General features: G+C 64.3%; 76 protein-coding genes and 4 pseudogenes. 49 read left to right on the forward strand and 31 right to left on the reverse strand.

The features are described 5' to 3' along the window. From ACP16H_RS20345 to ACP16H_RS20355, 3 genes and pseudogenes are all read left to right on the forward strand, one after another. Positions 1–73, forward strand: a 73-nt coding sequence (locus tag ACP16H_RS20345) for a transposase (RefSeq protein WP_425074141.1), incomplete at its 5' end; no start/stop codon positions are given. 73 nt (positions 74–146) lie between these two features. After that, a pseudogene (locus ACP16H_RS20350) lies at positions 147–263 on the forward strand (IS5/IS1182 family transposase); the annotation flags it as partial. Between the two features lie 569 nt (positions 264–832). After that, positions 833–1,036 (forward strand): annotated as a pseudogene (locus tag ACP16H_RS20355) (IS5/IS1182 family transposase); the annotation flags it as partial. Positions 1,037–1,105: 69 nt separating this feature from the next. Here the strand turns inward: ACP16H_RS20355 and ACP16H_RS20360 are convergent. After that, positions 1,106–2,083: a replication initiator protein A gene (locus ACP16H_RS20360; protein WP_425074076.1), complete on the reverse strand. Its 978-nt coding sequence runs from the start codon at positions 2,081–2,083 to the stop codon at positions 1,106–1,108. Between the two features lie 464 nt (positions 2,084–2,547). On the opposite strand from ACP16H_RS20360, the gene ACP16H_RS20365 reads away from it, so the two are divergent. The 4 genes from ACP16H_RS20365 (at position 2,548) to ACP16H_RS20380 (ending at position 8,533) form a co-directional block, all read left to right on the forward strand. Next, positions 2,548–3,930 carry an AAA family ATPase gene (locus ACP16H_RS20365; RefSeq protein WP_425074077.1) on the forward strand — a complete coding sequence of 461 codons (1,383 nt, stop codon included), beginning with the start codon at positions 2,548–2,550 and terminating at the stop codon, positions 3,928–3,930. A gap of 108 nt (positions 3,931–4,038) precedes the next feature. After that, positions 4,039–5,076, forward strand: a complete 1,038-nt coding sequence (locus ACP16H_RS20370; protein WP_425074078.1) for a nuclease — start codon at positions 4,039–4,041, stop codon at positions 5,074–5,076. Positions 5,077–5,162: 86 nt separating this feature from the next. Continuing rightward, complete coding sequence (locus ACP16H_RS20375) at positions 5,163–7,346, forward strand: glycosyltransferase (protein ID WP_425074079.1); 2,184 nt, start codon at positions 5,163–5,165, stop codon at positions 7,344–7,346. Then, complete coding sequence (locus ACP16H_RS20380) at positions 7,343–8,533, forward strand: hypothetical protein (protein WP_425074080.1); 1,191 nt, start codon at positions 7,343–7,345, stop codon at positions 8,531–8,533. The genes ACP16H_RS20375 and ACP16H_RS20380 overlap by 4 nt, the downstream gene beginning before the upstream one ends. A gap of 95 nt (positions 8,534–8,628) precedes the next feature. Here the strand turns inward: ACP16H_RS20380 and ACP16H_RS20385 are convergent, their stop codons facing one another. Beyond that, a complete protein-coding gene (locus tag ACP16H_RS20385) occupies positions 8,629–9,447 on the reverse strand; it encodes an ABC transporter permease (protein ID WP_425074081.1) in 819 nt (272 codons plus the stop codon). An 84-nt stretch (positions 9,448–9,531) separates the two neighbouring features. Here ACP16H_RS20385 and ACP16H_RS20390 point away from each other — a divergent pair, with 84 nt between their 5' ends. After that, a complete protein-coding gene (locus ACP16H_RS20390) occupies positions 9,532–10,911 on the forward strand; it encodes a hypothetical protein (RefSeq protein ID WP_425074082.1) in 1,380 nt (459 codons plus the stop codon). After that, on the forward strand, positions 10,908–11,576 hold the full coding sequence (locus ACP16H_RS20395) for an ABC transporter ATP-binding protein (RefSeq protein ID WP_425074083.1): 669 nt from the start codon (positions 10,908–10,910) through the stop codon (positions 11,574–11,576). Before ACP16H_RS20390 ends, ACP16H_RS20395 begins: the two co-directional genes overlap by 4 nt. Before the next feature lie 365 nt (positions 11,577–11,941). On the opposite strand, the gene ACP16H_RS20400 is transcribed toward ACP16H_RS20395, so the two are convergent. Next, on the reverse strand, positions 11,942–12,871 hold the full coding sequence (locus ACP16H_RS20400; RefSeq protein ID WP_425074084.1) for a glycosyltransferase: 930 nt from the start codon (positions 12,869–12,871) through the stop codon (positions 11,942–11,944). 302 nt (positions 12,872–13,173) lie between these two features. Between ACP16H_RS20400 and ACP16H_RS20405 the strand changes: the two genes are divergently transcribed. The 3 genes from ACP16H_RS20405 to ACP16H_RS20415 all read left to right on the forward strand — a co-directional run bounded on the left by ACP16H_RS20405 (position 13,174) and on the right by ACP16H_RS20415 (position 18,684). Then, entirely contained in the window at positions 13,174–13,584 is a 411-nt protein-coding gene (locus ACP16H_RS20405; protein WP_425074085.1) for a hypothetical protein, read from the forward strand. Positions 13,585–13,653: 69 nt separating this feature from the next. Continuing rightward, positions 13,654–16,518 carry a DUF4214 domain-containing protein gene (locus tag ACP16H_RS20410; protein ID WP_425074086.1) on the forward strand — a complete coding sequence of 955 codons (2,865 nt, stop codon included), beginning with the start codon at positions 13,654–13,656 and terminating at the stop codon, positions 16,516–16,518. 156 nt (positions 16,519–16,674) lie between these two features. Beyond that, positions 16,675–18,684, forward strand: coding sequence for a DUF4214 domain-containing protein (locus ACP16H_RS20415; protein ID WP_425074087.1), 2,010 nt, complete (start codon positions 16,675–16,677; stop codon positions 18,682–18,684). 87 nt (positions 18,685–18,771) lie between these two features. On the opposite strand, the gene ACP16H_RS20420 is transcribed toward ACP16H_RS20415, so the two are convergent. The 3 genes from ACP16H_RS20420 to ACP16H_RS20430 all read right to left on the reverse strand — a co-directional run bounded on the left by ACP16H_RS20420 (position 18,772) and on the right by ACP16H_RS20430 (position 21,937). Then, on the reverse strand, positions 18,772–19,455 hold the full coding sequence (locus ACP16H_RS20420) for a LysE family translocator (RefSeq protein ID WP_425074088.1): 684 nt from the start codon (positions 19,453–19,455) through the stop codon (positions 18,772–18,774). Next, the gene (locus ACP16H_RS20425; RefSeq protein WP_425074089.1) at positions 19,452–20,516 is read right to left on the reverse strand and encodes an isopenicillin N synthase family dioxygenase; all 1,065 of its coding nucleotides are present in this window, start codon (positions 20,514–20,516) and stop codon (positions 19,452–19,454) included. Before ACP16H_RS20425 ends, ACP16H_RS20420 begins: the two co-directional genes overlap by 4 nt. A 74-nt stretch (positions 20,517–20,590) precedes the next feature. After that, on the reverse strand, positions 20,591–21,937 hold the full coding sequence (locus ACP16H_RS20430) for an ATP-binding protein (protein ID WP_425074090.1): 1,347 nt from the start codon (positions 21,935–21,937) through the stop codon (positions 20,591–20,593). Between the two features lie 222 nt (positions 21,938–22,159). Between ACP16H_RS20430 and rfbC the strand changes: the two genes are divergently transcribed. Both rfbC and rfbB read left to right on the forward strand, forming a co-directional pair. After that, positions 22,160–22,723 carry a dTDP-4-dehydrorhamnose 3,5-epimerase gene (rfbC, locus tag ACP16H_RS20435; protein ID WP_425074091.1) on the forward strand — a complete coding sequence of 188 codons (564 nt, stop codon included), beginning with the start codon at positions 22,160–22,162 and terminating at the stop codon, positions 22,721–22,723. After that, a complete protein-coding gene (gene rfbB / locus ACP16H_RS20440) occupies positions 22,720–23,766 on the forward strand; it encodes a dTDP-glucose 4,6-dehydratase (RefSeq protein ID WP_425074092.1) in 1,047 nt (348 codons plus the stop codon). Before rfbC ends, rfbB begins: the two co-directional genes overlap by 4 nt. A 173-nt stretch (positions 23,767–23,939) precedes the next feature. On the opposite strand, the gene ACP16H_RS20445 is transcribed toward rfbB, so the two are convergent. Further along, positions 23,940–24,449 (reverse strand): hypothetical protein, encoded by a 510-nt coding sequence (locus tag ACP16H_RS20445; RefSeq protein WP_425074093.1) that lies wholly within the window; start codon positions 24,447–24,449, stop codon positions 23,940–23,942. 366 nt (positions 24,450–24,815) lie between these two features. Between ACP16H_RS20445 and rfbD the strand changes: the two genes are divergently transcribed. The 8 genes from rfbD (at position 24,816) to ACP16H_RS20485 (ending at position 34,187) form a co-directional block, all read left to right on the forward strand. Further along, positions 24,816–25,670, forward strand: a complete 855-nt coding sequence (gene rfbD / locus ACP16H_RS20450; RefSeq protein WP_425074094.1) for a dTDP-4-dehydrorhamnose reductase — start codon at positions 24,816–24,818, stop codon at positions 25,668–25,670. 191 nt (positions 25,671–25,861) lie between these two features. Then, the gene (gene rfbA, locus ACP16H_RS20455) at positions 25,862–26,734 is read left to right on the forward strand and encodes a glucose-1-phosphate thymidylyltransferase RfbA (RefSeq protein WP_425074142.1); all 873 of its coding nucleotides are present in this window, start codon (positions 25,862–25,864) and stop codon (positions 26,732–26,734) included. 136 nt (positions 26,735–26,870) lie between these two features. Further along, positions 26,871–29,048 (forward strand): GumC family protein, encoded by a 2,178-nt coding sequence (locus ACP16H_RS20460; RefSeq protein WP_425074095.1) that lies wholly within the window; start codon positions 26,871–26,873, stop codon positions 29,046–29,048. 115 nt (positions 29,049–29,163) lie between these two features. Beyond that, positions 29,164–29,844: a class I SAM-dependent methyltransferase gene (locus ACP16H_RS20465; RefSeq protein ID WP_425074096.1), complete on the forward strand. Its 681-nt coding sequence runs from the start codon at positions 29,164–29,166 to the stop codon at positions 29,842–29,844. A 66-nt stretch (positions 29,845–29,910) separates the two neighbouring features. Next, on the forward strand, positions 29,911–30,654 hold the full coding sequence (locus tag ACP16H_RS20470) for a sulfotransferase family 2 domain-containing protein (protein ID WP_425074097.1): 744 nt from the start codon (positions 29,911–29,913) through the stop codon (positions 30,652–30,654). A 1-nt stretch (position 30,655) separates the two neighbouring features. After that, complete coding sequence (locus ACP16H_RS20475) at positions 30,656–31,933, forward strand: glycosyltransferase family 4 protein (RefSeq protein WP_425074098.1); 1,278 nt, start codon at positions 30,656–30,658, stop codon at positions 31,931–31,933. Next, the gene (locus ACP16H_RS20480; RefSeq protein WP_425074099.1) at positions 31,891–32,889 is read left to right on the forward strand and encodes a glycosyltransferase family 2 protein; all 999 of its coding nucleotides are present in this window, start codon (positions 31,891–31,893) and stop codon (positions 32,887–32,889) included. The genes ACP16H_RS20475 and ACP16H_RS20480 overlap by 43 nt, the downstream gene beginning before the upstream one ends. Beyond that, positions 32,886–34,187, forward strand: a complete 1,302-nt coding sequence (locus ACP16H_RS20485; protein WP_425074100.1) for a hypothetical protein — start codon at positions 32,886–32,888, stop codon at positions 34,185–34,187. Before ACP16H_RS20480 ends, ACP16H_RS20485 begins: the two co-directional genes overlap by 4 nt. Positions 34,188–34,209: 22 nt before the next feature. Here the strand turns inward: ACP16H_RS20485 and ACP16H_RS20490 are convergent, their stop codons facing one another. From ACP16H_RS20490 to ACP16H_RS20500, 3 genes are read right to left on the reverse strand one after another with little or no spacing between them, the layout of a single operon-like run. Then, a complete protein-coding gene (locus ACP16H_RS20490; protein WP_425074101.1) occupies positions 34,210–35,328 on the reverse strand; it encodes a glycosyltransferase family 4 protein in 1,119 nt (372 codons plus the stop codon). Then, positions 35,325–36,380, reverse strand: coding sequence for an EpsG family protein (locus ACP16H_RS20495; protein WP_425074102.1), 1,056 nt, complete (start codon positions 36,378–36,380; stop codon positions 35,325–35,327). The genes ACP16H_RS20490 and ACP16H_RS20495 overlap by 4 nt, the downstream gene beginning before the upstream one ends. After that, the gene (locus ACP16H_RS20500; protein ID WP_425074103.1) at positions 36,377–37,192 is read right to left on the reverse strand and encodes a glycosyltransferase family 2 protein; all 816 of its coding nucleotides are present in this window, start codon (positions 37,190–37,192) and stop codon (positions 36,377–36,379) included. Before ACP16H_RS20500 ends, ACP16H_RS20495 begins: the two co-directional genes overlap by 4 nt. Positions 37,193–37,433: 241 nt before the next feature. Here ACP16H_RS20500 and rdgB point away from each other — a divergent pair, with 241 nt between their 5' ends. Further along, entirely contained in the window at positions 37,434–37,982 is a 549-nt protein-coding gene (gene rdgB / locus ACP16H_RS20505) for an RdgB/HAM1 family non-canonical purine NTP pyrophosphatase (protein ID WP_425074104.1), read from the forward strand. 5 nt (positions 37,983–37,987) lie between these two features. Here rdgB and ACP16H_RS20510 read toward each other — a convergent pair whose 3' ends face one another. The 4 genes from ACP16H_RS20510 to ACP16H_RS20525 are packed head-to-tail and all read right to left on the reverse strand — an operon-like array spanning position 37,988 to position 41,658. After that, the gene (locus ACP16H_RS20510) at positions 37,988–38,584 is read right to left on the reverse strand and encodes a GNAT family N-acetyltransferase (protein WP_425074105.1); all 597 of its coding nucleotides are present in this window, start codon (positions 38,582–38,584) and stop codon (positions 37,988–37,990) included. After that, positions 38,574–39,272 carry a sugar transferase gene (locus tag ACP16H_RS20515; RefSeq protein WP_425074106.1) on the reverse strand — a complete coding sequence of 233 codons (699 nt, stop codon included), beginning with the start codon at positions 39,270–39,272 and terminating at the stop codon, positions 38,574–38,576. The genes ACP16H_RS20510 and ACP16H_RS20515 overlap by 11 nt, the downstream gene beginning before the upstream one ends. A gap of 4 nt (positions 39,273–39,276) precedes the next feature. Continuing rightward, positions 39,277–40,464, reverse strand: a complete 1,188-nt coding sequence (locus ACP16H_RS20520; RefSeq protein WP_425074107.1) for a UDP-N-acetylglucosamine 4,6-dehydratase — start codon at positions 40,462–40,464, stop codon at positions 39,277–39,279. A gap of 15 nt (positions 40,465–40,479) precedes the next feature. Then, the gene (locus tag ACP16H_RS20525) at positions 40,480–41,658 is read right to left on the reverse strand and encodes a LegC family aminotransferase (protein ID WP_425074108.1); all 1,179 of its coding nucleotides are present in this window, start codon (positions 41,656–41,658) and stop codon (positions 40,480–40,482) included. 228 nt (positions 41,659–41,886) lie between these two features. Here ACP16H_RS20525 and ACP16H_RS20530 point away from each other — a divergent pair, with 228 nt between their 5' ends. Further along, complete coding sequence (locus ACP16H_RS20530; protein WP_425074109.1) at positions 41,887–42,873, forward strand: sulfotransferase family protein; 987 nt, start codon at positions 41,887–41,889, stop codon at positions 42,871–42,873. A gap of 55 nt (positions 42,874–42,928) precedes the next feature. Here the strand turns inward: ACP16H_RS20530 and ACP16H_RS20535 are convergent, their stop codons facing one another. Then, positions 42,929–45,274, reverse strand: coding sequence for a hypothetical protein (locus tag ACP16H_RS20535; protein ID WP_425074110.1), 2,346 nt, complete (start codon positions 45,272–45,274; stop codon positions 42,929–42,931). Positions 45,275–45,514: 240 nt separating this feature from the next. Here ACP16H_RS20535 and ACP16H_RS20540 point away from each other — a divergent pair, with 240 nt between their 5' ends. Genes ACP16H_RS20540 through ACP16H_RS20555 form a run of 4 tightly spaced genes read left to right on the forward strand, consistent with a single transcriptional unit; the run spans position 45,515 to position 49,842 of the window. Further along, positions 45,515–46,222 carry a paraquat-inducible protein A gene (locus tag ACP16H_RS20540; RefSeq protein ID WP_425074111.1) on the forward strand — a complete coding sequence of 236 codons (708 nt, stop codon included), beginning with the start codon at positions 45,515–45,517 and terminating at the stop codon, positions 46,220–46,222. Between the two features lie 14 nt (positions 46,223–46,236). Then, positions 46,237–46,839 (forward strand): paraquat-inducible protein A, encoded by a 603-nt coding sequence (locus ACP16H_RS20545; protein ID WP_425074143.1) that lies wholly within the window; start codon positions 46,237–46,239, stop codon positions 46,837–46,839. Further along, positions 46,836–49,283, forward strand: a complete 2,448-nt coding sequence (locus ACP16H_RS20550) for an MlaD family protein (RefSeq protein WP_425074112.1) — start codon at positions 46,836–46,838, stop codon at positions 49,281–49,283. Before ACP16H_RS20545 ends, ACP16H_RS20550 begins: the two co-directional genes overlap by 4 nt. Before the next feature lie 4 nt (positions 49,284–49,287). Then, entirely contained in the window at positions 49,288–49,842 is a 555-nt protein-coding gene (locus ACP16H_RS20555) for a PqiC family protein (RefSeq protein ID WP_425074113.1), read from the forward strand. Between the two features lie 60 nt (positions 49,843–49,902). Here ACP16H_RS20555 and ACP16H_RS20560 read toward each other — a convergent pair whose 3' ends face one another. Beyond that, positions 49,903–51,279 (reverse strand): phosphomannomutase, encoded by a 1,377-nt coding sequence (locus ACP16H_RS20560; RefSeq protein WP_425074114.1) that lies wholly within the window; start codon positions 51,277–51,279, stop codon positions 49,903–49,905. A gap of 160 nt (positions 51,280–51,439) precedes the next feature. Here ACP16H_RS20560 and ACP16H_RS20565 point away from each other — a divergent pair, with 160 nt between their 5' ends. The 4 genes from ACP16H_RS20565 to ACP16H_RS20580 all read left to right on the forward strand — a co-directional run bounded on the left by ACP16H_RS20565 (position 51,440) and on the right by ACP16H_RS20580 (position 54,571). Next, positions 51,440–52,390 carry a KpsF/GutQ family sugar-phosphate isomerase gene (locus tag ACP16H_RS20565; protein ID WP_425074115.1) on the forward strand — a complete coding sequence of 317 codons (951 nt, stop codon included), beginning with the start codon at positions 51,440–51,442 and terminating at the stop codon, positions 52,388–52,390. Between the two features lie 24 nt (positions 52,391–52,414). Continuing rightward, entirely contained in the window at positions 52,415–53,203 is a 789-nt protein-coding gene (locus ACP16H_RS20570; protein WP_425074116.1) for a 3-deoxy-manno-octulosonate cytidylyltransferase, read from the forward strand. After that, entirely contained in the window at positions 53,200–54,102 is a 903-nt protein-coding gene (gene kdsA / locus ACP16H_RS20575) for a 3-deoxy-8-phosphooctulonate synthase (RefSeq protein ID WP_425074117.1), read from the forward strand. The genes ACP16H_RS20570 and kdsA overlap by 4 nt, the downstream gene beginning before the upstream one ends. 214 nt (positions 54,103–54,316) lie before the next feature. Then, the gene (locus tag ACP16H_RS20580) at positions 54,317–54,571 is read left to right on the forward strand and encodes a hypothetical protein (RefSeq protein ID WP_425074118.1); all 255 of its coding nucleotides are present in this window, start codon (positions 54,317–54,319) and stop codon (positions 54,569–54,571) included. Positions 54,572–54,654: 83 nt separating this feature from the next. Here the strand turns inward: ACP16H_RS20580 and ACP16H_RS20585 are convergent, their stop codons facing one another. The 3 genes from ACP16H_RS20585 to ACP16H_RS20595 all read right to left on the reverse strand — a co-directional run bounded on the left by ACP16H_RS20585 (position 54,655) and on the right by ACP16H_RS20595 (position 57,351). Next, positions 54,655–55,455 (reverse strand): hypothetical protein, encoded by an 801-nt coding sequence (locus tag ACP16H_RS20585; RefSeq protein ID WP_425074119.1) that lies wholly within the window; start codon positions 55,453–55,455, stop codon positions 54,655–54,657. Positions 55,456–56,405: 950 nt separating this feature from the next. Continuing rightward, positions 56,406–56,618, reverse strand: coding sequence for a hypothetical protein (locus ACP16H_RS20590; protein WP_425074120.1), 213 nt, complete (start codon positions 56,616–56,618; stop codon positions 56,406–56,408). 97 nt (positions 56,619–56,715) lie between these two features. Further along, the gene (locus ACP16H_RS20595) at positions 56,716–57,351 is read right to left on the reverse strand and encodes an acyl-homoserine-lactone synthase (protein ID WP_425074121.1); all 636 of its coding nucleotides are present in this window, start codon (positions 57,349–57,351) and stop codon (positions 56,716–56,718) included. 464 nt (positions 57,352–57,815) lie between these two features. Between ACP16H_RS20595 and ACP16H_RS20600 the strand changes: the two genes are divergently transcribed. Beyond that, entirely contained in the window at positions 57,816–58,721 is a 906-nt protein-coding gene (locus tag ACP16H_RS20600; protein ID WP_425074122.1) for a LysR family transcriptional regulator, read from the forward strand. 17 nt (positions 58,722–58,738) lie between these two features. On the opposite strand, the gene ACP16H_RS20605 is transcribed toward ACP16H_RS20600, so the two are convergent. Then, a complete protein-coding gene (locus ACP16H_RS20605) occupies positions 58,739–59,332 on the reverse strand; it encodes a recombinase family protein (RefSeq protein ID WP_425074123.1) in 594 nt (197 codons plus the stop codon). Between the two features lie 390 nt (positions 59,333–59,722). On the opposite strand from ACP16H_RS20605, the gene ACP16H_RS20610 reads away from it, so the two are divergent. Then, the gene (locus tag ACP16H_RS20610; RefSeq protein WP_425074124.1) at positions 59,723–59,899 is read left to right on the forward strand and encodes a type II toxin-antitoxin system CcdA family antitoxin; all 177 of its coding nucleotides are present in this window, start codon (positions 59,723–59,725) and stop codon (positions 59,897–59,899) included. 194 nt (positions 59,900–60,093) lie between these two features. Continuing rightward, positions 60,094–60,756, forward strand: a complete 663-nt coding sequence (locus ACP16H_RS20615) for a sugar transferase (RefSeq protein ID WP_425074125.1) — start codon at positions 60,094–60,096, stop codon at positions 60,754–60,756. A 108-nt stretch (positions 60,757–60,864) separates the two neighbouring features. Here ACP16H_RS20615 and ACP16H_RS20620 read toward each other — a convergent pair whose 3' ends face one another. From ACP16H_RS20620 to ACP16H_RS20635, 4 genes and pseudogenes are all read right to left on the reverse strand, one after another. Further along, positions 60,865–61,878: an SDR family NAD(P)-dependent oxidoreductase gene (locus tag ACP16H_RS20620; RefSeq protein WP_425074126.1), complete on the reverse strand. Its 1,014-nt coding sequence runs from the start codon at positions 61,876–61,878 to the stop codon at positions 60,865–60,867. Between the two features lie 576 nt (positions 61,879–62,454). Further along, the gene (locus tag ACP16H_RS20625) at positions 62,455–64,020 is read right to left on the reverse strand and encodes a hypothetical protein (RefSeq protein WP_425074127.1); all 1,566 of its coding nucleotides are present in this window, start codon (positions 64,018–64,020) and stop codon (positions 62,455–62,457) included. A 458-nt stretch (positions 64,021–64,478) separates the two neighbouring features. Next, positions 64,479–64,661 (reverse strand): plasmid mobilization relaxosome protein MobC, encoded by a 183-nt coding sequence (gene mobC, locus ACP16H_RS20630; protein ID WP_425074128.1) that lies wholly within the window; start codon positions 64,659–64,661, stop codon positions 64,479–64,481. Positions 64,662–64,830: 169 nt separating this feature from the next. Then, positions 64,831–64,902 (reverse strand): annotated as a pseudogene (locus ACP16H_RS20635) (hypothetical protein); the annotation flags it as partial. A gap of 468 nt (positions 64,903–65,370) precedes the next feature. Here ACP16H_RS20635 and ACP16H_RS20640 point away from each other — a divergent pair. The 6 genes from ACP16H_RS20640 to ACP16H_RS20665 all read left to right on the forward strand — a co-directional run bounded on the left by ACP16H_RS20640 (position 65,371) and on the right by ACP16H_RS20665 (position 72,451). Continuing rightward, positions 65,371–65,520: a hypothetical protein gene (locus tag ACP16H_RS20640; RefSeq protein ID WP_425074129.1), complete on the forward strand. Its 150-nt coding sequence runs from the start codon at positions 65,371–65,373 to the stop codon at positions 65,518–65,520. Positions 65,521–65,653: 133 nt separating this feature from the next. Beyond that, a complete protein-coding gene (gene gmd / locus ACP16H_RS20645; RefSeq protein WP_425074130.1) occupies positions 65,654–66,670 on the forward strand; it encodes a GDP-mannose 4,6-dehydratase in 1,017 nt (338 codons plus the stop codon). Next, positions 66,654–69,269, forward strand: coding sequence for a glycosyltransferase (locus tag ACP16H_RS20650; protein WP_425074131.1), 2,616 nt, complete (start codon positions 66,654–66,656; stop codon positions 69,267–69,269). The genes gmd and ACP16H_RS20650 overlap by 17 nt, the downstream gene beginning before the upstream one ends. Beyond that, positions 69,266–70,201 carry a hypothetical protein gene (locus ACP16H_RS20655; protein ID WP_425074132.1) on the forward strand — a complete coding sequence of 312 codons (936 nt, stop codon included), beginning with the start codon at positions 69,266–69,268 and terminating at the stop codon, positions 70,199–70,201. Before ACP16H_RS20650 ends, ACP16H_RS20655 begins: the two co-directional genes overlap by 4 nt. An 11-nt stretch (positions 70,202–70,212) precedes the next feature. Next, positions 70,213–71,010, forward strand: a complete 798-nt coding sequence (locus tag ACP16H_RS20660; protein WP_425074133.1) for a class I SAM-dependent methyltransferase — start codon at positions 70,213–70,215, stop codon at positions 71,008–71,010. A 31-nt stretch (positions 71,011–71,041) separates the two neighbouring features. Beyond that, positions 71,042–72,451 (forward strand): mannose-1-phosphate guanylyltransferase/mannose-6-phosphate isomerase, encoded by a 1,410-nt coding sequence (locus tag ACP16H_RS20665; protein ID WP_425074134.1) that lies wholly within the window; start codon positions 71,042–71,044, stop codon positions 72,449–72,451. Positions 72,452–73,108: 657 nt separating this feature from the next. Here the strand turns inward: ACP16H_RS20665 and ACP16H_RS20670 are convergent. From ACP16H_RS20670 to ACP16H_RS20690, 5 genes are all read right to left on the reverse strand, one after another. Then, positions 73,109–73,720 carry a hypothetical protein gene (locus ACP16H_RS20670; RefSeq protein WP_425074135.1) on the reverse strand — a complete coding sequence of 204 codons (612 nt, stop codon included), beginning with the start codon at positions 73,718–73,720 and terminating at the stop codon, positions 73,109–73,111. 23 nt (positions 73,721–73,743) lie between these two features. After that, positions 73,744–76,083, reverse strand: coding sequence for a glycosyltransferase (locus ACP16H_RS20675; RefSeq protein ID WP_425074136.1), 2,340 nt, complete (start codon positions 76,081–76,083; stop codon positions 73,744–73,746). Next, positions 76,080–77,270: a glycosyltransferase gene (locus ACP16H_RS20680; protein WP_425074137.1), complete on the reverse strand. Its 1,191-nt coding sequence runs from the start codon at positions 77,268–77,270 to the stop codon at positions 76,080–76,082. The genes ACP16H_RS20675 and ACP16H_RS20680 overlap by 4 nt, the downstream gene beginning before the upstream one ends. 68 nt (positions 77,271–77,338) lie before the next feature. Continuing rightward, a complete protein-coding gene (locus ACP16H_RS20685; RefSeq protein ID WP_425074138.1) occupies positions 77,339–78,094 on the reverse strand; it encodes a sulfotransferase family 2 domain-containing protein in 756 nt (251 codons plus the stop codon). A 122-nt stretch (positions 78,095–78,216) separates the two neighbouring features. Further along, positions 78,217–78,480 (reverse strand): hypothetical protein, encoded by a 264-nt coding sequence (locus ACP16H_RS20690; RefSeq protein ID WP_425074139.1) that lies wholly within the window; start codon positions 78,478–78,480, stop codon positions 78,217–78,219. A gap of 376 nt (positions 78,481–78,856) precedes the next feature. Here ACP16H_RS20690 and ACP16H_RS20695 point away from each other — a divergent pair, with 376 nt between their 5' ends. Both ACP16H_RS20695 and ACP16H_RS20700 read left to right on the forward strand, forming a co-directional pair. Beyond that, positions 78,857–79,180 carry a transposase gene (locus ACP16H_RS20695; protein WP_425074140.1) on the forward strand — a complete coding sequence of 108 codons (324 nt, stop codon included), beginning with the start codon at positions 78,857–78,859 and terminating at the stop codon, positions 79,178–79,180. Positions 79,181–79,939: 759 nt separating this feature from the next. Then, a pseudogene (locus ACP16H_RS20700) lies at positions 79,940–80,143 on the forward strand (IS5/IS1182 family transposase); the annotation flags it as partial. 69 nt (positions 80,144–80,212) lie between these two features. On the opposite strand, the gene ACP16H_RS20705 reads toward ACP16H_RS20700, so the two are convergent. Beyond that, a complete protein-coding gene (locus ACP16H_RS20705; protein ID WP_425074076.1) occupies positions 80,213–81,190 on the reverse strand; it encodes a replication initiator protein A in 978 nt (325 codons plus the stop codon). Between the two features lie 464 nt (positions 81,191–81,654). Here ACP16H_RS20705 and ACP16H_RS20710 point away from each other — a divergent pair, with 464 nt between their 5' ends. From ACP16H_RS20710 to ACP16H_RS20725, 4 genes are all read left to right on the forward strand, one after another. Next, positions 81,655–83,037, forward strand: coding sequence for an AAA family ATPase (locus tag ACP16H_RS20710; protein ID WP_425074077.1), 1,383 nt, complete (start codon positions 81,655–81,657; stop codon positions 83,035–83,037). A 108-nt stretch (positions 83,038–83,145) separates the two neighbouring features. Beyond that, a complete protein-coding gene (locus tag ACP16H_RS20715; RefSeq protein WP_425074078.1) occupies positions 83,146–84,183 on the forward strand; it encodes a nuclease in 1,038 nt (345 codons plus the stop codon). Between the two features lie 86 nt (positions 84,184–84,269). Next, positions 84,270–86,453 (forward strand): glycosyltransferase, encoded by a 2,184-nt coding sequence (locus tag ACP16H_RS20720; protein WP_425074079.1) that lies wholly within the window; start codon positions 84,270–84,272, stop codon positions 86,451–86,453. Next, entirely contained in the window at positions 86,450–87,640 is a 1,191-nt protein-coding gene (locus ACP16H_RS20725) for a hypothetical protein (protein ID WP_425074080.1), read from the forward strand. The genes ACP16H_RS20720 and ACP16H_RS20725 overlap by 4 nt, the downstream gene beginning before the upstream one ends. Positions 87,641–87,735: 95 nt before the next feature. Here ACP16H_RS20725 and ACP16H_RS20730 read toward each other — a convergent pair whose 3' ends face one another. Next, positions 87,736–88,554, reverse strand: coding sequence for an ABC transporter permease (locus ACP16H_RS20730; protein ID WP_425074081.1), 819 nt, complete (start codon positions 88,552–88,554; stop codon positions 87,736–87,738). 84 nt (positions 88,555–88,638) lie between these two features. On the opposite strand from ACP16H_RS20730, the gene ACP16H_RS20735 reads away from it, so the two are divergent. After that, positions 88,639–90,018 carry a hypothetical protein gene (locus ACP16H_RS20735; RefSeq protein WP_425074082.1) on the forward strand — a complete coding sequence of 460 codons (1,380 nt, stop codon included), beginning with the start codon at positions 88,639–88,641 and terminating at the stop codon, positions 90,016–90,018. Further along, positions 90,015–90,683, forward strand: a complete 669-nt coding sequence (locus ACP16H_RS20740; RefSeq protein ID WP_425074083.1) for an ABC transporter ATP-binding protein — start codon at positions 90,015–90,017, stop codon at positions 90,681–90,683. Before ACP16H_RS20735 ends, ACP16H_RS20740 begins: the two co-directional genes overlap by 4 nt. Positions 90,684–90,864: the final 181 nt, after the last annotated feature.

The raw sequence follows: 90,864 nt of genomic DNA on the forward strand, positions 1-90,864 counted from the left end.
GGACCGGCTCAGCTGGATGCGCTTCTGCGGGCTTGGCATCGCCGACACGGTTCCGGATGCGCACACGCTGTAGGATATCTGCGAAGCACTGATAAAGTGCTGATGCGCTCGATGCGCTGTTCCAAAAACTCGCCTACGCGATCAACCAAGCGGGTTTTATCCCGCGCGCCGGGCAGATCATCGACGCCAGCCTCATCGCAGTCCCGCGCCAGCACAACTCCGACGGCGAGAAGGCCTTGATCAAGGCGGGCGCCGGACCAGCCCGCCAAGGCGGCGCAGAAGGACACGGACGCGCGCTGAACCGTCAAGTATTCCAAGGCGAAGACCCGCGCGGACGGAAGCAAGCCAGTCGATCTCGCGATCCCGACCTTCGGTTACAAGAGCCATATTTTCATCGATTGACAGAACGGCATCAGCCGCCGTCAGATCATCACCGACGCCGCCCAGCACGATGGTGCCCGTCTGCGCAAAGGTCTGATCCAGACGGCCAACACAGGGCGCCGGGTCTGGACGGATGCAGCCTATCAGTCGGCCGAGAACTAGGTCTGGCTTGCAGCCCATGACATGGTGAGCGCGTTCCACCGCAAGAAGCCACGCGGTCGTGTATCGACCCAGTGAAAACCTGCTCATGCTACAAGGGAGAACGCAGCCATGAGTAAGACGATGGAAGACAGCATCAAACGGTGGACGGCGAAGCGGAAGTGCGCACGCCTGACACCAAACCGGGCAGAAAACCCACCCAGCAACCGAAAACTACCGCGATAGCGGGCGCAAAATGCTATTCGCCAAGACGACCGTGGGCAGCAGGGCAGGTTAGCGGAGGTGTCCAACTCTTCGGGCCACCCGGTTCTATGGCAGTGCCTTCTGGAAGAGGTAGACAGGATACCACGCCCGTAGCCGGTTCGAAGCGAAGATGCGCTGCCTAAAGGCCTTCGGCGAACGCATCGCTACCCCGACCGCCGAAATCCACATCCGCATCGCACTCATAAACCGCTTCAACGCACTCGGCACTACCGAGATCGTTCGCGTGGCATGACGTCAGTGGGGTAAGGGATAGCCACGCTTCAGGCGTGAGTTCTGCAACAACGCCGTCTAGAACACGCGATCAGGACACGCGTTTACTGACCCATCCCAAGAAAGCCTTGCCCGGCGACTTCAGCGGTGCGCGGCCCGACGTGGCCCACCAGGCGCGCCATTCGGCCTCGAGCGCATAGACATCGGCGCCGGGGGCGCGGCGGCGGGCCTCCACCAGTACCTCGGTCGACAGGGGCGGCAGGTCCGGGCCCTCCTCGATCACGCCGCGGCGGGCAAAGCGGATCATGTCGTCGGCCTCTTCGGTCATCTCGTAATCGGGCAGGTTGCCCTCTTGAATCATCTTGCGCATGGCGGCGCGGAACACGCGTACCGGCGCGGCGCTGCCCGCCTTCTTGTGCAGCAGGCCGACGCCAATCTTCCACTCGCGCTGCCGGCCGCAATGCTTGCGCACCAGTTCGTAGATTCGCCGCTCTAAAGGTTTCCTGAGCCGGAAATACTCGCGCGAGAGCGTCAGCACCGACCGCGCCTCGACCGCGCGGAACAGCCAGTCCGAGAGGGTCACGCTGACCGACAGCATCCGCCCGCCGCGCGACTTGCGCACGATCTCCCAGGCCTCGATCAGGCCAAAGCCGCGGGTGGTCTCGATCCCGCCGGTCTCGATGTTCGTGGTGATGCGCGTGCCCGCCAGCCGCTCGAAGGCCTCCTTCAGCCGCATGTAGGCATCGCCGCTGGTGTCGCGGTTCGTCGCGACGAGCAGGTCATGCGCCGTCAGCGTCAGCTGCCGCGAGATCGCCCGCCCCGCGTTCACCGCCGCCATCAGCTGGCTCACGCAGTAGATCAGGATGTCCTTGTCGTGGATCGTCGCCCGCCCCCTGACCGAAGGGGTCACGGTGATCTCTGCCCCGTTGTGCTCGTAGCTCAGCACCCGGGTGTCGGGCTTGGTCGAAAGCGAGAAGATCGGGTGCTCCATCGACGCAAGATCCCCCTTGGGGGATGCGTCGAAGATATCGCAGACGAAGAGGTCGCCCGCCGCGGATGCGCTGCTCATGAAACTGCCTGTACACTGCCTGCCCCCTTGTTTTCGTTCCGGTTTGTCCGGAATCGGTTCGGGGGTTCAGTGACACCCTAGAGTTATCCACAGCCCCGGTCTACCACCTGTCGGACAGGGTGCCGGATTTTCGGGGGAGCAGAGTCACCACAACGGGGGATCGGAATCGGGCAAACGTGGGATCAGAGTCACCCCTGTCCGAAATCTTTCCCGAAGCCTTTGGATTCAGGGACTCTTTGCAGGACAGCAATACCCCTTAACGAGTCTTATAACCTTGATTTAACAGGTCAGCCGTGATCCCATCGCAACAACCCCCCAATCACCCCCCTTGAAAACATGGAAAAATCCGCAATGTGTGCGCATTCCACTTTCATGTGCGCTGTTTTCAGGTATCATCCGAAAAACAGCGCACATCAGCGCGAACAGCGGTCAACGATACCGTTTGCGGACAGCGAGCATATACAATGAAAAACAGTGGGAAACCGCCCTATGTCGGACTCGATCCCGACATCGCCGCCACCCAGCTGGAGGCGCCTGCCTCCACCGCCGACTTCGCCCGCATCGCGCGCGCCTGCGCCTCGGGGCGGCATGACCTCGAAAGCCGCGGGCTGGAGGAAAACGGCGCGCGTTCCCTGCGGCTCTTCTCGACCTGGGAGATCACCCGCTACCTGATCCCCGTCGCCACCGGCCATTTCCGCCGCGTGCTGAAGGAGAACCCCGACCTGCCCCAGGGCCTGTCGGAGACCAGCGGCGGGGCCAAGTGGTTCACCCTCGACGAGGTGTTGAAACTGCGCGCCCATTTCGGTGCCAAGGGGTCGAAGGCCAAGGACTACCGCCCCTACCGCCCCGAAGGGCTGCCGGCCAAGATGCTGGCCGTGGCGAACTTCAAGGGCGGCGTGGGCAAGACCTCGAGCGCCGCGCACCTCGCCATGTCCGCCGCGCTCGACGGCTACAAGGTCCTCGTCATCGACCTCGACAGCCAGGGCTCCATGACCTCGATCTTCGGCGGCAAGGTGCAGGACGAATGGCAGACCGTCTTCCCGCTGCTGGCCCGCCACTACGCTCGGACGCTGCAGACCGACAACCAGGCGCGCGTCAGCCGCGGGGATGCCCCGCATCCGCTCGACGATACGCTCTCCGCTGCGCTCGACGTCAATGCCACCGACCTCGTGCAGAAAACCCACTGGCCCAACATCGACCTGATCGGCGCGCAGCTGAACCTCTACTGGGCGGAATTCCAGATCCCCGTCTGGCGCATGAACGCGCGCGGCTGGCGGCTCTGGGACGCGCTGACCGAGAGCCTCGAGGCCGATGGCATCCTCGACCAATACGACCTGATCTTCCTCGATACGCCCCCTGCGCTGGGATACCTCACGATCAACGGGCTGGCGGCGGCCGACATCCTGCTGGTCCCCCTCGGCGCCTCCTTCCTGGAATTCGACTCCACCGGCCGCTTCTTCGACATGCTGCACGCCACTTTCGGCAGCATCGAAGAGGCCGAGAACATCGCTGCCCGGGCGCTCGGACGCGATGGCCTTGCCTTCGAATGGGACGCGGTGCGCGCCCTCATCACCCGCTACGACAGCAACCAGCAGGCGGAACTGGCGGCGCTGATGCAAAGCTACCTCGGCCCCACGCTGTCCCCTCACCGCCAGGGATTCACCGCACTGATCGGCCAGGCGGGCGAGCAGGTGCAGGGCATCTACGAGGCCGACTACCGCGACTTCAACCGCGAGACCTATGCCCGCGGCCGCGAGACCTTTGACGCCACATGGGCCGCGGTGAAAAGCCTCGTCATGGGCGCCTGGCGGCGCGATGAGCTGGCGATGCAACGGGCCGCAGAATGAGTTTCGCGTGCGAAACCCTTCGCGGCGGCGATGCCTGCACCGTGCGCCCGGTTCAGACAATCTTGACCACGTTTCCCACACTGGTCCCCACCCAAAGGAGACCCTGACATGGCCAAACGCAAGCGCCTGACCCCGGCCAATCCGGCCTTCATAGCCCCCGCACCAGAGGTCAAATCCGCCTTCCCGGCGGCCCCTGCCTCGATGCGGGCGCCCATTGCCGACGTGGCGCGCGAGGCCTCCAGCACGGCGGCGGTCGAGGAAATGGCCGAGACCCTGCGCCGCGCGCGCGAAGGCGGGCGCATGGTGATCTCGGTGCCTCTGACCGAGATCCAGACCGACTACCTCGTGCGCGACCGCGTTTCCGTTCCCGGCGAGGAACAGGCGGCGCTGATCGAAAGCATTTGCCGCCGTGGCCAGCAGACCCCGATCGAACTGGTGGACCTAGGCGAAGATGCCTCGCCCCGCTACGGTCTCATCTCCGGCTGGCGGCGGGTCTGTGCGCTGCGAGAACTGCAGCGCGGTCTGGGCGACCGTTATGCCGAGGCGCTGGCCCTGCTCCGCCGTCCGAAGGAATCCGGTGACGCCTACCTCGCGATGATCGAGGAAAACGAGATCCGCGTCGGCCTCAGCTACTATGAACGTGCCCGCATTGCGCTGAAGGCGGTGCAGCAGGAGGCGTTTGCCGACGAGTCAGAGGCGCTGGCGGTGCTGTACGAAAACGCATCGAAGGCGAAGCGCTCGAAGATACGCAGCTTCATGGGGGTGGTGCGCCAGATGGATGGAATCCTGCGGTTCCCGGCGGCCATCGGCGAGCGCCTGGGCCTGCAGATGGCGCAGGCGCTGGAGGCGGATCAGGACCTGTCCACCCGGCTGCGCGATCTGATCCTGCGCAACGATCCGGCGGATTTCGAGGCGGAACAGAGCCTGATCCGCGCGGAACTGGCCCCGAAAAAACCGACCAAACCCAAGGTGCAGGATACGGCCCCAAATCCCGCCCAACTGGCCGACACGCCCGCCCCGGGCCGGACCACCGCCCCCATCCATCTGCGCAGCCACGGCCCGCATCAGATCGTGCTGGAAGGGCGCGGCGTCGACGAGGCCTTTCGCCGCGATCTCGAAGCCTGGCTGGAGGCGCGAAAAGGCTGACCGCCGAAGGGCTTCTGGAAACCCTTTGTTGGTAAAGTGCGGGTTAAGACTGGGGGGATCCCACAGGTCGTCCCAGGAAGCCCGCCTTGTACCGCCGCGCCCGCCGACTGTTTTCCATCTATGCCGCCTGGCACCTGCCAGAGGCACCGCGCCATCCGCGTCTGTCCCGGCTGCGCCTCGTTCCGGGCTTCTTGTTCAAGGGCGCGCGGGTGCTGCCGCATGCGCTGCGCTGGCTCAGGCAGCGTGACCCGGTGGCCCGCGCGCAGGTGAAACGCGCGCTGGGGCTGCATGGCCGCGACACGCGGTTCTTTGATACGCGCCTTTTCGATCCCGCCCCCCGGCCTGCCCCACCGCGCGGCGCAGCGGTCACGCTGGTCATGCCGGTCTACGGCAACCTGCCCCTCGTGCGGCAGGCACTGGAGCGGGTGGCGCAGTACACCGACCTGCCCTGGCGCATCGTGCTGGTGGACGACGCTTCTCCGGACGAGGAGACGCGGGATTTCCTGCGCGACTGGGCCGGGCGGCATCCCACGCATCTGATCGAGAACGGTCAGAACCTCGGCTTTGTCGGCAGCGTGAACCGGGCGCTGGACCTCGCGCGCACATGGGATGACCCGGTGGTGCTGCTGAATTCCGACGCGCTCCTGCCGCCTGCCTGGGCCGCGCGCCTGTTGCGCCCCTTGTGGGAGGACGCCACCGTCGGCTCCGTCACGCCGCTGTCGAACGATGCCGAGCTGGGGTCGGTTCCCTTGGCGGGCAAGGCCAGCAGGGTCACGCCCGAGGCCGCTTTGGCGATCGACAGGGTGGCACGGGGACTGAACGGTCGGGCGCAGGTGCGCGCCGCCGCCGGGGTTGGGTTCTGCATGGCGCTGTCCCGCGCCGCGCTGGAGGTGGAGCCGCGCCTCGATCCGGTCTTCTCCCCCGGTTATGGCGAAGAGGTCGACTGGTGCCAGAAGACCTTTGGTGCCGGGTTCTCCCATGTCTATGTCCCCGACCTCTACGTCGCCCATGTGGGCGGGCAAAGCTTTGGTCAGGCCGCGAAACAGGCTCTGATCCAGCGCAACTCCGCCGTTCTGACCCAGCGCTACCCGATGTTCGACACCGAGGTGCACGGGTTCCTGCGCCGTGATCCGCTGGCCTCGGCACGGCTGGCGCTGGGGCTCGCGCGGGCCGAGGCGGTCCGCCGCGCCCCCCTGCCCGTCTACCTCGGGCACAGCATGGGCGGCGGGGCCGAGACCGACCTGAGGCGCCGCATCGCAGGCGACCTGCAAAAGGTTGGCGCCGCCATGGTGATCCGTGTCGGCGGCGCCTGCCGCTTCACGCTGGAACTTTGGGACAGGCTGGCAGGGGATACTCCTGCCGTCAGCCTGCAAACCGCCGATCCCGGTGTCATCACCCGGCTGCTCGCTCCGGTGACGCAGCGCACCATCGTCTATTCCTGCGGTGTGGGCGACAGTGATCCGCTGACCCTGCCCGACCTTCTGCTGCCGCTGCGCCGCCCCGGCGACGGGCTCGAGGTGCTGGTGCATGACTTCTTCCCGCTCTCGCCGAACCATGTTCTGCTGGAAGACGGCGAGCAATGGCGCGGCCTGCCGGACCCGGCACAGGCCTCGTCCCGGCACGAGACCCGCCGCCCGAATGGCGCCCCCGTGCCGCTGTCGGTCTGGCGGGTGCACTGGGGGCGGCTGGTCCATGCCGCCGACCGGGTGACCTGCTTCAGCGCTTCGTCTCAACGGCTGGTGCAGGAGGCCTATCCCGGTGCCGCCACGGTGGTCCGTCCGCATGTCCTTCCTGTGCCGGTGCCGCGCCTGCCGCATCCCGGCGGACGGCCGGTGCTGGGGATCCTCGGCAACCTCGCACCACACAAGGGCGCGCGGGTGGCCTCGGGTCTCAGCCGGGTTTCGGGGCGGAACAGGGACTGTGGACTGGTGCTGCTGGGCGATCTGGATCCGGCCTATCGGTTCCATGCTCCGGCGCAGCTGCACGGGGCCTATCGGGTCGAGGACCTGCCCGCATTGGCCGCCCGCTACGGCATCACCTGCTGGCTGATTCCCTCCCTCTGGCCCGAGACGTTTTCCTTCACCACGCACGAGGCGCTGGCCACCGGCCTGCCCGTGATGACCTTCGAGCTTGGCGGACAGGGAGAGGCGCTGAAGGCCGCTCTGGCCCATGGTGCCGAAGGTGCGCTGCTGCCGCTCGACTGGGCCGAGGACCCCCAAGCGATCCTCGCGCTGGCAGGGCATCTGTCACAGCGCCGGGCTGTGGCATGATCTGGCCGCTCAGGGCAAAGGTCCTCCTGCCGTCGCGCATCGTCCTGCACGTGGGCGCGCCGAAATGCGGCAGCTCTGCGCTGCAGGCGGCGCTGTCGGCGCGGCCTATCCTTGCGCTGCCCGACGGTGGACAGATGTGCTACACCGCCCGGGGCAGTGGCTTGCGTAACGAGGTTTTGACTGGTCCCCGCCTGCAACAGGCCGCCGAGGCGGCGGTGCATGGCTACCTGAACTGGCCGGGGCGCACACGCGAAGTGTCCCCGCCGCGCTACCACGCCGCGCTTGACCGGGCCGTTCGTGGGACCGAAGGCGCGCCCCCCATGCTGTCCAACGAAGGCTGGATCGGCCGCGCGACCGAATTCGCCACCCACCTGCCCCAGTGGTTCGATGGCCGGACCCGCGTCGATGTCTTCGCCGCCGCCCGCCCGCCGCTGGAATGGCTCAACGCCGCCTACTGGCAATGGGGCGTCTGGACCGGTCAAGGCATCGACGACTGGCTGGAACGGCAGGTGATGCCCTACCGCCTTGGGTCCGATCTGGAGGCCTGGGCTGCCCTGCCCGGCGTGCGGCTGCATCTCGCGCTGACCCCCGACGTAGTGGCAGATTTCGCCGAGCGTTTCGGTGTCGCCCTGCCCGCCGATCCGACCCGGCGCAACGCTGCCCTGCCTGCGGCCATGGTGGGCTTCCTCATCCGCAACCGCCGCTTCCGCCGCAACGCGCATGACAGCGCGGTGGACTTCGTGCTGCAACGCTGGTGCAGGCCGGAGGTGGCGCCGGAGCTTTGGGCGCAGAAGCTCTGGGCCCTGGGGCCGCAGCACGTGCAGGCTTTGCGCGGTCCGCTCCGGGCCGAGGTCGACCGCCTCATGGCGCTGGTCCCCGAAGAGGAGGTCGAGGAGGCACTCTACCTCCGCCCGGGCTGGCGGCGTGAGGCGCCCTACCACTCCCTGTTGCGGGCCCCCCAGGCCCGACTGCACGACCCCGAGGAGCTGGTGCGCCTGCACCACCTGCTGTGTGATTCCGCCGCTCTGGCAGCCCAAGCCGCAGGCCGACGCCTGCCCCCCTTGCCCCCGCCCCCGGGCGTGACCGGCCCGCATGGCCCCCGCGACGCCCCCGTCGCCCGCGTGCTCGACGTGTTGCTGGAGATGGATGTCGCATGGCGCAAACACCGGCTGGCGCAGAGCGCATGACGTTTTCCACGGGCGGGCAAAGGTGGGGCATTTCCCGGACCAAACGCGGTCGGTTTCGCGCGCGAAACCGATGGGGGGGCTCTGCCCCCGCCTCGTCACAACTCCAGCAGCATCTTGTGATCGCGGCGCAGCAACAGAAGCCCCGTCACCAGTGTGCCCAGGCCCACCGTCAGCAGGTAGACTTCGGACACGTAGGGCGCATCATAGCTGGCGTAGAACCCGCGTCGCATCAGCCCCACGAGGTGGATCAGCGGGTTATACCACAGCCAGTCCCGGAACGGCTGCGGGATGCCGTCGAACAGGAAGAACACGCAAGACAGCAGGAACAGCGGGCGCATGGCGATGGACCAGATCCGCTGCCAGATCGGAAGGCGCACGGTCAGGTAGCTGTTCAGCGTCCCCACCCCCAGCGCCAGCAGCGCCGCCAGCCCGTAGGCCCTAGCGATGGTCAGCCCGTCCGGTTGCACCCGTGTCTCGAACACCAGCATGATGCCGCCCAGCACGATGTAGCCCACCATGAGCTGCGTCATCAGGTTCAGCACGAAACGCGCCAGGATCGCGTCGACAAAGGTCACCCGCGGATAGGCCAGCAGCTGCTTCGAGTAGTTCAGTGCCTGCGCCAGCTTTCCGGTGATGTCGGTGAACAGGATGAAGGGCAGCATCCCCGTGGCATAGAACATGGCAAAGCTCGCCCCCAGCGCCGGGGCATGAAAGCTCATGGAGAACACCACCGTCAGCAGCGCGATGCCCGCCACCGGCTCCAGCACCGCCCAGGCATAGCCGCCCGGAGAGCGCCCGTAGGTCGTCGCCATCTCGCGCAGGATCAGCGCGGCGATGGCGCGCAGCGTGGCAAGCCGTGGCAGCCTGCGGCGGCGCGCGGGACGGGGGGGAAGCGGGGCGGGAATGTCGGTCATGGCGGCGCGTGGGATTGGAAAGGCTCCCCAAGTCATGCCGCGTAAAGGTTTCTTAGTGGTTTATAAGCCATGTTTGCGGGAACGATGACCACGACGGACGATCCCGTGAGCCAGGTGAAGAAGATCCCGCAAGACCCCGGGGCCCGCCCCGCGCCCCCCGGTTCGGTTCCAGATATCGCCGGGGAGGACAGGCTGCTGGCCCAGGCCGAGAAAGCGCTGCGCTCGTTGCACCCCGCGCCGCAGCCCGGCACCCGCATCACCGGGGAGGGCCAAGGGCAGGGGCAGGCGAAGCCCGATCCGAAACCCGCGCAGACGGCTGCCAGGTCCGGGCCCAAGCCCATGGCGGGCGCCGCCCGGCTGAAGCGGCGGCATCGCTCGGTGCTGCTCAGTTTCCTTCTGGGCGTGTTGTTGCCGGTGGGCTGCGTCGCCTGGTACCTCTGGGCGCGGGCGGCGGATCAATACGCCTCGACCGTGGCGTTTTCCGTGCGGACCGAACAGCCGAACTCGCCGCTGGAACTGCTGGGTGGTCTGACCTCGCTGTCGGGATCGTCGTCCTCGGACACGGATATCCTGTACGAGTACCTGCAAAGCCAGAAGCTGGTGGCGGACATGGACGCGCAGATCGACCTGCGCGAGCTCTGGTCGAAACCGGGGGCGCGCGACCCGTGGTTCGCCTTCGACACCTCCGGCACGGTAGAGGACCTGGTCACCCAGTGGGACCGCATGGTGCGCATCTCCTACGACGATGGCGCCGGGCTGATCGAGGTGCGGGTGCTGGCGTTCGACCCGGGTGACGCGCAGCTGATTGCGCGGGCGCTCTACAACCACTCCACCCAGATGATCAACGAGCTGTCCGCCATCGCCCGCGAGGACGCCATCCGCTATGCCCGGCAGGACCTGCAGGAGGCGCTGGAGCGGCTCAAGATCGCGCGCGCCGCCGTCACGCGTTTCCGCAACGAGAACCAGATGGTGGACCCTTCGGCGGATCTTGCGACGCAGACGGGGTTGCTCAGTTCCCTGCAGCAGCAGTTGGCGGACCTGTTGATCGAATATGACCTGCTGTCGCTGCGCACCCGGCCCGACGACCCGCGCATCGCCCAGGCTGAAAGCCGCATCGAGGTCATCCGCAACCGCATCGCCGCCGAGCGCCGCAAGCTGGGGCTGGCGGGCGGTGGCGCGGCGGGCGAGGAGGTCTATGCCAACCTCTTTGGCGAATACGAGCGGCTGGTGGTCGACCGCGAATTTGCCGAGCGCAGCTATACCACCGCGCTGGCCAGCTACGACGCGGCCCAGGCCGAGGCCCGCCGCCAGAGTCGCTACCTCGCGGCCTACGTGAAACCCACCCTGGCCGAGAGCGCGCGCTTTCCGGAGCGTGGCGTTCTGCTGGCGCTGGCGGGGCTTCTGATCCTGCTGGTCTGGGGCACGCTGGTGCTGGTGCTTTATGCGCTGAAGGACCGGCGGTGATCCGGTTCGAAAACGTCACCAAGCGCTACGCCACCGCCGGCCAGGTGAAGACCGTGGTCGAGGGGCTGACCCTCGAGGTGCCGAGCGGCCGCGCCGTGGGTCTGCTGGGGCGCAACGGCGCGGGCAAGTCGACGCTTTTGAAGATGGTCTCGGGCGCGGTGCTGCCGACCTCGGGGCGCATCGTGACGACGGGGCTGGTGTCCTGGCCGGTGGGCTTTGCCGGGTCGTTTCACCCGGACCTGACGGGCCTGCAGAACTGCCGCTTCGTCGCGCGCATCTATGGCGTCGATACCCACGAGCTGGCGGATTTCGTCGAGAAATTCGCCGGGCTGGGAATGCACTTCCGCCTGCCGCTGAGGACCTATTCCTCGGGGATGAAATCGCGGTTGGCCTTTGGCGTGTCCATGGGCATCCACTTCGACACCTACCTGGTGGACGAGATCACCGCCGTTGGCGATGCGGCCTTTCGCGAGCGATCCGACCGGCTGTTCAAGGCGCGGCTGCGGAATGCCGGCGCTGTGGTGTGCAGTCACTCCATGCCGCAACTGCGGATGCTGTGTGACTGCGGCATCGTGCTGGACGAGGGGCGGGCGCTGTTCTTTGACACGATCGATGCTGCCATCGCGCAGCACCAGGAGAACATGGCCCGGCTGGCAGCAGCCTGATCCGCGACCAAGCAAGCGCTTTCTGGAATGACCGCAGATGGGGTGCGCCTGGAACGGTGAGGGGGGGGGCGTCACGTCGCGTTTCGCGACATGAGCTTGCCCACTGGCCGCGTTTGCGGGGACAAACGCGACCGGTTTCGCGCGCGAAACCGACGGCGGCGTGACCCCAGCCCCCCGAGGGTATTAGTGAAACTAACGAAGGACAGGGATGGCGCCTGGATTTCTTCTTGGTCCAAATATTCCGGGCAGACGCCGAAGGCGGCGGGGGCAGAGCCCCATACCATCTGCCAAGGATGCCAGGCGGTTGTGGGAACAAAGGCTTGCGGTTTCGCGCGCGAAACCGGCTCTGTTTCGGCGCGAAATGCCTAGACGCGGCCCAGGGTGGCAGCGAGGTGCAGGACGGTATCCGCAGCGACGTTGAATCTCTTGACGCCAAGTCGCGTCAGCCGCAGGGCGCGCAAGGGGCCGCAGCGGGGGGCCATGTCGAGGGCAGCAAGCAGGGCGCGGGTTTCGGGTGTCAGAAAGGGCAGGGCGCGCAGAAGCGCCGCGCGGTTGGCGCGTTGCATCGCGGGGCCTTCGGGGCCAAAGACCCGGGAGAGGCGGGCCAGCCGGGACAGCGCCCCGCGCGGTGCGCCCAGCACATTGCCACCGTGCTGGCGGTAGTCCAGCATTACGCGTGCATCGTGGATCACCTCTCCGCCCGCGCCGGTCAGGAGCAGGTAGAGCCACCAGTCGTGGAACGGCACCTCGACCGGGCCCACCGACCGCACCAGCCGCAGGGCGGCGGCGGTCAGCACGGCGGAATGGCCGGAGACGCGGTTTTCCACCAATGCATTGCCGAACGAGGCTGCACCGTGGAAGGACCGGGAGGGACCGAGGGGCCTTCCGTCTTCGGTCACGTGGCGGCTGCGGGCGCTGTAGATGGCGGGACCTTGGGCGTTTTCGAGGTGTAACAGAGCCTGCTTCAGTTTCTCGGGATACCAGAGGTCATCCTGGTCGGAGAGGGCCACCGGGCCGTCCGGCACATCGGGATCGCAGAGCAGGTCGAGGAAATGCATGGACGCCCCCCAGCGCCCGCCCCGCCGCGGACCTTGTCGCAGGCGCACCCGGTCGGGGTGGCTGGCGCGAAACGCCTGCAGGATCGCCGCCGTGCCATCGGTCGAGCCATCGTCCGAGGCCACCAGCCGCCAGTCGACGCCGCGTTGCGCGGCGATGGTGTCCAGCTGTTCCTGCAGATGGGCCGCCCCTTGATGGCAGGCCATGAGGATCGTCACGGGCGGAAGGGCAGGGGGCATGATCGGGCCGGTCGTGGAGGGCGTTCTGCCCAGCCTGCGCGGTAAAGGTAAAATTTTGGACAATCTCCCTTTTGCCGCCGCAGGTTTTACCGACCGCTGCCGCAGGGAGCCGGGACTCTGCAGCGACGCAGGCAAGCGCGAACAGGGCAGGGTCGCGATGGGGACCCCGCAAAGAGCAATGACTACAGCCCCCGGACGGGGCAGGGGTAACCACGGGCATGGTGCAGCTGACGTATTCGGGATCCTAGTCCTCGGGGGCGCTGTCGCCTCTTGCGGGGATCACCGACCTGTTGACTTTGGAGGTGAACCAGAGACTGTTCCTGGTCTCCAGCAGCAGGGTCTATGGCGAACTCGCCAGCTGGGAATGGACCGGCGCGGGACTGGTGCTGCGCGACACGAAGCCCCTGTCGGGGACCTCGGCGCTGGCGGCACCGGGCGGGCTGGCGGTGTTCTTTGCGGCGGGGCTGGGGGCGTTTTACAGCTTTGGCGGCGCGGGCCGCGGGCTGGAGGGCTATCGCGTCACCACCACCGGGCAGATCGCGTCCCTTGGCGATCAGGGCGCGGGGGCCGTCACGCTGACTGACATCTCCTCGCTCGAGGCGGTGGTGGCGCAGGACGGGCGCGACGTGATGCTGGACTTGGGCGGGGGTCTGCTGGTCTTCGACGATACCGACCTCGGCGATCTCTCGGCGGGGATGTTCCTGCTGGAATAACGCCATGGAAACCCTTGCCCGGCTAAAAGCGGTCCGGGTGTGGGCGTGGGGCCCCCCGGGATGGGCCATATGACGATTGACGATCCGCGGTATGGCGCGCAGTGGCATCTGGCGCTTTTGGACGGAATAGAGACTGTCTGGAGCGATTACAGCGGCGCTGGCGTGCAGGTCGGCGTCTATGACGACGGCATGGACCAGACGCACGAGGACCTGGCCGCAAACTACAACGCCAGCCTGCAGTTCAGCGGCACGTCCTTCACCGACGACGGGCGGCATGACAGCACATGGGACGGCCATGGCACCGCCGTGGGCGGGCTGATCGCGGCGGCGCTGAACGGGGTGGGGGGCGTCGGTGTGGCTTGGGGCGCGCGGCTGACCTCGGTCGACTACCTCGGCAGCCTGCAGGGGCAAAGCTTTGCCACGCAGCTGGAGGCGCTGCGCCATGCCGCCAGTTTCGACGTGGTGAACCAAAGCTACGGCGTGCAGGCCAGTTACGACCTAGGCGGCGACATCGGCGACGTGAACAGCTGGGCCTGGCAGGAGGCGCAGGCCCTTGCCATCGCGGTCACCCAGGGGCGCGGCGGCCTCGGCACCGTGCTGGTCAAGGCAGCGGGGAACGAGGCGCATGACGCCACGCTGACGGCACAGGGGCTGCTCGGCAATGCAGCGGGCGAGGGGCACAATTCCCTGCACACGGTCATGACCGTGGGGGCCTTCGACGCGCAGGGCCGGGTAGCGGATTATTCCAGCTGGGGTGCGAACCTGTGGATCTCGGCCCCGGCGGCCTCGCACACCACGGATGTGACCGGGGTGGGGGGCTATGCCTCAGGGCGCTACACCAACAGTTTTGGCGGCACCTCGGCGGCGACGCCGGTGGTCGCGGGCGTGGTTGCCCTGATGCTCGAGGCCGCCCCGGGGCTGGGTTATCGCGACGTGCAGCAGATCCTGGCCCTGTCGGCGGCGCAGACCGGGTCGGCCTATGGCGGCGCGGGCACGGGCTTCGAGCGCGGCGACTGGCGGGCGTTCGGGGGCGAGACCTGGAACGGCGGCGCCCTGACTTGGCACGCCAGCTACGGCTACGGCGCGGTGGACACGCTGGCGGCGGTGCGCATGGCCGAGGCCTGGGGCCTGTGGCAGGGCGCGGCGCAGGTGGAACAGAGCCTGATACGGCAAGGCTATGCCGCCGCGCCCTTTGCCACCATCCGCAATGACCGCGCCCTCGCCGAGGTGGTGATCACCGTGGACGAGGGCGTGGTGATCGAACATCTCTACGTCACCGTCGACATGGATCACGCCCGCGTCGGGGACCTGTTGGTGGAACTGGTGACGCCCGGCGGGCAGGCGCTGGTTCTGTCCGACCACGAGCAGGGCAGCACCGCGATCTCGGACGACTGGACATTCGGCGTGGCGGCGCTGGCGGGCATGGCGGCGGGCGGGCAATGGCGGGTGCGGGTGACCGATACGGTCTCGGGCAACGCGGGCACGCTGAACCGTGCCACGCTGGACGTGCTGGGCCATGCGGCCAGCGTGAACGATGTCTGGACCGTGACGCAGGACTTTCGCACGCTGGCGGCGGTGGACCCGGGGCGTGCGGTGTTCGATGATATGAACGGCGGCACGGACTGGCTGAACGCCGTGGCACTGGGGGCAAATGTGACCCTGACATTGGGGAAAACTGGTCTCGATGGCGCGTTGAGCGTGGGGGGTACCCGCTGGTCGAGCCTGACGGATGGTATGATCGAGAATGCCGCCACGGGCGATGGCAACGACGTTCTGACCGGCAATGCCATGGCGAATATGCTCCAGGCTGGGCGCGGACATAACGTGCTGCGCGGCGGTGGCGGGGCGGACGACCTGTCGGGCAGCGGCGCGACCAACGTGCTGGTGGGCGAGGTGCGGGGCCTCTACGGCGCGGCAGAGTCCGACCGGGTGTTCCGCCTGTTCGACGCGGTGTTCGACCGCGCGCCGGGGCTCGACGGGCATCAGGGTTTTACCGCGCAGCTGGCGGCGGGGATGCTGAGCCTTGGCCAGCTGGCGGGCAACCTGACCGCCTCGGCGGAGTTCGGGCTGCGCTACGGCGCGACCTCGAACACCGAGTTCATCACGCGCCTGTTCCAGAACGTCTTTGCCCGCGCGCCCGCGCCCGAGGGGCTGGCCAACTGGGTGGCGCAGCTCGATGGCGGGCGCACCCGCGGCGAGGTGGTGGCGCTGTTTTCCGAGTCCGTGGAACACGTGACCCTGACCGCCACGGCGCTGGCGCGGTTCGACCTGCATGACCCGACCGAGTGGACCGGGGTGGTCTATCGCCTTTTCGGCACGGTGCTGGGGCGCGAACCGGCGCCGCAGGGGATGCTGGACTGGATCACCACGCTGTCGGACGGCGCGGCGCTGCGCGACGTGGTGACGGGCTTCGTCGCCGGGGCGGAATTCCAGGCGCGCTACGGGGCCACGGATGACGAGGGGCTCATCACGCTCTTGTTCCGCAATGTGCTGGAGCGCGATCCGGCGCCCGAGGGGCTGGACAACTGGACCACCGCGCTGGCCAATGGCATGACCCGCGCCGAGGTGGTCGAGAGCTTCATGAACAGTCTCGAATACACCGCAAAAGCGGCGCTGGGGCTCGAGGCCTTCATGCGCGGCTACGGTACGGATGACCTGTTGCAGGCGGGATCGGCGCGGGCGGTGCTGTCGGGCGGACTGTTCGCCGACAGCTTCGTGTTCGAGCGGCAGGCGGGTGCGGTGCAGCAGGTGACCGACCTGGAACCTTGGGACGCGATCGTGCTGCGGGGCTTCGGCTATGCCGACGAGGACGCGGCGCTGGGGCATTTCACACAGGCGGGGGCGGACGTGGTATTCTTCGATCAGGGGATGGAGCTGCGCTTCCTCGACACGCCGCTGGCGATGATCGACGCCGGGATGATCGCTTTGGCCTGATCGCTCTGGCCTGACGGGTCAATCAACACAGGTTGAGAAGAGATTTACGGATGGGTCGCGCGCCTTGCGCAATCGGGACCCAATCCGGCCACGTTTCCTGCCGATTCTCGGCGCGTCAGAGGGGCTCAACCGGGGGGCCAGAGGAGACGTGACGGGATGGATGTCGCGACGGCGCTGGAACGTTACATGCTGGGGCTCGTCAATGCCGAGCGCGCGGCGCATGGGCTGTCCGCCCTGAAGCTGGAACAAAACCTCAACACCTCGGCCGATCACCACAGCCAGTGGATGACGGACACCGATACCTTCAGCCACACGGGGGCGGGGGGATCGACCCACACCGACCGCATCCTGGATGCGGACTTCAACCTGCTGGGCAGCTGGCGCACGGCTGAAAACATCGCCGCTGTCAGCGTTTCGGGGCTGAGCAGTCTCTATGACGAGGTCGACCGCCTGCACACAAACCTGATGAACAGCCCGACGCACCGCGCCAATATCCTCGACCCGAACGTGACCTATATCGGGCTGGGCATCGTCGTGGGGCCGATGACCTATTCCAGCGGCAACACCCTGCAAAGCGTGCTGGTGACGCAGAACTTTGCCGCCACCAGCCGCGGCATCGTCGACCTGGATCTGGCGGGCGGGAATGGCGCCGACACCCTGACCGGCGGGGCCGGGGACGACCATCTGCAGGGCGGCGGCGGCGCCGACCGGCTGGTCACCGGCAACGGCGCCGACACGGTGCTGGCGGGCGCGGGCGACGACCGGATCGAGATCGGGCGCGGCGTGGGCCTGAAGGTGATCGACGGCGGCACCGGCACCGACCGGGTGGTGCTGTCCATGACGCAGGGCGCGGCGGCCTTCTCGCTCCAGGATGGCGGGCTGAAGGTGGATACGGCCTATGGCTCCCTCGCGCTCGACGGGGTGGAATGGCTGGAGTTCGACGACGGCGCGGTCTCGGTCGACAGCATCGTGACTGCCTTGACCGTCCCGGCGCGCACGACCCGCGTGGGCGGGGCAGGCGACGACCGGCTCGAAGGCACGGCAGGCGACGACCTGGTAAAGGGGCAGGGCGGGGCCGACACGCTGACCGGAGGCGCGGGCCGCGACGTGCTGGTGGCCGAGGCGCGCGGGCTCTACGGCACCGGGGAGTCCGCTCAGGTCTATCGCCTTTTCGACACGGTGCTGGGGCGTGCGCCCGGCGTGGACGGGCACCAGAACTTCACCCAGCAGATGGCCTCGGGCGCGCTCAGCATCGGCGATCTGGCGGCGGGGCTGGTGAACTCGGCGGAATTCGCGCTGCGCTACGGCGACACCGACAACGCCGAGTTCGTGACGCTGCTCTATCAGAACGTCTTTGGCCGCGCCCCGGCGCAATCCGGGCTGGAGGCCTGGACCGCCGTGCTGGACAGCGGTCGCAGCCGGGCCGAGGTGGTGCGCGACTTCTCCGAAAGTGCGGAACACGTGCTGCGCACCAAGGCGGGGCTGGAGGCGTTTGAAACCGCGAAGGATCAGGCGCAATGGTCCGACGATGTCTACCGCCTGTTCGGCGCGGTCTTCGACCGGGCGCCGGGCGCGGCGGGCTTTGCCGACTGGACGAAGGCGCTGGCCAATGGTGGCGATCTCGACGCTGTGGTGCGCGGCTTCACGGCGTCTGCGGAATTCCAGATCCGCTATGGCAACACCACCAATGCGGAGTTCGTCACGCTCTTATTCCAGAACGTGCTGGACCGCCCGCCTGCCGAGGCGGGTCTGAATGCCTGGGTGGGCCTGATCGAAGGCGGCATGACCCGCGAGCAGGTGGTACGCGCCTTCATGGACACCCCGGAATATGTACTGAAGACCGGGCCTGAGCTGGTGGCCTACATGCGCGGGCTGGGGCAGGACGATGTGCTGGAGGCCGGGGCCGGCGACAGCGTGCTGTCGGGGGGCATGTATGCCGATGCCTTCGTCTTTGGCGCGGCGGATGACGGTACGCATCAGATCACGGATCTGGAGGAATGGGACGTGATCGCCCTGAACGGCTTTGGTTATGCCGATGCCTCCGAGGCGCTGGAGTATTTCACGCAGGTGGGCGAGGACGTGGTCTTCGAGGATCAGGGCGTGCGCATCGTCCTGAACGACTGGACGCTGTCGGAGATCACACCAGAAATGATCGACATCGCCTGAGTTGCGATGAAGCAGAGCCTGCCAGACAGGCTCTGCTCTGCTTCGTCAGAGTGGCCGGATCCAAGGGCCCGGATCAAGGAACTCAGATCAAAGCGCTGTTAGGGCGGTGCCAAACTGTTCCCACAGGAGGCCCGCCGCGATGGCCAGCAGCATCAGTCCCCCGGCCCAGGCCAGCGCCAGCCGTGCGCCTTGGCTGCGGTTCAGCCGCTCTGCCATGCTGCCGCCCATCATTGCCACGGCAAGGTCCGAGGGCACCGCCGTCAGTGGCACCAGTGCTCCGAGGATCAACAGCTGCACCGTGACGTTGGCGTCCCCGGTTCCCGGTCCCGAGGCGACGAAGGGCGGCAGGAAGAGGGCGAAGAAGAGTACTGTTTTCGGGTTCAGCAGTTCCACCAGTACGCCCCGTCGCACGATGGAGATCAGCGGCGCGCGCGGCAGCCCGCTGTCGTCTACATGCAGGTCGGCCTGGGCGTTGCTACGGGCCTCGCGGATCATGCCGAGGCCCAGCCACACAAGATAGGCTGCACCCGCCGTGCGCAGCACCGGAATCACCCAGTCCACCTTGGCAAAGACCGCCGCGAGGCCAAGCGCCGTGGCCACCGCCAGCACCACGCCCCCGAGGCAAAGCCCCAGCGCCGAGGCGAGCCCCGCCGCGCGGCTTTGCCCGATGCTGTGCGACAGTACGTACAGCATCGATGGCCCCGGCGTGGCGCTGAGCGCCAGACCGGCGAGGGTGACGGCGAGAATGGACTGCAAACTGGGAAACATCATGCCACGGGTGTCCTGTCGATACGGTGTTCAAAGGGGTTGTCTATGCTGCTCTCGGCCTGGACCAGGGCTTGCTGGCTGCGCTGCCGCTGGCGCAGGTAGGGGAAATCACGCAGCAACATGCGTTCCAGATGCGCCCCGGCACGGAAGGGCGCGTAATGCGCCATGCCGCGGCGTGCGACCAGTTCCGGAAACGGCCGGATCTCGGTGTCATGGTTGGCGGCCACGAAATAGGGCATGGAGAATCGCTCTGGCGCGAGGTTTAGAACCCGGTGCGGGGTCGAGCGCAAGATCCCGTTTGACCAGGCCTCGAGCATGTCGCCGATGTTGCAGACATAGACTTTACGATCCACCGGCACGTCGATCCACTTGTCGTCCTGGGTCATGACCTGCAGCCCCTCGTTGCGGGTATGCAGCAGGGTCAGGCACTCGTAATCCGTATGCGCCCCCATGTTCACCGAGGTATGGGTCACCGTCTGCGCCGCGCGCACGTAATGCAGCAGGCGCAGTTGCGAGATGGGTTTCGTCATGTGCCGGGTCAGGCTGGTGGGCGGCAGGTCGAGGTGCATTTCCAGCGCGCAGCAGAGCAACCGCCCCAACCGCGAGATCTGGTCGTAATAGCGTGCCACGGTGCTGCGGAAGCCTGCCAGCTCGGGCCAGCTGTTCGGACCCACCAGAAGCCGCCCCGCCATGTAGTCGGGATCATGCGCAGGCCCGTCCGGGCCCAGGTCGAAGGCTTCGTAGTTGCGGTTGACCTCGTCGGCGTAATCGCCCTTTTCGGTGAAGGGAACATACCCGCGGTGGTTGCGGCTGTGGCCGATGTAGCTTTGCAGCTTTTCACGCTCGGGCAGGGCAAAGAAGCGGCGCGCGGCACTATAGGTGTCTTCGATCAGATCAGGGTCGATACCATGACCGGCGATGCGGAAAAAGCCGAATTCGCGGGCGGCGGCGCCAATGCGGTCGGCGATCAGGCGGACCTGGCGCGGATCGTGGCCGCGCAGCCCGGCAACATTGATCAGTGGCAAGCCTGCAGTGGACTGGTGAACGCGGTGATGGAACGACATGATAACCCCCTTCGGTGATGTGAAGGCACTGTTTACGGAACGTAGTTAATAAAGTGTTCTGGGGATAATTGTTCTCAATCTGTGGATAATTGTGGGGCGGCGGGCAGAAGCACTTGGACGGTGGTGCCCCGGCCTTCTTCGGACAGCACGCGGACCTCGCCACCGGATTGCTGCACAAAGCCGCGTACGATCGACAGGCCCAGACCTGTGCCCGCACCCACGGGTTTGGTGGTGTAGAATGGGTCGAAGATCTGCGACAGGTGGCGTGGCGAGATGCCCGTTCCGGTGTCGGTGACCGATAGAAGGACATAGCGGCCATAGGGCAGCTCGCTGTCCGCCAATGCTTCCTTCGCATCCGGGCCGTGGCGGAGGTTCTCGGTCGAAATCTGCGTTGGCCTGTCCGGTGGCATGGCGTCGCGGGCGTTTTCCACGAGGTTCAGCAGCACGGCCTTCATCGCCTCGCGGTCGATGCGCACGGGCCAGCAATCTGCGGCCAGGGACAGCTCCAGCGGATCGGGCGAGACCAACGCTTCGGCACCTTGAAACTGGGTGACGAAGCGGTTGAGGTCGAGGTCCACGGGATCGAGCCGGGTGCGTTGCGCAAAGACCAGCATGTCGCGGATCAGCCGGGCGCCGCGTTGCGCGGCACTGCGGGCAGCGTCGAGGAACTCGGGCGAGCCAGGGCTTTCGGGGTTGACCTCCAGCAACTCGAGATTGCCCAGGATCACCGTCAGAAGGTTGTTGAACTCATGCGCGAAACGGCCCGACAGGCGGCCGATGGCCTCCAGCTTGCGAGCCTCGAAAAGCCGTGTTTCCAAGGCCTTGCGCGCCGTGATCTCCAGCGTCAGCTGAGCGTGCGAGGCGACAAGCTCCTGGTAGCGCTGCGCCGAACGTTCTGCCTCGGCCAGCAGTTCCAGCTTGGCTGCGGTCATCGAGGCGACTGTGCCGAGAATTTCCAGCTCGGCCTCGCCAAAGGCGTTCGGATCGGGATGCTCGCTGTCGATGACGCCGGCAAGGCGGCCCTTGATCACCAGCGGCACGCAGATCTCGGATCGGGCCATCTGCGTGTCGGGGATGTAGTTGAGGTTCTTCAGCAGGTCGCCTTCGATGATCGGCTTGCGGGTCTCGGCCACCCTGCCGGTGATTCCACGGCCAAAGGGGATCACCAGCGGGTTGACGATTTTGCGGCCGAAGGGGTTCTTGCCGCCCCAGGCCGCGGCTTGGGTCAGCTCCGTGCCCGCCTCGTTTGCCTGGTAAATCACGCAATCGACGAAGCCCAGCCGCCCCACCACGTTCTGCGCCACGTACCACAGCAGGTCCTCGACGCTGGGAATGGCGATGAGGTCCACGGCAAAGCGGTTGAGCGTCCGCAACATCGAGGCTTCGTCGACATGGGGGCGCGCCGGGGGAAGTGTGGTCATCTGGCTCTGCACGTCTGGCGTCCTTCGCAATCCGCAAGGGTGGCGACATCGTAAAGTTATACATCCAATACGAATTTCACCAATAGGGAGAATGCAGTTTTACGTGATCCACCGGTCGGCCCGCTACTTTTCCGCATCTCACCCGAGCAGTGCGGGTCTGCTGTCTGGCGACCTGCGTGATGCTCTGTTAGGGCAGGAGCGGACAGTGGTGAGGTGAGACCTGTGCAGATCGATAAGACGGCGCTTGACGGCGTGATGATCCTGACCCCGCGACGCTTCGGTGATGCGCGTGGGTTCTTTTGCGAAAGCTGGAACAAGGCGCGCATGGCCGAGGCCGGGATGGATTACGATTTCGTCCAGGACAACCATTCCATGTCGCTGACCGTCGGCACCCTGCGTGGCCTGCATTACCAGCGCCCCCCCCATGCCCAGGCAAAACTGGTGCGTTGCGGACGCGGGCGGCTGTGGGACGTGGCGGTGGACATCCGGGTGGGTTCTCCCACCTACGGGCAATGGGTCGGGGTCGAGCTGTCCTTCGAGAATGGTCGCCAGCTGATGATCCCGGCGGGCTTCCTACATGGCTTCGTGACGCTCGAGCCCGAGACCGAGATCGTCTACAAGTGCACTGATTATTACGCGCCCGACTGTGACGGGGCGGTGGCCTGGAACGATCCGGAACTGGGGATCGACTGGCCGACATCTGGCGATCCGGTGCTGTCCGACAAGGACGCCGTGGCGCCCCTGCTGTCGCAGATCGACAATCCGTTCGTATGGGGTGACGCATGAAAATTCTCGTCACCGGCGGTGCCGGCTTCATCGGTTCGGCCGTGGTGCGGCAGGCGATTGCGCAGGGCCACCAGGTGGTGAACCTCGACGCGCTGACCTATGCGGCCTGCCTGGATAACGTCAAATCAGTCTCTAATGCGCCCGGATATGCCTTTGAGCAGGTCGACATCCGCGACCGCGCGGCGCTGGACCGGGTCTTCACAGAGCACGCGCCCGACGCGGTGATGCACCTCGCCGCCGAAAGCCACGTGGACCGCTCGATCGACGGCCCGGGCGATTTCATCGAGACCAACATCACCGGCACCTACAACATGCTCGAAGCGGCCCGGGCCTACTGGGTGGCGCAGGGCAAGCCGGAGAGCTTCCGCTTTCACCACATCTCCACCGACGAGGTCTTCGGCTCGCTGCCCGACGACCCGGCGGTAAAGTTCACCGAGGAGACGCCCTACGATCCGCGCTCGCCCTATTCGGCGTCGAAGGCCTCGTCGGACCACCTCGTGCGCGCCTGGCACGAGACCTACGGCCTGCCGGTGGTTCTGACCAATTGTTCGAACAATTACGGGCCGTTCCACTTCCCGGAGAAGCTGATCCCGGTGGTGATCCTGAATGCGCTCGCGGGCAAGCCGCTGCCGATCTATGGCACCGGCGCCAACATCCGCGACTGGCTGTATGTCGAGGACCACGCCGACGCGCTGCTTCTGGTGGTGGAAAAGGGCGAACTGGGCCGCTCGTACAACATTGGGGGCGAGAACGAGCGCACCAACCTGGACCTGGTCAGAACGCTTTGCGGGATCCTTGACCGCCTGCAGCCGAAAGAGGCTGGCAGCTATGCTGACCAGATCACCTTTGTCAGCGACCGTCCGGGGCATGATGCGCGCTATGCCATCGACCCGTCGCGCATCCGCGAGGAACTGGGCTGGAGGCCTTCGGTGACTGTGGAGGAGGGGTTGGAGAGGACCGTGCGCTGGTACCTAGACAACCGCGACTGGTGGCAGGCGCTGCTAGATCGCGAGGGGGTGGGGCAGCGGCTGGGAAAGGGGTAGGTTTCGCGGCACCGATCACGAACGGCAGCGATGCGCAGAAGCGGACGGAACTCCGCTGTGTGTATTTCTCGAAAGCGGCCATTTAAGCAAAGCGCAGTGATCGGCCCCTCCGAGCCCGGAGTCAAAGATGCCGCGGCTCAGGTCGCCTCATTCCAGCCAGTTGACTGGAAGCACTACTGATCGGTCGCCAATGACCGACCGCGGATCCTGCAAGTTCCTTCATGGCTGAATGCTTTCATTCCGCCGGAAATGATGCTGTGGCTCGTCATCGCTACGCTTCCATCGGAAGGGATAGAGATAATCGTTGGGCCAAGACCTTCTATCCATCCGCCATAACGCCCGTTCTTTGTGCTTTCACCGGTGAATTTGGCTGTTGCTGGCGACATCAAGAAGTGGACCGAGTGCTTCGCAGTGCCAGCGAAGCCGCTCATCACTGTCAGCCCCTTGTCATTTCCTGATGGCGTTACAGTGCGCGCGAGATTCGCGTCTCTATTCCACACTATGTCTAAAGCTGACGTCTCATTCTCGGGGAGATGGCCCTCTCGTTTCAAATTTGTCAGCACGCATTGAAACGTCCAAATTTGATGGTCGTTGAACGGCGCGGTGTTCGCAGGCGATACCCCCGCAAGCAAGAACGATACCGCAAGCGCCATTCTCAGGGGAATGTTCAATACTTCGACCATTGCTCAGCCCCTATCACCCTGACTTGTGGCCCGCAAAGATTGAGGCGCACCGTTAAATGATGATGCTACCAAAAGCCTATCCTGGTGCAAGCGAGGCTAACGTCAGCTCTCCCGTTCCTTGGTCGTCCAATGATCTCAGCGTAAGGGACCGCTTCTCCGGACCGGGCGGCTCAAAGCGCCACCGAGGGCCGCTGTCGGTTTCCATTCAGCTGGCATGTCGTGAATGGCGGGACAGGAACATGAGGTTCCCGAATGCGCCCATTGCGTTTTCATTTATCATAACACAAATTACCGGCCACCCCTTGACCCTTTCCCCCGGGGGCGTCCTCCGATAGGTCTGCGGCAAGGGCTGAGTGGGAGGGGCGCGTGATCCTTGTCTTTGGGAAGAGTGGCCAGGTGGCGACGGAGTTGGCGCGGCAGGGCGATGTGGTCTGCCTGGGGCGTGCTGAGGCGGACTTGATGCAGCCCGGCTTGGCGGAGGCGGAGATCGCGGCGCATGCTCCTACGGTCGTCATCAATGCCAGCGCCTGGACCGCCGTCGACAAGGCGGAGACGGAGGAAGCGGCGGCGTTGCGGTTGAACGCGGAGGCTCCGGCAGAGATGGCGCGGGCCTGTGCGGCGGCGAACGAAGGGCGGGGCATTCCGTTCCTGCATGTGTCGACCGACTATGTCTTTGCGGGCACGGGCGATGCGCCTTGGGCCGAAACAGACCCTGTTGCACCACAAAACGCCTATGGCCGCAGCAAGCTGGCGGGCGAGGATGCGGTGCGGGACGCGGGCGGCAACAGCCTGATCCTGCGGACGTCCTGGGTGTTCTCGGCGCATGGGGCGAACTTCGTGAAGACCATGCTGCGGCTGGCGGAAACGCGCGACACTCTGACGGTGGTGGCGGACCAGGTGGGCGGGCCGACCCCGGCGGATGACATTGCGCGAACGCTTCTGGCCTGCGCGGAGGCGATGGCGGGGGGCCAGAGGGGCGGCACCTATCACTATGCAGGCGCTCCCGAGACCAGCTGGGCGGGGTTCGCGCGCGAGATCTTTGTCCGGGCGGGACGACCGGTAACGGTGGAAGACATCCCCTCCAGTGCCTTTCCGACCCCGGCGGCGCGGCCGCTTAATTCGCGGCTCGACTGTGCGCGGCTGGCGGCGGATTTCGGCATTACGCAACCGGACTGGCGTCGCGGGCTGGCGCGGGTGCTGGAGGAGCTGGGGGCCGCCTGACGGGGGCTGACGAGGCCCGGAAAGGTCCGCGACGGTGCGACGGGCATTGAGACGGGCATCGATCGGAAACCCGCAGTCCCAGGCTTTTGGTGCGAAGCGTCTTTTCCCGGGCAGCGTCATCCGCTACCCCTGCACCAGCAGCGCATGGCGTGCGCGGGTGAGACGGGTGCTGAAGGAGTGGGCGCATGAGCATGAAACGCAAGGGGATCATCCTGGCGGGGGGATCCGGCACGCGGCTCTATCCCATCACCATGGGCGTGTCCAAGCAGTTGCTGCCGATCTATGACAAGCCGATGATCTACTACCCGCTCTCGGTGCTGATGCTGACCGGCATCCGCGAGATCGCCATCATCACCACGCCGCAGGACCAAGAGCAGTTCAAGCGTCTGCTGGGCGATGGCAGCCAGTGGGGGCTGCGCTTCACTTGGATCGAGCAGCCCTCGCCCGACGGGCTGGCGCAGGCCTACCTGCTGGCCGAGGATTTCCTGGGCGGGGCCCCCAGTGCCATGGTGCTGGGCGACAACATCTTCTTTGGGCATGGCATGCCGGAGCTGCTGGCCTGTGCCGATGCGCGCACCAGCGGCGGCACCGTCTTTGGCTACCACGTGGCCGATCCGGAACGCTACGGCGTGGTCGGGTTCGAGGCGGACGGGACGGTCAGCCAGATCATCGAAAAGCCGCAGGTCCCGCCGTCGAACTATGCGGTGACGGGGCTGTATTTCCTCGATGGCACCGCGCCGGAACGGGCGGCCAGGGTGCAGCCTTCGGCGCGTGGCGAGCTGGAGATCACCTCGCTGCTGGAGATGTACCTGCACGAGGGCAAACTGGATGTGCAGCGCATGGGGCGCGGTTTCGCCTGGCTGGACACCGGCACACATGGATCGCTGCTGGACGCGGGCAACTTCGTGCGTACGCTGGTGGCGCGGCAGGGCCTGCAGGTGGGCAACCCCGACGAGATCGCCTATGCCCGCGGCTGGCTGAGCGATGCAGAGCTGGCAGAGCGCGCAGAACTGTTCAGCAAGACGGATTACGGGCGGTATCTGCGGGCCCTGCTGCGGGAATGAGATGAGGGGTCGAGACGCCGCACGGTGTCCCGTCTGCCTGCTGCGTCCTGCCTGCAGCCTTGGGTGCGGTGTCGTGGCAGGCAGGGTAAACGCGGCTTGGACTGGCTGCGCGGGGTGGTAAGAAGGGGACGGACCGTTGAGTGAGCAGACCCATTCCACACAACAGGTGCACATGCCATCTGCCGGATCGGCTCCCTCTGCCGATGGCTTCGTCCGGGACGGTCAGGCGAATGCTGCGGAGATCGACATCCTAGCCGTGTTCCAGTCGATCTTGCAACACTGGCTGCTGATCCTAGGCATCGTCGTGATGACCTCCCTGGCGGGGTACTACTACGTCACCAAGATGGTCACGCCGAAATATCTTTCGGCCGCCGTGCTGGCACTGCAATCTACCGAAAGCCAGTTTTCGGACATCAACAGCCTGTTTTCCGGATCGTCGACGGACAAGGCGGCGATAAACACGGAAATTTCTGTGATCCGGTCGCGCAAACTGATCCAGCGGCTGATTGAGGACCTCGATTTAGATCAGATTGCGGAATTCAATCCGGCCCTGCGCCAGCCCCCGCCCCTCTCGCTCGGTGGTTTACGCGCGCTGTTGGCCGGTACGCAAACCGCCGATCCCGACGCCCCGCGGAGCGAGGCGCTGGACCTCGTGATCGAAAGCCTCGTGCGTGATGCAGTCACAGTGGTGGCTCCGCGGGATACCTATCTGCTGAGCATCCAGGTCCGGACCACCGACCCCACGCGCTCTGCGCGTATGGCCAACCATCTTGCCGAGATCTATCTCGACGATCAGATCAGCAAGAAATTCACCGCCACGGAATACGCGGTCAACTGGCTCACCGACCGGGTCAGCACGCTGGAGACCGAGCTGGAAGAACGCGAAGCCCGCATCAAGGAGCTGCGCACCGAGGGCGACCTGATCAGCGTCGAGGCGCTGGAGGCGCTCAGTCTGCGGGCCAAGACCTTGCGGGAACGGATGGGGGGAGCGGAAGCCGATATCGCCGCCGCGCAGGATCGCAAAGCTCTTCTTGACGGGGTCGAGGGGATGCCGCGCGCCGAGGTTCTTGCAATGGTGGGCGCGTTGAAAGATCCCATTCTAGACCGCCTGCTGCGCAACGATCCCGCAGTCGAAGATACGATCTATGTTGCCATCCAGTCCCGCCTTGGCCAGTTGCAGGCTGATGTGAACACCACCTTCGAGCGTGCCCGCTTGCAGCAGGCTGCCCTTCAGTCCGCTCTGGACGACATCGATGCGCAACTGGCCAAGCAGAACGACGAACTGGCGGCCATCACCCAGTACGAACGTGACCTGAACGCGACCCGCGCCCTGCATGAGACGTTTCTAGCCCGCCTGAAGGAGACCTCGTTGCAGGTCGGGGGGCAGCAGGCGGACAGCCGTATCCTGTCCGACGCCGCACTTGGGTACCGGATCTCTCCGCGCAAAACCCGTTTCGTGGCGCTTTGCATCGTGCTGGGGGCCTTGCTGGGCATCGCCGTCGCGGTTCTGCGGCATTTCCGCGCTGATGGCATCCGCACGCCGGACGAGCTCGAGGCTGCAACTGGCAAGCAGGTCTTCGGCCAGCTGCTGCTGTTCCGGATCGGGGTGCGCGATGATCTCATGACCTATCTCGCGGACAACCAGTCCGCCCCCGAGATAGAGGCGGTGCGCAACCTGCGCACTTCGCTGTTGCTGTCGCGCATGGACAATCCGCCGCGCGTTATGATGATCACCTCCTCGGTGCCCGGTGAGGGCAAGACCACGGTCAGCATCTCGCTGGCACAAAATCTGGGCGGCATCGACACGCGTGTCCTGCTGATCGAGGGCGATATCCGCCGCCGTACCTTCCGCGAGTACTTCCGTGACGCGCCCGAGGCGGGGCTGGCTTCGGTGGTCTCGGGCGAGGTGCCCTTCGGGGCTGCCGCCTACCGCGCGCTGAACACCAATTTCGACGTGCTGCTGGGCGACCGCAGCCGGATAAACGCCGCCGACATGTTCTCGTCCCAACGCTTTCGCCAATTTATGGAGACTGTGCGTGAGGATTACGACTATGTCATCATCGATACGCCGCCGGTGCTGGTGGTACCCGATGCCCGCCTGATTGCGCCCTTGGTGGATCTGACCGTGTATGCCGTGTGCTGGGACAGCACCAACCGGATGCAGGTGATGGCCGGACTCAAGCAGTTTTCCTCGATCGGGGCTCCGGTGGATGGCCTGGTGCTGACGCAGGTCAATCCGAAGGCGATGCGGCGCTATGGCTATGACAAACAATACGTCTACAGTCAGTACGGCAAGTCCTACGACGTGGATTGACCGGCCAGAGTGCCGGAAGAAGAGCCGGGCGGAGAGCGTGGAAATTGGAACGGGCTGGCCGATGAGGGGAGTTCCTGCTAAGGCCTTGGGCCTACTGAGGTGGATTTGAGAAGACATGATTGAAAAGATTTTGCGGCGCGTGGCGTGGCGTCGGGACTTGGACCTGCAGCATGTCGACCGCATCCGGAAATGGGGACATCGTCATTACGTCGGCGGGGACACCTCCGAAGCCTGGTACGGCATCGGCAAGCGGCAGTATCATTTCCTTGCATCGCAGGGCCTGCGTGCCGAGCACGTGTTCGTCGACATCGCCTGTGGCAGCCTGCGCCTTGGGCAGTACCTGATCCCGATGCTCGAAGAGGGCAATTATTTCGGCCTCGAGGGTGAACCCGACTTGGTGAAGGCCGGTCTGGAGCATGAGCTGCTGTTCGACCTGGCCGATAAGAAAGCCCCGCGGTTCGCCTACAACTACGGCTTTGCCTTCGAGGGGCTGGAGCAGTTCGACTATGCCATCGCGCAGTCGCTGTTCACCCATCTTACCCTCGATGACATCGAGACCTGCTTTCGCAACCTGCGCGGTCATGCCCATGCCGGCAGCAAGTTCTTCTCGACCTTCTTCGAAGGCGATCCGCAGGTGAACCCCGATGCGGAATCGCATGCCAACAAGGACTGGTATTACCCGTTCGAGGCCTTCCGCGAGATCGGCGAGCGCACGGGCTGGGCCGTGGAGTACATCGGCGACTGGGGCCACGAGCGCGACCAGAAGATGATCTGCGCCACGCCGTCCGGTCACTGAGCCAGACAGCAGGAAACCGCCCGGCGACGGGACCGACGACAAGAACGAGACGCACGAGGGACTGTCATGCCGACTTTTCTGGCCAATGGCGGGCTGCATTGCTTTGCCCATGTCCCGAAATGCGCGGGCACCACGGTGGAGCACCACCTCGCGCAGCGGTTCGGTCCGCTGGGGATGATGGGGAACCATCCGCTGGTGCCGGTTTCCCTGCAGCACCTGACCTGGGCCGATCTTGAGGCCTTTTGCGTACCGGGGCAGATCCTGTCGTCCTTTGCGCTGGTGCGCCATCCGCTGACCCGTTTCGTGAGCACCTACAACATGCGCGTGGCGCAGGTATCACCGCCCTTCCCGCGCGACGTGACGCTGGAGGATTTCGCGGACTGGGTCGCGGCGCGGCTGCCGGTCAGTGCCATGCTGCTGGACAATCACCTACGCCCGCAGGTGGATTTCCTCGGCCCCGACACGCGGCTGTTCCGGCTCGAGGACGGGCTGGACCCGGTGATCGCCTGGCTGGATGCGCAGTTCGGTCCCTGCGAGGCTGCGGCCCCGCTGGGTCACGAACGCCATCGTCCCGACGAGACCGCTGCGCTGTTCGACACGGTGTCTGAGGTGCCGCCCCGGGTGCTGGAGACCGTCGGGCGGCTCTATGCCGCGGATTTCGAACGCCTGGGATATGACATGGCCACGGCCCCGGTGCAGAAGGTTCTGCGCCTGAAGCCGGGGCAGGCCCGTCCCGTGGAGCGCACGCTCTGGCGGTTGCGCGCGGCGCTGGTCTCGGCGATACGGTCACGGCGACATGGGAGGGCCTGAGATGACGGCATCGGACACCATGGCGGCCACCGGCGAACAGAAGGGACGTCGCATCTGCTTCGTCTCGCATGACCCCGGAACGCAAGGCGCCGAGCGCGCCATGCTGGACATGGCGCTGCTGTTTCACGAGGCCGGCTGGTCCGTCACCCTCCTGGTGCCCGAAGGCGCGGGCGGGCTGGTCGAACTGGTGCGTGACGCGGGCCTCAGGGTGCAGACCATGGCCTATCGCTACTGGATGGGGCCGGGGCGGCTGAAGGGGCGGCTGCTGCGGATCGCGTCGCATCTGCGGGCCGTGCCACGGCTGGCGGCATGGTTCCGCGCCGAGGCCTTTGACGTGGTCTACACCCATTCCACTGCCACGGGGGCGCCCGCGCTGGCGGCGCAGCGGGCGGGCATTCCCCATGTCTGGCACATGCATGAGTTCGGCCCCTACGCCAAGGGCGGCAACGCGCCGGTCTATGACCTGGGCGAGGCGCGTACCCTGCGCCTGATGCGCGACAGCGGCAGTGTCTTCGTCGCCGTGGCGCATGTGATCCGCGACGCCTTTGCGCCGCGTCTGCCCGGGGCCGAGATCCGCGTGATCTACCAGCCGGTGCCCTTCGACCCCGAGCCCGCCGCCGGGGACGCCGCCGCCGTGGCGCAGATCGCCGCCATCACCGGCCCGAAGATCATCTACGTGGGCGCGGTCACCCCGACCAAGCGGCAGGAGGACGCCGTGCGCGCCCTGCCCGCCCTGCTGGCGCGTTTCCCCGAGGCGCGGCTGATCCTCGGCGGGCGCACCAACACGCCCTATTTCGACGAGGTCATGGCCTTGGCCCGGGAACTGGGCGTGGACCACGCGATCGTCCCCCTGGGATATCTGAAGAACGCCCCCGCGATCATCGGCCTGTGCGACATCTCCATCAACTGCCGCCTGGCAGAGGCATCGCCGCGGGTGCTGGTGGAAAGCATGTTCGCCGGGACCTGCGTCATCGCCGCGGGCGAAGGCGGCAACGTCGAAAGCCTGCCCCCCGGCACCGGGCTGCTGTATGCCCCGATGGATGGCCCCGATCTCGCCGCGAAGATCCTGCATGTGCTCGACCACCCCGAAGAGCGCGCGGCGATGATCGCCACCGCTCATGACAAGGCCGTGCAGGAACGCTCGGTCGACATCTATTCGAAGACCTACGTCGCGTTGATCGAGGATGCTATCGACGCCGCCCGCGCCCTGCGGGCCTCTACGAGGAGCTGCCCCCCATGTCCGATGCCCCGTCCGAGACCCTGCCCGAAATCTCGGTGATCCTGCTGAACTGGAAGGGCGCCGATGACACCATCGACTGTATCCGTTCGCTCTGTGCCCCCGGTGCGGTGCGTCCGCGCCACATCATGGTGGTGGAGAACCTGTCGGGCGACGGATCGGCCGAGCGCATCGCGCAGGCCTGTGCGGAGAGCGGCATTCCCCTGACCCGCCTGCCCTACACCCCGGCCAGCCACAGCTATGGCCCGCTGGAGGCGACCCCCGAGGCGGGATCGGTGGTGATGATCGAGGCCGACGGCAACCTCGGATTCTGCGTCGGGAACAACGTGGGGGCGGAATGGGCGCTGGCGCATGGCGCCGATGCGGCGCTGATCCTCAACAACGACACCACCGTGGACCCCGACATGATCCCGCAGCTGGCTGCGGCCGCCGCAACGCTGGGACCGCGCGTGCTGATCAGCCCGCAGATCCTGTACGAGGCGAACTCGGACACCGTGTGGTGGTGCGGCGGCGCGTTTTCCTCGGTGCTTTCGCCAACCTACAGCCACCAGGGCGAGAAGCGCCAGACCAGCATCACGGGCTTTCCCGAAAGCCAGTGGGTCTCGGGCTGTGCCACGCTGATCTCGAAGACCCTCTTCGAGGAGATCGGTCTGTTTGATCCGACCTTCTTCATCTGGTGCGAGGAATGGGACCTGTCGCTGCGCGCCACCTCGAAGGGCATCGCGCTGCGGGTCGCCCCCGATGCGATCGTCTACCACAAGGTGGGCAAGTCCCTGGGCATCGTCAGCCCGCTGACCTTCTTCTATTCCATGCGCAACATGATCCTGCTGCGCCGCCGCTACATGGGCCTGCCAAAGCGCGCGGCCTTCAACTGCATCTACCTGCCGAAAAAGGCGATGCAGGCGGTGCAGTTCGCGGTGAAATACCGCTCGCGCCGCTACCTCGAGGCCTTCGTGGATGCGCTCGGCAGCCCGGGCGGCATCTGGGGGCGCCAGTGACACTGAAGCGCTTTGCCTCGCGCGGGGCGGCGGTTGCGGCCTTTTCGATCCTTGCCCGGGTGACGATCCTCGCCATCGGCTTCGTCAACGTGCTGCTGGCCGCGCGGCTTTATGGGTCGGTGGCCACGGGGCAGATCGGCCTGACCTCGGCCATGGTGAACCTCGGTGCGTTGCTGGCGCTCGGCGGGACCGAGATGATGGCGCTGAATCGGCTGTCGGGCCAAGACGACGCGCGCCCGGCGATCTTCACCGCCAGCCTCATCCGCATCGGTCTGGGCGGAGTCATGGTCAGCCTGCTCTGGGCCGCGGCAGTGGTCAGCGGGCTGGCGGAGCCCTATCACGCCGGGCTGGGCGAGGTCCTCTACGCGGGATTGCCGCTGCTGATCGCGCTCGGCGCGCTGCGAGTCTTCTGCCTCGAGGTGATCCGGGCCTCGCAATCGATCCACCTCTACAACGTGGTGGCCGTCACCGCCGCGATGATGCCGCTGGTCTTCCTGCTGGCCTGGCCGTTGCTGCCCGGCGATCTCAGCTTCGCCTGGGTGGTGGCGCTGTCCGAGGCGGTGAACGTCACGCTGATCGCCTCGGTGGTTTGGTGGCACGGGTTCGGGTTGCGGATCGTGCGGCTGAGCCGCGCCGACCTGCGCGCCACCCTGTCCGAGCTGCGCCCCTTCTATGTCTCGTCAGTCTCGGTGGCGGTCTACCAGCTGGACATCCTGCTGATGGGGTTCTTCGCCGATCCGGCGGTGCTGGGGGTCTACGTGCTGGCCTCGCGGCTGGCCAATGTCATCAGCCTGCCCAAGAATGCCGCGGGCATCAGCTTTGCCCCGCGCGTGGCGCAGCTGTTCCGCAACCAAGGGCAGGAGCCGGCCTTTGCCTATACCAAGCGGATATCGCTGTTCTACATGCCGCTGTCGCTGGTCGTCTTCGTCCTGCTCTGGGCCGGTGGCGGGCTGGTCTTGGGGTTCATCAACCCGGCCTTCGTCGCGGGCAAGCCGGTGCTGGTGCTCCTGTGCCTGGCGCATCTGGTGCTGGTGCTGACCGGGTATAGCGGGCAATTCCTGCTGCTGACCGGGCAGGAGAAGCTGCAGCAGGGGGTCTTTGTCGCCGCCTCCGCCGTGATGATCCTCGGCATCGTGGTGCTGGTGCCGGTCATGGGCACCGAAGGCGGGGCGCTGGCGGTGCTGGCCGGGGCGCTGGTGCGGGGGGGCGTGTCCACCTACGTGGTGCGCCGCACCTTTGGCGATGGCGTGTCCGTCTGGGCGGTGGCGTCGATGCTGCTGGCGCGGCGGCAGGCCTGACCGCGCGCGCCCCGATGCAAGGTCACAGGTCGCGGTAGAAGGCGCGCATCGCCTCGGTGATGCGTGGGCGGCTGAATTTCTCCACCGCGCGGGTGCGCCCCGCCTGTCCCAGCCGGGCGCGCAACTCCGGCTCCTGTGCCAGTCGCTCCAGGCAGGCGGCCAAGGCGGCCACGTCGCCCGGCGGATGGGTCAGCGCGGTCTCGCCCTCGGCCACGGCGTCCACCAGTCCGGGGATCTTCGACGCAACCACCGGCAGCCCGCAGGCCGCGGCCTCCAGCGCGGTCATGCCGAACCCCTCGCGGTAGCTGGGCAGGCTGAAGATGTCGCTGGCCGCAAGGTAGTCGGCGTGTTCCATGGTCGGGCCGAGGATCCCGATCCGGGCGCCGGTCTCGCGTGCGCGGGCCTCGATGCCGGGAACCAGTCCCTCCTCGTCGCGGCCCATCAGCCACAGCACCGCATCCGGTCCCAGGTTTGCGCGGATGAAGGCTTCGACGAGGTCCGGCACGCCCTTGTCGCGGTTCATCCGGCCGAGGTAGCTGACCACGATCGCCGCCTCGGGGATGCCATGGCGCGCCCGCATCCGGTGCCGGGCCTCGGGCGAGGGATGGAAGAACTCTGAATCCACCCCGGCGATGGAGCCTTCCTCCAGCACCTGCGGCTGGCTGCGGAACCCTTCGGAGCGCAGGAAGTCCACCTGCGAGCGGCTGTCGGCCAGAACCCGGTGGGCCAGGGCCATGGTCGTCTTGTCGAGGGTCTTCAGCAGCGTCCGTGCCGCACCGGTCCGCGTCGCCCAGACCTGACCGGTGGCGTGATGCACCCGCCGCGCGCCGCCCCCCAGCGTGGCGGCCAGCATCCCCAGCAGCCCGGCCTTCGGGATGACCGTGTGCACGATGTCGAACCTCTCGCGGCGCATGATCCGCCAGAGCTGCCAGAGCGCCCGCAGGTCCGCGCCCGGCGCGATGTCGCGCGCGATGGGCACGTGCAGGGCACGGGCGGCCTCCAGTTGCGGGGCGGCGGCCTCGGCGCCGAAGTTGGCAATCACGGTGATGTCGTAATCGTCCGCCAGATCCTGCGCATGCACCTTCAGGAAGGCGTTGTAGGTCAGCGGGATCGCGACGACGTAGGCCAGTTTCTTCTTCAAAACGCTTTGTCCCATATGAAGTGGTAGGGAATGAACGGGCTTTCCCCGAGGCCCTGGCTGGCAAAGAAATTCCGCAAGGTGAACAAGGCCCCGATGTAGCCTGCCAGCCCCAGCCCGAAGAGGAAGGTCGATCCCATCTGCTGGCCGAGCTTCAGCCGCGCCACATAGGTCAGCGGGATCACCCACAGGAAGATGTCCATGAACCGCAGCCCGGCATAGCTGAACCGGGCCAGCATGAACGACAGCCCAATCGCCAGAAAGGCCGCCGCGGCCATTTGAACCAGGTGACTGCGACGCAGCGGCAGCCAGAAGGTGAAGGGCAGGAACAGCGCGAACTTGATGACCCCCGACAGGCCCGCCGCGCCACCGGAGGCACCCAGGGTGTCGGCGCTGGAATAGCGGTCGATCTGTTCCAGTAAATAGCCTTGGATGCCGAACAGCGCCCCGATCAGCGCGAGGAAAGCTCCCGCGCGAAACAACAACGCCCGGCGCCGCATGTTGCCAGAGGGAAACAGCCACAGTACCGCGAAGGCCACTAGGATGGAGAAGTGGAACAAAAAGGCCACGGCCCCCAGAAGTCCTGCCCAGATCCATTGCCGTCGCTGGAAACACTGGAAGAACAGCAGGAAGAAGACTGTCGCCAGGCCGATCCGCAGACCGTTCATGCTGTAGCCGATGAAATAGAGCGGTGCGAAATAGGCGAAAAGATAGACCAGTTCGTTGTAGGTGGCCCGCCGGATGAAGACCAGCACCGCACCAAAGAACACGACGGCGAAGAGGTTCACCAGGACGTCCGGGTCCGTGGTGAGGTAGGACAGGAGGTTCGCGGAAAACAGGAACCCAGGCTCCAGCGCCAGCGTGTAGCCGCGAAGGAAGAAATCGATCATCACGCGATAGGTGTAGGTATCCGTCCCCACCGACCCGCGCAGCGCCGCCATGGCGGTGAACAGCAGGCAGACCACGGCCCCTGTCCATTTCGTCGCCGTGCTGCGCGTGCCCGCCAGAAGCAAGCTCTGTGTACCCAGCAAGAGAAGGGAGAAGGCGTAGATCATTGCGCGCGACGGCTCAGGACTAGGCGGCGCAGGTGCTTGGCCAGCGACCAGCCCGACAGCACCAGCCATTCGCCGCCGCCCATCAGGCCCGCGCGGCGCAGCTTTGACAGCGTGGTCAGCTCGCCCTTTTCCATGCGCCAGAGGTTGCCGCTCAGCCCCCCTGCCCCGTAGCGGGCCTTGAACAGGCGCGCCAGGGGCCAGTCGATGCGCACTCCCTTGCCGCCCGACAGAAGGATCTGCGCCCAGAGCAGGGAATCCTCCGCGGTGCGCTGATCCTCGGCAAAGCGCTGCGTCGCGCTCCGGCGCAGCATCACCGTGGGGGTGGACCACGGGTTGGACCGCTTGACCCAGGCGGCGGTCACCGGGCGGCAGGCCGCTTTCAGCGCGGCATCGGAGGTGTCGATGGGGGCATGGGGCGTGTCTTCGGTGTCGGCCACGTCACACAGGTGGCCGGCGATGACCAGCTCGGGGTCGGCGGCAAAGAGCCGGACCTGGAGCGCGACCTTTTCCGGATGCCAGGCGTCATCGGCGTCCAGAAAGGCGATCAGGTCCCCGGTGGCCCGGGCCCAGCCGTGGTTGCGCGCACGGGACGGCCCGCCGTTGCGGTCCAGCATCAGCGGCAGGATGCGGGCTTCCTCGGCGGCGAGCGCGGTCATCACCGCGCGCGTGTCGTCCCGGCTGCAATCGTCCACGAGGAGGATCTCGTGCACCGGATGGCTCTGGGCCAGGACCGAGGCCACGGCCCGTCGCAGGGTGGCTGCGCAGTCGTAGCACGGCACGATGACCGAGATCCTCGGGGCAAAAGAGGCCATGGTGGCTCCTGAACAGAACGGGGCGCTGCCCCACGCGAGACGACGGTTACGGCGCGTTCTTAAGCAAGTTTTCGGGTCACGACCAGTGTTCGGCCTATCCGCCATCGGCTGCCCTTTGCATCAATGCGACCGAACAGGGCCGTCCGCCGATTGTACGTGGACGCCTGTCCCAGCCTAGGTTAGGGGAGCGGCAGGGCTGCGGCCCTTGCTTGCGATTACGAACAGAACGGCTGTTTCTAACATGAGCACCAAGACGATCAAGGTCATCACCGGCAACAAGGGCAAGGCGGCGGAACTGTCGGCCATGCTGGGCTGCGAGTTGGAATGCCACAAGCTGGACTTGCCGGAGATCCAGTCGCTCGACGTGGCCGAGGTCGCCCGCGAGAAGGCGGCTGCGGCCTACGCGCTTGTGGGCGCGCCGGTGATCGTCGACGACACGGGCATGAGCCTCGATGCGATGGGTGGTTTCCCCGGCGCACTGGTGGCCTGGATGCTGGACGCGACCGGCAACGATGGTGTGCTGAAGCTGCTGGCGGGCGAGGACAACCGCGCCGCCACGGTGACCACGGCGCTGGGATATGCCGACGAGAACGGCGTGCAGGTCTTTGTCGGCGCGGTCGAGGGCACCATTCCCACCGAGGAACGCGGCACGGACGGTTTCGGCTATGACCCGATCTTCATCCCCGCGGGCCACGAGGCGACCTTTGCCGAGATGGACGCGGACACCAAGAACAGCCTGTCCATGCGCAAGCGCGCCGCCGACAAGCTGCGCGCCTTCTTGGAGGGCTGAGGCGCTCAGAGCCGCTGCACGTAGACCGTCGATGGCGCACCGCCATGGACGGAGGTGGTGGCGGCAGCTGTGGCGCCCATGCGGGTGTAGAAACGGTGCGCGGGAGCCAGGCTCTCGCCCACCACGATGCGGAAGGCCTCTGCCCCGTCCCTGCGCAGCGCCTCGGACAGCCGCGCATACAGCCGCTCCGACACGCCGGTGCCGCGTGCCTCGGGGGCGATGACGATGGACAGAAGCTCGTACCGGGGCAGCCCGTCGGCGCCGTCCTCCTGCCTGCGGTACCGCAGAAGGTCGATGACGCCCTTCACGGCACGTGGTGTCAGGACATTGGGCAACAGCGCCAGCATCAGGCGCGGCGCCTGTTTCAACAGGGCGCGATAGACCGGTCCCATGCCGGGGCCGCCGGTGACGAACCCCAGCACGCGATCGCCGTCGCATTCCACGATCAGGTGGGTCGCGGGGTCGGCATCGATGGTGGCATAGAGCAGCCGCAGAACGCGCTGCCCGAGGCTGGCCAGGAAACCGCGGTCCAGCCCCTGCGCATGCAGCGCTGCCACCTGCGCATACAGATCCGCGGGACCGGTGCCGCCATCAGGCCGCATCGCGGGAGGCTCCTCCCGGGTAGTTCAGCCCCGCGCGCAACTCCGGCGGGGGCGGGGGCAGGTCGGGGAAGGCGCGCCAGACCGCGTCGCTGTCGGGCTTCAGCAAAGCCACCACGGTCAGCCAGATCAGTTGCAGGTAGGTCCCCACGCCACGGTTGGCGACGTACCATTCCTCCAGCAGACCCTTGTAGGGCATGATCAGGTGATCATAGACGTGATCGGGGTCGGAGGCCGCGTGCATCATCTCTTCTTCGTCGCGGAAGACCACCGAGCCCAGCCCCGACAGCCCCGGCGCGACCTTGACGATCTCGGCCTGCGAGCGGTCCGGGAAGGCGTCGAAGCAGCGCTGCGTCTGCGGGCGCGGGCCGATCACGCTCATCTCGCCGAAGAAGATGTTCAGCAGCTGCGGCAGCTCGTTGATCTTGGTCTTGCGCAGGAATTTGCCAAAGGGCAGCACGCGCGGGTCGTCCTTCAGCGTCACCGTGCCGGTGCCCATGGCTGGGCTGTCCTTGAGCATGGTGGCGAATTTCTTGACGCCGAACATGCCGCCGCCCTTCCCCACCCGCTTTTGCGTAAAGAACACCTCTCCCTCGCCGGTCAGGCACAGGATGATGACCACCGGGATCAGCAGCGGCGACAGCAGCAGCAGCGCCAGCCCGGACAGGACGATATCGAGAAAACGTTGCATGGGCTTACATCCGGCTGTCGAGGTAACGGCCGGTCTCCTTGTGGTCGAACTCGGGGATCATGTCCTTGAACAGGGCGACGATCTCGGGCTTGTCCCAAGTCCCTGCGTCGCGCATGGCGGCGATCGCGGACAGGAAGCGGTCAAGCTTGTCGGTGTCGAAGACGGGGTCGTTCTTGATGATGCCCACACCGTTCAGGCGATCGAGGTCCAGCGTCTCGCGGTCGGTGAAGAATTCCTCGAAATCCTTCTCGCCGGTGGTGTCGGAGGCAAAGAAGTAGACCGGCCAGCGGCGTTCGGCGATCAGCTCGGCGGCGCGGTCACGGGCCTCGTCCTCGCTGTCGCATTCGTAGGGGGTGTAGCCGCGCGCCTCGAGGTAGCGCACCGCGTTGTCCGAGAATTTCGTCAGGCGCAGCGCCTCGGACATCTTGGGGAAGAACACGTCGCGGTTCTCGCCCAGCAGGCAGGACATCAGGCACAGCTCGCCCGATTCCTGCGGCGTGATGAAGTAGCGGTGCACGTCGTTGGGTGCCGAGATCGGCTGCCCCTTGGCCAGGCGCTGGTTGAACCCGTGCAGCAGCGAGCCGTCGGAGAAGGCCACGTTGGCAAAGCGCGCGGTGGACACCGGCTGGGTCAGGCTCTCGCGCATCAAGAACATCTCCATGATGCGCTTGGACGCGCCCATCATGTTGACGGGATTGGTCGCCTTGTCGGTGGAGGCGCAGAAGTAGTTCCTTGCCCCCGCCGCCCGGGCCGCCTGCATGGTCGAGATGGTGTTGAGCACGTTCACCTCGATCATCCGCATCAGGGTGAAGGGGTCCTTCTCGGAGCGGACGTGTTTCAGCGCCGACAGGTTCAGGACGTAGTCGTATTCGCCCTCGGCCGCCATCAGCGCATCAAAGGCGCGGTCGCCGCAGTCCAGTGCGAAGGTGCGGAAATCACCGTCGCCGTAACCGATGGTCGAGCGCAGCGAGCGCACCAGTTCGACCATGTTGTTTTCCGAGATGTCGACCACGTGCAGCGCGCGCGGGTTGCGGCGGAATATCTCGGTGGCGGTGGCCTGCCCGATGGAGCCGGCCCCGCCGATCACCATGAAGCGCCCGTCGCGCACGGTTTCCGAAAGATATGCCTCGTTGTCGGCGATATCACGGGTGAAAAGTGCCGCGTCGCGGCCGAGAAGATCGAGAATGTTCATATGGGGCCTTCTGGATCAGATGGTCGGGATCAATCTGTGAAACTGGTTTTCGGGAACGCTTGAAGGAATGTTGACGACGCGGTCAGCCAGCCATTCGGTGACCTCCAGCCCGTCGGTCTGGCAATCGGCGAAATGCGCCAACTGATGCATCGGCGTCCAGACCGGACGGGTCATGACGCCCTGGGCATTGGTGTATTCCAGCATGGCATCGCGGGCGGCCCGGTCGCGGACCAGCACGGCGTTCAGCCAGTTGTTGGGATGGGTGCCTGTGGGGGCCTCGATCCAGGTCAGGCCCAGGGCGGGACAGGCCGCGCGCCAGCGACGGGCCAGCTCGGCCTTGATCTCGAGCATGGCGGGCAAGCGTTCCATCTGTGCCAGCCCCAGCGCGGCGTTCAGGTTCGGCATCCGGTAGTTGTAGCCCACCATGTCGTGCACGAAATTATAGTCATGCGGCAGCTTGGCCGTGGTCGAGAGATGCCGGGCCTTCCGGGCGATCTCGTCGTCATCGGTGGTGAGCATGCCGCCGCCACCGGTCGTGATGATCTTGTTGCCGTTGAAGCTGAAGGCAGAGATGGCACCGAAGGTGCCGGTCTGGCGGTCCCCCACCCGGCTGCCCAGCGATTCCGCCGCGTCCTCGATCAGCGGGATGTGGAATTCGGCGCAAAGCGCGCTCAGTTCCGCGATGTGGACCGGCAGGCCGAAGGTGTGCATCGGCACGCAGGCGGCGATGCGCGCGCCGGTGGTGCGACTGTAGCTGTGGCCGTTTTCGACGCGCGCATGGGTTTCCAGCCAGCGGCGCAGGGCGGTCGGGCTGAAGCCCAACGTGTCGCGGTCCACGTCGATGAAGACAGGGCGCGCGCCGATGTAGCTGATGGCGTTGCAGGTGGCGGCGAAGGTCAGCGACTGGCTAAGCACCTCGTCGCCCCGGGTCACCCCGGCCACCATCAGTGCCACGTGCAGCGCGGCGGTGCCGTTCACCGTGGCGATGCCATGTTTCGCGCCGACAAACTCCGCCACTGCCTGCTCGAAGGCGCCCACCTTAGCCCCAGCGGAGGAGACGAAGTTGGATTCGATGCATCCAGTCAGGTAGCGCGTTTCATTGCCCCCGAAGACCGGACGGTGCAGGGGAATGAACTCCTCGCCAAAGATCTCACGGGCGAGGGTGACGAAATCGTCCAATCGCTCGGATAGCAATGGATCCCCCCATGGACGTGCATGTGCACTGACACAAGGACAGCAACTGTTGTGGGCCGTCTCCGGGAGGGGCTATAGACAGGTTGCGGATCAAGGTCAAAGTGGTCCCGGACAGGTCGGGGAAGCCATGATAAGTGCGGCGGCGAGCATGGAAGGTATCATTCTCCGCCCTCCATGTCTATAAGCCTATAAGCAGCCTCGAGTTCCCGTTGAAGCGAGTCCCGCCTCATGCCCGCACCCCGCAGTCCGAACCCGGTGGCCCCCGATTTCCTTGTCATCGGCACCGCCAAGGCCGGCACGACCTCGCTGCATCACATCCTGTCAACGCATCCCGACGTCTGTCTCAGCACCCCCAAGGAGACGTGGTTCTTCGACGGGCCCGCGTATGCGCAGGGGGTCGATCACTATCTTGCGCGGCACTTTGCCGAGGCCCGTCCCGGCCAGCTGCGCGGCGAGGTGGCGACGAGCTACCTCTATGCCCCTTTCGTGGCTGAACGGCTGGCGCAGGCCGCGCCCGGGGCCCGGCTGATCGCCATCCTGCGCGACCCGGTGGAACGAGCGTTTTCCGACTGGTGGATGATGCACAGCCGCGGCTGGGAACCGCTGTTCTTCGAGGAGGCCATCGCCGACAACCTGCGGCGGCTCGAAGAGGGGCCGGATTTCTCGGACCCTGCGGACTGGGTGGCCCATCTCGATGCCATCCGCCGCGACGGCCGCATCCGGCACCGGACCTACGTGGATTACGGGTTCTACGGGGAACAGCTGGCACGCTACGCGGCACAGGGGTTCGGCCCGGACCGGCTGCTGGTATTGCAGTTCGAACAGCTGCGCAGGCAGGGACCGGGCTATTTCGATCAGGTCCACGCGTTTCTCGGGCTGGACAAGCCGGCCCCCGAAGCGCTGGAGCAGACCGCAACGCCGCAGAACGAGGCCCTGCCCTCGCGGCGGATCGGCCAGGCCGTCCACCTGCTGCACCGCACCGGTGTCTCGCGCCTGGTGCCGACCGGGGTGAAGGATGCGGCCAAGCGCGTGCTGGGACGGATGAAGCGCAGCCAGACCATGGCTCCCGGTACGCGGGCCATGTTGTCGGAGCTGTATCGCGAGCGCCTGTTGCAGGGAACGGGAACAGCCCGCCTCGACGGCGGGCTGGAAGGGTTCGACATGGGCCTCTGGAAATCCATGGCCCCTGCTCCGCGTGTGCGCGAAGAGTCCTGAATCGTCAGACACGGCAGACGCAGAGCGTCAGGTCAGGTCCGGCTGATGCAAGGCGTCAGGACACGCGCACGAGGCTCACGTCGCTGATCGCGCCGTTGAACCCGGTGCCCGCGTCGAAGCGCAGCTCCATCGTGCCCGTGCCGCAGGTCAGCGTCTCGTTGTAGAAACCGGTGGCCGTGGCGGCGGTGCCGACGGTGCCGGCCAGGGTCGGCGTCACGGTGCCCGTGGTGTGGTTGCCGGTGGCATAGGACAGCTTGTACTTGCCCCCGACCACCAGTCCGCTCAGCGCGATCACCTTGTTGCCGCCAGCGACCAGCCCCGTGGCAAACGCCGGGTTCGAGACGAATTCCGTGATCGCAGGGGCCTTGGTCACGCGCCAGTACCAGCACCCCGGTCCCAGTGTCTTGGCCACGCCGTGTTCGTTCTTGAGCACGGCGTATATCTGGTTCTGCAGGCTCGTGGTCTTGCCCGCCCCCCGCGCCGTCAACACGTAGACATGGGTAAAGGACGCCCCCGTGATCGAGGTGTTCACCACCTCGACGAAATCGTCGCTGGTCACCCCCGGCACGTTCAGCGTCTGCAAGAGCGTGGCGCCCGCCGCGATGGAACACCCGGCGAAAGGCGCCTGCCCCACCAGTTCCCGCTCCGGAAAGACATCCGCGGTGGTGGCGGAACCCACGTAGGTGATGTTGCTTTCGCTCGGGCTGATCCGTACCCCGGTGGCATAGTCGAAGACACCGTACCCATTCGCCGGCACCGCGGCGATCATCCGACCGCCCCGCAGGATGAACCCGGACACAGACCGGGCCGTCACGGTGCCGAGGATGTCGCAGTTGATGACCTGCACGTTGCGATAGACCGGCAGCTTGTCCTTGCGGGTGATGTTGCTAGTGAAGGTCAGGGCAAAATTGCCGTTGGTGTTGTTCTGCCCGGCATCCAGCAGGCAGTCGATGAAGAAGATGCTTTCGCGCGACTGGAAATCAGCCTGGGCCTGGTCCACCGGATCGAAGAACAGCGCGCTGTCGCGCACGTTCTTGCGCATCCGGCATCCCTTGAAGGTGATGTTGACCACCCGCCCGCCGGTAGACCCCGAGGCCCCCGCCTCCATGTCCCAGCCGTTGCCATAGGTATCGCCCGCCGACAGGATGCCGTTCTTGCCGTCCGTGGCCTCGCTGCCGGCGCTGCGCGGCGTCCATGTGCCATCCACGTTCAGGCCGTTGTACTCGAACGAACAATCCTCGAAGCGCACGTTCTGCATCGAGTTGCCGGACCCGCCATGGCGGCGGTTCCAGTCGAAACGGCAGTTGGTGACGCGGATGTTGCTGGCCCTGATCTGCGCATCGGTCTCGCCGGTCGCCAGCACATTGGTCCCGACGCCACGATGGATTTCGATGCCATCGGTGGCGCAGTAATTGGCGGAGCAGTCGCGCAAGGTCAGGTTGTCCACATAGCCCCGGATGCGGAAGCCGTAGCGCCCGCCGTCAGCGGTGGACAGGTTGGTCTGCAAGGCGCGTCCACCATGGATATGGACGTTCTCGATGAGGATGTTGCGACGGGTGTTCGCGATGTTCGCCACCGGCGAGGAGGTCCGGCCAAAGGTATTGTCACGTCCGATGTACAGCGGCGAATACTGCACATCGGCGCTGTTGCCCCGCTCGTACAGGTAGAGATCATGCACCGCCGTGTCCGAGGACACCTCGACTTCGGTCACCATGTAATGGCCGCCACCGCCCACGATCACATCCGCCGCATCGAAACAGGCCTGAAGCGCCGCCGTGGAATCGGGTGCGGGCTGGGTCAGCGCCGCATCCAGGCACCAGCGCCGGTTGACGACATCCTCGTAAAGCTTCGACGCGGCCGCAGCACCGAACTGTTCGGGACTGAAGGCGCCGGTGTCGTTGCCCACGAGCGACAGCGCCTTCAGGCGGACGCCCCCCGCGGTCTGGATGTCATGATTGGTGGCAGTCCCTACCAACACGCGATAGGTGAACTGACCACGCGTGACATGCACATGGTTGCCGGCCACCACCGGGAAACGCCCTTCGCCGGGCGTGTAGGACAGGGCAAGATCGGCGACCAGCTCTGTCACGGAGGCAAACTGGTGCGGAGCCTCCGCCACGAAGGGCGAGATCACCGCCACGTCATCGAGGCGCGTGATCAGCCGTCCGTGAGTATCGCGCACCTCGAGGCAGTAGACGCCGTTTTCCACGTAGCAAAAGGGAAAGGTTCCCGATTGCGAGGCGGTGACTGGGTTGGCGGTCAGATGCGTGAGCTGTTCGTCGCGGTACAGCGGGACCATGATCTCCGACCCTGCGTCGAAGACGTGCAGGCTGGCCGACGCGGCAGCGCTTCCGGCGGCTTCCATGGCAGGGCGCAGGACGGATACGTTCAGGATTCCCATTCTCATGCTCCATCTGTGTGTCGGGTCTGGACGGAACGGCAGGCGCCCCGGCGCATGTGCTGCACGCGGCACGACCGCCGCGAACGAGACATCCCGGGAAAATCCGAACAAATTTCTAACGATCGGTTGTCGCAGCGTACGCAGCCCCCCGCTCCGCGACACTTCCCACGTTGCCCCCACCTGGTCTGCGGGCTATCTTGCAAAGCCAGAAAGCCACATTCCGTGTCAGCGTTACGGGGAATGACCGGTGCGGTGGGGAACGTGGAAGCACAGGCGATATCGAACCAGATCGGGGGAAATCCCCCTCTTGTCGACGCCGCGAGGGATACCTCCGGGCTGATCGGCTGTCCCATGTGCGACGAGGTCTATGCCGCACGCCTGCCCGAGGGCGGCGATCGCGCCGTCTGCGACCGCTGCGGCACGGTGCTGATTTCCACCCGCGAAGGCGCAGGTCTGCAGATCCTCGCCCTGTCCATTGCCGTGCTGGTGCTGGTCGTCGCGGCCAGCTTTCACCCCTTTCTGTCGATCAACGCCGCGGGGCTGGGCAACAATGTCTCGCTTCTGGACGTGGCGACCAGTTTCCGGTCGGGCCTGCTGGTCCTCGTCTCGGTGGCCACGGTGCTGCTGATCGTGGGCATTCCGGCGCTGCGCGTGGCGCTGCTGATCTACGTCATCGGCCCGCTGGAATTCGGTCGCCCCCCTGCCCCACACGCCCGCGGGGCATTCCGCATCGCGCAGGAGCTGAAGCCCTGGGCCATGACCGAGGTCTTCTCCATCGGCTGCGCCGTGGCGCTGGTGAAGGTCTCGGACCTTGCCCGGCTGGACTTTGGCCCGGCCTTCTGGATGTTCGCCGTGCTGTCGGTGATCGTGGTGATCTCGGACCGGTTCCTGTGCAGCTGGTCGATCTGGCACGCCATCGAGACCGGATCGCTGGAGGGCAACCGTTGAGTACCGCCCGCGAGATGGGGCTGGTGACCTGCACCAGCTGTGCCCGCGTCTGGCCCATGGGCACGCCGACCTGCGCGCGCTGCGGCCACCGCCTGCAGTCGCGCCATGCCAATGCGCTGCAATGGGTCTGGGCCTTCTGGGCCACCGGCCTCATGGCCTACATCCCCGCCAATCTCTACCCGATGCTGGTGACGCAGACCCTGACCGGCACCCAGTCGGGCACCATCGTCGGCGGCGCGATCCAGATTGCGCATCACGGCGAATGGGGCATCGCCGCCATCGTACTGATTGCCTCGGTGGTGATCCCCGTGGCTAAGTTCGTGGCCATCGCCTACCTCGCCCTGTCGGTGCAGCGGGGGTCCGCCCGCCACCTGCACCAGAAGCAGCACCTTTATGAAATCGTCGAATTCATCGGCCGCTGGTCGATGATCGACGTCTTCGTCGTGGCGATCCTCAGTGCATTGGTGCAACTGTCCGTCATCGCCTCCATCCACCCCGGACCTGCGGCCCTGACATTCGCCCTGTCCGTGATATTCACCATGCTGTCCGCCCGGTCCTTCGATACGCGATTGATCTGGGACGGGCACGCTGCCCCTGCTGCCCCGGAAGTTTCATGAACGACACCCCCTCCCAGCCCGGATCGCCCCGGGCTGTTCCCATCGAACCGGCCACGCGCGGCGGGTTTTCCAGCCTCTCGCTGGTCTGGCTGATCCCGCTCTTGGCGGTGCTGGCTGCGCTTGGCGTCGCCTGGCAGAACTGGTCCTCGCGCGGGCCGCTGATCGAGGTGGCCTTTGCCCAGGCCGATGGCGTGCGCCCGCAGGAAACCGAACTGCGCTACCGCGACATTCCCGTGGGGTTGGTGGAATACGTGAACTTCTCCTCTGATCTGGAAAAGGTGCTGGTGGGCATCCGGCTGGACAAGGATGTGGCGCCTTACGTGGATGCCGATGCGACCTTCTGGATCGTGCGCCCGCAGGTGACCGCGCAGGGGGTTTCCGGCCTCGATACGGTTCTCTCCGGCGTCTACCTGTCCGGTGCCTGGGACGGCACCCCCACAGAGACCGAGACGCATTTCGAAGGCGCGCCCGACGCGCCGCTCATGGCGTTGGGGGAAAAGGGCGTGACCTTCATGCTGCGCTCGATGGAAGGGCTGCCGTCCGAGGGCACGCCGATTCTGTACCGCGGCGTGCAGGTGGGCCGCATGGGCCCGACCGAGGTCTCCTCCGACGGGCTCGAGGTCTTTGCCCAGGCGGTTGTCCTCGAACCCTACACCCAGCTCGTCACCTCGGCCACGCGCTTCTGGGACATCTCCGGCTTCAGCTTCTCGCTAGGGGCGGGGGGCGCCAGCCTTGACTTCTCGTCGCTGGCCTCGCTGATCTCGGGTGGCGTGACCTTCGAAACCATGTCCTCGGGCGGCACGCCCCTGGCCAGCGGCGCGGAATTCACCCTGCACCCGGACGAGGAAACCGCGCGCGAGGACTTCTTCCTCGAAGGCGACGGCGGCTCCGTGCAGCTGATGATGATCTTCGACGAGAACCTCGCCGGGCTCACCCCCGGGGCCGATGTCAGCCTCGGCGGCCTGAAACTGGGCGAGGTCGAGACGATTTCAGGCGTGGTCGATCCGCTGCGCTTTGGTGACAACGAGATCCGCCTGATCGCCACCGTGCGCATCAACCCCAGCCGCATCGGCATCGACGCCAGCGCAGGCGAGACCGCCTTCATGGGCTATCTCTCGGCCCGCGTGAACGAGGGGCTGCGCGCCCGGCTGACCAATGCCTCGATCCTGACCGGCGGGCTGAAGATCGACCTGGTGATGGTCGAGGATGCCGCCCCCGCCCGCCTCGATCGCAACGCCGATCCCTATCCGGAACTGCCTACCGCGCCGTCGGAGGTCACCAACGTGGCCGCCAGCGCCCAAGGGTTGATCCAGCGCGTCGATGCCCTGCCCGTCGAGGAAGTCATGCAAGGCGTCATCGACACGCTGGCCGACATCCGCGGCGTCATCGGCTCGGAGGAAGTGCAAGCCGCCCCCGAGGCGCTGCTGGCCACGCTGGAGTCGATCCGCGCCGTTGCGGAAAGCGAGGAGGTCGCCGCCCTGCCCGCACAGGTGGGTGCGCTGGCCGACAACCTGACGACCGCGTCCGAGACGCTGAACACGCTGCTGGGCGAGGTGAAGGACGAGGCCGTCATCGCCGCCGTCTCCGACCTGATCGACTCGCTGGATGCGACGGCGCAAAGCCTGCCGGAACTGGCCGACCGCGCTGGGGCCGTGCTGCAAAAGGCCGAAGACCTACCGCTGGAGGACATCACCACGCGGGTCTCGACCCTGCTGGACGACGCCGATGCCATCCTCACCGACCCCGAACTGAAGGCGCTGCCCGCCGATGTGCGCGCCACGCTGGACGGGCTGCGGCAGGTCGTCTCCAGTCCGGAATTCACGGCCCTTCCGGGACAGGTGGGCGACCTCGCCACCAATCTGACCGAGGCCTCGGACACGCTGAACAGCCTTCTGGAGGAGGCGCAGCAGAAGGCGATCATGACCCAGGTGTACGACTTGGTGACGAGCCTTGGCACCACCGCCGACCGTCTGCCGGGTCTGGCCGATCAGGCCAGCGCGGTGCTGTCGGACGCGGAACAGCTGTCGCTCGACGAGCTGGCGGATCAGGCTCGAACCTTGCTCGATTCCGTCGAAAAGCTGGTCGATCAGGACAGCACGCGGCAATTGCCCGCCGAGGTTAACGCGGCCCTGTCGGAACTGCGCCTGACGCTGGAGGAACTGCGCCGGGGCGGCATCGTCGCCAATGCCAATGCCACGCTCGCCTCGGCCCGCGAGGCCGCCGAGGCCGTGGCCGAAGCCAGCCGCTCGCTGCCCGCCCTGTCGGACAAGCTGCGCATCGTGGCCGATCAGGCTGGCGTGACCATCTCCGGCTACAACGCGCAATCCGACTTCGGGCGTGACCTGTCGGGCGCGATCCGCCAGCTGGACGAGGCGGCGAAGTCCATCGATCGCCTCGCCCGCCAGATCGCGCGCAATCCCAATTCCCTGATTACGGGACGTTAAAGACATGAAGTACGCATACCTCCTGCTGCCCCTCGCCCTGCTCGCCTGTGGCAAGACCGAACCCCGCTTCGATGCGCCCCCTGTGGCGGCCTTCGAAAAGGTCTCGACCCGCTATGCCCGGATCGAGGTGGCTGCCGTCACCCTGCCGGTCTACGCGCAGGGCGAGGAAATCCACACACGCAACGCCAGCGGCGCAATCCTGCCCCTCGGCCCGCTCTGGGCGGATGAACCCAGCCGCGCCGTGACCTTGCAGGTAGCGCGCGACCTCGACGCCATCACGGGCCGACTGGTGGCACCCGAGCCCTGGCCCTTCCGCGACTACCCGGATGTGAAGGTCGACGTGCGCGTGCAGGATTTCTACGCCACGGAACGCGGCACATTCCGCATCGCCGGGCAGGTCTTTGTCGCGCCCGAAGAAGGCGGCCCCGACCGCGCCAAGACCTTCGAGATCGAGACCGCGATCCCCGGCGAAAAGCCCGGCCCGGCCCAGATTGCCGCAGCGCGATCGGCCGCCGTGTCGGAGCTGTCGGTATTCATCGCGAAGAACGGGCTGCGCTGAACGGGACGCCGGAAACTTCAAAAGTTTCCCGACCGAAGTCTTTGCAAGACTTCGCCTGCCCTAGCCCAGCCGGGCTTGTACCTTCTCCAGCGTGGCGCGCATCAGCGCCATGGCCGCCTCGCGGCTGTCGGATTCCGCGTAGCAGCGGAACTCCGGCGCATTGCCCGAGGGTCGCAGGTGTATCACATAACCATCCGCGAAGGTCGCGCGCAGCCCGTCCGCCTGGTCCAGAACAGTCTCTGTTTCACCGAAAAATGCTGCTCGTGCATCGGCGAAGGCAGATAGTTCCGCGAGGAAGGCCTTCGATTTCTCCGTCTCGATCCCCTGCAGGCGGTCGGCGGCGGTGAAACGCGGCGGCAGCGCGTCCACCAAGGCCGACAGGGTGACGCCCTCCGCCCGCGCCGCAGCCAGCGGGGCGATCATCGGCAGCAGGCAGTCGCGGGTCATCAGGGGGAGCAGCAGCCCCTGCGGGCCTTGGGCCTCGAACCCCAGCAGGAAGCCACCATTGGCCTCGTAGCCCACGACGTGGGCCTGCGGATCTGCGGCCAGCGCCTCTTCCATCGCCGCGATCACGTAAGGCGAGCCGATCTTCGTCAGGGTGACCCGGTCGAACCCCATCTGCGATACCATCGTGTTGGACGACACCGGGGTGCAGATCACCCGCGCCCCCAGCCCCCGCGCCGTCAATGCGCCCAGCACATCCCCCGGCACCACACGGGCCTTGTCATCGACCACCATGGGACGGTCGGCGTCGCCGTCAGTGGACATCAGCACATCCAGCCCGTGTTCCGCGAACCATCCTGCGAACAGCGCCTGAGTCTCGGGGTCCAGCGCCTCGGTATCCACGGGAATGAAGGTCTCGGAGCGGGCAATCGACACGACCCGCGCCCCCAGCCCTTCGAAGACCTGCACCATCGCGTCGCGCGCCACGGAACTGTGCTGGTAGACGCCCACCACCACCCCCTCAAGCGCCCGACCATAGGCACGGATATAGCGCGCCAAGTAGTCGTCCAGCGCTTGTTTCGTCTCTATTCCGCCCGAAAGTCCCTGCGGCCCCCGCCCCAGCGCGGCCCCGATGGCGGTCTCGTCCGCCTTCGAAATCTCGCCCGAGGGCACGTAGAACTTCAGCCCGTTGCGGTCTGCGGGGATATGGCTGCCGGTCACCATGACAGCCGCGCAGCTCGCATTCAGCGAGGACAGCGCCAGCGCCGGGGTCGGCAGGGCACCACAATTGACAGCTGTCAATCCTGCATCCCGCACCGCCGCGATCACCCAGTCCGCGATCTGCGGCGAAGAGGGCCGCAGGTCACGCCCCACATGCACTGCCCCGCCATGCGAGCAGGCGGCGAGAAAGGCCCGGGTGTAATCGGTGACCAGCGCTTCGGTCAGGTCCACCACCAGGCCACGCAGCCCGCTCGTCCCGAATTTCGGTGCCATCTCGGTCTCCTTCTGCGATCCCCGACGGGTTGTTAACCAAGTTCTAGGGCAAGACAAGTGAAGGAAGAGTAACCGTCCGGCTCCCCGTCGCTTCACCCCCGTTGGACAAGTCCGCCCGCCCCGGCTATGCACGGGCGACAGAGTAGAATATAGGCGCTCCATGTCCTCCATTCCCATCCAGATCGCCCGCGAGGTGCTGAGCACCGAGGCTGCCGCACTGACCCGGCTGGCCAGCGAGTTGCCCGTCGATTTCGAACCGGCCCTGACCATGCTGCTGGGAGTGAAGGGGCGCATCATCGTGTCGGGCATGGGCAAGTCGGGCCATGTCGCAGCCAAGATGGCGGCCACCTTCGCCTCGACCGGGTCGCCCGCGCAATGCGTCCACCCCGGCGAAGCGTCTCATGGCGACCTGGGCATGATCACGCCGCATGACGCGGTGATCCTGATCTCGAACTCGGGCGAGACGCGCGAACTGGCCGACATGATCGCCCATTGCGCGCGGTTCTCGGTTCCGCTGGTGGCCATAACACGGCGCCGCGACAGCATACTGGCGCAGGCCGCAGACTACCTGCTGCTGATGCCCGATGCGCCCGAGGCCTGCGCCATCGGCATGGCCCCCACGACCTCGACCACCATGACCATGGCCTTGGGCGATGCGCTGGCGGTGGCGATGATGCAGCACCGCGGTTTTGACCGGGCGCACTTTGCCGCCTTCCACCCCGGCGGTACGCTGGGCGCGCAGCTCCTGCGCGTCGCGGCCGTCATGCACAAGGGCGAGGAACTGCCCGTCGTGGCCCCGGAAACGCAGATGTCCGAGGTCCTGCTGACCATGTCCGCCAAGGGCTTTGGCGTGGCGATCGTGGTGGAACAGGGTCGATTGAGCGGCATCATCACCGACGGCGACTTGCGGCGCAACATGTCCGGCCTGATGGACCGCACCGCCGGTGAAGTCGCCACCCCCAACCCGCTCACCACCACGCCCGACACCCTGCTGGTCGAGGCGCTGGGAATAATGAACGAGAAGAAACGCACTGTTCTGCTGGTCGCCGAGGGCGACCGGCTCACCGGCCTCATCCACATCCACGACGCGCTGCGCGCGGGCGTGGCCTGATTTCCTGCCTGAAGGATTCCTCCCATGCAGACCGTGATCTTCATCCCCGCCCGCTACGCATCGACCCGCTACCCCGGCAAGCCGCTGGTGGGGCTCAAGGGCTCGACGGGCCACGAGAAATCTCTCATCCAGCGCAGCTGGGAAGCAGCGAAATCCGTCGCCGGGGCCGACGCTGTCTATGTCCTGACCGATGACGACCGCATTCGCGATGCCGCGCGGGCCTTTGGTGCCGAGGTGCTGATGACCTCGGAACGCGCGCGCAACGGCACGGAACGCTGTGCCGAAGGGGTGGCGCAACTTCCCAGCGAACCGCAGGTGGTGGTCAACCTCCAAGGCGACGCGCCCCTGACGCCGCCCTGGTTCGTCGAAGCCCTGATCGCCGCCATGGATGATCCCGCCGTGCAGATGGCCACCCCAGTGCTGAAATGCGACCATGACACGCTGTCGAACTTCGTCAGTGACCGCCACGCGGGCCGCGTCGGTGGCACCACGGCGGTGATGCGGCGCGACGGCACGGCGATCTACTTCTCCAAGGAAGTGCTGCCGTATGTCGGCAACCTCGAAACGCCGCCCGAGGTCTGGCATCATGTCGGCGTCTACGCCTACCGTCCCGCCGCGCTTGAGGCCTACATGGGCTGGGAGGAAGGCCCCATCGAGCGCGCCGAGGGGCTGGAACAGCTGCGCTTCCTTGAAAACGGCGCGCCAGTGACCTGCGTCCCGGTCGAGGGCCGCGACCGTGTGTTCTGGGAACTCAACAACCCTGTCGACGTCGCCCGCATCGAGGGCGTGCTGAAGAAGGAGGGCATCGCATGAGCCCGGAGATGAAAACAGTCACCATTCCGGCCCAAAATGGCGATATCGCCATATCGAACGCGCAGCCCTTCGTGCTGATCGCGGGTCCGTGCCAGCTTGAATCGCTCGATCATGGCCGGATGCTGGCGGAGAAGATCGCCGAGGCCGCCGAGGGTGTGGGCATCCGCTGGATCTTCAAGGCGAGCTACGACAAGGCCAACCGCTCCAGCCTCGAGGGCAAGCGCGGTCTTGGCATGGACGAGGGGCTTCGCATCCTCTCGACCATCAAGGCCGAATTCGGCGTCCCCGTGCTGACCGACGTGCATTCGGAAACCCAATGCGCCCCCGTGGCCGAGGTGGTGGACGTGCTGCAGATCCCCGCCTTCCTGTGTCGCCAGACCGACCTGCTGCTGGCGGCGGGTGAAACCGGCGCTGCCATCAACGTCAAGAAGGGGCAGTTCCTGGCCCCGCACGACATGGGTAATGTCGCGGATAAGATCGCCAGCACGGGCAACACGCGGATCATGCTGTGCGAGCGCGGCACGTCCTTTGGCTACAACATGCTGGTGAGCGACTTCCGAGCCTTGCCGATCATGGCCCAGACCGGCTACCCGGTGGTCATGGACGCAACCCATTCGGTGCAGATGCCTGGCGGGATGGGCAAGTCTTCTGGCGGCAAGCGTGAGTATGTCGAGCCTTTGGCTCGCGCGGCGCTAGCTGTTGGCTGTGCCGCGGTGTTCATGGAAACTCACGAGGCGCCCGACAGCGCGCCGAGCGACGGCCCGAACATGGTTCCAGTGGACAACTTAGGCCACATCCTGAAGGGGTTGAAGGCGATCGATGCGCTTACGAAAGGACGAGAAAGCATTGTCGCCTCAAGCACAAAACTTTCTTTGCGGTCAGAAGGCGCTCCGAAATAGCACCCCCAGCACACATGTAGACGCAGTTTTCCAGAAAGCTCAATTCAACTTTTCTTTTGATTTCTGCTCTGATCGTTGTCCTTCCATCTGATTTTAGGTTGGATTTAGGGGTTGGTGTTTATGGGTTTGAGTGCAGCCCGCTCTGGCTGCCGGTGGTTGAGTGAAGCCGGTTTGGAGCGGTCTTTCGAGCAGCACCAACCGAAGGAACGACCCCATGCGAATGAAGACTTTGACGACGATCCTGTCTGCAGTTTTGATTGCGGGCGCGGCCCATGCAGGCGGGCCCACGACGCTGAACGCGCCGCCGATGTATGCGGGCAAGGAAAACGTGCCGAGCACGCTTCCTGCCAATTCCCGCGCGACGATTGCGACGCAGAACGCGGCGAACAACTCGCGCTCGCAGTTCACGCGGCCGCAGGGTCCGAGCAGCAGCTACGCACGCCGTGTCTACATGATGTACAAGCGCTGACGATCAGGCTGAGGTGACAAAAAACGCCTGCTGCGGGAGTGTCCTGCGGCAGGCGTTGATGTTTCGTGAGTAGCGGTGGTCGTTCAGAAGCTGCGCGAGATGCTGATGGCGTACTGGCGGCGGTTGACCGATTGGCCCACGTCGAAGATGCCGATGGAGCCGCCCCATTCCGGGAGGGCTTTGACGCCGAAGCTGGTGCCGACGTTGACCTGGTTCTTGGTGCCAGAGAGGCTGACGGCGACGGTTTCGGTGACGCCGAGACCCAGACCGTAGAAGAGGCCTTCACCGACGGTTGCCCCGTTGCTGGAGAAGGTGGTCTGGTCGCCATAGCCGACGGTGACCTGTACGGGGATTTCACCGCCGGAGGTCTGGAAGCTGGTCAGGTGAGAGACGTAGGCCGAGTAGGTTTCCGGACGGGTCTTTGCCGAGCCCCAGGCACCGACGTTGCCTGCGGTGATGCCACCGAAGGTCAGCGAACGCTCACCCACGTGCAGGGCGCGGGCAAAATCGAAATAGAAGGAGCCTGCCTTGCCAAACGGTTGAATGTCACTGATGACGAGCGTGCCAGTGACGCTGATGTTGTCGATCGGGTTGCCGACGGTGTAGCCGATACCGAGGTCACCATCCGCGTTGTCACGATTGGGTTTCGCCTTGCCGCCCCCGCGGGGAGCCGCAACGGTGAATCCGACGAAACCGGAGTTCTGCGGCGCAGGAAACGCGCTCGGAATGCCGACGATGCTCGGGAAGGCCTTCGGGGCCTGTCCAGTGCTGTATTCCGGCTGGCTTGCGGCGTCAGCGTTGTTCCAGGATTGCGCCAGCGTGATCGACGGGAACGCGACCAGAGCCGTGGCGACAGATGCCAGTATGCAAGATTTAAAGGTCATAACCCCACCCTCGATTTGTTAGCACATGTTGTAGTTGATGCCGTGCGGGAAACAAATCGTCCATCGCGCGAATGTGGCGCAGCTGGGGACTTTTGTTGCCCGAGAACAACGTGCAGGCGCAAAAGCAGGTCACCTTGGCGTGTTATCCTCCGATCACGTCGCCCCACCGGGAATTATTCTCCGGGCGTGGGAGCGAAGGCTGCTGTGGAGACGGGTGCGCAGCGTGCCCGGGGGGACTCGCTCCGGGATGCTGCTTCCGGCCGGTCCAAAGCCCCGTGTCCCGGAGAGTTTTCAGCAATCGGACCAGCGGTTCAGACATGCATTCACTCCGCCTTAATCGCGCCGCGCTGAAGTCGTAGATGGTGTGAGCAGCGCCCAATAAACTCATCAAGCCAATGCGACCCGCAAACTGCAATCATCCACCCAAGCCGCGGCTGGCACGTGTTCGAGACACGGCCATGCTGGTGCTCGGGTGGGTGATGATGCTCCTGCCCCTGGCGCTGATCGCGCGGTCTCTCTGGGGGTGAGTCCCAAGGGCTGCCAACGACATGCCGCTTCAAAATTCGTGATCCCGGAAGTGAGAGACGGCAGGCTGCAGAGGGGTTCACAGCTTCGGAGGCGCGAGGCATCCTGGATGCTGACCTGCCCTTTGACCCGACGAGGCAAGCCGTGGGCCAGATCAATAGCCACATCGCGGCATGGATGTTAGCACTTCGTTAAGTTGTATTGCGCTAACCTTGCGCCACTCAGAAGGAGGATCGACACTTGGGCGCCCAGAGTGACACTGATTGCTACGGGTTGAACCGCTTCAGGCACTTCTTGTCAGTTCGTGAACTGGTACTGATCAAGGTTGCGCTTGGTTCGAGGCAGGTGTCGCCCTTCAACCGTTTGAAAGTCCAGGAAGTTCTACTTGAGGTTTGGCGGCCCAAAGATGGACCCGAGAAACTGCATTAGTCTGGCAGGTTCGCTCCGCCTTGTATGACACGAAACGTCGGTTGTTCTTCCGCAAGCTCTACTGCGCGAAGAGCCTGGCGGATGGCCCCTAACTCCTTGTCGACGATGAGACGCAACTGGGGGACCGCGTCAAAGGTCTTGTTCAACCCGTTTTCAGAGGCGTACGCCTCGATATCGGTCAGCACGCCGATGATCCAGTCATGGCTCACCACTTGTATGTCCCCCCTGGAAAACGCCCGTTTGGCGTACCAGAAGTAGGTTAACAGAAGGTGTGCAGGGGCCGATTGCATACGGCCCCTGCTGCTTTTATGCCGCCAATGGCATGTGATGATGCTTCCAGCAAGTGGATGTGTGGAACCAGTTTTTCGACTGCTCGAGCGATACGCCTGCGCTCTGGGCCACGGCGTGCTTCAGGGGGTCAGAGAACGACCAAAGCCCGACGCTGATCTGCTCTTTCCCTCGACCGACGGATCCGAGGACCTCCGGTGCCGCGCCGATACGGCTGTAGATGCGGACCATGCGCGCATCGAACACGCCGACGAACCTCTCCACGTGAAGTTCTTGCATCAACTCTCCTCCTGCCAGCATCAAAGCAGCGGCAACCTTGCCTTTGCTGTCCGGTGCCAGGCAGAAGCGCGTGCATTCCCACGTGCCGTGATCTTCAATTTTGCGCCCACCGGTGATGTGCAGGAAATGTTCGTTGATCATGCAGCGGCCCATTGTGGGCAGGAACCGCATGGAGCCGCCATGCAGCCCGTCGTCTCGTTCCCAGATGACATAGAGCGGGTTCAGAGCATCATACTGGTCACGTTCCTGACCGTTGCTATCGACGGAAACGTCCCACTTCAGGCGGTCGTGAAACTGAATGGCTCGGTCCCGGAACATGGAACGAACGAGAGGGCTGTCTGCAGGCAACTCGTTGGCGTAGGCAAATCGGATCATTGATCATCCCCTGGCGAATTTACAGCCAAGGGTTGTTGCGCGCATGGTTAAGATAGCATTGCACCTTCGCGCCTCAGTTGAGTAAAATTCGATTTATTCATAATGCATTAAACCTATTTGAACGTGCCCTGCCCCTTGCCGGTCCCTCCGTCGAAGAGGAGATTTGCAGGTTGGCGCTCTACGCCTCATCGCTGGACCAACGGAGCGCCCGAGGCTTGGCGGACGCAGGTTTGTGCCGGCCCGGATCCGGCTCTGGTCGCACATGTGGCGGCCCAGCATGGCGCGCTCATCACTGGTGCAGTAGGTCGCCTGCACCGCCCCCCTCAAGGATAGCGGGATAACGAAGGCTGTCCCATGAATGAGGGGACGCTGGAGCCTGAGCACACGCAGGGGCTGTGGCCTTCGGCGCGGTTTACGGTTTAATGGCACCTGCAACGGATCACCCCCTCGCCTCCAGGAGCCCCATGACCACGAAAGACACCCAACCCGAGTTGAGCGAAGAAAAGCTCGAGATCATAAATGATCTGACGGTGTTTATCGCGACGTCGCAGTACTTGAGCTTCTCGGAAGCTGCGCGAGACCTCGGAACCTCGAGGGGCTACACCAGTCGGAAGGTAGCAAGCCTGGAGAAGCAGGTGGGCGCCACGCTCTTCGAGCGCAGCACCCGGAAAGTTGGGTTGACGGAAGAAGGACGGCGTCTCCTCGATCTGTGCCGGGGTCCGCTGGATGACCTGTTGCAAGCCATCCACCTGGTGGAGCCAGGCTGGCCTGGAAGGATCCGCATCACTGCGCCAGCCTTCGCGGCGCGCACCATGATCGCGCCGCGGCTGCTCGACTTTGCCGTGCAGTACCCTAGCGTGAAACTCGAGCTGACAACGACGGAACGGGGCCTGAGCTTTTCGCGCGACAACATCGACCTGGCCCTCATGCTGGGACCGCTGCGCGATCCCGAGATGAAAGCAATTCCCCTGTGGTCGGTGCCCTATTGTTTCTGCGCAGGGCGCGGCTTCATGGAGCGCCACGGGATGGGGGAGCGGGTCAAAGCACAGCGTTTCCTCTCCCTCCCGGCAATCACTTCGCACCAGAGCTGGATACTGGACAGCGGGGAACATCTCTCGCCAAAGAATCCGGTGCACGAGTTCGACGACCTGGACGTCGTGGCGGCCGCTGTCGCGCGCGACCTTGGCGTCGCAATGCTGCCACGGGAGATGGCGACGGGCGATGTCGTGCCTCTGGAGGTCATGGAAGCAGAGCCCATGTCCCGCCAGATGCTTGCCGTCTACCCCACCTTCCGCCTGTTGCCGGCACGGCTGCGCGCGCTCATCGCGATGTTGAAGGATGACACGCCTACAGAGGCCAACAGCGAATGAGTCCCCGGCAATAAGGCTCAGCCTGTCGAGGCTTCCTCGGCGGCGGCCCGCTTTAGCGCACGATAGATCGTCGGCCGGGAGACGCTGAACAGCTCGGCCAGGTCACTGATGGAGTACTCGCCCGTGCCATGCATCCGGCACAGCTCGCGCTGCTGCTTTTCCGAGAGCTTTGGCTGCTTGCCGCGCAGGCGCCCCTTGGCCCGGGCCACGGCCATGCCTTCGCGGGTCCGCATGCGCAGCAGGTCGGTCTCGAACTCGGCGAAGGTTGCGAGGATGTTGAAGAACATCTTCCCCATCGGGTCCGCCGGATCATAGATCGTCGCCCCAAGAGCAAGTGTTACGCCCTTGGTCTCGAGCTGTGCCGCGATGGCCCGGGCGTCCGGCACCGAGCGGGCGAGGCGGTCGAGCTTCGGGACGACGAAGACGTCCCCTGCCCTTGTGGCGGCCAGGGCCTGGTCCAGTCCCGGACGCGCGCGATTGGTCCCGGTCAGGCCGTGGTCCGTGTAGATGCGATCCTCCTGCACGCCCAGGTTCAGAAGGGCCTCGCGTTGGGCGGTGAGGTCCTGGCGGTCGGTGGAGCAGCGGGCGTAGCCGATTTTTGTGACGGTCATGGCGAAACTGTACGAATAGCCCCCCGCTTATGCAAATCAAATCGTACTGCTCATATGAGACGGATTCCGGACAGGTTTTCCGGAGCGCCGGAAGTGAACTGTCATGTGTCCGGTGAACGATCCCCTTACGGACAAGACATCCAAAAGCATGTCACTCGGAAAACCGCTTGATCGTATCTCAATTGAAATACACCTCATGCCCGCACAGACCTCCACCCACCCCAGCCACATGATCAAGTGATGCGCGGCGCCCGCGCCCTATCGATGTCAAGTGCCGTGCCTAAGTTTGAATGGAAGCGAGCAGCAGTCGCTGATCCCCTGCCCGACAGGAAGCCTCTTGGTGCGGCGCACTTTGGCACTTTGAGTGTGTATGTTCCGGATGCACATGGAATGCATCAGGTTGAAGAAGCAACGCAGCGCACCGACAGCCCTCTGACGACCGCAGAGGCTTTCCGCCTGGCAAGGACCGAGGCGTGGGCTCAAGAGAACGCGGCCGCCATCGCAGAGCGTCGCGCATGGATCGAAGCCAACGGAACACCGTTGGCGGATCTCCAGGTCTTGTCCTGATCCCCGAAGCCTGCGCATCCCCTGCCGCAATTTTGGGCAAAACCGCGCTCGCGATTGCTGCAGGCGAATATTCTGCTGACCTTCTGTGCATTGGGGCGTATTGTTGACGTGGGAGGGGACTCCCTGCATAGAAAACAAGCTTTTTTGAAGGTATGGAGCCACTCTTGGAATGGCTCCGAGGGTTGGGGGAATTCATGTTTGATCAGACCATGTTGGATGACGTCCCGTTGTCCATGGGTGGGGGTGCGCCGGTTGTTTCAGCACCACGTCGTCGGGTGTTTCCCATCGCAAAGCGCAGCTTCGACATCATCGCCTGCCTGCTCCTGTTGCCTCCAACCCTCTGTGTCGCCCTGTGCCTGCTGGCCCTGAACCCGTTCCACAACAAGGGTCGGTTGCTCTACACGCAGACCCGCATGGGCCGGGATTGCAAACCATTCACCGCGCTCAAGTTCCGCTCGATGACCGATGCTCCCAAGGTGCAGCGTTCCGCCAACGATCCCCTGGAAGCCGACCGGATCACCCCCCTCGGCGCCTTCCTCCGCAAGTCGCGCATCGACGAGCTGCCGCAAACCCTCAACGTCCTGAAGGGCGACATGAGCCTGATCGGGCCGCGCCCGGACTACTACGACCACGCCGTCGAGTTCCTCGAGCAGGTCCCAGGCTACCGCGAGCGTCACAGCGTCCGCCCCGGCATCAGCGGCCTGGCGCAGACCGAGCTGGGTTACATCGAAGGGGTCGAGGCCACCCGCCGCAAGGTCCGCGCCGATCTCTACTACATCGCCAATGCCGGCTTCCGTCTCGACGCGTGGATCTTCCTGCGCACCCTTGCTGTCGTCGCGCGCCGCGCAGGCGCCTGACCGGGGACGCCATCACCGACCTGCGAAAGAGCCCGACGAGGACGCGTGGTGGCGTGGACCGGGCGTCGATGCTCTCGCGGATCGCCGCAATCAGCCGAACATGGGGCCTCAGACCCCGTAATACTCCCGGTACCAGGCCACGAAGCGCGCGACACCCTCGCGGATGTCGGTATGCGGCCTGTACCCGGTCAGGCGTTCCAGCAGCGAGGCATCCGCCCAGGTTGCCGGCACATCGCCAGGCTGGATATCCATCAGGTTGCGCGTCGTCTTCTGCCCCAGCGCCGCCTCGATCGCCTCGATGAAATCCATCAGGCGTTCGGATTTGGAATTGCCGATGTTCACCACCCGGAAAGGCGCGACGGGCGACAAGCTGTCGCCCTCCGGAACCACCCCGTCCTCAGCCCTTGTCGGCACCGCGCCCTCCATCAGCAGGCGGATGGCGCGGACCAGGTCCTCGACATAGGTGAAGTCACGGTACATCTCGCCATGGTTGTAGACGTCGATCGGCTGCCCCTCCAGCGTCGCCTTCACGAACTTGAACAGCGCCATGTCCGGCCGTCCCCAGGGTCCGTAGACGGTGAAGAAGCGGAACATGGTGACCGGCAGGTCATAAAGATGCGCGTAGGAATGGCCCATGGCTTCGGTGGCCTTCTTCGTCGCGGCATAGATCGTCATCGGCGTGTCGGCCTTGTCGGTCTCGCGGAATGGCATCTCGGTGTTCGCGCCGTAGACGGATGACGTCGATGCCATCATCAGGTGCCCCACCGCGTGTCGCCGCGCCGCCTCCATCACGTTGAAGGTGCCCACCAGGTTGGCATCGACATAGGCGCGCGGGTTTTCCAAGCTATAGCGCACCCCCGCCTGCCCGGCCAGGTGCACGATCACGTCGGGCGCAAACGCATCCACCGCGGCGTCCAGCGCGGCGCGGTCCTCCAGCATCGCCTCCGTGGCGGTGAAGCCGCCCGATTGCAGCAGCATTGCGTGGCGGCGCTGCTTCAACGTGACGTCGTAGTAATCAGTCATGCCGTCGAAGCCCGCCACGGTGTGGCCCTCGTCCAGCAAGAGCTGCGCCAGGTGATAGCCGATGAAGCCGGCTGTGCCGGTGATGAAGATCCGTTTCATCCAGAGCCTGCCTTTCCGGGGAGATGACCGTCCTTCCCCCGTGTCGCCGAACACCGGCTGGGCTGCAACCCGGCATCGCGGCCCACGGGTCAAGGATCAGTGCCGATTGACAGTCCTGAAGCGCGCGTCGTCGGTCAGGCGTCGGGCATTTTGAAGTTAACGTTCCTGTTTCTTGCCAATTTCGTAAAAGTCCGCCGTCTCCCAACGCAAGTGGAGACGGCCCCAAGGGCTTGCAATCAATTTGGAACATCGTCCTGCAGGGGCGATTTGACGGCTTCTGCGGGAAGTGTTCTGCTGTTTGTCGCACGCGTCACGTTCAATGCGCCACGCCCTCTGTCGAATGCGCGGTGCTTGCTGTAGCCTGCATGCCGTCTTGTGTTAGAGGGCGAGTGGGATCCGTTCAGCGGATCATGCCACGCGCCAACGGCTTAACGTGTTCTGCGACATGCACAGTGCTGAATGCACAAGTACCTGAGATCAAGCAGAACAAGGCGTCCTCTTTGGGATCCTCGTGCCGCTGTTGAGAGAACATTCCACCTGTCCCGGCTGCTCAGCTCTCTGGGGTCGGCCGAGACGTCAGAACTCCAGAAGCGAAAACCGGCTGGTAAGACCAAGGCTGATACTGCTCGCCTCGTAGTCCCGGCCATAGGCCTGGGCGACGGAGGCCCGTAGAGCGACATTCTCGTTCACGGCCAGCTCCACGCCGACAGCCGGACGCACGATCGGGCCTTCGACATTGGCACCCAGCTGGACCTCGCCGAAGAATTGCATCCTGTCGCCGGAAAGGTATCGGCTCTGAACCCCGAGGCCGAGGGAGATCTCCCCGTTGCCGGGGTAGCTGCGATAGTCTTCGTAAGCGATCGCGATGCGACCTGGCATGTAGAAGTGATCGCCCAGCGACTTGTCCAGCTGCAAGGTCATCATGTTGAAGTCGTCGCGTTTGACGTCGAGATAGCTCACGTCGGTGACGGTCTCGTTCGCGACGCTGAACCGATAGCCCTTGAAGCGCCCGGAGATGATATTCCCCCGGCGGTTCTCGGCGGCAGGGTTGCCGAAGTGGCGGTTCAACGCGATGCCGACGGTCGCGTTGCGCGAGGAGCCGTCCACGGACATCAGGTATCCTGCGGTGAGTGCGACGCCGGTGGTGTTGTTCAGGCGGTACTCGGCGGACACCTTGGGGTAGACCAGCAGGCCGGACCCCGTTTCGATCAGCGAAGGCGCGTAACCGCCTGACCCGGCCCCGACCTGGGCATAGAGGTTGACCCGTTCCGAGAGGGCAAAACGCTTGCCTGCGCCCGCGATGAACTGGTTATAGAGTGGCAGCCCCTCGTAGCCCGCAGCGGCTGCCACGTACCAATAGCCGCCGCGCGGGCCGAAGTTGCTGTACTGCAGGTCGGCGGCGTGGATGTCCCCCTTGTAGCTGCCTTGCGGGTTGATCTGGTGATAGTTGTCGAGACCGAAGGACAGCATGGCCCCATGGCCCTGCAGTTCGGAGGCCGGCAGGAAAGACAGGCCGGTATTTTGCTTGTCGTAAGACCCCGTGCGATAGCCGAAGTCCTTCTGGAAAAAGATGCTCAGTTGGTCATCGTCGATCAGGGAGTCCTTGAACTCCATGCTCGAGTAGGTGAGACCAAGTGCATACCCGTCGAACTGGTAGCCCAGGCCTGCATAGGTGCGCAGGTAGCCCCCGGTTCCGGACAACTGGCGGCTCTGAGCGATGCTGAGGCCCCCACCACCACCGCCGAACGACAGGCCTGCATTCACGAAGATCCGGTCCGTGATGTTGGTCTGCGCATGAACGATGCCCCCGAGGGCCATGAAGCCACCGTACTCCCCCTGTGCCAGCGGGAAGTATCCCCCGAGCCCCAGGTAGGCCCAGTCATTCACGCGCAACATGGCGTGGGTGCCAAGCAGATCGATATCTTCAATGCCAGGAACGTTGATCTGCTGGTAATCCACCATGAGCAGGCCTTCGTGCTGGCGCTGCCGGCTCAGGGGTACGGAGAGGTCACCGACAGCGACGCTCTCGCTTTGTGCCAACAGGGGCGTGGCGCTCGACAGGCTTGAGACGGCGGCCAATGCCACCAGCAGGTGCGGCGCAAGGCCCGCCAGGCGGCGTGAGCCGAGTTTCGACTGTCTCATGGATGATCGCCCGTTACCTGCCATCTGCGCGTCCTCTTGGGGGGAAGCCTGGTAACTTCTCCCGTGGTCTCTTTGGGGGTGTGTGGAGACTGTCAGAACGAAATCACCCGCCGACACCTCGTGTCACGAGGGCCAGGACTGCCCGCACTTCATGCGCCCCCCGAAATCGCAAACATCATGCCTGCAACCTGGCTCACCTACAATCGGCTTTGGCACAGGATATGGTCATTCTACAGCATGTGTCATCTATATGCACACGCTGTGACCGGGGATGTGGCCCTCGGCTGTCAGGCCTTGGCCATATGGTTCTGAACATCAGCAAGGTCCCCCGGCTCCAACCGCGATCGCGAAGCGCCAGGTCGATGCCCCGAAGGGCGTTACGGCTCGCCATCAGCGTCCCTCGCGGCAAGGCCAGCCAAGGCATGGGTGATCTCAAGGTCCAGCACACTGCGCCGCGCTCACGACATCTCCTGGACCTGGTCGGCCAGATCGAAGACCAGCCCCGCAAGGGCGCGGACGTCGTGGTGACTTGAGGCCGGATACGACGGTCTCTCGCCCGGCACCCTGGCCTCGTTCAGACGCCGCGCAACCTGGTTCACGTTGTTGCCGACCCGGTTGAGCGCCGCGCCGAGGCTGCGCAATCCCACGCCGCGAAAGCGCCGCGTCGAACCGGCGCGGGTCTGGCTCTGACACGCGCATCGTCAGAACGCGCAACCGGCTTTTGTTGGCCGACTTCATCGAACGACCGTGACTGAGGACGTTGTAGATCGTCTTGGGGCTCACCGTGAAGCGCGCGGCGAGATCGCTCGCAGCAACGCCCTTGGCCCGCTCTCGAACGATCGTTGAGCGCTCCTGATCGGTCAGGCGTCGGGCTTTGGGCATGTGAAGTATACGTTCCTATTTCTTGCCAACTTCGTACAAGCCCGCCGACTCCCAACGCAAGTGGAGTCGGAGATAAGGGATTGTACTCAATGTGGAAAATCGCCCCTCTCGGGCGATTTTACGGCTTCTGCGGAGTGCATCCCGCGCGCTGCCTTCCGCGTTCCGCGGCCCGGTTCCTGTCACCTGCTGAACGCCTTTTGCGGGGAGTGTTCCGCTGCTTGTCGCGCGCGTCACGTTCAAGGCGCCACGCCCTCTGTCGAATGCGCGGTGCTTGCTGTAGCCTGCATGCCGTCTTGTGTTAGAGGGCGAATGCGCTCCGTTCAGTGGATCATGCCGCGCGGAGGATGTCCCCTTGCCCGGCCGGATAGGCGGAATGTCCCAATGCCCCCCCAGAGCGGGTATCCAAACGGCGTTCCAATCCTTATATCTTCACGAGGTTGCACACCGGTGCAGACATGAGAGGCGCAGATGCTGTTCACCCGGATACCCGCCTGTTTCCAAGGCACCGAACAGGACCAGGAGCGGTTTCCCCGTGGCTGGTGGGTTCTGCCTGCCGTGCCCATGGCCCTGTTGCTGTGGGCCGTGACGCTCTACGGGCTGTGGCACGTGCTGGCCTGACCCCGGGCAGATCCGGGTACGTCCGGGCATTTCTGCCAAAACGTCTTCACCGCTAAAATTACCGTGGCTCGCTTAACCTGCATTTAAGCATGATTGAGCCAGACAAGGGGCACGAGACACAGGAGGCCCCACCATGAAGACGGCATTCATCACTGGCATTACCGGACAGGACGGTGCTTACCTCGCCAAGCTTCTTCTGAGCAAAGGCTACGAAGTCCACGGCGGGGTGCGGCGGATTTCTCATCCGGAGACCACGCGGCTGGATCTGCTTGGCATCACCCGCGATATCCACTTGCACGAGTTCGACCTCGGCGAGCCAAACAACATCTTCCGCACCATCCGCGACCTCAAGCCCGACGAGTTCTACAACCTCGCGGCCCAGAGCTTCGTCGGATCGTCCTGGGACCTGCCTGCCTATACCGCGGACGTCGATGGCATGGCCGTGGTGCGCATCCTCGACACCCTGCGCACCGTCTCTCCCGAGACCCGCTTCTACCAGGCCTCGACCTCGGAGATGTTCGGCCTTGTCCAGGAGGTGCCACAGCGCGAGACCACCCGTCTCTATCCCCGCTCGCCCTATGGCGTCGCCAAGGTCTACGGTCACTACATCACCATGAACTACCGCGAGAGCTTCGGCATGCACGCCAGCTCCGGCATCCTGTTCAACCACGAGTCCCCGCTGCGCGGGAAGGAGTTTGTCACCCGCAAGATCACGCTCGGCCTCGCCGCCATCGCCCGCGGCGGCAACGCGGCCGTCGAGCTTGGCAACATGGATTCCAAGCGCGACTGGGGCTTTGCAGGCGACTACGTCGACGGCATGTGGCGCATGCTGCAGCAGGACGAACCCGATGACTACGTCCTGGCCACCGGGGTCACCACGACGATCCGCGACTTCTTCACCTATGCTGCCGAAGCACTCGACATGAACCTCGACTGGGTCGGCGAAGGCGAGCAGGAGACTGCCATCGACCGCAAGAGCGGCCGCCTCGTGATGAAGGTGAACCCGAAGTTCTACCGCCCCGCGGAAGTCGAGCTGCTCATTGGCGATGCCACAAAAGCCCGCAATGCCCTTGGCTGGGAGGCACAGACCAGTGTCCGTGACCTCGCCGCCATGATGGCCAAGGCGGATTTTGATGCCCAGGCTGCCTGACAAGGTCCTGGCACTGCGTGCCCGCCTGGAGCGCAAGCTGGGCGGGTTCCGGGGGCATGTCGACGGCGTGATCGGGCAGGAGCTTCAGGGCTGGGCCCAGAAGCCCGCCGATCCCCGCCTGCGTCCGCGCATCGGCGTCTTCGTGCAGGGCGCCCGCATCTGCGAGACCAGTGCCAACATCCACCGCCAGGACCTGGAGACCGCCGGCATCGGGGATGGGCGCTACGGCTTTGCCGTGCCGCTCGCCCCCGAACTCATGCGGCTGGCCGAGGCCAATGGCGGCACGGTCGAACTGCGCATCCTCGCAGGCTCCACCAGCACACACCTGGGCCATCAGAAGCTCTGCGATGGCGATCAGTCCAACCCGGTTCGCCATGACAGCGCACTCAGGAAGCGTCTCTATGCCAGCCTGAACCTGCTCTCCGACCTCGCCCGCATGGCCCCTCCCCCGCCCCTGGTGCCACACCGCCTGTCCCCGCAGGCTGCGCGGCTCTTCGGATCGCAGAACTATCTTGAGCCGACGCGCCCGCTGCCTTCCCCGATGTGCGCCTACACCGAGTTCGTCCGCTACCGGAACCGCGTCGACAGCCAGTTCGATCCGGACGCCCGTCCCGCCGAGCTCGCGCATTTCCACAAGTTCTACCTCGGCGCCTACGCCCCCATGCGCCGCGGCCTGCGCGTCCCGCTCTCCGCCGAAGCCATCGCCTGGCTGAACGAGCCGGTCATCATGCCAGGTCAGCCCCACCACCTCTCGCGCGCGGCGTGGGCCTTCCTGCTCGAGGTTCACCCCATCCTGCACACCATGGATTTCTCCAACCCGGATTGGGTCGCCTGGGCCACATACTGGTGGGCCATCAACCAGGTGCAGGCCATCGGCTGCGAAGACTGTCTCGTCCCCGAGGACATGATCGCCACGCTCGCCCACGTGCCCGAGCGCTTCAAGGGACAGCCCTGGCCCCTCTCCGAGTTCATGATCCGCCAGCACGCGGAGACCCCCGAGTTCGCCGAGTTGGCGCTCGACACCAGCGCGGGGCGGCGCGACCTGACCTGCGCGCTCATGATCCTCGCCATCTCCCGCCCCGACCTCCTGCGCTACCTGCCCGAGACCTCCCGCGAGGCGGCACTGGCCCCGGCCCCCTCCCAGGAAGCCCGCAGCACGCTCTCCCTGCGCAGCCTGCGCGCGCCCACCGCACTCCCGCAGCCCCCCTCCCCCCTGGCCCGCTTCTGCGAGAGCCTGGGGCTGTCCCTGCCCGTTCTGGACCGCAAGACCTATGCAGCCGTGCTGCGCCATCGCGGCTTCGATCTCGACGCCCTGGTGTTCAACACCTTCACCGAGGAGGGGCACCGCCTCGAACTGGCGCGCCTGCCCGCCCCGGAAGGAGAAAAGGTCGACATCCAGGTCATCGGACCCGTCAGGAAGGCCTCCGGCCTCGGCCAGGCCACCCGGCTCTCCGCTGCCATGTTGCAGGACACCCTCGCTCGGGATGCAGGCCTCACGATGAACACCGTGGACTTCAGCCTCGACAACCCCGCCCCGGAGGGCTTCAACGCCGAGCGTGATGTCTCCGATTACCGGCCCGCCCGCGTCAACCTCTTCCACCTCAACGCCGAATCCATCCCCCTCTCGGTGGCCTACCAGCCCGATGTCATGGAAGGAGCCTACAACATCGGCTACTTCTACTGGGAACTCGACAGTCCCGCCGCCTGCCATCACCTGGCCATGGACCTCCTCGACGAGATCTGGGTCTCTTCCGATTACGGCGTCTCGATCTACCAGCCCCACACCGACAAGCCGGTGATCAATGTCGGCATGAGCTTCGAAGCCCTGCCCGAGATCGAGCCCGCGAAGGCCCGCGCCTTCCTCGAGGAGAAGAGCGGCATCCCCAAGGGCCAGTTCGTCTTCCTGACCACCTTCGACAGCTTCTCCTTCGTCCAGCGCAAGAACCCGCTCGGCGTCCTCGAGGCCTTCACCAAGGCCTTCAAGGGCGTGCCCGACGTCCGCCTGGTCATCAAGACCCAGAACCGCACCCGCGTGCAGGACCCGGTCCAGATGCGCATCTGGAAGGCGATCGACGAGAGGCTCGCGGCGGATCACCGTATCATCCTCATCGACGAGACCCTGCAGTACGGCGATGTTCTGAAGCTCAAGAAGGGCGCGGACGCCTACATCTCGCTGCACCGCTCCGAGGGCTGGGGGTTCGGCATGCTCGAGGCCATGAACCTCGGCGTCCCCGTGCTCGCCACGGGCTTCTCCGGCAACATGGAGTTCTGCGACCCGGACACCTGCTGGCTCGTCGACCACGATCTCGTGCAGCTCACTCCGGACGACTACATCTTCGTGCGGCCCGGCCAGACCTGGGCCGAGCCGCGCGTCGACCATGCCGCCCGCCAGATGCGCGCCATGAAGGAGGACCCCCTCGAACTCGCCCGTCGCGCCCAGGCCGCCCGCCGCAAGGTCCAGGCCGAGTTCTCCGAGGCCGTCATCGGTGCCCGCTACGCCGCCCGCATGCGCGACATCCTCGCAGCCCTCGACAGCGCCCCGAGGATCGGGCCGGAAACCGGGCCCGAGGACGGCACGGACTGGAGGGCCAGCGCATGAGCACGGCGGCCCAGGTCCCGCAGGTCACCTTCGCCCACGTCTCGGGCGTCAGCTGGCCGCGCAGCGGGCATCACCTGCTGGTGCGCCTGCTCACAGGCTACTTCGGCCCGGCCTTCGTCTACTGCGAGCATCACGTCGGGCGTCCCACGGATCCCGCGATCCCAGCCTGTTGCCGCCAGAGCCCCTGCGCCCATGCCGACCGCGTGGTCTTCACCAAGAACCACGACTTCGCGCTCGCCATGCCCCAGCTTCCGGGCAAACGGTACCTGGTCCAGTACCGTGACTTCGCGCCCTCGGTCGTGTCCAACTTCGAACTCGCCGTGCGGGAGGGCCTCGAAGACACCCCCGAGAGCTTCCGCCGCTTCGCCAGCGAGCGCTTCACCCCTTACCTCGACTTCCTCTCGAAATGGGTCACCTCCGACTTCGCCCAGGGCGAGGCCGTCCTCCCCCTGCCCTACGAGGATCTCGTCTCGGCGCCTGTCGAACAGCTGGACCGCGCGGTTCGACACATCGCCCCGGGGCATGTCCCCGATCCTGCCCGCCTGCGCGCCGTGGTGGCCCGCGTCGATGCGCAGCGCGTGGCCGACCGCAAGATCGAGGTGCTGCAGAACGCCGGCGTGCATGCCAGCCGCGATGTCACCACCTTCCGCTTCTATGACCGGCCCCTCTTCGGCCTTCTTGGTGCCCTGACCCTGCGCCGCCAGGAGGTGGCCCAGACCTTCCAGGACCTCCTCGGGCGGCCCCCCGCCGAGCACAACATGCTCGCCTTCCAGGCCTACGAGACCCGCGAGGCCCTGGCCGCCTTCATCCGTTCCACCCCCGAGTACCGGAACCGGCAGGTCTCCCCTGCCCCGCCGGCGGAGCAGAGCCCCACCCCGCGCAAGTTTACCCGCAAGCGGCACAACGACCGCCTCGGATGTTCGCAGACCTGACAGGAGCTCCCATGTCCCAGATCGATACTGCCGCCATCCGGGCGGAAGCCGCAGACCACCGCTGGTTCCACCGCATCAGGATCTTCGACGACTTCGAGACACCCGGCATCGACAAGACACCGGAAAAACTCGCCCATCTCGACGCCCTCGGCCTGCCCAGGGACATGACCGGAAAGCGGGTTCTCGACATCGGTGCCTGGGACGGCTTCTTCTCTTTCGAATGCGAGCGGCGCGGGGCCACCGTCATGGCTCTCGACCACGTGGATGCCAGCGCCACCGGCTTCCACATCGCCGCCCGCGCCCTCGACAGCAAGGTCGAATGGCGCGTCCAGAACCTCTACCACATGACCCCGGACGAGATCGGCACCTTCGACATCGTCCTCTGCCTCGGTGTCATCTACCACCTGCGCCATGTCCTCCTCGGCCTCGACCGGGTGCGCGGCGTGATGAAGGAGGGGGCCGAGCTGTTCGTGGAGACCGCCGCCCTCGACAACCATGCCCAGCTCGACGATGGCACCTTCGGCTCCTTCGTCGAGGCCTGCCCGGGGGCCAACCGGACGCCGCTACTGCAGTTCTATCCCGGCAGCGAACTCAACCGCGATGCCACCAACTTCTTCTCGCCCAACCACGCCGGGCTCCTGGCCCTGCTCAAGGCCGCCGAGTTCGAGGTTATCGCCGACGAATCCGGCTCGAAACACCTGCCCACGCGCTCCATTGCCCGTGCCCGCGCGGTGACACGTCCCGACATCGCCTTCTACCGCGACCGCGATGAGGCTGTTCTCTGCCGGAGAACAGCCTACAAGGGCTGAAAACACGCATTTTACCCGAGGAGATTGTCCGATGATCCATCCTGTTCTGCTCTGCGGTGGCTCCGGCACCCGGCTCTGGCCCCTCTCGCGCAAGTCCTACCCCAAACAGTTCGCCGATCTCCTGGGCGACAACAGCCTCTTCCAGGCCTCTGCCCTGCGCTTTGCCTGTGCGGGCTTCGCCGATCCCCTCGTCGTCACAGGTGACCCCTTCCGCTTCATCGTCACCGAGCAACTCGACGAGATCGGCGTGCGTCCCTCGGCCATCCTGATCGAGCCAGAGGGCCGCAACACCGCTCCCGCCGCCTGCGCCGCTGCCATCCAGGTGCTGGAGAAGGATCCCGACGGGCTCATGCTCCTCTTGCCCTCCGATCACGCCATCTCCGATGGTGCCGCCTTCCGTGCAACCATCGCCGGTGGTGTCCAGGCGGCCGAGGCCGGCCAGATCGTCACCTTCGGCATCGCCCCGACCCGTGCCGAGACCGGCTACGGCTGGCTCGAGACCGGCGAGGAAAGCGACGGCGCCCTGCGCCTCGAGCGCTTCCTCGAAAAACCCGATCAGGCCAAGGCCGACACCCTCTTCGCCGACAAGCGATACCTCTGGAACGCCGGTGTCTTCCTCGCCCGCGCGGACATCATGATCCGCGCCTTCCAGGCCCATGCTCCGGAGATCCTCGCACAGGTCACAAAGGCCATGGAGGCCGCAAAGGCCGACCTCGGCTTCTGCCGCATCGATCCAGAGGCCTGGGCCAAGGTCGAGGACCTTTCCATCGACTACGCTGTCATGGAAAAGGCCTCCAACCTCTCCGCCGTGCGCTTCGACGGACACTGGTCCGACCTCGGCGGCTGGGAGGCCGTCTGGCTCGAGTCCGGCAAGGACACCGACGGCAACGCCGTCTCACCGAACGCCACCGCCCTCGACTGCAGGAACACCCTCCTGCGCGCCGAGGCCCCCGACCAGCAACTCGTCGCCATCGGCCTCGAGAACGTCGTCGCCGTCGCCATGCGCGATGCCGTCATGGTCGCCGATGTCTCCAAGGCACAAAACGTCAAAAAGGCCGTCCAGATCCTCAAGGACCGCGGCATCAAGCAGGCCCTCGAGTTCCCCGTCGACCACCGCCCCTGGGGCTGGTTCGAGACCCTCGTCCTCGCAGACCGCTTCCAGGTCAAGCGCATCCACGTCAACCCAGGTGCCGCCCTCTCCCTGCAATCCCACCATCACCGCTCGGAGCACTGGATCGTCGTCCAGGGAACCGCAAAGGTCACCGTCGATGACGACGTCCGCCTCGTCACCGAAAACCAGTCCGTCTACATCCCTCTCGGCGCCGTCCACCGCATGGAAAACCCAGGAAAAGTCCCAATGGTCCTCATCGAAGTCCAAACAGGACCATACCTCGGCGAAGACGACATCGTCAGATACCAGGACGTCTACGCAAGAACTTGAAAAAACACAGAGCCCCTGCAAAAAAACAGGGGCTCAAATGCCAACTCAGCATGGACTCCTGGCCTCACCGCTCCCGCGCCGTCTCGACCGGAGGGCGCTCGACACCGTAGTGTCGCCCACCCTCAACCTCATCCGTGATGACGCTCGACCGCGCAGAACTCTCCCGGCCAACCATCACACCAATCACAAACAGGTAGCAAACCTGCGACAAGACCACCGCCAAAACACCAAGGCCAAGGATCGACCAAAACCCAAACCCCAAAAACCATGCTCCAAGCGACTGAAAGCACACGTATACAATCAATCCAACGATAAACGCTCCAAACCGCAACGCCCCCTCCCCCGTTTACAAAACAATCAAAGCTTACCCACAATCCCGTAACCTGACACGCAAAACAACGAAGGAATACTCAGACGTCGAGGCTAGCACCGGCAAGCTACAAGCCGCTCCTGAAAAGAGCTCACGCTCGCCGAAAGTTCAGGAAAGTCTTCGATCGCGCCCCATCGAAAATCTCGGTAGATGACCTGCGCCGCATCGCGGGAACTAGCGTTTCGTGGCCAAAATACGCAGCAAGGACCTCCGCCATCCGCCTCTCGATAGTATTTGTGAAGCCCTGGGTCTATCCGGCGCCCCAAATAGCGCGCCAAAACACCATTTCAGATACGCACCCAGTATGTTTTTTGCATGGCAGCTTCATCTGACTCCAAGATGGTCTCAAGAACGCGATCTATAGATTCATGGCGATTATCTGGGACATCAAAAGCCACTACCAACTCTTGAAGTAACTCGAGATCCTGCAGAGAGCAACTTCGCTTGAGAGACACAAGGAAAAGAAATGAAATCAAGTCAATTGCCGAAATAGACTTGATATCGACGACGAGAACCTCACCTAGCCAGTTAGCGACAGTATCCTCCTGAACTAAGAGAATCTTGTCTTTAGCTCTGAGATCAGCCGCTACCCCCTCAAGAGCGTTGCGTATTTTCCCCGAGCAAAAAAAATCATCTATTCCTGCGCCACCCGCTGGATCCAATTGAAGCAAATCGTGCAGTAAAAACTCTTTTACAGAGGGAGAGTGGAAGAATGAAACGCCCAAAATCTTAGAATCGCCCCTTTCTAAACGATTCGACATCAGGTTTCTTGACAACGCCAATGCGGAAACTGCAACCCTACGAAAGTCGTCGCCGCTGACACAGTTGCCAAGAGCATGAAGAATACTAGCGTACTCTTCATGCAATAATCTAGAAACAATATCTCCATTTCCAATCATCTAAAACCATCCCATTCATATATTTAAGACATGGATGCATTAACGCCGTTTACCCTGAGTATGAGGCGATGCAAGGATTTTCGGTACCGTTCGAAAGATGCGGTCTCTAGAGCATATTGCCTGCCAATGTCCGACATTCTTTTTCTCGCCGATGGATCACAAAGTAATTTCCGCAAGCAGTCTGCTAGATCTTCCCGAACATTTGATACAGCCGGCACCTTGGCAACTGCTTGTTCTGGAAGGTCAGAGAAACTTCCGTTGTCAGACACAACCAGCGGACAACCCAAATACATGGCCTCGTAAACAACCCCAGAAGACTCACCCAATGTCGGAAACCTCAGATTCACAACTACGTCACAGGAACAGAGATTTTCAATGAAATCATTTTGATCCGCGAAGCCCACCAAGCTGACAAGGTCTTTCATGTCATACCGGTCTATAGCATCTTTAAGAACTCTCTCTTGGTCCCCCAAATCACCTACAAATCGAAGCTCTATTGGAAAACCTTCCGATCTTAGTCTGCTTACTGCCGCCAGCACCTCAATTGGCAATTTGAACTGAGTCACGTGCCCAAAGCAACCAATTACAAATTTTTTGGTAGGCGGTTTTCTTTTGTGAACGTCATCACGATTGGGAGGCAGCGCTAATGGCGCCATTTCCAAGAGCACAGACGATTCGCCAACTTCACGAAGGATTGCATCTCGACCGTATCGGTTATGCACAAGAATTCCCCCCGACCTCCTAGCCAGCACAGACAGTCCGGTACAATCAAAAACGGATAACCCATCGAAATCACTATCGATAAATCTAGCGACAACCTCCCGTGAAAAATGATTCCGCAACACCTCTATATACTCATTTTTCAAAATTCCAGCCCGATAGCTGAACTGCAAAAATGGATGAATAAAAACATCATGAACAATTGCTATTGATTTCTTGGAAAGCGCGTGCGGATATATCCATGAATGATATCGAAAGTTATTGCCAATTTGGCATAAAATAATGTCATAATTTTCAGCATCAAAATCATGGCTACTTACGAAACTAAGTCCCCGAAAAAATTCGTCACCCTCGACACCTTTAGCGACCACCGTCAAATCAAAATCCTCCACTAACGAATGAGCCAGGATCTCTGCAAAGTTGGCAACTCCGCTTCTTTGAGGTGGCCATGGCGTTAATAGAGCAATACGCAGACGGGTATTTTTTGAAGCCGGCTCAGGCTCAGGTAAAGAAATGCCTCGAATAATACGAGCGTAATCAAGTCCCGTCTTCCGCCAGGTATATTGTCTCGCATGATCCGTCAGTACATCCCGAGAAATTCGACCCGACGACAGGTCAGACAGACATTTCTCTAGCGCATCTATAATTTGCTCCTCACATGAGGGATCGAAATAGTACACCAAATCGCCGCCCACCTCTCGGCTGGCCGGTATATTTGAGCTAACTACCGGTACGCCACTAGCCATTGCTTCGATGATTGGTAGACCAAATCCTTCATCGTAGGATGGCATGGCCGCGATAGATGCGTTTCTAACTAAATGTGCCAAACTACAGTCACTAACAAAACCGACGATTTCAACCGCATCCCGACACTTATTCTGATCCACAACCTTCCAAATAGAATTTTTAGTGGCTTCAGATAGACTGCAAACGATTTTTAGTTTTAGATCTCGGTGAACTTGGTGAAACTTGCAAAAAGCGGAAAGAAATCCCAATATATTTTTTCGACGATCATCCCCCGAAACGAGAATTATATAACCGTCATTAGTCGCCATTGCTTCAGGCGCCATGAATATATCATGATCTATTGCGATAGGCGCCGCGCATATCCTTGATGACATCGGCGCAACCTCACGGCTCTGCTGCGCAACAGTATTTGATATTGCTGCTATGTGGACATTTGATGCCCCCAGAAATTCAACTCGCCTTAGATACTCATCTCTCTCTTCACCCGACCATTGCGAAAGATAAAGCTCGGGATTGAAAAGAGGAATGTAGTCATAGATCGTGAGCAACGTAGGCAAGGACAGATGGTAGGGAAGTATCTGATCAAGCATCATAGGGTTAGGATGCCAGAATAGAGTGTCAGGTTGCCCCCCTCCGATATTTTCAATTTCAGCGGAGTAGAGAGCAGACCTCTGATCAAACGGTCGATTGAGAATCCTCTCGTCGATACGGTGAAATGTAGCTACACGCTCCAAATATGGATTCTCTCGAATAAAAGCGTCATCAAGACCCATTATAAAGATATCCGCAAGCGGAAAATTAAAAATTATCTCCGAAAGCAAGCGCTGCATCGTTTTCCCTATGCCACGTTGCCACGTGGGAGTTCGAGCGGTCAGTCCATCTATGATAATTTTCACGAACACACCTCAACTATACCTCTAAGACGGCGCAAAAAACCATCCCAATCGCAAACCTTGTCTGCGTATTTCACTCCATTCCAGCCCAATATATCATTTAATGTTTTATTTTTGAAATGCTGTAGCGCACTGAAGTATTCAGATGGAGTCTCACATGCATATCCACCCAGACTTTCATCCACATGAGATCGCATAACTTCGCATTTCTTATGAACTAGAACAGGAATTTTATGTTGCCAAGCTTCAAAAACAACAAAACTAAAGCTTTCATTTAGACTCAGGTTCACCAACCCCATTGCCGCAGATAATAATTTTGCTTTTTCCACCTCATCAACACGCCCTGCGAACCTAACGAATTGGCTTTTGAATTCAGGTATTACTCCTGAACCAACCATTATAAGCGGCACGACATCTTCACCCTCTCTCCGCATGTTTTCACAAGCGGCATGGTGCCATTGCATCAATTGTGTAATATTCTTTCCTTCGTCAAGCCTGCCGACATAAAGCATGTAATCCCCAAGCAATTTAGCAGTAAGCGACGAACTATTATCGCGGACAAGGGTTTCGTTGATATATGGCAGAGAAAGCACCGGCGTTTCAAACTTAGCGCGGTCAAAGGCATGTCCGTGCACTCGAATGGCCAGTTGTTTCTCAGCTTCAGTTAGTAGCAAGAGGCCACGAGCACTCCGTATGAGACGAGTGACACTTTCAAAATAAAATGGAACCTCGTCATGAAATGCGGGCATCACGATGACTCGACCAGGGCACGCCGAAACCACGTTATGGATCAACGCCTGATAGAATGGCCCTCCGATTATCAGAACGTCCTCTGGTAACGCACTTACTGCAGCAACCAGATCGCAACTTGTCATCCCGTAACGAAAGAAGTCATCCCTCATGTAATAGTTCATGTTTTTGGGATCCTTCAGTGCGGCGACGGCGCGAACATACCTGTCAAAACCTCTTACATCTACGGAGAAACGGCTCACAGGAATTCCGGAAATTAATTCCCGCTCATTAGGCTCAGGATTTTCCAACCAGTCGCCGTATGGGACAATAGAGCGTGATGTAAAAATTTCTACTTCATATCCCAAAGCTATTAATCCATTGGCGATCTTCAGCAGGGCAATCTCGGCTCCTCCAGATTCAACCCCAAACCATGGCGCAACTATTACTGCTTTAGGCAAAGGACCCCTCCCCAAGAATGAAAAATTATTACGTTTTTGATCGCATATTTTCTGACGCGATTTCAGAATTATTTATCTTCACTTGACCCTCTTTTCTCAAGAAGTATTCTTGCACTTTCATAGAGCTGGCGATCGAGAAATGTCAGCTCATCTAATAAAGCGTCAATTTCTGGTGTAATCTCTTCTTTCTCCACCTTTTCTGTATTCGGATCGTCTTGACCAAAATTTTCAAAGGCGCGAGATCTAGGTAACTGGACAGGCGGGTCAACCTTCAGCGTGGAGAAGACGCGTTTTATCAAATCGCTTATTTCTGTCGTAAACCCCACCTCATTTATTTTTAGAAGATTGCGCATAGCGATCCGCAAAGCGTCATCACCTTGCAGCATTAAGGCCCCACCACGGCCGGTCCAAAGTGGCCCGATTAAATTGCGCACGTATACGTTGTCGAAGTCCTTCCTAAGAAAATCTGGCAGATCCTCCAAAAATTCCCTTAATGGCATATCCTTAGCTCGACGTGGTCCAATCATGTCATGACGATCTATGTGATCTCGCGTTTGGGCTTTCCAAAAATAGTACAGAGACAATATACGCTGCTTTGGCTCTCGCAATAGTGTAATTGTATAAGACGAACTTGAAACCCGAGATAAATTTCTAAAATCCATATGAGCGGAAAAGAACTTATAACTATTCAAATCTTCATCTGAGAACCGATCAAAGTTATTGAACCGCTCAGGACACACTGCATCTTTTTGGAAATTTGGCAAGAGAAGATCATGGAGCGTGGTGCCGCCAGTTTTCGGGAGGTGCATTAGTGCGACTCTCATCCTAAAACTCTCTTTTCTTTCCAGTTAAGATATTTTATAAGATGCCGATTAAATGAAATCGGCTTGCCCACTGCCTGAAAAAATATTAGAGGCACCACCTTTTCCGCTTACATCAATGGCCCTCATTCACTAAATGTTCTCTTTTGTGCCTCGGAAACCAGACCCATCTCCACCAAAAATAGGTATGGAACCTGCGTACGCAAATAAGGTGGTTGAGGTTCTGGGTTAGCATGTGTCAAGCTGGTATTCGGCAGATCTACGAGATCATCCCAGAATTCATTTTCAGCTTGTTCTATTGCTCCACTTAAGCGGAGAAGGTTGTTTGCTGAGGCGTAAGTCTTCAAGTCTTCCAGAACTTCACTGACCCATGCGTGGCTGTTCTTCATCGTCAAGGTCCTTGGGTATCTCTTGGCTTAGCAGATCCATTCATCATCGATTCTGGTTAACGGGATCTGAACGCACCGTTCTCTTGACTACTTGATCAGTGGACATCTCAGATAACCCGCTCTGCTGCCCTGGGTCACCCTCGCGAACAGCATTTTGTGCCCGCTACAGCGTCAGTTTTGTGTCGAAGGGTGGATATTTGGTCTGCTTTGGGGCCAGGCGGGGGTACTTCGGCTGAGAAGCCATCGCAGTCGGCCCATGTTCTAGACCATGTTGGCCATTGTGATCGGCGTCGTTGCAGAACTCTGGACGCCTCCGAAGACCTCTGGCTGATGTGCTGGAGTCGTGCTTCACCGCTTGCGACGGATGGAGCGGGCCATGGCCAAGCAAACAGGGCTCTGGAGTGTCGATGGTCGGCTGGCGCAGATCTCTGCGGGCGGCGATCAACTGGAGACCCTGAACGCGACTGTGGATTTCGAACGGTTCGGACCGATCCTTGAACGCGCGGCAGGCAGCCCTCGCAGCCTGAAGGGTGGCCGACCCTCGCTGGACGCGGTGCTGAAGTTCCGAATTCTGGTGCTACAAAGCCTGCATGACCTCAGCCTGGATGCGACCGAACGAATGGTCCGGGACCGGCTCAGCTGGATGCGCTTCTGCGGGCTTGGCATCGCCGACACGGTTCCGGATGCGCACACGCTGTAGGATATCTGCGAAGCACTGATAAAGTGCTGATGCGCTCGATGCGCTGTTCCAAAAACTCGCCTACGCGATCAACCAAGCGGGTTTTATCCCGCGCGCCGGGCAGATCATCGACGCCAGCCTCATCGCAGTCCCGCGCCAGCACAACTCCGACGGCGAGAAGGCCTTGATCAAGGCGGGCGCCGGACCAGCCCGCCAAGGCGGCGCAGAAGGACACGGACGCGCGCTGAACCGTCAAGTATTCCAAGGCGAAGACCCGCGCGGACGGAAGCAAGCCAGTCGATCTCGCGATCCCGACCTTCGGTTACAAGAGCCATATTTTCATCGATTGACAGAACGGCATCAGCCGCCGTCAGATCATCACCGACGCCGCCCAGCACGATGGTGCCCGTCTGCGCAAAGGTCTGATCCAGACGGCCAACACAGGGCGCCGGGTCTGGACGGATGCAGCCTATCAGTCGGCCGAGAACTAGGTCTGGCTTGCAGCCCATGACATGGTGAGCGCGTTCCACCGCAAGAAGCCACGCGGTCGTGTATCGACCCAGTGAAAACCTGCTCATGCTACAAGGGAGAACGCAGCCATGAGTAAGACGATGGAAGACAGCATCAAACGGTGGACGGCGAAGCGGAAGTGCGCACGCCTGACACCAAACCGGGCAGAAAACCCACCCAGCAACCGAAAACTACCGCGATAGCGGGCGCAAAATGCTATTCGCCAAGACGACCGTGGGCAGCAGGGCAGGTTAGCGGAGGTGTCCAACTCTTCGGGCCACCCGGTTCTATGGCAGTGCCTTCTGGAAGAGGTAGACAGGATACCACGCCCGTAGCCGGTTCGAAGCGAAGATGCGCTGCCTAAAGGCCTTCGGCGAACGCATCGCTACCCCGACCGCCGAAATCCACATCCGCATCGCACTCATAAACCGCTTCAACGCACTCGGCACTACCGAGATCGTTCGCGTGGCATGACGTCAGTGGGGTAAGGGATAGCCACGCTTCAGGCGTGAGTTCTGCAACAACGCCGTCTAGAACACGCGATCAGGACACGCGTTTACTGACCCATCCCAAGAAAGCCTTGCCCGGCGACTTCAGCGGTGCGCGGCCCGACGTGGCCCACCAGGCGCGCCATTCGGCCTCGAGCGCATAGACATCGGCGCCGGGGGCGCGGCGGCGGGCCTCCACCAGTACCTCGGTCGACAGGGGCGGCAGGTCCGGGCCCTCCTCGATCACGCCGCGGCGGGCAAAGCGGATCATGTCGTCGGCCTCTTCGGTCATCTCGTAATCGGGCAGGTTGCCCTCTTGAATCATCTTGCGCATGGCGGCGCGGAACACGCGTACCGGCGCGGCGCTGCCCGCCTTCTTGTGCAGCAGGCCGACGCCAATCTTCCACTCGCGCTGCCGGCCGCAATGCTTGCGCACCAGTTCGTAGATTCGCCGCTCTAAAGGTTTCCTGAGCCGGAAATACTCGCGCGAGAGCGTCAGCACCGACCGCGCCTCGACCGCGCGGAACAGCCAGTCCGAGAGGGTCACGCTGACCGACAGCATCCGCCCGCCGCGCGACTTGCGCACGATCTCCCAGGCCTCGATCAGGCCAAAGCCGCGGGTGGTCTCGATCCCGCCGGTCTCGATGTTCGTGGTGATGCGCGTGCCCGCCAGCCGCTCGAAGGCCTCCTTCAGCCGCATGTAGGCATCGCCGCTGGTGTCGCGGTTCGTCGCGACGAGCAGGTCATGCGCCGTCAGCGTCAGCTGCCGCGAGATCGCCCGCCCCGCGTTCACCGCCGCCATCAGCTGGCTCACGCAGTAGATCAGGATGTCCTTGTCGTGGATCGTCGCCCGCCCCCTGACCGAAGGGGTCACGGTGATCTCTGCCCCGTTGTGCTCGTAGCTCAGCACCCGGGTGTCGGGCTTGGTCGAAAGCGAGAAGATCGGGTGCTCCATCGACGCAAGATCCCCCTTGGGGGATGCGTCGAAGATATCGCAGACGAAGAGGTCGCCCGCCGCGGATGCGCTGCTCATGAAACTGCCTGTACACTGCCTGCCCCCTTGTTTTCGTTCCGGTTTGTCCGGAATCGGTTCGGGGGTTCAGTGACACCCTAGAGTTATCCACAGCCCCGGTCTACCACCTGTCGGACAGGGTGCCGGATTTTCGGGGGAGCAGAGTCACCACAACGGGGGATCGGAATCGGGCAAACGTGGGATCAGAGTCACCCCTGTCCGAAATCTTTCCCGAAGCCTTTGGATTCAGGGACTCTTTGCAGGACAGCAATACCCCTTAACGAGTCTTATAACCTTGATTTAACAGGTCAGCCGTGATCCCATCGCAACAACCCCCCAATCACCCCCCTTGAAAACATGGAAAAATCCGCAATGTGTGCGCATTCCACTTTCATGTGCGCTGTTTTCAGGTATCATCCGAAAAACAGCGCACATCAGCGCGAACAGCGGTCAACGATACCGTTTGCGGACAGCGAGCATATACAATGAAAAACAGTGGGAAACCGCCCTATGTCGGACTCGATCCCGACATCGCCGCCACCCAGCTGGAGGCGCCTGCCTCCACCGCCGACTTCGCCCGCATCGCGCGCGCCTGCGCCTCGGGGCGGCATGACCTCGAAAGCCGCGGGCTGGAGGAAAACGGCGCGCGTTCCCTGCGGCTCTTCTCGACCTGGGAGATCACCCGCTACCTGATCCCCGTCGCCACCGGCCATTTCCGCCGCGTGCTGAAGGAGAACCCCGACCTGCCCCAGGGCCTGTCGGAGACCAGCGGCGGGGCCAAGTGGTTCACCCTCGACGAGGTGTTGAAACTGCGCGCCCATTTCGGTGCCAAGGGGTCGAAGGCCAAGGACTACCGCCCCTACCGCCCCGAAGGGCTGCCGGCCAAGATGCTGGCCGTGGCGAACTTCAAGGGCGGCGTGGGCAAGACCTCGAGCGCCGCGCACCTCGCCATGTCCGCCGCGCTCGACGGCTACAAGGTCCTCGTCATCGACCTCGACAGCCAGGGCTCCATGACCTCGATCTTCGGCGGCAAGGTGCAGGACGAATGGCAGACCGTCTTCCCGCTGCTGGCCCGCCACTACGCTCGGACGCTGCAGACCGACAACCAGGCGCGCGTCAGCCGCGGGGATGCCCCGCATCCGCTCGACGATACGCTCTCCGCTGCGCTCGACGTCAATGCCACCGACCTCGTGCAGAAAACCCACTGGCCCAACATCGACCTGATCGGCGCGCAGCTGAACCTCTACTGGGCGGAATTCCAGATCCCCGTCTGGCGCATGAACGCGCGCGGCTGGCGGCTCTGGGACGCGCTGACCGAGAGCCTCGAGGCCGATGGCATCCTCGACCAATACGACCTGATCTTCCTCGATACGCCCCCTGCGCTGGGATACCTCACGATCAACGGGCTGGCGGCGGCCGACATCCTGCTGGTCCCCCTCGGCGCCTCCTTCCTGGAATTCGACTCCACCGGCCGCTTCTTCGACATGCTGCACGCCACTTTCGGCAGCATCGAAGAGGCCGAGAACATCGCTGCCCGGGCGCTCGGACGCGATGGCCTTGCCTTCGAATGGGACGCGGTGCGCGCCCTCATCACCCGCTACGACAGCAACCAGCAGGCGGAACTGGCGGCGCTGATGCAAAGCTACCTCGGCCCCACGCTGTCCCCTCACCGCCAGGGATTCACCGCACTGATCGGCCAGGCGGGCGAGCAGGTGCAGGGCATCTACGAGGCCGACTACCGCGACTTCAACCGCGAGACCTATGCCCGCGGCCGCGAGACCTTTGACGCCACATGGGCCGCGGTGAAAAGCCTCGTCATGGGCGCCTGGCGGCGCGATGAGCTGGCGATGCAACGGGCCGCAGAATGAGTTTCGCGTGCGAAACCCTTCGCGGCGGCGATGCCTGCACCGTGCGCCCGGTTCAGACAATCTTGACCACGTTTCCCACACTGGTCCCCACCCAAAGGAGACCCTGACATGGCCAAACGCAAGCGCCTGACCCCGGCCAATCCGGCCTTCATAGCCCCCGCACCAGAGGTCAAATCCGCCTTCCCGGCGGCCCCTGCCTCGATGCGGGCGCCCATTGCCGACGTGGCGCGCGAGGCCTCCAGCACGGCGGCGGTCGAGGAAATGGCCGAGACCCTGCGCCGCGCGCGCGAAGGCGGGCGCATGGTGATCTCGGTGCCTCTGACCGAGATCCAGACCGACTACCTCGTGCGCGACCGCGTTTCCGTTCCCGGCGAGGAACAGGCGGCGCTGATCGAAAGCATTTGCCGCCGTGGCCAGCAGACCCCGATCGAACTGGTGGACCTAGGCGAAGATGCCTCGCCCCGCTACGGTCTCATCTCCGGCTGGCGGCGGGTCTGTGCGCTGCGAGAACTGCAGCGCGGTCTGGGCGACCGTTATGCCGAGGCGCTGGCCCTGCTCCGCCGTCCGAAGGAATCCGGTGACGCCTACCTCGCGATGATCGAGGAAAACGAGATCCGCGTCGGCCTCAGCTACTATGAACGTGCCCGCATTGCGCTGAAGGCGGTGCAGCAGGAGGCGTTTGCCGACGAGTCAGAGGCGCTGGCGGTGCTGTACGAAAACGCATCGAAGGCGAAGCGCTCGAAGATACGCAGCTTCATGGGGGTGGTGCGCCAGATGGATGGAATCCTGCGGTTCCCGGCGGCCATCGGCGAGCGCCTGGGCCTGCAGATGGCGCAGGCGCTGGAGGCGGATCAGGACCTGTCCACCCGGCTGCGCGATCTGATCCTGCGCAACGATCCGGCGGATTTCGAGGCGGAACAGAGCCTGATCCGCGCGGAACTGGCCCCGAAAAAACCGACCAAACCCAAGGTGCAGGATACGGCCCCAAATCCCGCCCAACTGGCCGACACGCCCGCCCCGGGCCGGACCACCGCCCCCATCCATCTGCGCAGCCACGGCCCGCATCAGATCGTGCTGGAAGGGCGCGGCGTCGACGAGGCCTTTCGCCGCGATCTCGAAGCCTGGCTGGAGGCGCGAAAAGGCTGACCGCCGAAGGGCTTCTGGAAACCCTTTGTTGGTAAAGTGCGGGTTAAGACTGGGGGGATCCCACAGGTCGTCCCAGGAAGCCCGCCTTGTACCGCCGCGCCCGCCGACTGTTTTCCATCTATGCCGCCTGGCACCTGCCAGAGGCACCGCGCCATCCGCGTCTGTCCCGGCTGCGCCTCGTTCCGGGCTTCTTGTTCAAGGGCGCGCGGGTGCTGCCGCATGCGCTGCGCTGGCTCAGGCAGCGTGACCCGGTGGCCCGCGCGCAGGTGAAACGCGCGCTGGGGCTGCATGGCCGCGACACGCGGTTCTTTGATACGCGCCTTTTCGATCCCGCCCCCCGGCCTGCCCCACCGCGCGGCGCAGCGGTCACGCTGGTCATGCCGGTCTACGGCAACCTGCCCCTCGTGCGGCAGGCACTGGAGCGGGTGGCGCAGTACACCGACCTGCCCTGGCGCATCGTGCTGGTGGACGACGCTTCTCCGGACGAGGAGACGCGGGATTTCCTGCGCGACTGGGCCGGGCGGCATCCCACGCATCTGATCGAGAACGGTCAGAACCTCGGCTTTGTCGGCAGCGTGAACCGGGCGCTGGACCTCGCGCGCACATGGGATGACCCGGTGGTGCTGCTGAATTCCGACGCGCTCCTGCCGCCTGCCTGGGCCGCGCGCCTGTTGCGCCCCTTGTGGGAGGACGCCACCGTCGGCTCCGTCACGCCGCTGTCGAACGATGCCGAGCTGGGGTCGGTTCCCTTGGCGGGCAAGGCCAGCAGGGTCACGCCCGAGGCCGCTTTGGCGATCGACAGGGTGGCACGGGGACTGAACGGTCGGGCGCAGGTGCGCGCCGCCGCCGGGGTTGGGTTCTGCATGGCGCTGTCCCGCGCCGCGCTGGAGGTGGAGCCGCGCCTCGATCCGGTCTTCTCCCCCGGTTATGGCGAAGAGGTCGACTGGTGCCAGAAGACCTTTGGTGCCGGGTTCTCCCATGTCTATGTCCCCGACCTCTACGTCGCCCATGTGGGCGGGCAAAGCTTTGGTCAGGCCGCGAAACAGGCTCTGATCCAGCGCAACTCCGCCGTTCTGACCCAGCGCTACCCGATGTTCGACACCGAGGTGCACGGGTTCCTGCGCCGTGATCCGCTGGCCTCGGCACGGCTGGCGCTGGGGCTCGCGCGGGCCGAGGCGGTCCGCCGCGCCCCCCTGCCCGTCTACCTCGGGCACAGCATGGGCGGCGGGGCCGAGACCGACCTGAGGCGCCGCATCGCAGGCGACCTGCAAAAGGTTGGCGCCGCCATGGTGATCCGTGTCGGCGGCGCCTGCCGCTTCACGCTGGAACTTTGGGACAGGCTGGCAGGGGATACTCCTGCCGTCAGCCTGCAAACCGCCGATCCCGGTGTCATCACCCGGCTGCTCGCTCCGGTGACGCAGCGCACCATCGTCTATTCCTGCGGTGTGGGCGACAGTGATCCGCTGACCCTGCCCGACCTTCTGCTGCCGCTGCGCCGCCCCGGCGACGGGCTCGAGGTGCTGGTGCATGACTTCTTCCCGCTCTCGCCGAACCATGTTCTGCTGGAAGACGGCGAGCAATGGCGCGGCCTGCCGGACCCGGCACAGGCCTCGTCCCGGCACGAGACCCGCCGCCCGAATGGCGCCCCCGTGCCGCTGTCGGTCTGGCGGGTGCACTGGGGGCGGCTGGTCCATGCCGCCGACCGGGTGACCTGCTTCAGCGCTTCGTCTCAACGGCTGGTGCAGGAGGCCTATCCCGGTGCCGCCACGGTGGTCCGTCCGCATGTCCTTCCTGTGCCGGTGCCGCGCCTGCCGCATCCCGGCGGACGGCCGGTGCTGGGGATCCTCGGCAACCTCGCACCACACAAGGGCGCGCGGGTGGCCTCGGGTCTCAGCCGGGTTTCGGGGCGGAACAGGGACTGTGGACTGGTGCTGCTGGGCGATCTGGATCCGGCCTATCGGTTCCATGCTCCGGCGCAGCTGCACGGGGCCTATCGGGTCGAGGACCTGCCCGCATTGGCCGCCCGCTACGGCATCACCTGCTGGCTGATTCCCTCCCTCTGGCCCGAGACGTTTTCCTTCACCACGCACGAGGCGCTGGCCACCGGCCTGCCCGTGATGACCTTCGAGCTTGGCGGACAGGGAGAGGCGCTGAAGGCCGCTCTGGCCCATGGTGCCGAAGGTGCGCTGCTGCCGCTCGACTGGGCCGAGGACCCCCAAGCGATCCTCGCGCTGGCAGGGCATCTGTCACAGCGCCGGGCTGTGGCATGATCTGGCCGCTCAGGGCAAAGGTCCTCCTGCCGTCGCGCATCGTCCTGCACGTGGGCGCGCCGAAATGCGGCAGCTCTGCGCTGCAGGCGGCGCTGTCGGCGCGGCCTATCCTTGCGCTGCCCGACGGTGGACAGATGTGCTACACCGCCCGGGGCAGTGGCTTGCGTAACGAGGTTTTGACTGGTCCCCGCCTGCAACAGGCCGCCGAGGCGGCGGTGCATGGCTACCTGAACTGGCCGGGGCGCACACGCGAAGTGTCCCCGCCGCGCTACCACGCCGCGCTTGACCGGGCCGTTCGTGGGACCGAAGGCGCGCCCCCCATGCTGTCCAACGAAGGCTGGATCGGCCGCGCGACCGAATTCGCCACCCACCTGCCCCAGTGGTTCGATGGCCGGACCCGCGTCGATGTCTTCGCCGCCGCCCGCCCGCCGCTGGAATGGCTCAACGCCGCCTACTGGCAATGGGGCGTCTGGACCGGTCAAGGCATCGACGACTGGCTGGAACGGCAGGTGATGCCCTACCGCCTTGGGTCCGATCTGGAGGCCTGGGCTGCCCTGCCCGGCGTGCGGCTGCATCTCGCGCTGACCCCCGACGTAGTGGCAGATTTCGCCGAGCGTTTCGGTGTCGCCCTGCCCGCCGATCCGACCCGGCGCAACGCTGCCCTGCCTGCGGCCATGGTGGGCTTCCTCATCCGCAACCGCCGCTTCCGCCGCAACGCGCATGACAGCGCGGTGGACTTCGTGCTGCAACGCTGGTGCAGGCCGGAGGTGGCGCCGGAGCTTTGGGCGCAGAAGCTCTGGGCCCTGGGGCCGCAGCACGTGCAGGCTTTGCGCGGTCCGCTCCGGGCCGAGGTCGACCGCCTCATGGCGCTGGTCCCCGAAGAGGAGGTCGAGGAGGCACTCTACCTCCGCCCGGGCTGGCGGCGTGAGGCGCCCTACCACTCCCTGTTGCGGGCCCCCCAGGCCCGACTGCACGACCCCGAGGAGCTGGTGCGCCTGCACCACCTGCTGTGTGATTCCGCCGCTCTGGCAGCCCAAGCCGCAGGCCGACGCCTGCCCCCCTTGCCCCCGCCCCCGGGCGTGACCGGCCCGCATGGCCCCCGCGACGCCCCCGTCGCCCGCGTGCTCGACGTGTTGCTGGAGATGGATGTCGCATGGCGCAAACACCGGCTGGCGCAGAGCGCATGACGTTTTCCACGGGCGGGCAAAGGTGGGGCATTTCCCGGACCAAACGCGGTCGGTTTCGCGCGCGAAACCGATGGGGGGGCTCTGCCCCCGCCTCGTCACAACTCCAGCAGCATCTTGTGATCGCGGCGCAGCAACAGAAGCCCCGTCACCAGTGTGCCCAGGCCCACCGTCAGCAGGTAGACTTCGGACACGTAGGGCGCATCATAGCTGGCGTAGAACCCGCGTCGCATCAGCCCCACGAGGTGGATCAGCGGGTTATACCACAGCCAGTCCCGGAACGGCTGCGGGATGCCGTCGAACAGGAAGAACACGCAAGACAGCAGGAACAGCGGGCGCATGGCGATGGACCAGATCCGCTGCCAGATCGGAAGGCGCACGGTCAGGTAGCTGTTCAGCGTCCCCACCCCCAGCGCCAGCAGCGCCGCCAGCCCGTAGGCCCTAGCGATGGTCAGCCCGTCCGGTTGCACCCGTGTCTCGAACACCAGCATGATGCCGCCCAGCACGATGTAGCCCACCATGAGCTGCGTCATCAGGTTCAGCACGAAACGCGCCAGGATCGCGTCGACAAAGGTCACCCGCGGATAGGCCAGCAGCTGCTTCGAGTAGTTCAGTGCCTGCGCCAGCTTTCCGGTGATGTCGGTGAACAGGATGAAGGGCAGCATCCCCGTGGCATAGAACATGGCAAAGCTCGCCCCCAGCGCCGGGGCATGAAAGCTCATGGAGAACACCACCGTCAGCAGCGCGATGCCCGCCACCGGCTCCAGCACCGCCCAGGCATAGCCGCCCGGAGAGCGCCCGTAGGTCGTCGCCATCTCGCGCAGGATCAGCGCGGCGATGGCGCGCAGCGTGGCAAGCCGTGGCAGCCTGCGGCGGCGCGCGGGACGGGGGGGAAGCGGGGCGGGAATGTCGGTCATGGCGGCGCGTGGGATTGGAAAGGCTCCCCAAGTCATGCCGCGTAAAGGTTTCTTAGTGGTTTATAAGCCATGTTTGCGGGAACGATGACCACGACGGACGATCCCGTGAGCCAGGTGAAGAAGATCCCGCAAGACCCCGGGGCCCGCCCCGCGCCCCCCGGTTCGGTTCCAGATATCGCCGGGGAGGACAGGCTGCTGGCCCAGGCCGAGAAAGCGCTGCGCTCGTTGCACCCCGCGCCGCAGCCCGGCACCCGCATCACCGGGGAGGGCCAAGGGCAGGGGCAGGCGAAGCCCGATCCGAAACCCGCGCAGACGGCTGCCAGGTCCGGGCCCAAGCCCATGGCGGGCGCCGCCCGGCTGAAGCGGCGGCATCGCTCGGTGCTGCTCAGTTTCCTTCTGGGCGTGTTGTTGCCGGTGGGCTGCGTCGCCTGGTACCTCTGGGCGCGGGCGGCGGATCAATACGCCTCGACCGTGGCGTTTTCCGTGCGGACCGAACAGCCGAACTCGCCGCTGGAACTGCTGGGTGGTCTGACCTCGCTGTCGGGATCGTCGTCCTCGGACACGGATATCCTGTACGAGTACCTGCAAAGCCAGAAGCTGGTGGCGGACATGGACGCGCAGATCGACCTGCGCGAGCTCTGGTCGAAACCGGGGGCGCGCGACCCGTGGTTCGCCTTCGACACCTCCGGCACGGTAGAGGACCTGGTCACCCAGTGGGACCGCATGGTGCGCATCTCCTACGACGATGGCGCCGGGCTGATCGAGGTGCGGGTGCTGGCGTTCGACCCGGGTGACGCGCAGCTGATTGCGCGGGCGCTCTACAACCACTCCACCCAGATGATCAACGAGCTGTCCGCCATCGCCCGCGAGGACGCCATCCGCTATGCCCGGCAGGACCTGCAGGAGGCGCTGGAGCGGCTCAAGATCGCGCGCGCCGCCGTCACGCGTTTCCGCAACGAGAACCAGATGGTGGACCCTTCGGCGGATCTTGCGACGCAGACGGGGTTGCTCAGTTCCCTGCAGCAGCAGTTGGCGGACCTGTTGATCGAATATGACCTGCTGTCGCTGCGCACCCGGCCCGACGACCCGCGCATCGCCCAGGCTGAAAGCCGCATCGAGGTCATCCGCAACCGCATCGCCGCCGAGCGCCGCAAGCTGGGGCTGGCGGGCGGTGGCGCGGCGGGCGAGGAGGTCTATGCCAACCTCTTTGGCGAATACGAGCGGCTGGTGGTCGACCGCGAATTTGCCGAGCGCAGCTATACCACCGCGCTGGCCAGCTACGACGCGGCCCAGGCCGAGGCCCGCCGCCAGAGTCGCTACCTCGCGGCCTACGTGAAACCCACCCTGGCCGAGAGCGCGCGCTTTCCGGAGCGTGGCGTTCTGCTGGCGCTGGCGGGGCTTCTGATCCTGCTGGTCTGGGGCACGCTGGTGCTGGTGCTTTATGCGCTGAAGGACCGGCGGTGATCCGGTTCGAAAACGTCACCAAGCGCTACGCCACCGCCGGCCAGGTGAAGACCGTGGTCGAGGGGCTGACCCTCGAGGTGCCGAGCGGCCGCGCCGTGGGTCTGCTGGGGCGCAACGGCGCGGGCAAGTCGACGCTTTTGAAGATGGTCTCGGGCGCGGTGCTGCCGACCTCGGGGCGCATCGTGACGACGGGGCTGGTGTCCTGGCCGGTGGGCTTTGCCGGGTCGTTTCACCCGGACCTGACGGGCCTGCAGAACTGCCGCTTCGTCGCGCGCATCTATGGCGTCGATACCCACGAGCTGGCGGATTTCGTCGAGAAATTCGCCGGGCTGGGAATGCACTTCCGCCTGCCGCTGAGGACCTATTCCTCGGGGATGAAATCGCGGTTGGCCTTTGGCGTGTCCATGGGCATCCACTTCGACACCTACCTGGTGGACGAGATCACCGCCGTTGGCGATGCGGCCTTTCGCGAGCGATCCGACCGGCTGTTCAAGGCGCGGCTGCGGAATGCCGGCGCTGTGGTGTGCAGTCACTCCATGCCGCAACTGCGGATGCTGTGTGACTGCGGCATCGTGCTGGACGAGGGGCGGGCGCTGTTCTTTGACACGATCGATGCTGCCATCGCGCAGCACCAGGAGAACATGGCCCGGCTGGCAGCAGCCTGATCCGCGACCAAGCAAGCGCTTTCTGGAATGACCGCAGATGGGGTGCGCCTGGAACGGTGAGGGGGGGGGCGTCACGTCGCGTTTCGCGACATGAGCTTGCCCACTGGCCGCGTTTGCGGGGACAAACGCGACCGGTTTCGCGCGCGAAACCGACGGCGGCGTGACCCCAGCCCCCCGAGGG

It is taken from the genome of Sagittula sp. S175 (genome assembly GCF_049800975.1).
Lineage (GTDB): Bacteria > Pseudomonadota > Alphaproteobacteria > Rhodobacterales > Rhodobacteraceae > Sagittula.

Excerpts from the sequence above, each read along its gene's own strand:
- ACP16H_RS20470 (WP_425074097.1), top strand. The coding sequence starts at position 29,911 with ATGCCGACTTTTCTGGCCAATGGCGGGCTGCATTGCTTTGCCCATGTC.
- ACP16H_RS20660 (WP_425074133.1), top strand. The coding sequence starts at position 70,213 with ATGTCCCAGATCGATACTGCCGCCATCCGGGCGGAAGCCGCAGACCAC.
- ACP16H_RS20640 (WP_425074129.1), top strand. The coding sequence starts at position 65,371 with ATGCTGTTCACCCGGATACCCGCCTGTTTCCAAGGCACCGAACAGGAC.
- ACP16H_RS20715 (WP_425074078.1), top strand. The coding sequence starts at position 83,146 with ATGGCCAAACGCAAGCGCCTGACCCCGGCCAATCCGGCCTTCATAGCC.
- gmd (WP_425074130.1), top strand. The coding sequence starts at position 65,654 with ATGAAGACGGCATTCATCACTGGCATTACCGGACAGGACGGTGCTTAC.
- ACP16H_RS20670 (WP_425074135.1), bottom strand. The coding sequence starts at position 73,720 with ATGATTGGAAATGGAGATATTGTTTCTAGATTATTGCATGAAGAGTAC.
- ACP16H_RS20685 (WP_425074138.1), bottom strand. The coding sequence starts at position 78,094 with ATGAGAGTCGCACTAATGCACCTCCCGAAAACTGGCGGCACCACGCTC.
- ACP16H_RS20725 (WP_425074080.1), top strand. The coding sequence starts at position 86,450 with ATGATCTGGCCGCTCAGGGCAAAGGTCCTCCTGCCGTCGCGCATCGTC.
- ACP16H_RS20595 (WP_425074121.1), bottom strand. The coding sequence starts at position 57,351 with ATGATCCGATTTGCCTACGCCAACGAGTTGCCTGCAGACAGCCCTCTC.
- ACP16H_RS20560 (WP_425074114.1), bottom strand. The coding sequence starts at position 51,279 with ATGGCACCGAAATTCGGGACGAGCGGGCTGCGTGGCCTGGTGGTGGAC.
- ACP16H_RS20585 (WP_425074119.1), bottom strand. The coding sequence starts at position 55,455 with ATGACCTTTAAATCTTGCATACTGGCATCTGTCGCCACGGCTCTGGTC.
- ACP16H_RS20480 (WP_425074099.1), top strand. The coding sequence starts at position 31,891 with ATGTCCGATGCCCCGTCCGAGACCCTGCCCGAAATCTCGGTGATCCTG.
- ACP16H_RS20465 (WP_425074096.1), top strand. The coding sequence starts at position 29,164 with ATGATTGAAAAGATTTTGCGGCGCGTGGCGTGGCGTCGGGACTTGGAC.
- ACP16H_RS20665 (WP_425074134.1), top strand. The coding sequence starts at position 71,042 with ATGATCCATCCTGTTCTGCTCTGCGGTGGCTCCGGCACCCGGCTCTGG.
- ACP16H_RS20600 (WP_425074122.1), top strand. The coding sequence starts at position 57,816 with ATGACCACGAAAGACACCCAACCCGAGTTGAGCGAAGAAAAGCTCGAG.
- ACP16H_RS20400 (WP_425074084.1), bottom strand. The coding sequence starts at position 12,871 with ATGCCCCCTGCCCTTCCGCCCGTGACGATCCTCATGGCCTGCCATCAA.
- ACP16H_RS20535 (WP_425074110.1), bottom strand. The coding sequence starts at position 45,274 with ATGGGAATCCTGAACGTATCCGTCCTGCGCCCTGCCATGGAAGCCGCC.
- ACP16H_RS20555 (WP_425074113.1), top strand. The coding sequence starts at position 49,288 with ATGAAGTACGCATACCTCCTGCTGCCCCTCGCCCTGCTCGCCTGTGGC.
- ACP16H_RS20510 (WP_425074105.1), bottom strand. The coding sequence starts at position 38,584 with ATGCGGCCTGATGGCGGCACCGGTCCCGCGGATCTGTATGCGCAGGTG.
- ACP16H_RS20495 (WP_425074102.1), bottom strand. The coding sequence starts at position 36,380 with ATGATCTACGCCTTCTCCCTTCTCTTGCTGGGTACACAGAGCTTGCTT.
- ACP16H_RS20475 (WP_425074098.1), top strand. The coding sequence starts at position 30,656 with ATGACGGCATCGGACACCATGGCGGCCACCGGCGAACAGAAGGGACGT.
- ACP16H_RS20545 (WP_425074143.1), top strand. The coding sequence starts at position 46,237 with ATGGGGCTGGTGACCTGCACCAGCTGTGCCCGCGTCTGGCCCATGGGC.
- ACP16H_RS20570 (WP_425074116.1), top strand. The coding sequence starts at position 52,415 with ATGCAGACCGTGATCTTCATCCCCGCCCGCTACGCATCGACCCGCTAC.
- rfbA (WP_425074142.1), top strand. The coding sequence starts at position 25,862 with ATGAAACGCAAGGGGATCATCCTGGCGGGGGGATCCGGCACGCGGCTC.
- kdsA (WP_425074117.1), top strand. The coding sequence starts at position 53,200 with ATGAGCCCGGAGATGAAAACAGTCACCATTCCGGCCCAAAATGGCGAT.
- ACP16H_RS20565 (WP_425074115.1), top strand. The coding sequence starts at position 51,440 with ATGTCCTCCATTCCCATCCAGATCGCCCGCGAGGTGCTGAGCACCGAG.
- ACP16H_RS20390 (WP_425074082.1), top strand. The coding sequence starts at position 9,532 with ATGACCACGACGGACGATCCCGTGAGCCAGGTGAAGAAGATCCCGCAA.
- ACP16H_RS20385 (WP_425074081.1), bottom strand. The coding sequence starts at position 9,447 with ATGACCGACATTCCCGCCCCGCTTCCCCCCCGTCCCGCGCGCCGCCGC.
- ACP16H_RS20530 (WP_425074109.1), top strand. The coding sequence starts at position 41,887 with ATGCCCGCACCCCGCAGTCCGAACCCGGTGGCCCCCGATTTCCTTGTC.
- ACP16H_RS20540 (WP_425074111.1), top strand. The coding sequence starts at position 45,515 with ATGACCGGTGCGGTGGGGAACGTGGAAGCACAGGCGATATCGAACCAG.
- ACP16H_RS20690 (WP_425074139.1), bottom strand. The coding sequence starts at position 78,480 with ATGAAGAACAGCCACGCATGGGTCAGTGAAGTTCTGGAAGACTTGAAG.
- ACP16H_RS20695 (WP_425074140.1), top strand. The coding sequence starts at position 78,857 with ATGGCCAAGCAAACAGGGCTCTGGAGTGTCGATGGTCGGCTGGCGCAG.
- ACP16H_RS20430 (WP_425074090.1), bottom strand. The coding sequence starts at position 21,937 with ATGACCACACTTCCCCCGGCGCGCCCCCATGTCGACGAAGCCTCGATG.
- ACP16H_RS20610 (WP_425074124.1), top strand. The coding sequence starts at position 59,723 with ATGCATCAGGTTGAAGAAGCAACGCAGCGCACCGACAGCCCTCTGACG.
- ACP16H_RS20410 (WP_425074086.1), top strand. The coding sequence starts at position 13,654 with ATGACGATTGACGATCCGCGGTATGGCGCGCAGTGGCATCTGGCGCTT.
- ACP16H_RS20360 (WP_425074076.1), bottom strand. The coding sequence starts at position 2,083 with ATGAGCAGCGCATCCGCGGCGGGCGACCTCTTCGTCTGCGATATCTTC.
- ACP16H_RS20425 (WP_425074089.1), bottom strand. The coding sequence starts at position 20,516 with ATGTCGTTCCATCACCGCGTTCACCAGTCCACTGCAGGCTTGCCACTG.
- ACP16H_RS20625 (WP_425074127.1), bottom strand. The coding sequence starts at position 64,020 with ATGAGACAGTCGAAACTCGGCTCACGCCGCCTGGCGGGCCTTGCGCCG.
- ACP16H_RS20735 (WP_425074082.1), top strand. The coding sequence starts at position 88,639 with ATGACCACGACGGACGATCCCGTGAGCCAGGTGAAGAAGATCCCGCAA.
- ACP16H_RS20370 (WP_425074078.1), top strand. The coding sequence starts at position 4,039 with ATGGCCAAACGCAAGCGCCTGACCCCGGCCAATCCGGCCTTCATAGCC.
- ACP16H_RS20520 (WP_425074107.1), bottom strand. The coding sequence starts at position 40,464 with ATGAACATTCTCGATCTTCTCGGCCGCGACGCGGCACTTTTCACCCGT.
- ACP16H_RS20515 (WP_425074106.1), bottom strand. The coding sequence starts at position 39,272 with ATGCAACGTTTTCTCGATATCGTCCTGTCCGGGCTGGCGCTGCTGCTG.
- ACP16H_RS20615 (WP_425074125.1), top strand. The coding sequence starts at position 60,094 with ATGTTTGATCAGACCATGTTGGATGACGTCCCGTTGTCCATGGGTGGG.
- ACP16H_RS20365 (WP_425074077.1), top strand. The coding sequence starts at position 2,548 with ATGAAAAACAGTGGGAAACCGCCCTATGTCGGACTCGATCCCGACATC.
- ACP16H_RS20730 (WP_425074081.1), bottom strand. The coding sequence starts at position 88,554 with ATGACCGACATTCCCGCCCCGCTTCCCCCCCGTCCCGCGCGCCGCCGC.
- ACP16H_RS20415 (WP_425074087.1), top strand. The coding sequence starts at position 16,675 with ATGGATGTCGCGACGGCGCTGGAACGTTACATGCTGGGGCTCGTCAAT.
- ACP16H_RS20420 (WP_425074088.1), bottom strand. The coding sequence starts at position 19,455 with ATGATGTTTCCCAGTTTGCAGTCCATTCTCGCCGTCACCCTCGCCGGT.
- rdgB (WP_425074104.1), top strand. The coding sequence starts at position 37,434 with ATGAGCACCAAGACGATCAAGGTCATCACCGGCAACAAGGGCAAGGCG.
- ACP16H_RS20605 (WP_425074123.1), bottom strand. The coding sequence starts at position 59,332 with ATGACCGTCACAAAAATCGGCTACGCCCGCTGCTCCACCGACCGCCAG.
- ACP16H_RS20655 (WP_425074132.1), top strand. The coding sequence starts at position 69,266 with ATGAGCACGGCGGCCCAGGTCCCGCAGGTCACCTTCGCCCACGTCTCG.
- ACP16H_RS20650 (WP_425074131.1), top strand. The coding sequence starts at position 66,654 with ATGCCCAGGCTGCCTGACAAGGTCCTGGCACTGCGTGCCCGCCTGGAG.
- ACP16H_RS20705 (WP_425074076.1), bottom strand. The coding sequence starts at position 81,190 with ATGAGCAGCGCATCCGCGGCGGGCGACCTCTTCGTCTGCGATATCTTC.
- ACP16H_RS20500 (WP_425074103.1), bottom strand. The coding sequence starts at position 37,192 with ATGGCCTCTTTTGCCCCGAGGATCTCGGTCATCGTGCCGTGCTACGAC.
- rfbB (WP_425074092.1), top strand. The coding sequence starts at position 22,720 with ATGAAAATTCTCGTCACCGGCGGTGCCGGCTTCATCGGTTCGGCCGTG.
- ACP16H_RS20620 (WP_425074126.1), bottom strand. The coding sequence starts at position 61,878 with ATGAAACGGATCTTCATCACCGGCACAGCCGGCTTCATCGGCTATCAC.
- ACP16H_RS20710 (WP_425074077.1), top strand. The coding sequence starts at position 81,655 with ATGAAAAACAGTGGGAAACCGCCCTATGTCGGACTCGATCCCGACATC.
- ACP16H_RS20580 (WP_425074118.1), top strand. The coding sequence starts at position 54,317 with ATGCGAATGAAGACTTTGACGACGATCCTGTCTGCAGTTTTGATTGCG.
- ACP16H_RS20445 (WP_425074093.1), bottom strand. The coding sequence starts at position 24,449 with ATGGTCGAAGTATTGAACATTCCCCTGAGAATGGCGCTTGCGGTATCG.
- ACP16H_RS20550 (WP_425074112.1), top strand. The coding sequence starts at position 46,836 with ATGAACGACACCCCCTCCCAGCCCGGATCGCCCCGGGCTGTTCCCATC.
- ACP16H_RS20380 (WP_425074080.1), top strand. The coding sequence starts at position 7,343 with ATGATCTGGCCGCTCAGGGCAAAGGTCCTCCTGCCGTCGCGCATCGTC.